Here is a 115,343-nt window from a genome sequence, read left to right on the forward strand (position 1 = left end):
AGGAAGTCTGTCCTGATAAAGATGAATTTCGCAGGAAGAAGCATTAGCGAACTCATGAAGTACGGTACCAAGACCACCTCTTGTAACGTCTCTCATTGCATGAAGCTTTATATTCTCATTAATGAGTCCTGTTACCATCTGTACAAGAGGAGCATTATCAGATTTAATATTGTTTTTAATATTCATTCTGCCTGAAAGAATGGCTGCATGGTGATCTCCAAGATTACCGGATACAATGATCACATCTCCATCCTTACAGCCTGATGGTGATAATGATAAACCTTCAGGTACGAATCCGACTCCGGAAGTATTTATCATTATACCGCCAAAATCTCCACGTTTTTCAACAACCTTTGTATCTCCCGTAACGATTGACACACCGGCTTCTTCTGCAGTTTTTGCCATAGAAGCTATGATTTTATCAAGGTCATCCAGATCCATGCCTTCTTCAAGTATGCATCCACAGGTAAGATACTTGGGAGTAGCTCCGCTCATAAGAAGATCATTTACAGTACCACATACAGACAATCTTCCTATATCTCCACCAGGGAAAAAGTAAGGTGTCACAACAAAGCTGTCTGTTGTAACCGCTAATCTCTCATTTCCGGGAACAACCGCGGAATCCTCCATGCGGTCCAGATATTCGTTTTTAAAATGCTTTGCAAATATATTTTCAATAAGTTCTGACGTGGAAGCTCCACCGCTTCCGTGTGCCATTGTTACTTTCATTTCCTAATCAACTCCAAATGTACTTACAATTATCTTTTTGTTCTTCCAGATATAAAATAGTTATAGCAGCTGCCCTCCGTAGATACCATGCATGCACCGTGAGGATCCTGCGGTGAGCACATCTTTCCAAAAAGAGGACATTCATCCGGGGATATTTCTCCGGTCAAAACCTTAGCACAGCTGCATCCCGGCGGCATATGATCATCATCAAGTCCATAACTTCCTGCGTCAAATTGAAGAAATTCCTCTTTAAGCCTCATACCTGAACCCGGTATAAGTCCCATACCTCTCCAGGAAGCATCACATTTTTCAAAATACTTGCTGACTGCTCTTCTTGCTTCCCCATTTCCATTTTCCGTAACTACGCTCTTATACATATTCTTAAAGCCTGAATGACCTTTCAGCTTCATAAGAGCATAAATTGCAGCAAGGAGTCCCTGGCCTTCAAATCCTGCTACTACAAATGGCATATCAAGTTCTTCCGATAACTCCTTGAATAACTTAGATCCCGTAACAACTGATACATGTCCGGGAGCAAGAAATCCATCGATATTATCAGTATTATTACAAACCCATCTGATAACCTCCGGCATTGTCTTTAATGATGTCAAAAGCTTCAGATTTCTGACTCCCTGCCTGATTGCTTCTTCAAGAACCATGGCATATACAGGAGTAGTGGTTTCGAAACCTATCGCAGCAAAAACATAATTTCTGTCCTTCCGTTCGATAGCCATTTTCACTGCATCCATGGGGGAATACAGCATCTCCACATGCCCACCCTCGGCTCTTGCATCCGCAAGGCTCATCTTGCTTCCTCTGACCCTTATCAGATCTCCAAAGGTAAGAACATAAGTATTCTCAGTCATGGATAATTCACAGAGCCTGTCTATCACTGCAGTAACTGTGACGCATACAGGACACCCCGGTCCAGAAATAAGATGTATTTTCGGAGACAGAAGGTTCGGAATTCCATTTTCAGAAATTGCTGCTGTATGAGTACCGCAAACCTCCATAAATCTGAGTTCTTCGCCATCATAGTTTTTTAATTGTTCCTTTATATACTCAAGTTTATCCATATATAAATTAAAGATCCTCTATTTCCTTAAACAGTTCTTCTATCTCGTCAGCTTCCGCATCACTCATTGTCTGAATGATACATCCTGCATGAACAAGCACTCTGTCACCTATTTTAATCTTCACAAGTCCTGCCTCGGCTTCAACTGTGTTCCCTGAAAAATCAACAGTCGCCTTGGTTCCGTCAATACTTGTAACGCGTCCCGGTAATGCTACGCACATATTTTTATCCTCTTTCTTATAAACACTTTACAGTTAATGTAAAGTTCAATATTGTCTCAAATCAGCCAGATAAATCTGCCCTGCTGAAATCCCACCATCATTTGTAGGTAAAATGCTGTTATAGTATACCACAAAATCAAGATCTGAAAGGAACTTCTCACACATTGCGAGAAGGAGCCTGTTTGCAAACACTCCTCCGGAAAGGCATACCGTGCTGATACCATATTTTTCCCGCAAACGAATGCACCTTTTTCTCACAGCATCTGCAAGAGAATAATGAAAGATGTAAGCCAGCTTCCCAGCATCACCACTATCTCTTGAGTTCAGGAAAAATTCCAACAATTCGGATACATCCATTTCACCTGTTAGGTAATTGATATCTATTAGTGGTGTTTTCGGTAAATGAGACATATTTTGAAATACATTTATACGATTTTTATCATCTATATCAGAGCAGTTTATTACATCTTCAATGTATTCTTCAGCCAGATTTTGGAGTCTTATGGCACATTCACCCTCATAGGAATTATATTTGCACACCCTCAAAATACAGCTAATGGCATCAAAAAGTCTCCCCATTCCGGAATTCGGGTAAGAATTTATATTATTACTGATTGCAGCTCTGATGAGATTTGACTCGCCAGGCTCCATAATATCAGAAGGAATCTCCTTATCATATTCAACAAGGTAACATGCTGCCGCTATTGCTGCATTTTTCATTCCTTCATCCTGTCCTACCAAATGAACAGGCTTAAGATATCCCTCTCTTACAAATTCACCACTGCGGCAAAGCATAAATTCACTTCCCCATATGGTTTTGTCCTCTCCAAATCCCGTGCCGTCAAATGCAACGCCTATGCACTCCGTGAGACCATTCTCAGCCATAACTGAACCTACGTGGGCATGATGATGCTGAATCTGTATGCATTCTATTCGTACGTTATCATCCTGAATTGATGTCTGCCCATTACGAGCATGCATATCAGATATACATGTCATCCTGTTTCTGGCATATAAATCTGCAAGCTTGGATGAATGATATCCAGGATGCATATCGGAGACAATTATCTCATCCTTAATATCTAATTTATCTGTTCTGAAAATAGCATCAAATTCTTCAACTTCCTTTTGTTGTAGCTTTAAAATCCCATAATTCTCCATATCTCCGAGAAACTGGCTCATGACAATTCTGTCGCCGTATCCTATTGAAAACGTATTTTTTAAATCAGCTCCAAAGGAATGATATAAGTTTCTACATTTCAGTCTGTTTTTGAGAAAAACAGGAGTAGGCACATATCCTCGTGCTCTTCTTATAAATCTCGGGACTTCAGTATTGTCACAGCGTCTTATAATCTGCAGAACAGAATCATCTAAGGGCCTTAGAATTTCTCTGTCGTAATACAAAATCCCATCAATCTTATCCAAAAATTTCTCTCTAAATATATCATCAGAAATAATCATAGGCTCGCCGGATATATTACCACTGGTTGCAATTATGGCTTTTAATTGCACAGTAATCATTTTATGAATACCGCTTGAAGGTAAAAAGGCTCCTATCTGCCTTGATTCACCGCAGACATTTTCGGAGAATTCAGTCTCTTTTGCTGATAAATTCAATTCCTCAGGTAAATGATATTTAGCCTTCAGTATTTTCTTTGCCTTCTTATCAAGAAGAACTATCGGCCTTGCAGATGAACATAAGTATTTTTCTTCCAGCTCCGACACTTCACACTTTTCTCTTATATCTGATATGGAATCAAACATAACAGCAAAGGGTTTTCGTTCTCTGCCTTTTATTTCTCTTAGTTTACTCACTGCATCATAATTATATGGATCTGCAAGTAACTGATAACCACCTATTCCTTTAAGTCCAATAATGCCGCCATTCCTTAGCAATTCAACAGCTGCACTGATAGCGTCCTCATTGCCTTCTATGTTTAAATTATCTGGTCTTAAAAACTTAAGCTGAGGACCGCAATTATGACATGATATGGTTTGCGCATGTCTGCGTCTACCCATCTTATATTCTTTTGCACATTCCGGACACATCGAAAAGACGCCCATTGTGGTCGTCTCTCTGTCGTAGGGAAGCTTTTGCAAAATGCTGAATCTTGGCCCGCAGGATGCACAACTGATAAGCGGATATCCATATCTTCTGTCATTTTTATCCTGTAGTTCATAAAGACACCTATCACATATACCGATATCCGGTGGAAAAACAGGAATGTAGGTATTATCCTCATCATCACTACTCTCAACAATACGAAAACCGGAACTGTCTTTTAGACATTCCGGTTCAGTCTCATTAAGATATTCTAAAGATATGTTAACAATAATACTGCCGGAGGGTGATGAAGTCCAAAGCTTATCTTTAAATGAGCTTATGTTTTTTTCACCACCATCCACAATTATCTCTACAATACCGCCAAGATTTTTCACTTCTCCTTTGAGCTCATATTTAGTTGCAAGCTCTGCTACGAAAGGTCTGTACCCTATACCCTGTACAGCTCCCGAAACACGGATTAGTGCTATCATTTTTATTCGTCCTTTTTCTCTGCCTGTGCTTTCTTAGCAGCTGCTGCAAGCTGTTCTGCACCGGTCATTGCTGGCTTTGCAGGCTGCTGCGCTGCATTTCCTGCTGCAGGGGCCGCATTTCCTGCTGCTTTTGCCTTTGCTGCAGCTGCGGCTGCTGCACGCTCCTTAGCTGCTTTCATAAGAGCTTCCTGTGCTGCAATAGCTTTTTCTGACTGCTTGAAAGTCTTTGTAACCTTCTCAGAACCGGGCTCCGTGAAATGTGTATCCATTGAAAGGCATTTCTTAGGGCAATTATCTACACAGCATCTGCACTGAATGCAACTCATAGGTCTGATAGACCAGGTCTTGGCTGCCTTATCAACTGTGATAGCATGTGTAGGACACTTTATGGAACAAAGACCGCAAAGAATACATACGTCCATATCATTTTGTACATGTCCGCGTGTACGCTCAGGATATTCCTTCGGCTCAAATGGATATTTACGAGTCGCAGGCTTTGAGAACAGATTTTTAATTACTTGTGTATTAAAATTTATAAGACTCAAATCTTCCTACCTTCTTTCATTCTGTGTTAGCGTTAGCGCTCTGTACAACTGATACAAGGATCAATAGTAAGTACAAGAATCGGCACATCTGCAAGATCACATCCGGCAAGAACGTCTACAAGTGCAGGTATATTAGCAAATGTGGGAGTTCTTACTCTCATACGATCGATAAATTTGCTTCCGTTAGCCTTTACATAGTAAAGAGCTTCCCCTCTGGGCTGTTCTATTCTTGCCATATATTCGCCGTTAGGGAACTGATTAGGCTTAACCGGAATATCAACGGGGCCTGCAGGCATCTTATCAATACACTGACGCATAATATCGATTGCCTGATATATCTCCTTTATACGAACCTCAGTACGTGCGTAAGAATCACAACCTGTACTGATAATAGGCTCGAAGTCGATATCACCATATGCACAATATCCTGTTGATCTGATATCACGGGCGATTCCGCTGGCACGAAGGAAAGGACCTGCTGTTCCAAGTAAATCTGCCTTCTCAGGAGTAAGAATACCAACATCAACAAGTCTGTTCTTAACTGCCACGTCATCTATAAAAGGCTTTGCAACTATATCAAGGCCTTCCTTGATGCTGTCAAGTCTCTGACGGAAATCTCTGAGCATATCATCAGGTATATCTCTTCTAAGTCCGCCAATTTTCATTATTGAAAAGATAACACGACCACCTGTTGCAATTTCAAACATATCGAGAATTTCTTCTCTTATTCTCCAGCATTCCATGTATAATGATTCAAATCCAAATGCATCTGCAAGAAGACCAAGCCAAAGCATGTGTGAATGCATTCTGCTAAGCTCAGAGAGCATAGTTCTAAGGTATTTTGCTCTGTCCGGCACCTCAAGATCCATGATGTGCTCTACAGCATCACAGTAACCAAGGCCATGTCCAAGTGAACATATACCGCAGATTCGCTCTGCGACATAAACCATTTCATGAAAATCTTTTTTATCTACAAGCTTCTCCAAGCCACGATGTATAAATCCGATGGAAGGAATAGCCTGAACAACTTTCTCATCCTCTAATACCAGATCAAGGTGAATGGGCTCCGGCAAAACAGGATGCTGAGGTCCAAAAGGAATTACACTTCTAGTTGACATAGAATCTCCTCTTTCTAATTCGTTATTATCACCACTTAGTTCCGTAACCAATTATATGGGAACTAAGTGGTACGCTAAGCTCATGAAAACTTCGCCAAGCAATTACTTAAATGGTGTTTCTATCGCAGTGCGGTAGAATGAGCCTTTATAATCAAGACTGATCATCTGAATATCTATTCCAAACAGATCATGCATTTCATTCTCATAAAGAAAAGCACATGGAAATACATGGCTTATACTGTTAATAGGCTGATCTTCCGCAAGTATAATTTTAACCTGGCAAACCTCTAATGCTTTGCCAAAGCTGTAAACAAGTTCATAACCATCAGCGGTACGTGTTGCACACTGCTGCATAAGATGATATCCATCAAACTTAAGTCTCTGCGCCTCGTCGATGATTTCTTCCGCCTTAACAATCTTTAAATCCATATTCATCAGGCGTTTCCTCCTTCATCCTTTTTAGGTGCAGCTGCAGGTGCCGCTGCCGCAGGTGCTGCCGGCTTAGGTGCCGGTTTTGCAGTCTGAGCAATCTTAGCTTCAGCCTGCTCACGAAGTGCTTCTTCTGTAAGAACAGCATCATACTGTGTAGCAGGATCATAATCCTCTGCCTTCATACGTACTGCAATCTTACTGTAATCAACTGTGCAGTAACCCTGCTTCATTGATTCCTTAACCTTAATTCTCTTTTCTTCAAGAATTGCAAGTGCCTTAACGACACCATCAATAAGTGCTTCAGGTCTTACAGCACAACCGGGTACATAAACATCAACAGGAACAACTTTATCTGATCCTCCTAAAATGTTGTAGCACTCCTTAAAAATACCTCCGTCACATGAACAGATACCGCAGGCAATAACTACCTTAGGATCAGGCATCTGATTGTAAAGCTGTCTGACAACAGGTGCTGTCTGGGCATTAATTCCTCCTGTAAGAAGAAGAATATCTGCATGCTTAGGATTTCCTGTATTTATAATTCCGAATCTTTCAACGTCATAAAGTGGAGTCATTGTTGCAAGAACCTCAATATCACATCCATTGCAACTGGATCCATCATAATGTAACACCCAGGGTGATTTTGAAATTTTCATAGTTTCTCCTTTATTTACCTATTACACTGAGGATAAGAAGGTTTGTTCCTGCACTAACAAGAATTACAACCCAGCTGCTGACAAGCATTGCCATGTATTTAACACGAGGAAATACATTATCTATCAGTGTCTCCATAAGATAGAAAATTACACATGCAATAAGAGCCCAAACTATACTGATAGGGTTGTTGTAAATAAAGAACATAGCAACAATACCCATCATAAGTACCTCATCATACCACTCTGCTATCTCATAAAATGCAAGGTTGGTACCTGAGATATCTGATGTAAGACCCTTAACCATCTCCTGGTGTGCGTGATGAGATGTACTCATGTCAAAAGGAGATTTTCTGAATTTTATTGTTAAGATAAACAAAAATCCAATAAGCATACCCGGGATCTTGTAAATAGCCGGATTAGCAGCCTGTACAAGATCATTAACCATGAAGCTTCCGTTAGCTTCATAGAATCCGATTGCAACAAGGAGAATCATGGGCTCATAGCACATCATCTGCAAAAGCTCACGATTGGCACCAAGTGCACTGTAAGGACCATTTGTTGAATATGCAGCAAGTACCATCATTACCTCTGACATTGAAAGAGCGAAAAATACAAGCAGCATATCACCGCCGCCAAAGAAAAGCGAACCGGTAAATATGGTAAATATCAGATAAGCTATAACAAACAGAACCTGAATGCTGTTAACAACGGTTGTCTGTTTTGCAAGAAGCTTATAGACATCATAGAAGGGCTGTAAAAGCGGTGGGCCCTGTCTTCTCTGCATACGAGCAGAAACAACACGGTCGATACCTTCCATGAGTCCTCCAATAATAGGAGCAAGTAAAATATAAAGAACTACCTTTATAACTGTTGTCATAACCATTAGAAAGCACCTCCGCATACAATTATCAGCATTACAATCACAATTATTGCAGAGATTACAATACTGGGAGCAAGAAGCTTATCCTCTCCAAAATATTCTGTCATGTACCAGTTTGACATATAAAGCGGTCTGGCCTTACCGAATGAATCGATATAATGTCTGTCATCACCAGCGTTAACACCGGCTACATAAGACATAGTCATCTTACTCTTCTTACCAATTGCAAGTAATCTGCTTCCAATCGGAATAGCAAATATCATGGCAACCATGATCATCATGATGATAACATCAGAACCACCGATAACATTAGGTATGTTCTTATGGAATGCCTCATTAAGAATAGGCTGTATCATTATGTCAGACATCTTAGGAAATGCAAAACACATAACAATGATCATACATGTAAGAGGTATAAGCGAAATCATCTCACTCTTAGGAGTGATGTCTTCAAGCTCATATGACTGATGAATTACAGTACAAATCTTTCCAAGCCATTTAGCCCAGTAGAAAAGTGTAGAACCTGAACCAAATACAAGGAACAGAACAAGCCATACAGAATTGGAATCAACGAATGACTTAAGAGCTGCCCACTTTGATACAAGCATTCCAAAAGGAGCCATGAACATTCCACAGATTCCAATGATCATAATGAATGCAAGCTTTGGAAGCTTGATAATAAGACCATGCATGTCTTCTATATCACGGCTATGCATGCAGTTCTCAATATCACCAACTGTCTGGAACAGAAGTGACTTGGAGACAGCATGGAACAGTATAAGCATTGTAGCAGCCCAGACACCTTCTGTGGTTCCTGTGCCTGCGCAGGCTGTAATAAGTCCAAGGTTTGATATTGTTGAATAAGCAAGTACCTTTTTACCGTCACTAACAGTAATTGCAAGAAGTGAAGCGGCAAAGAATGTAAATCCACCTATAACTGTGATCATGACACCTGTAAAGGTTCCTTTGAGCATGGGTGAAAGTCTGATAAGCATATACACACCAATCTTAACCATTGTAGCTGAATGAAGAAGTGCACTACTGGGTGTAGGTGCAACCATCGCTCCAAGAAGCCATCTGGAGAAAGGGAACTGCGCACTCTTTGTAAGCGCAGCAAAAGCAATCAGAGTAACAGGTACCATTACAACCATGTTCTGTCTTGGTATGATTGCTGTAAGCTGACTCAGATTTGAAATGCCAAATTTGAAATTGCAAAGTAAAAGAGCAGCTGCAAAGCCGCATCCACCCAGCAAGTTCATCCATAATGCTCTGAAGCTGTTATTAACAGCCTCTTCTGTTCTTGTATATCCAATAAGAAGGAAAGAACATACACTTGTGATTTCCCAGAAGAAATAAATCCATCCAAGATTATCAGAAACAATAAGACCAAACATAGCACCAATGAAGACGAATAAAAGTGCAAGGAAGTAATTTGATCTGTCCTCTACATCAGTATGATGGTTATGATAATCCTTCATATATCCAACAGCGTAGATACAAATAAGGATACCAACTATACCAACGATAAGGATCATTACTGCGGAAAGGAAATCCACCCTTAAATGAGCATTCCCCTCAACAGCATAACCTGAGAGATCCATAGCCAAAACCGGAATTGTTCCGATCATTGATAAAAGTATCGCATAATACTTTTTATACTTTAAACTCAGGAAAATAACTATGGCCATCAAAAGGAGTTCTCCTCCCATTATTATATGGTCATGGGGTGCAGTTGAAGTCAGATATGTATTACGCGTTGTGCCTTTCATGGAAAGTACTCTGATACCCACCATGATTGCCGTAGCCATAACGCTGAATCCGCCCACAATTGCAACAAAATTACGCAGTAGAGATGAATTCCTTATGCAGAACATCATTACTGCAATCACAAACGGAAATAGAATAAGGAAACTCACTGCTTTAAGAATTGAAATAGTCAAAGAATCTCCACCCCTTTCAGGATAAAATATTAACAGTCTATAAGCAAAAGAGCTCAAAACATGCCTTAAATATACTACCACAAATTATGAAATTTTACATAAAAAATTATTATAATTAAAACAAATTTTTCATAAATAATTAGCGTACATTATCAATGACCATGTAGAGCAATCTATAGAGTTCTTTGGCATCATTTTCAGAAAGTCTGACACATCCACCTATCTTAGAAGGAATGTCCTTTGCCTTTTCTTTAAGTGCTTCTCCCTCTTTTGTAATTGATACAAGAAGGTTTCTCTCGTCAGTCTTAGACCTGGTTCTCTTAAGGTAGCCTTTGCTCTCAAGTTTCTTAAGCACAGGTGTAAGTGTACCAGAATCGAGATACAGGCACTCTCCAAGTGACTTTACGTTCATTTCCTTTTTATCCCATAAAACCATCATGGTTATGTACTGGGTGTATGTCAAATCCACCTCATCCAAAAAAGGCTTATATGCTCTGATGATCTCCTTAGAACATGCATATAGCGGAAAGCATAACTGATTCTCCAGTTTTAATCCATCATAATTTTCTTTACTCATTTTTCCTCCTAATAATTCAAATAATATATATTTAATTGCGTACAATAATACTTTCTACTGTATAATATCAATAATCTCTGTTTTTTTCAATGTTTTTTATAAAAATATAATCAAAATTTAAAGTAAATTCTTCATATTAAAAGGATGCCCTAAAGCACCCTTTACATAATAAAGAATTTAAAAGAAACACACTATCTGCATTAGTCTTTTGCTGTGTGCTTCATATTCCTGATAGGAATATTAGCATACAGTGCAGGAACGCTCTTTGCATCAGTATCAGCTCCCTCAGTATCCATCTGAGTCAACTTAATATCAAGCCCTGCCTGATCTACCTCAACATATTTTGATAATACGTCGAGAATATCATTCTTGATTTTCTCCATGATTTCGGGAGAGCAGCTTGATCTGTCTGAAACAAGAACCAGCTTTAGACGGTCCTTGGCAGCCTGTCCTGAAGACTTTTTCTTGAAAATATCTGTCAGTTTCATGCCCTATCCCCCTTATCACTTACGAAAAACACTTGCTATTGCTGCAAATAAGCCTTTTTTATCCTCCAGATTAAGGAATGGTACGGTCTCACCAAGTATTCTGCGGCAGATGTTCATATATGCCTGACCTGCAAGTGAACTGTCACCAGCAAGTGGTTCACCATTATTTGTAGCAATAACAATATTCTCATCATCAGGTACTACGCCCAAAAGGTCAACAGCAAGAATATCAATAACATCTTCAGCGCTCATCATGTCGCCACGCTTAACCATATCAGGTCTTAATCTGTTAACTATAAGCTGAGTTTTTCCAATTTCATTAGCTTCGAGAAGACCGATTATTCTGTCTGCATCTCTTACGGCTGAAACCTCCGGAGTAGTTACAACAATCGCTCTCTCAGCTCCTGCTATAGCATTCTTAAATCCCTGCTCAATTCCTGCAGGGCAATCCATAATAACGTAGTCAAATTCCTGTTTGAGATCATCTGCAAGTTTCTTCATCTGATCAGGTGTTACACTGGTCTTATCCTTAGTCTGTGCAGCAGGAAGAAGGAAAAGAGTATCAAATCTTTTATCTCTTATCATAGCCTGCTTAACTTTGCAGCTTCCCTCAACTACGTCTACCAGGTTATAGACTATTCTGTTTTCAAGGCCCATAACAACATCAAGATTTCTAAGGCCTATATCAGTATCTATCAGTACTACTTTCTTATTAAGTTTAGCAAGTCCAGTACCGATATTTGCTGTAGTTGTTGTTTTTCCGACACCACCTTTGCCGGATGTTACTACTATTACTTCTCCCATTCCATCCTCCGTATTACTTATATAAATCGATTATCGCGCAAAAACGCTGCGCCGTAAATATCTTTTACAATGTGGCCATTTAAAATGTATGCTACTTCAGTGTTCTTAACCGTAGCGGTTTTCCTGAACCTTCTCACTTTTAATTTTGGCCCTGTCTCAGAATCAGGTGAAATTGCTATTGAATTGGCAATTCTAACCTGCAGGGGATTAAACTCAAGAGCCATAACAAATGCATTCTCATTACCATCTGTACCGGCATAAGCACTTCCCCTTAATGCCCCAAGAACAAATATGCTGCCTTTGGAATTAACAGATGCACCAGGCTTAACATCACCCATTATAATAACGCTCTTATCATAGGTTATTGATTGTCCCGATCTCAGATTTCCGGCATGAATTATAGCTGAATTCTTATCTTCTATAAGTTTTTCCTCATCAAATGAGGTCTCCTGTTGCACTTCCTGAGTCACTGCTGGTTCGACAACTTCCGGCACCTCTTCCTTTATATAACTGGCAAATATTTTGTCCGTTTCAGGATCTTCCCTTAAAACACATGTGACATTTATATCACTGTTTTCGTTAATAGCACCTAAAATTTCATTTTCCTCTTCATCAATTATAGTCCTGCCCCTAACGATGATTCCCATAGAGGCTTTCCCCAAAAATGAACGGGATTCGCGAAACTTATTAGCTATTTCCGTGATCAGAACGTCAAAAGGAAGTTTTGGATCAAGTTCCAGTATAATACCGGAGCTTGTACCTTTCAGATTAACTACTCCCATCTGTACCAATTCCTCCTCTATAAACGATAGTTTATATCTGATTAATTCTGGTCGGATACGGATACCGTACCATTCACTTTGTTCATGGACGGTAACATGCTCCCAGCAAAACTTTAGCTTGTTAACATTTTATATGTATAAAAGCCCCTGCCGTCAGCTTAACGGCAAGGGCAATCACATTTAAAATAATCCTTGCGGAGCAGTTTATTTCTAATGAAATAAATAGGAATTACTGCATTCCTGCCTGCTTAGCAACCTCTTCAGCGAAGTTCTCTTCTCTCTTCTCGATGCCTTCACCGGTCTCAAAACGAATGAAACGCTTAATTGAAAGGTTTGCACCATTCTCTTTAGCAACCTGAGCTATGTACTGAGCAACTGTCTGTTTGCCATCCTCAGCCTTTACATATACCTGCTCATTAAGGCAGATCTCTTTAAGCTCTTTCTGGAGACGACCAACAAGCATTTTCTCGATGATCTGCTGAGGCTTTCTCTTGCCTTCAGGAAGCTCTTCATTTTCCTTTGTAGCCTGAGCAAGAAGAATTTCTTTCTCATGATCCTTGAATTCCTGAGGAACATCATTCATATCAACATACTTAGGATAAAGAGCTGCAATCTGCATTGCAACGTTCTTAAGAGCATCCTTGATATTGTCGTTGACAACATCTGTATCAGCTTCTACAAGAACTGAAATTCTTCCGCCACCATGAACGTAAGGAACAACAACACCGTTCTCAGCTACAACTTTCTCAAAACGACGGATACTGATCTTCTCACTGATAACAGCTGTGATCTCAACAAGTGCTTCCTGAACAGTCTTAGAACCGTCAAGGATCCACTTCTCAGCCATGAAGCTATCCATATCCTTAGAATCTGTCTCAGCAGCCTGCTTAGCAACTGCTTCTACGAAATTCTGGAACTGCTCGTTCTTTGCAACGAAATCGGTCTCTGAGTTAACCTCTACAACAGCTGCTGTCTTATCATCCTTTACAGCTACTCTTGTAAGACCTTCAGCTGCGATTCTGCTAGCCTTTTTCTCAGCCTTAGCCTGACCATTTTTTCTAAGGAATTCTACTGCTGCATCCATATCACCGTTAGTCTCAGTAAGTGCCTTTTTGCACTCCATCATGCCTGCACCGGTAGACTCACGTAACTCTTTAACCATTGCTGCTGTAATAGCCATCTATTAAGTCCTCCAATTATAAATAATATAAAGTTTTCTTTTTTTGATAATACGCTCAGCCATAAGGCTGAGCCAGACTAAATTCTAAAGAATTACTCTTCAGTAGCCTCTTCCTCAGTAGCCTGCTCCTCAGATGTGAGGTTCTCAGCACCCTGATTAGCTTCGATAACAGCATCAGCCATCTTGCCAACAAGAAGCTTTACTGCACGGATAGCATCATCGTTACCAGGGATGATGAAATCAAGTTCATCAGGATCACAGTTTGTATCACCGATACCGATAAGTGTGATTCCAAGTGCCTCAGCTTCCTGGATGCAGATTCTTTCCTTCTTAGGATCTACTACAAAAATAGCATCAGGGATTCTCTTCATGTCGCGGATTCCGCCAAGAACCTTGTCAAGCTTTTCATATTCTTTCTTGAGCTGTGCAACTTCCTTCTTGGGAAGAACATCAAATGTTCCATCTTCCTGCATCTTCTCAAGCTTCTTAAGACGCTCGATTCTGCTCTGGATTGTACGGAAGTTTGTAAGCATACCGCCAAGCCATCTCTCGTTTACATAGTACATACCGCAACGCTCAGCCTCAGTCTTAACTGCATCCTGTGCCTGCTTCTTTGTACCAACAAAAAGAACTGTACCACCCTGTGAAGCGATCTCAAATACTGCCTTATAAGCCTCGTCAACCTTTACAACTGACTTCTGAAGATCGATGATATGGATACCATTTCTCTCTGTGAAGATGTAAGGAGCCATCTTAGGGTTCCATCTTCTTGTCTGATGACCAAAGTGTACACCTGCCTCAAGTAACTGTTTCATTGATACAACGCTCATGTTATTACCTCCATTTGGTTAATCTTCCGCGCATCTGTTACTTTGTAACCGAAGGGGCGTTATTTCCTTCGAAAGCATCTCATCCTATCCCCAAAAGGACACCGGATAAAATCTGGATGTGCGTGTTTATTTGTGACTCTGTCAGCTAAAAATGGGCATAATAAAAGCCCAAACGCTCACAGCCTCATTAGAATACCATGATTTTGGGCTTTTGACAAGCTTTTATTTTGTTATTATTGCTGCTATTTCCTCAAAGGATGCTCCCTTGGGAATTTGCTTGGAGCCTGATCTTATACGTCTGTCCTGACCGCTGCTTATGAGATATTTGTTAAAACCCACCCCATCATCGATAACTCCTGCCTCCCTGAGGATTCTTGCACAGTCATCTGATTCACTTCCGCTTGGAAGATCAACAACGATATAATTGATATCATTGCCGGCAGCTGATGAATCTGAAGACGTTTCCGTGCCTTGAACTTCAGTATCACTCTGCACAGGTTCTTCATTTTTAACAGGCTCGCTGTTTTTCACTGCTTCAGCATTATTTGCTGAAGTCGAATTATTAGCGGCTTCAGTACTATTGGCAGGAACAGTATTATTGGTAGCTTCAGCATTATTTACAGAAGCTGTATTATTAGCGTTTTCAGTATTATTTACAGAAGCTGTATTATTAGCGTTTTCAGTATTATCTGACTGCCCGGAATTCTGCGCATTGGATTCATCAGTAATTATCGTTGTTTCTGCGGCTGTATTTACTGTTTCAGAGCTGCTTTCATCTGCTTTTTCTGAAGCTTTTGCGACTGCTCCATTTGAAGCATCATTTGTGCCTGCTCCGATGCCTTCCTGTCCTTTCGCCTCGACCACATCTGTCGAAACTGTGCCACCAGCTTCATTAGAAGCGAGCTTAACATCTTCTTCGGGTTCAACGCTTTCACTGCTTTCTCCAGTTTCACCACTCTTTTGCGCTTCCTGTACCACTTGCGAAACTGCATCACCTGCTTCAGGCTCCCCTTCGTGGACTTCTTCAGATATTTCTTCTCCTTCTTTATCCACTTCCTTATTGGATGAACTGTAAACATTTTCGTCTGATTCCTCCGGATTTTTTGATGATTCCGAATAACTTGATAATGTGCTTTCAGCCTCAACCATTCCAAGCTGTTTTGCTCTTTTTATGACTTCCGCATCCGTGATATTCTTACTCGGTTTTCCAAGCACAACTCCCATTATGATCGCCGTAAGAACTGTGCCAAGTCCAAGTCCTCTTAAATAGTATTTTAGTTTCATAGTTAATTATCTGCTTCCCCCGGAGCTGTTATTTTATTTATTTAGAATAAAATAATGACTTCTTGCGGGTAAAAGAGGAAATAGCCCACAAGAATCATACTTTATTACTAAAGATCTATCTGAAATGCATTACCAAAATCATTTACATTATTGAAGTACGGCTTTTCTTATGCTTACCTGCAAGGTCTATAACCAGCTTTACCTCACCGATTCCAAGTCTTAACTCTCTGGCAATAACTACGGCTGATTTACCGGCTTTATGCATATCTAAAATTTTCTGATTTCTGGAAACAGGATCACTTACAGAATCCTTAGCCTTAGTCTCTTCAACTACTTCTGCCTTCTTCCTCGGAGCATCGCTGATTGAAACTACCTTTGCAGGAACTTCTACATTATTATATTCATCTTCGTCAAGATAATCATCATAATAATATCCATCGTCCTCAGCATTATTCATAGCTGTGTCAGTTCCGATAACCCTGTTATTGGTTTTTGCTGCAGCCGCAGCATCTGCTCTGTCAAGTATATCTGAAAGTGATGAAAAATGCGGCTCATCAGCAAACGGAGAACTTGCACCGGAATCATAAAACCTTTCTTCCTGAGTGCCCTGTATATTCTTCTCAGGCGTTATCACAGCCATATTCCCTGTATTATTATCATATTCATCATTTACAAATGTATCTGCTGCATATCCTGATAACTGCTTCGCTTTTGTTTCAAGAACTGCCTGGCGTCTGGCCTGTGCTTCAAGCTCTGCCTGACGCTGATTTTCAGCTTCAGTCTCAGCAAGGCGTTGTTCTTCTGCTTCAAGCTCTGCGCGTCGCTTTGCCTGTGCTTCAAGCTCTGCCTGACGCTTTGCCTCTGCTTCGAGCTCTGCTTTTCGCTTTGCCTCAGCCTCAAGCTCTGCCTGGCGCTTTGCTTCAGCTTCAAGCTTAGCCTTTCTTCTGGCTTCTGCCTCAATTAAAGCCTTACGTTTTGCTTCCTCCTCAAGTTCAGCAAGCCTTCTTGCCTCAGCTTCGCGTTTTGCCTTCTTCATTTCCTCTTCACGAAGTTTAGCCTGCTTTTTAGCTTCAGCCTCAAGCTCTGCCTTACGCTTCGCTTCAGCCTCAATTTCTGCTTGACGCTTAGCCTCTGCTTCCTTCACCTCTTTTGCAGCACGATTAGCCTCAGAAACAGTGTTTTTGAGGTTCTTGTGTTTGTCATTCAACATATCATACATAAAAACAACTTCATCATGATTTTTATGGATATCATTCATGACAGTATCTGAATATTCACTAATAGCAGACATCTTCTCGTTAGTCACACGATCCATGGCGCGCTCAGCCTTACTGATTGCTTCCTCCATGCAATCATCAAGCATATCATCAATCTGAGATTGTGAATTCTTGATAGCCTTTGAAACCATGTCATTAATTCTTTGATTTGCCCCATCAAAATCAAAGCCTGAAGAATCTTTTCCGTTAGGAATCAGATACCCTAATATAACCGCCAGGATCCCGGCAGCGATTAAAATTATTTCCGTAACGCTAATCATATAATCCCCACTCTGATTTTGTATTCCGCTCCCATTCAGAATACATTATCTAGTATTATAAAGTGTTTAAATTTTGAAGTCAAACCCTGAGGAAATATGCATATCCAAAGGCTTACCATCAGCTCCGATAAGAGTTTCCGTCAATTTTTCAAGCTCTTCCGGAGATTTATAGTGATTTCTTCCTTTGCCGCCATTACCAAAGTACTCATTTTTTCCTTTTTCCCTGGCATCATGCTTTTCCTGTTGCTTCTGATCAGCATTTTCTTTTTTCGTTACGGAAGTTGATTTCTGGTCAACTTCTTTATTAAATTCCGTTTGAAAAGCATTCTGATCAGTAAATGCTTTATTATCTTCATTGGCTTTTATCTGTGAAATATCATTTGTTCTGACAACAGAGCCCTGAAAATCAATCCTGTTTATCGACATATTTACCTCCCTTCTCCCGCTATATCTCCCCCTTTTCATGTATTATATATCGACAAATTTACTCAACATAATTAGATTGGACCCGTCTTAATTTTCCCATCTCTTAACTCATATCTGCAATAAGTAGATTCAAGTTTAATCGTTGTCTGCTGATCCCCAATATGAATAGTAATCCCGGGATATGCAGTCCCCTCAACGACAACATACGCTTCCTTTGAATCAGCAAGTTTTTGCTGCAATTCTTCAAGCTCTTTGGAATTCTTATCAATCTGAGAAGTCAGAATTTTGTTCTGAGTAATAAGTTGCTGAGCCTGCCTCGTCTGTTCTGCTGACAAACGGCTTCCACTGCGGAGTCTCTTGGTTACAGCTTCGACTGTAGGCCTTATGTTTTCAAGCCTTTTCGTTGAATCATATATTGCCTTTTGAAGCTCCCTGATTCTCACCTTTATGCTTGGGTCAGCACCTACTTCAATTATAGTAGTTGCACCCATATCGCTTCCAAGATCCTTTGCAATTATCTTATCTCTGGCTGTTACTCTTCCACCTGCTATGAATCCTTTTTTACCGGAAACACGGATTTCAGTTCCGGCGGAAACATTGGAATGTAATATACTCTCGCTTGTAATGCTCCCCTTAGCACTTACTTTAGCATTTTCAATGAATTTTGTAACTATATTACCACCGGCTTTTATCTCACCTTTACCAGTGCCATTTATTCCACGCTCAAGGATGATATCATTACCTGCCGTAAGACTGGCGCCTTCGACAGCACCTTTAACATGGATATTAGCTCCTGCCTTTATTGAAAAGCCTGCGGCTACGGTTCCTTTTACCTCAACACTACCGTCGTAATTTATGTTACCGGTAGCAACATCAACATTCTCAAATTGAATTACATTGCTGACTGTAACTTTACCATCTCTAACAGTAACATGTCCGTCAGTGTCAGCATACAAAATAAGACCATCATCAGAAAGATAAGTATTTTTGCCTGCAACAAGCTTTTTGGGTTTTACAGGGTGAGGTCTTAGTACTTCTCCATAGATATTACTCCCGGCATCACCCGGATCTTCCGGCGTAAGAATAGCCAGTTCTTCCCCTTTATGAACATGATTGATAATATTCAGGTTAAAATAATCAACGCTACCGTCCTCACGCATGGCCGGTTTTGCATGAAGATTGGCATTGAACTGTAAATCTATTTTCGCATTACTGCCTTCTCTTACTTTTGTCCCCCTGGCAATAACTATTTCTTTGCAGTATTCTCTGTGTGAAAAATATTCAAATATCGCCTCTTCATCGATACCGTACACAATATTTCTGGATGCAAGGTCATTCAGAAATTCCTGTGGATTCATATATTCTGCATTTTCAGATGGCGCATAAAAAAACACCGAGGCCTCCATACGGTCTCGAGAAATCGTAAGCTTATAGCTTTCTCTTTCTGGAAAACAGGAATTATCGTTTAAAACAACAATCTCTCCTGTTGCTTCCGTAATAGCCTCGTTTAATATAGCCGGTTTATAGCTGACCTTTCTCTCATCAAGGTATTCTTTTACATCATCATATTTCAAAGTCTCGCCGCCATCGGTGGGCTCATAAACTCTAATTCCTGTGGATGTGGGCATTGTGATTAGCTGAAAGTAACCGTTCATTATCCCCTCCTAAATCGTGCGTTCAGCCAAGTTGTGTGAGAATTCCCATATACTTTCCGAGTTTTTCACGCATCTTCTGAAGTGCTCTTGTATGAAGTTGTGATACTCTGGATTCAGAAACCTCGAGAACATTACTTATTTCTTTCAAAGTAAGTTCTTCGTAATAATATAACAAAATAACCTTCTTTTCTTTATCGGTAAGAAGTGCAAGACTCTCGGCCAGCATCTTCTTTAATTCTTCTTTTTCTATTGCCTCTTCAGGCTTTTCGAAACTGGATGCAAGATTATTAGTGTCCTCAGGCACATCGCTTCCCTGTTCCATAAACTCATTGAGGGAAACAACACCTGTGACTTTCATCTGATTTTGCCAGTTTACATATTCATCATCAGAAATTCCCAGCTTAGACGCTATTTCAGTATCAGTAGCAGGGTGTCCCTGCTCTTTTTCTATCTCGTGAATGGCAGCCTCAATCTTCTTCTGCTTCTGCCTGATAGTTCTGGGAATCCAGTCCATTTTTCTGATCTGATCGAGAATGGCACCTCTGATACGGACACTGGCGTAAGTTTCAAATTTAACATCCTTCATAAGGTCAAATTTGTCTATAGCGTCAATAAGTCCGAAAATTCCATAGCCCACAAGATCATCGTACTCAACATTAAATCCCAAATACATGGAAAGGCGCCCTGCAACGAGCTTCACCAGCGGAGCGTATTCCAAAATAAGTTTTTCTCTGAGCTCAGGTGCCTTATTCTTATGATATTCATTCCAAAGCTTACTTCTTCCAGCTTCATCCATAAGTTAATTATCCCTGTTAAAATTCCGAAAGGTCTCCACCTAAATCGAAATCATCGCTTTCTCCGAATGAATCATACTCACCCGGTGTATTATTCTCATTTCCTTCTGCTTCCTCAGCTGCAAGCCTCTCAGCTTCTTCAGCTGCAAGGCGCTCTGCTTCTGCGGCTTCTTCAGCGGCAATGCGGGCAGCCTCTTCGTCAGCCAGTCTTTGAGCTATTGCATCTTCCTGTGCCTTGATTGCTTTTTCTTTATCCGAATTAAGGGTATCAAAATGAACAACCAATAGCTCAAAAAGTCTGCCGACAATGAAAAAAATAATTACAGACACAAAGAGAGTCCTTATCCAGGCTCCGATTTCGTAATGCTGCAGCATTGTATAGATTGCAATGAATCCACTGCCCACAAGCATTACGAAAGCAGTTATCAGCCTGGTTTTAGGAGCTTCAGTAATCGTAATAGTCTCTGTACGATACTTTTTCTCTTTTTCCTTCTTTTCTTCTTCCGGCGCTTCCTCTGTATTGTCTTCATTAACTATTTCAGGAGTTTCCTCGCCGGCTTCATCAGCTTGATTTTCGTTGGTCTGTTTTTCAACTGTTTTTTTGGTTTTAACTTCTTCAGTATTGTCTTCAGCACTCATATCGTCTTTTCCGGTTTCCCCACTGCCCTGATAACAAAGTTGCCATTTTCAGGATAGAAAATAACAGTACGTCCATAAGAATTGCCAGTATCCTGAGCTAAAATCGGAATACCAAGTTCCTTAAGTTTCTTTATAGTAGCTGCAACATTTCTTTCTCCGACACGCATGGTCGCATTACCTGAATTAAACGCAAACATTTGGGCTCCGCCAGCTATCTTTGCAACAAGACGAGACTTGCTGGCACCTTTTGCCACAACCTGCTTAATAAGTTCATCAATTCCGGTATCCGCAAACTTTGGAATATTGGAATTATTCTTGATTTCCTTAGAATCAGGGAGCATAATGTGCGCCAAACCGCCTATTTTTGTCACCGGATCCCTTACAGCAATCCCTACACAGGAGCCAAGTCCAAGTGTCGTGATTCCGTCAGGACTGACACAAATATTAAGATCGGCCATACCAACCTTGATAATTTGACTCATTCACTTAGCTCCTTATCCACTAATGCTGACATCTCCCATTCCGAGGGATGTCAATATCTTACTGTAACCGTCTACATCAGGCAGCAGGATGAAATATCCGCTGAGAACTTCAGTGTCAAAAAAGTTTGTTTCGATAAGAAGAATCTTATCTCCCATCATACCAAATTCAATTGCAGGTACTGAAAGAATTGCTCCAGCCATATCTATAGCCAGGAAAGGTACCGAAGGCAGGAGCTTCAAATTTGTAATCATGGAAAGTGAATTCAGGTAGGAACCAGTGATGATATTTCCCACTTCCTTGATTGCAGAAAGTTCCGTGTCATCAAACGGGACATTCTCATCCTTATCAGTGATTCCCATCAGCATATTTACGAGGTGTCTTGCAGCCTTCATGCCAAGAAGAAACATGATACTACCATTGATATCACCCTCTACAGCGAGGTAAATACCAGTCATAATCTGTTCAGCACCGCCCATCAGGTCACCGACATCTTTAAAATCAAGAAGCTTAACCTGTGGTACAGACATATCTACCTTTGTACCAAGCATTTGTGCAAGTGCAGTTGTTGCATTGCCCGCACCAATATTTCCCAGTTCCTTAAGAACATCAAAGTATTGGTCAGACATATTCTCCAAACTCATCTCACTCAAAGGTCTTCCTCCTCTATAAAAGTAAATTTAGTCCTGTCGGATACCGCAAGCGCCAAAGAGACGTACACTAACGGTAACCGACTCCTTCAACCATTATGCCTTTGCCTTGTCTTCTTCCATCTCAACCATACTTAGATCAAGAATTGAAACCAGCCCGCCTTCATATTTTCCTACACCACTTATGAAGCTGTTAAGTTTCTTGCCTTTATCTGCGCTATACGTAACCTTTTCAATACTCTTGCTTCCAAGAGTAAGAACCTGATTAACCTGGTCTACGATGATTCCAATAAGAGTATCCTCTTCTGCTTTAAGAATAATAATTCTGCTCTTATCCGTTATTTCATCGGGAGCCATGTCCATCTTAAGTCTAAGACTCATCACAGGAACGATGACACCACGAATGTTGATAACGCCCTTTAAATAATGAGCAACCTGAGGAACTCTTGTTATCTGCTGCATGCGTACAATATTATCAATGTACTTAATATCTATTCCATACTGTTCGTCGCCGAGTTTGATGATAATATACTGAATCAGTTCGCCGACATCCTGTGTATCTCTTAATTCATTCATATTATTATCCTTTCGTTGTATGAGGAAGTTCTGCTTACTTCAATACAGAAGTTCTGCTCTCACTTCGCTCGCCAGAACAAAGTTCGATAACGAAAATCAGAGATTTTCTATCTCACTTTTATGCCAACTGATTTGTATCAAGAATGAGTGCTATCTCACCATCTCCAAGTATCGTAGCTCCGCTGATCATACGGCACTTATTCATGTATCTGCCAAGAGGCTTGATTACTATTTCCTGCTGTCCCATCAGTTCATCTATTACAAGACCGAACTGCTGATCACCTTTTCTTGTGATTACAACAACAAGATCTTCATCTTCATTCTTGGTAGTCTCGGTATCAAGTGCATCACTTACACGAATGATAGGAGTTACGCTTCCACGAAGATTGATAACTTCTTTATTTTCAACAGTCTTAATATCTGTCGGTGCAACATCCTCAATACTCTGGATTGAATCAAGAGGAATAGCATATTTTTCATTACCAACTACAACCATCAGAGCCTGAATAATAGCCAAAGTAAGAGGTAGTCTGATTTGCCATGTACTTCCTTCACCAAGCTTAGTCTTAACACTTACCTCACCAGAAAGAGATTCGATCTTTGATTTAACTACATCAAGACCAACTCCTCGTCCTGAAACTTCGGTAACCTTTTTAGCCGTTGAAAATCCGGGATGGAAAAGGAAATCTATGCACTGCTGCTCAGTTAAAGTTGCAGCTTCTTCAGGAGTTACAATTCCCTTTTCAATAGCTTTATTCTTTACGATTTCAGCATCAATACCATTACCGTCATCACCGACTTCAATAACAACACTGTTACCATCCTGGAAAGCATGCAGGAAGATATGTCCTTCTTCCGGCTTGCCTCTCTCTGCACGAATCTCAGCAGATTCGATACCGTGGTCAGCACTGTTACGCAAAAGGTGCATCAAAGGATCACCGATCTCGTCAACAACGGTACGATCCATTTCAGTATCTTCACCGGTCATGGTAAGCTCCATGTTCTTACCAAGCTGCTTATTAAGATCTCTTATCATACGAGGGAATTTCTGGAGTACGCTTTCAATAGGTACCATTCGAACTTTCATGACAGATTCATGAAGATTGGTAGTAACGCTTTCCAGATATTCAATCTGCTCGTTTACATTGCCACTTACTATACCTGCAGAATTCGCTGCAGAAATCAAAGAGTTTTTAGCTATAATCAGCTCACTAACCAGGTTCATGAGGACATCCAATTTATCAATATCAACACGAACTGTACGATTAACAACAGGCTTACCAACAGGTTTCTTACCTCCTGCATCCTTTGCTGGTGCCTTCTCAGCAGGTTTAGCCGCAGGTGCTGCAGGTACTGCTGCAGGCGCTGCTCCCTGAGCCGGCTGTGCAGCTGCAGGTGCTGCTGCAGGTGCTGCTGTTTCTTCAGCACTTACTGCTGCGTTAGGATCATAATCTCCGATTTCACAATCTTCGATTTCAGAAACACTCTTAACAATATCTTTGATCTTATCTTTATCTTCTTCGTCTGTAGAAATAATTAGACTAAAATTAAATTCAAACTTCTCATCCTCAATATCCTGGGTTGATGGCTCTGAAATAATAAGTTCGCCAATTTCCTCAATACCCTTAAATACAAGGAATGCTCTTGCTGCCTTAAGGATGCAGCTCTCCTGAATTTTCACATTGAGACCATAAAGCTTCTTGCCCTGGCTCTTAGCATCCTCTAAGGTGCCCTTGGTATCAGGATCAATCTTTATAGCTCTGTAATCCTTTGTAGGATCGGCATCTGAAGGAGGTGCTGACGCTGCAGGTGCAGCTGCCTGTGCAGGTGCTGCTTCCGGTGCAGGAGCAGCTGCCGGTGCGGGTGCTGCAGCAGGAGCTGCTCCGCCGCCTGTTCCGCCTGCTCTGATATCAGCCAAGGCTTTAATCAGGTTAGCATTTTCCTCAGTTCCTTCGTCCTGAGACTCCGTGATATTGTCCACATATGCCTGAATTGCATCAAGACACTGGAACAATGTATCTATCATACTAGAGTCAATTTTAAGCGTTCCATTACGAACGTCTGAAAATACATCTTCCATATCATGGGTAAGATTCTGCATATTCTTATAGCCCATGGTTCCTGCCATTCCCTTCATGGAATGTGCAGAACGGAAAATTTCATTAATACAATCTTCGTTCTCCGGATCCTGCTCCAACTGCATGATACTGTCATTCAGTGTCTGGAGATGCTCCTTTGCTTCATCAAGAAAGACGCCTAGATACTGAGAAACATCCATAATCCCTATACCTCCATATAAACGTCACGCAAGCGTCAAATAAAGGAATCAGGATACTTCTGCTCTCAGCTTCACAAGGAAGTGCGTCATGCCCGATAAATGTTCCGCCAAATGTAATCCTTTCTACACTCTGCAAGCCAAAGTGTTCTATTACACAGGGAACAATTACAACGCAAGACGATTACTTAACGCCAACGTTCAAAATTATTTCCTGGGCTACATCATCAAGTGTTACTACCTGATTAACGAGACCAGCTGTTGCCACTGCCTTAGGCATGCCATATACTGTGCAGGATGCTTCATCCTGACCAATGACATGAACCTTCTTTGCTGATTTCAGATTTTTTATTCCCTCAGTACCATCTGCCCCCATACCTGTAAGTACAACACAGCATATAGAGTCATAATCGGAATCCATCAAAGACTCATACATGAAGTTTGCACAAGGTCTAACGCCTTCTCTTGTAGGGCCATCCACGTAGTGTATGGTATGCTTTCCGGCTGATGTAATAATGTGCATATGCTTGCCGCCTTTTGCAATATAGACGGTTCCTGCCTGAAGTACATCTCCTTCAGCAGCCTCTTTAACCTTGATCTCAGAAAGAGAATCCAATCTCTCTGCAAGTGAAGCTGTAAAGCCCTCCGGCATATGCTGCACAAGTACAACCGGTGTTTTCAGATTTTTGGGAAGTTTCGGAATTACCGCTTGAAGCGCACGAGGGCCACCCGTAGAACTGGCAATCGCCACAATACGATTACCTGTGACCTTGTCTGCATGCTTAGCGACAATATCCACCATCTTACGAGAGGCCTTGATCTCATCGATTGAAAAAGCCTTCGCACTGACAGGCGCTCTGGACTCGCAAACTGCTGCGAGTGTCCTTGTAAGCGTCTTGGTGAAATCGTCGCCACGACAATCCGAGGCGCGATCCGGTTTGTGAATAAAATCAAGTGCTCCCAGTTCTAATGAATCCAATGTTACTTTTGCCCCTTCCTTGGTGTCTGTACTACACATCATAACCTTAGCCCTGATTTTATTTTTGTTAATCTCCTTGAGTAACGTAATACCATCCATACGCGGCATATTTACATCCAATATGACAGCATCATATGTTTTGGTCTTAAGTAACCCAAGGGCTTCTACCCCGTCTTTAGCCTTATCTACAACCTGAAATCTAGAATCTGAATTAACTATATCACCAAGGACGGTTCTCATGAGTGCAGAGTCATCAACTAATAAAATTTTTTTCGACATTTAGTTTTGCTTCTTTCTAATTTTTCGTTCTTCTTCGAAGATAAAGTGAATAATATCCTCTCTGGAAGTCTCATCAATGTAGGTGTACTGTATGCGGTGCTCATACAGTCCTGGCCTGTTTTCGAGTTCCTGTACCCTGAGTACGGTGCACACCATTTCGTACTCTATATTATTAATATTTCCGGGTAATCGATAAGAACAATAAATTGTGCTACCTTCTTCGTATTGGAAATTAGCAACAAACCTCAAACCGCCTCCGCTTATATCTACTATAACGCTTCGCTGTAATGGTTTGTTGGTTCCAAGTAGTAATCCCCAGTTTCGCCTTATGGCTTCAACTTCTTCCTCCGTAAAAATACGCGACCGAAGCTCCAAAGCACAGCTGAATCTGTAATATTCTCTACGCTGGAGTCTCTGTAGATTACTTAGAAGGTCAAGAACCAAAATATATACATTATTACTTCGGTATCGGTCAATTATCCTTCCGTAACATTGAAACAGTCCTCTTGAGCTGTAAAAGCACAAGCTGTATTCACCATCAACCGGCAATAAAACCAGTTTTCCCTTATCCATTGGCATAAGAACTTCAATTCTATCCTCTGATAAAATATCCGTAATCTTACTCAGGTGAATCTTTTTAGTGCGGCTGTCATCGTCCATCCAGACCTTCCCGATGGCCTTCAGTTCAATTTTGTTGCCTGGCGCAATATAGTCCGCAAGCATGTAGGTACCCCTCTTACCTTTTATTATTGACCGGAAGCCTTATCTCCGGTGTTCTTCTCAGAATTAAGTTTACGCCCTGTTATTATATGTGAGAAAAATGCAGCCATTCCTCTTGGCTTATATTTTTCAATCTCATTTTTATTCACCAGTTCCGCAGCAATCTGCTCAAAAGCCTTTGAGGATTTCGAATTAGGATACTGAATTGATACCGGCGATTGCTGCATTACTCCTCTTGCCAGCATCTGATCCTGAGGTATTGCGCCCAGATATTTAAGCGGGAGCTTTAAATATCTCGCTACAACAGCATTCAGTTTATTAAACAGCTGTTGTCCCTCCTCACCGGTTGCCACTCTGTTTGAAACAACCTTGATAATCGTATTATCCCTTGAAAATCTGTCCTGCTGGTTTAACGCCTTAAGCAGAGAGTAGGAATCCGTTATCGAAGTAGGTTCCGGTGTGGTAACAAGAATAATCTCTCCGCTGGCAACCAGAAATTCCATAACTGCACTGGAAATTCCTGCGCCTGTATCAATTATTATCGTATCTGCTATGGCATCGAGCTCCGCCAGATTAACAATAATATCAACGAGATATTTTCTCTCCAGATTATACATACCGGAAATACCGGAGCCGCCGGATATAAATCCAACACCTTCCGGTCCCCATGTAATAATATCTTTTATATTCTTGTGTTTGTATATCAAATCACTCAGGTTGTGCTTTGGTACAGTTCCAAACATGATCTCGATATTAGCCAGTCCGAAATCCGCATCAAGTATTATTACTCTCTGCCCCATCCTTCTGAACTGTATTGCAAGATTGATTGAAACGTTGGATTTACCAACGCCTCCCTTACCGCTTGTAACCGTTATAATCCTTGCCAAAGGCCGCTGAGTTGCATTTTCTGCTTTAATAATTTCTCTTAACTGCTGTGCCTGATCCATAAAAATAATCCTGTCTCTATTCTATCAAAATATCCTAAATTCTTCTACTATTTTCCACCCAGAAGACCCTTAACACTTTTTTGTGCATCAAATACAGCAATATCACTCGGAACATTTTGACCGTTTGTAATATATGACATGGGAGCTCCGGTGTGCATATGAATATTGTAGAGATTACCTGCAGACCTGGTCTCATCCATCTTAGTGAATATAAGCTTGTACTTAACAAGTTCCGAATAGCCATCTGCTATCTCTATCAAGTCTCTGTATTTGGTGGTAGCACTTAGTACCAGATAATTTTCGGTTTCAACACACTCCTCCAGAGCGTGGATAAAACCTATCATTGTCTCCTTCTGTTCTTCATTGTGAAGACTGTGGCCTGCAGTATCTACCATTATGTAATCATAGTCCTTAAAATCTTCTGCAGCCTGCTTCATCTCTTCTATGGAGTAAATTACCCTGAACGGAATATCCATAATGGTAGCATATGTGCGAAGCTGCTCAGCAGCAGCAATTCTATAGGTGTCAACCGTAAGAAGTGCCACTTTTTTCTTTTTGGCAATGCATAGCTCTGAAGCGAGCTTGGCAATGGTTGTTGTCTTACCTACGCCTGTAGGGCCGATGAATATTTCTGCTATAGCGCCGTCCTGACTGTCTTTTATCTTGTCAGCAGGTCCAAACTTAAGAACCATCTTCTGATAAACATTTGCCAGCACATATTCCATAGGAATATTGGGTTTGCTGACCTTTTCAACTTCATCGGTAAGCTGGTTTGCATAAATTTCATCAACCTCATTTTCAATGAGGGTATTATACAGAACTCTCACAAAAGAAAGCGTTTCTTCGGAAACAGTATTCTCAGTCCGCACATCATCTATATCTTCATCAAGTGCTTCTACTCTGGGTTCTTCCTTCTCATTCTTAAGATTTTTCTCTAAAAGATTGTGAAGACTGTCAAGCTTTTCCTCTATAGCGCTGCTCTCATCCTGCGCATGAGAGAACTCTCTTACGTTGGGCGGAGCAATTGCAGGCTCAGGAGTCGCTACCTGAGTTACTTTTAACGGAGGAATCTCTCCCTGTTCCTGGGCTTTTAGCAGTTTGTCCGCCATTGACTGGGGCTTTTGCGGCCTTACGGCTTTATTCTGCTCTTTTGCAGGCTTAACTGCTCTCATCACTTTTGAAGGCTCATCTTCAAGAGCTACTGTTACTTCAATCTTGGGCGGAGAAAAAATAGCGAAAAGTCCACTTTTCTTCATGGGCCTGACATTCATGATGACAATATTTTCTCCCAGCTCCTTCTTTGCGATTTCTGTAGCCTCTGATTCAGTTTTTCCGGTATATTTTTTTATAATCATATTATGCCGTTACCATTCCTACAGATTGCATTTCTACATTAGGTTCAACTTCGTTGTATGAAAGTACGATCAAATCCTTGTAATAATCCTCTGTCATTTTCTTAAAATACATTCGCACTATTGGCGAAGTCATTATTATCGGTATCATTCCGGCATCCTCAAGCTTCTTGGACTGTTCTCCTACAGATTTAAGGATTGCCTTTGTCCTCGTGGGATCAAGTGTCAGATAAGCTCCGGTCTCTGTCTGTTTAACCGATTGCATTATCTCCTGCTCTATCTTGGGATCAAGGGTAATGACACTTGTAGTCTCACCGGGATAAAAATATTTATTTGATATAGCTCTCCTCAAACTCTGTCTTACATATTCCGTAAGAATATCACTGTCATGGGTTGAGGGTGCATAATCAGCCAAAGTCTCAAATATAGTTACCAGATCTCGTATGGAGATTCCCTCTGCCAAAAGATTCTGCAATACCTTTTCAATCTCACCAAGACTCATCAGCTTAGGCGTAAGCTCTTCCACCAGAGCAGGATTGCTCTCCTGCAGATTATTGACAAGATTCTGAACATCCTGTCTTGTGAGAAGCTCTGCGATATGATTTCTGATAACCTCAGTAAGATGTGTTGCAATGATTGAAGGCGGATCTACTACCGTATAACCAAGAGATTCGGCACGCTCTCTCTGGCTCTCCGTGATCCAGGTTGCAGGCAGATGGAAAGATGGTTCAAAGGTAGGAATACCAGTTATCTCTTCCTCTACATTACCGGGATTCATTGCCATGTAATGGTCAAACAGAATTTCTCCGTCACTTACCTGAATACCTTTTATCTTAATAATGTACTGATTCGGATTAAGCTGAATGTTATCGCGCAGGCGAATGATCGGCACAACAGTACCGAGCTCAAGAGCAATCTGTCTACGGATCATTACAACTCGGTCAAGAAGGTCACCGCCCTGATTGACATCAGCCAGAGGAATAATACCATAACCAAATTCCAGCTCTATCGGATCCACCTGAAGAAGGCTTGTGACGTTCTCAGGCTGCCTTATCTCCTCAGCCTGTTGCTCTTCCTCAGCCATGACTTCTTCCTCTGTAGCCGCAATCTTCTCGTGTCTGTCCATGAAAAATCCAAGGCCTGCGATAACTGCACCAAGGGGCAGATAGAGAATATTGGGAAGCGGAGTAAGAAGACCCAGTGTTGCAATAAGTCCGCCAACAAGGTACAAAGTCTTCGAAGCAGAAAATAGCTGTCCAATAAGTGCAGGACCAAAATCCGCTTCCTTGGATCCCTTAGTAACAAGAATACCTGTGCTCAGAGATACCAGAAGTGAAGGTATGGCACTAACAAGGCCGTCACCCATTGTTAAAATAGAATACTTATCAAGGGCTTCTGTTATCGGCATTCCCTGCCTCAAAACGCCCATGAGAATACCACCGACAATATTTACCGCAGTAATAATAAGACCGGCAGTAGAATCTCCTTTTACATACTTAGTAGCACCATCCATGGCTCCGAAAAAGCTTGCTTCATTCTGAATCTTCTCACGCCTCTCCTTGGCCTCCTGATCAGTGATTGCTCCGGTATTCAAATCTGCATCGATAGCCATCTGTTTACCGGGCATAGCATCCAATGTAAAACGTGCTGATACTTCAGCAACACGCTCAGAACCTTTATTTATAACCATAAACTGTACAAGGATCAAAATAATATAAACAATCGCACCAATAATAAGATCTCCGGCACCAACGAATGAACCGAAAACCTCAATAACCTTACCTGCGTCACCGCCTGTAAGGATTAGTCTCGTGGACGATATATTCAGTGCAATACGGAAAATTGTGGTGAACAAAAGGATTGTCGGGAAGAATGACATATCCAGTACTTCCTTTGAAAACATCGCCGTAAACAAAATAACAAAGGACAGCGACATATCAAAAGCAAGCAAAAAGTCCATAAGCCATGTGGGAATCGGCACAATGAACATGATGATTGCAGCAACAAAATACAGCGCCACACCATAATCAAATGCACGCTTTCTGATAATTTCAAGCATATTCATCCCCCTTCCCCAATTATTTATACTTATACATAATTAGTATATCGCACACTATATATTGTATTCAAGTATAAAATTAGGCACAAGAATGAAGTTAATGTGAAGCTAAAAGCTTTACATATTTTCAAGCTCATCTCAACAGGTGTGCTGAGCTGTTTGAGCAGCAGCTTACCTGGTCACACCTTACCCTGGAGATGATATACAAATGCCAGCACTTCGGCAACTGCCTGATAGAGCTCCGGTGGAACAAATTCACCTACATCAACATTTGCATAAAGCATACGGGCAAGAGGTTTATTCTCTACTATCTCTATATTGTTTTCTTTGGCTATATCCTTGATCCTCTGGGCAAGATATCCCTCTCCCTTTGCTATAACCCTGGGAGCATCATATTTTTCAGCATCATAGGATATTGCTACCGCATAGTGAGTAGGGTTCGTGATGACTACATCTGCTTTGGGAAGTTCCTGCATCATACGTCTCTGGGATGCCTGCATCATTCGGCGGCGCTGCTGTCCCTTGATCTGAGGATCTCCTTCAGTATTCTTATACTCATCCTTTACTTCCTGTTTGGTCATCATCATATCTTTTCTGAACTTGCGCTTCTGATATACATAATCTATCGCAGCAATGACAACGTATACCGCAGCAATTCTGATGCCAACCTCTACTATGGTATTACCCATAAGACCGATTCCCTGTCTTAAAGGCATGTCATACAGAGTAAATATTGAAGCTGTATAACTAAGAAAATATGTATATACAACTACACCAATGACAGCTATCTTGGCAATTGCTTTAACCAGATCAAAGATTTTTCTTGTTGAGAAAATCTTTTTAAAGCCTTTTATCGGATTAAGCTTACTGAGCTTTGGACGTAATGGCTTTGTGGTGATCTTCCATCCTACCTGTACTACATTGCAGATAAATGCAATGATAAGAGCCACCGCAAGAAACGGAATTGCAGTTAGAAGAATTCTCAAAAGCGTCTGGGTAAGTATAACCCTGAGATTAGTAAACGGCATATTGCCATTATGCATCACAATAATATCCGGTATCTGCGTATATACATATCTGAAGGTATTGGAAAAATTGGTCCCCATATACGGATACAGGACCCTGATCATGATAAAAAGCGCCATAAGTCCGGCGGCATGACCTATCTCCTGGCTCTTTGCCACCTGTCCTTCCTGTCTGGCATCCTGAAGCTTCTTAGCCGTGGGCTGCTCGGTTTTTTCTCCACCGGGACCATCAGCAAAAAACTGCAGATCATAGGAAATCATGAGTCCAATATTCAGTTTTTCCTGATTCTCACATAAGATCATTTATAAACTCCGTCATAAGCTGCCGCATATTGGAAAAAATAAAATCCGATGCATTATATAGAAGTATACTTGTTATATACATCATAGACAGTCCAACTATCATCTTAAGCTGAACGCCTACCGCGAACATGTTCATCTGAGGTGCTACTCTTGCAAGAATACCTAAAATGACATTCATTACAAAAGTAACGATAAAAATCGGAAGACATATTCTAAATCCAATGATCATATAAGCACTGACAAATTTAAGCATTGAATTTAAAAGCTTGTCCGAATTAAATATTGCTCCGTTGACAGGAATAAGTCTGAACGAGTCTACCAGTGCAGATATAAAATATCTGTACAATCCGCTTACAAGCATCATTCCAATAAATGCATATTGATAAAGTGCCGCAGATACCGCTACATTCTCCCTGGATCCGGGGCTCATAACCTGAACCATGGACAAGCCTATCTGCATGTCAGATATCTGTCCTGCCAGATTGGATATCAATGTACATATCTGTGCTGCAAAACCTATCAGCAGACCTGTAAAAAATTCTTTCAGTACAATTAGTGTAAATCCCCAGATAGTGTTGTAATCAAGCGTATTCACAGGTACCAATCCATACAAAAGCACCGATAATAGAAATGAAAAACCTATTCTGACGGGATGAGGCGTATTACTCATGCTGAAAAAAGGCGCAATATAAACAAACATTGTCACCCTTACCAGTATGAGCAGAAATATCTCCAAATCACCATAGGTAAAGGTATAGTCTATCAAAGCTTCATTCCCTCGCTAATGTATATATAAAGAAAAATCCGACCACATTTTCACAACATACCCGGATAATTCTGTCAGCATCCAGTTTCCCAGAACCATCAGAGCCACAAATGTCAGTATAATCTTAGGAACGAATGTAAGTGTCTGATCCTGAATTGATGTTACTGTCTGAAATATGGACACAGAAAGTCCCACTACCAGAGATACCAAAAGTACAGGAACAGCAATCTTGATTACCATAAACAAACCACTTGCCATAATGGCAGTCACGTCATCTACTGTCATAAAGAACTCCCTTCTTTTTAATAGAACGTCTTAACAAGGCTTCCGATAATAAGATTCCAACCATCAGCAAGAACAAACAAAAGAATCTTAAAGGGCATTGAAATTGTGGTAGGCGGAAGCATCATCATACCCATACTCATAAGTACTGAAGAAACCACCATATCAATAACAATAAACGGAATATAAATCAAAAATCCGATAATAAACGCCGTTCTGAGCTCACTTATAAGAAAGCTTGGAACAAGAACTGCATTGGGAATACTATCAAGCTCCCCGTCCCACTCAATATTATCAATCTCCATAAAAAGTCTGACATCCTTGGTCTGGGTCTGACCATACATGAAATCTCTTATAGGGATCATGGCTGTATCAAAGAACTCCTGCTGCGAAATCTCTCCCTTATCAAAAGGCTGTATAGCCGTTTCATTGATCTCATTCAAAGTCGGCTGCATGATAAAGAAAGTCAGAAACAGCGCAAGACCAAGCAGTACCTGGTTTGGAGGTGATGTCTGTGTAGCTATGGCTGCTCTTGTAAAATGCAGGACAATGATGATTCTTGTAAAAGAAGTCATCATTATCAAAAGAATCGGCGCCAAACCTATAAGTGTCAGAGTGATGAGAATTCTCAGCGCTCCATTAAGCTCACCATTACCATTGTTATATGTAACCGTAACGGTATTAGCTATATTAAGTTCCTGGAGATCATCAGCATCCTTAGATGAACCGGGCGCTGTGATATTGGTTCTCTCTCCATCGGTTCCGGTAAGATGTGTATCCCTGTCAACCGTAGGATCTGTGTTGTGAGTATCATCAACATAAGATGTTGTAGCATGTACATCAACCGAACCACTATTAAAAATACAAAAAGCCATTACAAAAGAAAGGCATAACAATGAAATGCCTCTCTTTAATAACAGCCTTAAATCAATTACTCCCCTAATTTTTTTCATACCTAAATTTTCTTAGAACAAATCAAAAGTCAAAACCATTTGCATTTTACTTTTTGCTTTTAAACCGCTCTAAAACCTTTTCAAATTCCTTACTAAAATCTACCGGATCATTAGCCTTAAAATCCGGCGGATCATACTCGTCCTCAGAAAGTTCCGTGAGAACAGTTACTGTATCCTTGCAAACTGCGATCACCAGATACTTTTTTGAAACCCTTACTATCTGCATATATTTGGAAGAAGACAATCTACAGGTCTCCATGATCTCCATATTTGCAGTAAAATTCGTCTGCTTCTGGTATCTGGCAATCCATTTTGTCACATAATAGGTCGCAGCCAAAACCAGGAAAAATAGTATAAGCACAGTAATAAGCTGCGATACCGATGATACATTCATTATTTAGTCCTTCCAATATTACTGGATAATTTCTGTAACACGGACACCGAAGCTTTCTTCAATTACCACTACTTCTCCCTTTGCTACAAATTTACCATTAACTAGCACATCTACAGGTTCACCGGCTACTTTTTCAAGCTCAATGATTGTACCCGGAGCAAAATCAAGAATGTCCGATATAGCCTTGGCAGTTCTTCCAAGTTCAACCGTTACTTCAAGAGGAACATCTTTGATCAGTCCAATGTTCTCCCCTGCAGCCATCATAGGATTACCCTGAGCAAAGCTCTGGAACTGCGCAGGCTGCACATTTGCACCCATCATCTGAGGCTGCATCATCGGCATACCCATAGGCATCATTGGCATTCCCATACCAGGCATACCCATCTGAGGCTGCATGCCCTGCATCATGGAAGGATCCATGCCCGGCATTCCTGCCATTCCTGCCATTCCACCCTGCATAGCTGAAGGATCCGGTGTCGGCATTCCCATATCAGGAGCAGGTGCAGGCGCAGGTGACGGCGGTGGAACAGCCGCAGAAGCAGTATCCTCTGCTGATTCAGTACTGATGGTATCCTTTAGACTCTTAGCAAAGTCGATAGGATACAGCTGCATCAATGTTGAATCCACCAGCTCACCAATCTGAAGCTTGAAGGTAACACGGCAGAATGTCCCTGTCAGGAATTCTGATATCTCACTGGGATCATCATCAATCATATCCAGAAGTGTTGCCTCCGGCGGACTGATATCTACCTTCTGACCAATCATGGTTGAAAGCGATGTTGCAGCCGCACCCATCATCTGGTTCATTGCTTCAGAAATAGCAGATAACTGCAGCTCTCCTACTTCACCATCTGTATTAGTTCCATCACCACCCATCATAAGGTCAGTGATGACCATAACGTCTCTTTCCTTAAGAATAAGGATATTGGTTCCCTCAAGACCTACCGTGTACTTAATCTGAATAAATACACAGGGCTTTTCGTAATTATTAAGAACCGTATTCCAGTTTGCAAGCTCAACCTGAGGCGTAGTGATATTAACCTTCTGATTAACAAGGGAATACAATGTAGTTGCAGAAGAGCCCATACTTATATTGGCGACCTCTCCAATTGCATCCTTCTCATCATCATTCAGAAGACTCTCATCTATCTCTCCGGCTACAAAGCCGCCACCGCCGCCTGAAGGGGCGTCCCCCGCCGGAGCATCTGCAGCAGCTGCATCAGAGCCACCGGCATCGCCACCTCCTGACGTATCCATACCGGCGAGCAGTGCATTTATTTCTTCCTGTGAAAGCATTCCATCCATGCTGCTACTCTTCCTCCTCTCTTACTACCGACGTTATCCTGACGGCATACTTATCTTTTGTCGTACCCGGTAATGCTGTGAATTTATAAATATCACCGACATATACCTGAAGTTCACTGTTTACCTGATTATCCAGTCTGATTATATCGCCCCTCTGGAGCTGAACAAAATCACTGACTGATACATTACATCTTCCCAATATGGCCTTGACCGGAACATCCACATGTCTGACCAATGATTCAAGATGATCCCCATATGTGTCATCATCATGCTTCTGCATTGTTGAAAACCAGAATTTGGTGTTCAACTTGTCCATTACACTCTCCAAAGTAAAATATGGAAGACATATATTCATAAGACCTTCAACTTCACCAATCTTAATGTTAAGAGTGACAATGGCAATCATATCTGTCGGAGAAATAACCTGCGCAAACTGCGGATTGGTCTCTATTCTCTCCATGATAGGATTTATCGCAAGAACGTTCTCCCAGGGTTCAACCATAAGCTGCATACAGATGGTTATCAGCTTCTCAATAAGCGGTATCTCAATATCAGTAAAGGGTCTTGTCTTTTCAAGTCCCTGGCCCTCTCCCCCGAGCATTCTGTCAATGAAGGCAAAGCCTATATTTGCCTGAAGCTCAAGAATAATTGTTCCCTGCAAAGGTAAAAAGTTGATGATACCCAAAATTACAGGATTACTAAGGGCATTACTGAACTCCGAATAAGTAACCGTCTCAGAGTTAGCAACAGATACCTGTACGTTTTTTCTAAGATACAACGGAAGTGTTGTAGATAACAATCTTCCATAATGCTCATAGATCATCTCCAGGGTTCTTAAGTGTTCCTTAGAGAACTTGGCAGGTCGTTTAAAGTCATAATCCTTGACTTTTTTCTCGTCCGCAGCGGACATCTGATCCACGTCGAGTTCACCGGTATTTAAGGCCGCCAGTAGATTATCTATCTCATTCTGTGATAATACTTCACTCAAGCGTAGATCACCTCACTTTTACAACAAAAACAAAACATAACAAACTCTTTTCATACTCCCCAATTAATTACTGATAAACATTGCCTGAGAAATTCACATCATAGATAAAGTTTGAACCAAAGAGCTCCTGAATTTCTTCAAGCAGTGTAGCCTTGGCGTCATCCTCGTGCTGTCTGATCTCTTCAAGCGTATATGCACCGATAACGGATGTGATCTTTGATTTGATCATATCCTGATAAGTAACAATTGATTCAGCCGTACCATATTTTGCATAATCCTCATTAGAGGTATCCATTGACAATACCACTGTACACAGCATGTAATGTGTCTTGCCGTCACCGCTGTCCTTAAGTGTAATCGTCATGTCCGGTATTGAATAAGAACCAACGTTGGCAATATCAACATTCCCGGATGCGGATCCTGAAAATCCCTGTCCATTCTCTCCTCCGTTAGCTTCTATCTGAAGCGCAGCTGCTATGTCGCCTATAAGAGCCACAGCCTGATTATTGGTAGTCATCACCGTCAGCATCATAAAACCTGTCATACCGGTATTGACCAAAAGTAGAGCCAGAATAATTATTGCAAGCAGGTTCTTTTTCATTTGTTTTCTCCCTCATAATATGTATTGGCACGATTGCTTTGTAATCATACCTATTAATACATTGGACTAAGCGGATTATAAATTCTAATCTCAACTCGTCTGTTTCTCGCACGTCCCTCAGGGGTTGAATTATCAGCCACCGGTTCGTACTCACCTCTTCCTGAATGCTTCAGATTTGAAGGTTCAAGGTTGGTATTCTCTAAAAGATAATAAAAAACTGAAAGCGCTCTGCCATCACTTAATTCATCATTATTCGTATATTTACCATAGGATCTGTGCATTGGAACATTATCTGTATGTCCCTCAATTTCGATAGTTCCTCCGGCATATCTCTCAAGCACGGAACCTACCTTATCAAGTATCACATTAGCTCCATCTTTTAAGACCGCATCACCGGTATCAAAAAGAATTGCTCCCTGCAAGGTAAGCTGCACAAACTGACTGGTAAAATTAACATCAATCTGATTAGAAACATCCATTGAATCCAGCGCTTCATTTATCTGAGCCGCAAGAGCTTCAGAAGCTTTCATCTGTTCAGCTTCAGCAGCCTCCCGGGCTTCATCAGCATTGGCTCCCGTCTTATCAGAATTGCTGTCCATACCGGCATTCTCAAGGTCTCCCTCTGATCCGGAGCCTTGCGCATTGCCTTCCGAACCGGATGCAGAGCCTCCCTGTCCGGTCATAATCCCTGCACTGTCACCCTCTTCACTGATTCCGGCTCCGCCATTCTCGCTGGCATTTTCACCCTCTGTATCAGTCACTTCCTCATTCTGAGAACCTGACTGTGAAATGCCCATTGAAATAATATAATTTGATAACTGGTTTAACTGAGAAATACCATCTCCTACAAGTGCTCCCTGACCCAGGGCAGCTTCACCTCCGCTAAAAATACCAAACGCGGAACTAAAAGATGATGCAACTTCTTCAAACTTCTGTGCATCCATTGTAGCCATGGAGAACAGCAAAACGAAGAAGCAAAGGAGAAGATTCATCAGATCACCGAAAGTACCCTGCCAGGCCGGTAGACCGGGCTTAATCTCCTCTGGTTTTTTAGCCATTACTCTCCACCCCCGTCGCTGGAACCATTCTCTGCCTCATAAGCCGCTCTGTTAGCAGGGGACAGGAATGATTTAAGCTTCTCCTCAGTAACACGAGGGTTCTCTCCTGCCTGAATAGAAAGGAGTCCCTCAATTACTATACTTTTAAGAGTATATTCAGCATTATCTCTTGCCTTTAACTTATTCTCTGCAGGATAGCAGAACCAGTTAGCCAAAACCGAACCGTAGAATGTAGTAATGAGCGCAACGGCCATGGACGGTCCGATTGATGAAGGGTCTGACATGTTCTGCAGCATAAGAACCAGTCCAAGAAGTGTTCCGATCATTCCCCAGGAAGGTCCCATACCTGCAACATCAGCAAAGAATGTATAATTCTCCTTATGTCTCTCAGACATGGCATCTATCTCAGCTTCAAGAATAGCTTTAACAAGTTCAGGCTCAGTACCATCAACGATAAGTCCGACTCCCTTTTTCATGAAAGTATCCTCGATATTGCTGGCCGCCTCCTCCAGTGCAAGAAGTCCTTCCTTACGGGCTGTATTTGAAAGATCAATTATCTGCTTTATTACTGCCTTAGTATCATCAGCCGGCGCCTTAAAAATCAGAGTGTATGACTTAAGTCCGTTGATAAAGCTGGGCATGGTTCTTGAAGCCAGAACCGCCATGAAAGCTCCTCCAAAGGTAATCATTGCAGACGGTGCATCAACGAAGTATTTAACACCGGTGATTCCTGCACCAAACACGATACTCAAAATCATGAAAATGAAACAAAGAACTACACCAAGTAGTGACGCTATATCCACTAAGTTTACCCCCTCAATTTAATCTCTTGCGAACACGCTTCAATATCTTAATTATCAGCCTCTGTGTATTGCATCGTTTATTCGGCTCCGAACAGCTTCTTCACTGGTTGATACCAGTGGTGCGCTACTATCATATCCTGGTCTTTCGTTACATCTTCTCATTATCTCAGGTAATGATTCCTGAACAATGAATTTACGGCCATTAGCCATGATGATAACCGTGTCCGGTGTAGCCTCTGCTGTTTCAATAAGATTCTCATTGACCAGAATTATCCGGCCATCCATTCTTGTAATCTCTATCACACCAAATACCTCAGATTAAAGCATCAACTTGAAATAAATTTACAAAAAAATGTTCTATAGAACCATTTTATCATGTAGTTATCATATTTGTATTCATTAAATCGCGCAAAAATATCACATTTGAATTTTATTTTCATCTTTTTGTATTATTAATGAAATATATTTTCATGCAATATATAGTGCATACTCCAAGTAAAATTATACAACATCTCGTGATTTATTAAAATAGTTTTGGTTTTATTTGGATTCATTGCGCTTAAGAAAAATGGCTTTAAAGAATTTTTTCAATTTGTTTATCCGAATTTTATAATTCAGGGCAATTTAAACGTCTTCAAATTCATCATGTGAAATATTTTTTCACAATTTAATGCGAAATGCGAAATTTATTTTCATATCCATTCCCCATCTTCTATCATTCTCAACCAGGTTCGAAAAAACCTCTCCAAGTCGACTTGCAAATAGCAAAGGCGCTCAATCTGAGCGCCCTTGCTTTCTATCCCTCTAAGAGTTTACTTATCTCTTAAGGTTTGTAAGTTCCTCAAGAAGTGTGTCTGAAACTGTTATGATTCGGCTGTTTGCCTGGAATCCACGCTGTGTTGTGATCATGCTGGTAAACTCACTTGAAAGGTCTACGTTTGACATTTCCAGAACGCCTGTGGTTATGTAACCGCCATCTGTTGTTACATCCTGTATAGTTGCTTCACCGGAGTTAAGAGTCTGAGTATAGAGGTTGTCACCATTTTTCTCAAGACCGGATGCATTAGCAAATTCAGCTGTTGCGATCTGTCCAAGAAGCTTTGTCTGTCCGTTTGAATATGTTGCGTAGATTGTTCCGTCCTTACTTATTGTTACACCATTCATCTCACCGACTGCACGTCCGGTCTTAAGGCTTTCCTTATCACCCTTTACTGCACCGATTGTGGAGGTTGCCATTGTGTTGTAATTTGTTGTGGATGTGAGGTCCATATTTACATCGGTAAAGCCTGCCATCTTGGGCTGACCATCAATGATTGCGTCCTGATCGAAGTTAAGTATGATTTTTTCTGTAGGTGAAACGATAGCTCCGGTATTTGCATCATATTTCATTGTTATAGAGTTGTTAACTACCTGCAGTGACCCGTCGTCCAGAATATGATATGTCAGATTCTCGAAGTTATCAGCACCGGGATCCGGATTGTAGTTATATACATCAGAGAAGAAATCTCTTGTAGGAGTTGCGTTGTAAATCTCAGATACATAACCGGTTCTTGGAATATTCTCATAAATTTTTGAATCATCTGTCTCGTTTGTGTATGTAGCCGTAGTTTCATTGAGATCAACTGCAACACTAAGATCAACTTCTCTTGTTGATGTTGTTATGTCAAACGGTCCTGAGAATGTAGCTGTATTTCTTGTTCCGACTCTGATATTTCCGCCATCTGCTGAAAGGCTGTAGGTAACATCATCTTCTGTAGGTACAAAACCGTAAACTTCTTCAAAAACTGTCTTCATTGCTGCCGTAAGGCCGATTGTAGTACCTTCCACATCCATAGTTGTAGGCTTTCCGGTCTTAAGGTTTATGAATGAAATTTTTCCTGTAGAAGCAACTGACTTGGCGTCAACCGCATATTTTTTATCGTTTTCATATGCTTCCTGATCAGCTGTTTGAGGAATTTTTGATGTTACTTTTCCTGTTTCAGAGTCAATAGTATAAGTTGCAGATGCATTTGTTATTGTCGCAAATCCGAGGGCTGTTTTCATTTCAGCGCTTAAGCTTGTAACAAGCCCTGTTTTTGTAATTGTATCTGTTCCGCCGGTTGATGTTGTAATCTTTACCTTACTGTTACCGGATTTAGTCACAGTAATTCCAAGTGCAGCTGCAGTAGTTGAATTAACCTCATAAGGTGTAAAGGTAATCTTGCTTACGCCGTCATTGGATATTGTATATGTTGGCTCTTTTCCTTCTGTTACCATTCTCTGAATGGTAGGCTCGTCTATCCCAAACATACTTACAAGTGCTGCCTTCTTATCGGCATCAAGTGTAGCCCAATCTCCTGTCTTTGGAACTACTACAGGATTTCCGCCATTTGGTCCGTAGTAAGAAACATTGACTGTTGTATCACCTGACACATAATAAGGAGCAAGTGTAGCAGCTTCGGGATTGCCGTTTGTTACAGGATAAATCGTTATCTTGCCATCATTGCTTATCTCATAATAATCTGTAGCTGTTGCGCCGGCTGCATCCGGTCCATAAACGCTTGACAGAAATGAAGGGAAATCCTCGTTTAATGCTGAAACAACACCCTTTGTTGGAACTTTACTGAATGCTGTTGATCCGGTATTTGTCTTATAGCTTGTATACTGTGTTCCTACTGTTGCTGTATAGTTTACTGATGTGATTTCCTTTGTCCAGGGATCTCTGATATTTCTGGTCTGTTCATCATTATCAGCCACGTCGGTAAAGGTTACATGACTAAGCTTTTCCGCACCTATTGTATTACCATTGGAATCAAGAATATCCTCAAGAGTCATTGTATATGTATGTTCGAGGTCATTGACATCGCGGACTGCGAATTTTGCTGTGTAGAGATATCCTAAGTTGTCATAGAATTCAAGAGATACTGTCTTACCATTATCGCTGGTTATATTTGTATCGTGAGCATCGATATTTCCACTTACAACTGCTTCTGTTGTTCCTTCAGGGGGATAAGTCATATTCTCGGGAGTCATTATCTGAAGTTTTCCAACTCCGCCGTTGGTATTTACTTTTATGGCACCTGTCTCAGGATCTTCTACAGCTGTCCAGCCATATACGAAGTATCCTGTTGACTGCATTGCAAGATTTCCTGCACCGTCAACGTAGAAGGAACCATCCCTTGTAAACATCGTCTGATTACCGTTATTAACTACGAAGAATGCATCTCCTGTTATACGCATATCAAACGGATTGTTTGTTGTTTCTGTTGCACCCTGCTGGGTGATTGCAGTTGCAATAGCACCTGATTTTGCGCCAAGACCAATCTGTCTGGCATTTGTACCACCTGTTCTCTCAGTGGCTCTTGATGCACGCTGTGTGTTCTGGTACATCAAATCACTGAAGGTGATGGACTGGGATTTGAAGGATGTGGTGTTAACATTTGCGATGTTGTTACCAATAACATCCATCTTGACCTGGTGGGTCTTAAGTCCTGCTACACCAGAAAAAAGTGATCTCATCATAAGGCATGTCCTCCTGAAAAACCGAGCACCATATGGCACCCTTTCGGGGACGGCATACATGTTCTATTGCAAGTTGGGAATGAAGAGAATTTTCGTTTTGAATTCCTTCTGTCAGTCGGGAATTCATGGCCTCCTTAGACACTTACCACTTCCGGTAAGCTTGCGGCTGACTGCCCTTCAGCCTCGGTCCGGTCATTTTTCATTCATTCTTCTCTTTAGTAGAACCTATGCGATTACCGCTCCGTCTATATTGGTGAAAACGTTGTTGCCAGTTTCCTGGCTATCCATCGCCGTTACAACTGTGTTGCTCTTAACATTAACGATGAAGGCAAGCTGATCAACCAGGATGAGTGATTCGTTTATTCCTTTCGCATTGGCCTGATTTCTTGCATTATTCAGGCGGTTCATCTGATCCTGTGTAAGCTCAATGTTGCGGTCACTTAGTCTGTTGGAGGCATGTTTTGAAAATTTAACGCCTGCCTGATTATTTTCGATCTGAGAAAGGATTTTTCCAAAATCAGAATTCTGAATATTGGTATTCCCGCCTCTGACCTTTTCAGTCTGACCAAGGTATTTACCCTGAACCTGTTCAATTGAAAGGAATCCGCTTTTATCTATTGTCACGGCTTACTCCTTTCTATAAACAAAACACTAAGCCTTTATTTGCTCTGCCGATTTATATTTCGGCACATAAGTCATATTATTAAGGCATATCAACAATATTTAATAAAAATTAATAATTGGCAAATAAAGAATCCTTACTGCTGCTGTGCTGTCGCTGCGTTTTCATCTGTTCCGCTATCTGTGGAAGCATCTTTATCTTCCGTAATCGCCTCTGCCTTTTTAGCATCTTCTGCTGCTTTGTTCTTTTGATATTCAGCGTCGTTCTTCTGTGCTTCTTCAAGAAGTTCTTTCGCCTTCAGATAATATTGTTCAAGCTTCTCGATGTCTTTCTTATCAATAAGAGCAATCGCATCCGCATCCATCTGCTTGTAAAAATCATAAGCATCGAATACCTTCTGTGCATCGGTAAATACCATATTTTCAAATGCAGGGAACTTGCTCATCAATGTATCAAGGTCATCTGCCTGATCATGGATTTCAGCAAAATGTGTATCCGCAACGGAATTGACATCATCCATCTTATAGTCTGTACCATCGATGTTAAGATATGCCTCTCCGCTCTTGTAGGTCACGTAATCAACCTTACCCTGAACCTTCTCGCCGCCTTCATTCGTCACTATTACAGTTTTTCCTACAAGATCTGACGCTCTGGACATTGAGAACGCTTCAGCCATATTGGATATCTGCTCTACCTGAGTGAAGGTCGCATACTGGTTAATATACTCTGTGTTGGAAGTAGGCTCTAAGGGATCCTGATATTTCATCTGTGCACAAAGAATATTCATGAACGCATTTTTGTCATAACCCTGATTGGAAGCAGCCGCTTTTTTGGCATCTTCGGCTTTGTTTGAAGTATCAACAAGTTTACCGTTTTCAATTACTGCATTTACTCCCATTTTGTCACCTCCGACAATTTGTCATGCTGAGAAGTCTACTGTGTTACCATTGATAGCCATCATCTCTGCTGTGAGCTGATCTTCCTCGTCAATTTCTTCAAAGTCCTCTGCTGTAAGATCATCCAGCCTTATTCTTCTCATGGGCTTTCTGATTGATTCCTGCGCATCCTGATCATCCTCTCTCTGACTCTGGCTGTCATTAAGTGTCTGATCAAATGCTCCCGCATTAACAGTAACCTCAACTGCGGTTACTTTTACGCCCTGTTCGTTTAATCTTTCCTGAAGCTGCTGAAGCTGGCTCTCAATAGCTGCTCTTACATCCTCATTCTGTGTCAGGAATTTCGCAACTACATTACCATCTCTTGCCGCTTCAATTATTACATTCACATTACCAAGACTTGCGGGATGAAGCTGCATCTCCATTGTTGTTGAATCAGCCTTAACATTCATTTTAATGAACTCGGTTATCTGATCCATAATGTCCTGAGTGTTGGCCCTTGCCATCTGCCCATAACTTTCAGTCTCAACTACCTCAGAGAGTGAGGATGATATCTGGTTCATTACCTGATTGTACATTGAGCCGTCTGTATTCTGCTGGAGATTACTGTTGTCGTTGTTCTGGCTGTTTTCACTACCGGTTTCTCTGCTCTTTACCTGTTCTGCAACAGGCGCTTCCACCTTAAGAGTAAAGTCAGGAACTTCTGCATCATTTCCCCTGCCTCTCAAGTTTTCTGAAGCGGAAGCATCTTCTGCCATAACTTCATTATTTGCTACTTCAGATGTAACTTCTTTGATGACACCTTCACCGCCTGTGATATCAAGTCTGACCGCTTCTGTCTGAAGTGTTGCAGCAGGTGTTTCAAGGGTTGCTGGGTTCTTAGCATTAACATTTTCCTCTGCAGCTGCAAGAATCTGGCTCTGTGCTTCTTTCTCTGCAAGGCTCTCGTTGAAATTCTGCAGTGCTGAGCTTAATCCTTCCTCTGTAAGGTTAAACTCTTCCATAAGATTTTGTCTTGTGGTATCAACCGCATCCTGCATATTCTGCACATTGAGGTAAAGATCTGCATTGGTTACAATAGCCATCACATCATCAGCATTTGTAACTTCTCCGATAATCTGCGTGAGATTAGTGGGATCAAGGATTGCTACATTAGTCAGCCCTAATGTTGCCATGGCATTCTCGATATCTTCGATGCTCATGCCAAGTGTGTCAGCAAGCTGCTGCATAAGTTGTCTGCTATCATCGAGCATCGCCTGTTCGAGAGCTGTCAGGGTTTCATCTACCACCTGTACTGCCCCGTCTCCCTCGGGATTTTCAGGAATCGGAATGAAAACTTCAGTAACTACTTCCTGTTCCTCTGTCTGATCTGTAACTTCCTCGGGAGCTTCAGCTGCTTCTCTTACATTCTTTACTTCTTCTCCTGTATCCCTTGAATTTTCAGCAACTCCTCTGTTCTCAGCGGTCCTGATTGTATCAGTTCTGTTAACATTCTGAGAATTAGCATTTTCTCCTGATACATTTTGTGACTGCTTCAAATCCTGAGTTCTCTCATAAGCAGCGGCATTTTTATTATTTTCATATACAGCTCCTGTATTTGTGAGAGTTTTTGCTATCGATGATGATATGGCCGATGCCTGCTTCTGAGTATTGGCATTGTTCAGGGTCTTGTAAAAATCTGCAGTCTGCTCCTTTGATGCAGCAATTCCTTTTGTCGGTGCGGTATTAACCAGTGCATTTATGTTTGTAATTCCCGGAATCGCATTTGTAATCAAATTCACTTCCTCCTTTCATACAAAATACAATATGGGTACACTATCCCCATAGCTTTACACAACATATATCGGCCATGCAGGAAAAAACTTTACCCACATGGCCGAAAAAAATTAAAATTTTATAAACTACATATCATATTTTCCCAAACGCAATAAGAACAGCGTTCGGAAATCTGTCAATTACTGTTTCCCACTCCTGAAACCGTGGCTTTATGAGCAGCTGGCTCCATGTAATCCGTAACCTTACCTGCATATTCCTCAGTCATCTTATCAAGGATTGCTCCGCGGTTCTCAGCAGTCATCTCACCAAGTATTTTAGAAATAAGCCTGACTGCATCACCCGTATCATTCTCAACCATTGAATCAAAAATGGCTGCTGCTTCTTTAGGCTTCATGGATGAATAAGCCTTTACATACTGCTCAAGCTCGACATCATCAGCACTTCCCTGAATTATCTGTGCATATATCTGAGCCGCCACATCAGGCTCTATCATTTCGTAGTACTTCTGGTACTCCTCAGGGGTAGGTGCATTATCAGCATAGACAATGTTTTTATAAAAATCCTCTTTTTCCTGCTCAAGCTTTGCCTGTTCTTCCTCAAAAGGCTGCAGTCTTTCGACTTCTGCCTGTAATTTTTCGTTTTCCTCCTGAAGAGCGGTGTTATCTTCCATTTCTTTTCTAAGCTCTTCCTCAAGTCGCTTGATATAAAGATTAGCCTCATCAAGGCTGTTAGCAAGCTTTTCATCTACGGGATTTACGATAGGTGTGTTGGCTGCTTCCTCAGCCTTTTTCTGAGCTACCGGAGTATAACTTCCCTCCGGGAGTATAGCCTGAAGCCCCGGTACATCACCTATGATTGGTGCCAGGACATTAGATCCAAAACCACCAACGTCAAGCTTTATCAGCATTAACATGATTGCTATCCATACCAGAATGATCACACAGGTAACTATAAGCGTAGCCACGCTGCCGGAATCATCTCCGTTTAGCTCAGCGTTTCTTTCAGCCAGTTCTATTTCCCTTAGCCTTGCTGCCTTACGCTGTTCCTTCATTTCCTGCCTTAAAGCTTTTTTGTCTTCCTTCAGCTTTTGTCTGGCTTCTTTATCCGGATCAATCGGTTTGGGTTCAGCCGGTGCCTCAGTTTTCTGCTTTTCTGCTTTTTCTGCCATTACTCTTCCTCTCTGCTACGCTGAGTGTATGTAAAGCTGGTCCTCTCATCGACCTCTTTAGCTTCCGCTTCTTTTTCTTCTTCAACGAATTGCTCGAAGGCCTTCTCTTTTAGCCTTTCCTGCATTTTTCTCTCCTGCACCGCCCTGGTGAGTTTCATTCTTGCAACCTCAAATTTGGCGCGATAGGAATCAACCTTAACCTCCTGATCCTTTATAATTACATCCATCTGTCTCTGATAATAATTATTGTCAACTATTTGCCGGACATCCATCACATTCGCATTTCTAAGTTCATACCCTTCACGTATGAAATCATTCCGGGTAGCGATCAGTCCGTTTAATATTTCAATTTGATCATTCAGCTCTTTAGAGGCCTGGGCAAATTCCATTTTCACCTGTTCCTCCTGCTGGAGTCTTAGGTTCAAAACTCCCTGGAGCCTGTAGTTGAATCTTGCCATATAAAACCTCTTAATTATTCTTTAAACATACTTGTAAGCTGGGCGCACACTTCTTCGTAAGTAAATTTCTCATCAGTTTCCTGCATAAGAAAATTATTAACCGCATCTATCTTGGATATAGCGTAATCGATGCTCTTATTGGCACCACTCTTATATGCTCCGATATTTATCAGGTCTTCTGCATCTGCATAGGTCGCAAGTACATTCTTAAGTTTTCCGGCTGCACGCTTCTGCTCGGCGGGAGCAATTGCGCTCATGCATCTGGAAATACTTGCAAGCACATCGATAGCAGGATAATGGTTTTTCTGAGCTAGCTTTCTGTTTAAAACTATATGACCATCAAGAATACCTCTGGCGGTATCTGTGATAGGTTCATTAAAATCATCACCATCTACAAGTACTGTATAAAGTCCTGTTATTGAACCATTTCTGGATTTACCCGCTCTCTCAAGGAGTTTAGGCATCTCGGCATACACGCTGGGCGGATATCCTCTTGAAACAGGCGGCTCACCACTTGCAAGGCCTATCTCTCTTTGCGCCATGGAAAAACGTGTGAGAGAATCCATCATAAGAAGAACATCTTTTCCCTTATCCCTGAAATATTCAGCGATTGAGGTAGCGGTCTTAGCTGCCTTAAGTCTCTCAAGCGCAGGCTTATCTGAAGTCGCCACAACAACTATCGATCTCGCCATGCCCTCAGGTCCAAGGTCACGCTCAATGAACTCTCTTACCTCTCTTCCACGCTCTCCTATAAGAGCGATAACATTTATATCCGCATTGGTATTTCTGGCAAACATACCCATAAGTGTTGATTTGCCAACACCTGAACCTGCAAAAATACCGATTCGCTGTCCCTTACCAACTGTCAAAAGGCCATCAACTGCCTTAACTCCAAGGGACAAAACATCGGATATAGGATCTCTGGTCATGGGGTCTGGCGGCTGATTCTCTACAGAATAAGCTATACCATTTTCAAGCATGGTCCCTTTTCCATAGTTGGTTCCATCTATTCTGCCAAGGCCATCAAGGGTTTTACCAAGAAGCCCCTCTCCGACATTAACTCTTAAAGGCGAATCAGTATTTTCAACAATACTGCCATTACCTATGCCGCTTATATTCTCATAGGGCATAAGAAGAACATGATTATCCTTAAAGCCTACCACTTCGGCCATAGTTCCTCTGCCGGAAGGTCTGGCAGTACCCTCTCCATCCTTTTTCTTGGAATAGATGTAGCAGATATCGCCCATCTTAGCCTCAGGTCCTGCCGACTCAATAGTAAGCCCTACAACATTCACCACCTTACCGCGAACCCTGTAGAACATATTATTAGCTACTTTTTTGTATTTAGAATAATCAATAAGTCCATTTGCCATCAGCGTTTACTCCTGTCAAAAGATAGAAGCTTTAACTTTCTTGAAAGTTCCGAAAGCTCCACGCCAAGAGAGCAGTCAAATACACCGCCGTCAGATTCTATTATGCACTCATTTTCATTTAGCAGAGGATCCTCAATAATCTCAAGCGTTGAATTAGGTGACGCCATTGCTTCATCAAGAGTAGCCCTCTCATCGATCACAAGGTCATAATCATCTGAAGAAATATGCAATATTATATCTGATCCACTCTCAACCTTACCAAGAGTTGTTCTTATGAGATGAAGAATTATATCTTTGTTCTCTCTAAGATCAACATTAAAAACATGCTCATAAATCTGAGTCAGAGTATCCACCATATCCGGTTCGATACTGGCAATCAGCTGCTGAAAATCCGCCTGCTGTTTTTTTCTTTCCTCAGCTATCTCTGCTTCAGCGGCTGCCTTCATCTGGTCGATTTCTTCCTCAGCTTTTCTCTTGCCTTCTTCATAACCGGCATTCCTGCCCTCTTCGATAGCCTGATTCTTAAGGTTTTCAGCATTTTTCGCTATTTCGTTAGCCTGAGCATTAGCGTTATCGATAATCTGTTTAGCCTGCTCTTCCGCCATTCTTATCTGTTCATCAATCTGTGCCTGTATCTCTTCGAGATTGATCTGTGGCGGCTCCGGCTCCTGAACAGGTTCTTCAATCTGCTGCATTCCGGGATCGATATCTTCATCAGAAAACTGCATTCCCTGATTGCCAATACCATCAGTCATCTCCTGTCCCATTGCAGGATCACCATCTAAGTTCTCAAAATTGCCCTCGTTATAGGCATCTAAATTATTCTCGTTAATAAAATCAGGATTATCTGAGAATCCGGCTTCATTTCCTTCATATCCCATACCATATTCCGGATCAAAGGAATCTGTGAGTCCTTCTGAAAACTCCCCCATTTCCTCCTGATCATAATTGGTATTGCCTATTATATTTGAAGAACCATCAAAAGCATCTATCTGTTCAAATCCAAGGCCTTCTTCAAAACCACCAAAAGCAGGCACTGGCTCACCTTTCTCCAATGCCTCCCTTCGACGCGCTTCTTCTGCCTGATATTTTTCTATTTTTTTCTCAGAAAGCTCGTTGTTATCAATGATATGTTTATCGTTCTCATCAACCTGATACCAACCGAACTTAAGTAAATTAGATTGATTAGACAACCAGATCATCACCTCCGCCTCTGGAGATTACAATCTCACCGGCATCCTCAAGCTTACGTATGACATTAACAATCTTCTGCTGAGCCTCTTCAACATCCTTCATACGAACAGGTCCCATGAAGTCCATATCCTCCTTGATCATCTGAGCAAGACGTTTGGACAGGTTATTAAAGATTGCAGTCTGTACCTGTTCTGTTGATCCCTTGCAGGCAAGACCAAGGTCAGCATTATCAACATCACGCAGCACACGCTGTATGGCACGATCGTCCAGAAGAAGGATATCCTCGAACACGAACATCTTCTTACGGATCTCATCAGCAAGCTCAGGCTGCTCGATTTCCAAAGTTTCCATGATGTGCTTCTCTGTCGCACGGTCAACTGCGTTGAGGATTTCAACAACAGCATCCACACCACCGACAACCGTGTAATCCTGGTTGACCAGTGATGAAAGTTTTGATTCCAGAACACGCTCTACTTCCTTGATAGTATCAGGACTTGTTCTATCCATCGTCGCTATACGTCTTGCAACATCCGCCTGTCTCTCCGGAGGCAGCGCACCCAGTATCAGAGCACTCTGAGCTGAGGACATATAGGACATAACAAGAGCAATAGTCTGCGGATGCTCATCCTGAATAAAGGTAAGGAGCTGGGAAGGATCCGCTTTTCTGATAAACTCAAAGGGCTTAACCTGCAGGGATGCAGTCAGCTTACTGATTACATCCATCGCCTTGTCTTCACCCAAAGCCTTCTCCAGAAGTTCCTTGGCATAGTTTATACCACCCTCAGCAATATATTGCTGGGCAAGACATATTCCATAGAACTCTTCTATGACAGCTTCCTTGATCTGCGGCGTTACGCTTCTGGTATTAGCTATTTCGAGAGTAAGTTCCTCTATTTCGTCTTCTTTTAAATGTTTAAAAATTGCAGATGATTTTTCCGGTCCCAATGCGATCAAAAGGATAGCAGCCTTCTGCGTTCCTGATAAATCTGCAGTAAGAGACGGATCGTAATTGCCTACAGGCGGGAGATTACCTCCCATATTACCGGCACCATCTAACTCGTCATCATCAAACTCTTCACCGTCAATTGCCATAGTAAGTGCTCCCCTCTAAATTTGTTCAAACAAATAACTAAATTATAATTCGTAGTCTTCCTTAAGCCAGTTGCGAAGAAGGATTGCAGCTGCCTCAGGATTGTCTTCAATGAATTTCTCAATAAGTTTCATGGTCTCGCTGCTCTCTTCCATCGTTATGTCAGCAAGTCCGCCTTCCTCGTCCTCAGGAACCTCATCCTCGAAGAATTCTTCAGGTTGGGATTCCAATAGTTCCTCGACAGAAAGCTCTTCCGGAAGAACTTCTTCCTCCTCTTCCTCGATCTGAATCTCTTCCTTTCTCGTTGTAATGCTTCTCCATATAACAAAAGCAAGAAGTCCCAGGATAAGAAGTATCAATATCGCCTGAAGCACATCCGTAAATGTAAGTCCCTTTGCCTCTGAGTCAAAGAACTCCGGCTGCGTATAAGCAGTCATTGAAATGTTGGCAGGCTGAATACCTGATGCTTTTGCAACTATGTTTATAGTATCCTCAGAAACCTCCGTCTGAGATACACCGGTATTCTCTTTAAATTCTGCCCATGTCATTCCATCATGGTCATCAGGATTGTAATTATCTTCATTGTAGACAACATAGGTTGTTGCAGTTACCGATATTGAAGATTCCTCGTAATTTACCTTTCCGGAAGGAGTATCAATTGTTGTAATCTCCTCATTAGGAAGGTAATCCTTAGATTCCTCTTCAATGGTTGATGTTGAGTTCTCGTTATCCTGAAGCATATAGGAAGTCTCATCATCATTGTTAGTATCCGTTCCCGGAATACCGCTGGTGCCGTTTACATTATTGGCATTATAACTGTCTTCATGACTTAAAACACCCTGTGTCTGTCCCTCAGCAGGGGTATAGGTGTGGGTTGTCTTCTTAATATTTGAAAAATCAAGTACAAGATTACTTGCAACTTCAATTTCATTATATAGCTTGGTTCCCTGAAGAACGCGGATTATCTCATTCCTTATCTGTGCCTCTGCCTTGGTCTTGGCATTGAGCTGTGTGCTTGCAAGTCCTGCAGCAGATGTATCTTCGGAGCCGGAGAACAACAGATTACCTTCGCTGTCCATGATGGTAATCTTCTCAGTTGTATTATTACCAAGGGCACCGGCAAGGGCCTTTGCAAGGAATGCTGCGTTATCCTCAGAAAAAGCATCCGGGTTCTTGAGCCTCAAGAATACACTGGCTGAAGATTCTTCATTCTTAGATAATAAAGTGCCATCATTAACCGGTATATGAAGCTCAACCTTTGCACTTTCTATTGCATCAAAGTTAGCTGCAAAATCACTTCCAAGCTTCTTTTCAAGATACTCTATATATTTTTTCTGTTTATCAGATTCTGTGGTTGAAAAGCTTCCGTTTACTACATTATCAATTGTATATTCATCAGATTGAATGTTATTCGTAGCAAGCAAAAGAGACGCATTAGTTTTATCTGAGGCCAAAACCTCGAATCTAAGCGCGTCATCTGACATTTTATATCTGATACCATTTTCATCAAACAGTTCGATAATATCATTGGACTGTTTTAAATTCTCCGCAGTAGCGATAGGTATATATTGAGGCTGGTTAAAAACCGTAACCAGAATTACAACTGTCAGGAGTACAGCTGCAACACCTGCCCCTATAAGCGTCTTCTGTCTGATTGTAAAACGATTCCACCACTCAAGGATCCTATCCCTGAGTCCCAAAAGACGTTCTCTCATACTACTCTCCTCCGTGTTACCAAAAAATCCTCAAAGATTCTGCAAAAATCCCCACCTGTAAACACATGCTTAAAGCCTGTTCAGGCATCTGCAAAATCCAAATATATTAAATCTGCATCTGCATAATTTCTTTATATGCGGAAAGCATCTTATCTCTTACTGCAATCGTGTACTGAAGTGCAGTCTCAGCCTTCTGCAATGCAATAGCAAGATCATGCGTATTATCTGTCTCGCCGAGAGACCACTTTATCTCCTCATTCTCAGCATCAGATAAATATGCATTGGTCGTATTGATATTCTCAACCGCTCTGCTGAAAATATTTGTAAAAGAGTTATCATTGCCAAACCTGTCCCCAAGTGGATTGGAAACTCTTGAATCAGCTTTTTCAGCGTTTCTGATAGCTGCTGAGTGAACATTTCTTATCTGACTAATATCAATATCTGCCATTTACTCCCTCCTCTATATACGCTGGTTAATATCTGCCTTAAGTCCGGTCAGATACGGATCCCGTAAGCGCCAAAAATACGTGCGCTAACGGTAACCAGCTTCTTGCAGTTCCCCTGCTGCAATTCCTAAAACTTTATCAGCCCTGAGCTATGGACAATCCCTGGTTCATAAGATATTTACTGGAGCTGAACGCCGTAGCATTGGCTTCATATCCTCTCTGGGCATCAATGAGGTTTGTCATCTCAGTTACGATATCTACATTGGGATAGGTGACATATCCGAATTCATCAGCATCCGGATGTGACGGATCATAAACCATCTTGTAATCTGTCCAGGTGTCATCCCTTACTGAAGAAACCTTTACACCACGTCCGCTGTAATGATCCAGTCTCTCATTGAGAATCTTTGAAAAGGGAGTCTGCGTTCCTTTCTCAGAAAAGGTGACTACCTTTCTGGTATATACATCCCCGGTGGCGTCCCTTGTAGTATTGGCATTAGCAATATTCTGGGAAATAATGTCCATACGGAAGCGCTCCGCAGTCATGCCTGAAGAATTGATATTGAATGAATCAAAAATATTACCTGTACTGATCATAAGCTACTCCTCTATAAACGCCGGTTTATCTGCCTTAGTCCGGTCGGATACGGATACCGTAAGCTCCTGAAGAACGTGCGCTAACGGTATTTGGCACCTTACTGGCCTCTCATGGCACTTTGCAGATTTTTGAACTCCGATTGTATGCCAAGCATAACGCCCTGATACTTGATCTGGTTCGCAGCCAGAGTAACATTCTCTGTATCAATATCAACGTTATTGCCATCCATTCTATAAGAAAAATTAGAATAGTCAGTATATGGTCGTGCTTTAAGTCTGCTAATCTTAAGACCTGAAACCTTCGCATCCATTGTCTTGTATCTGGAATTTCCAAGTGCTCTCTCAAGCTCTCTCTCAAAAGCAACGTCCTGTCTCTTATAACCGGGAGTATTAACATTAGCCAGGTTATTGGACAAAACCTCATTCCTTATCCAGGAAGCGTCAGCAGTCTTATCAAGTACATTAATATAATCATATGCATTACTGTTGATCATATGCCCCCCTCCTTGCGCATAACAAACCTAATTTACCTTTTAATCCTTACTATCATATTAAAATGATTTTGTGCAAATTACAAGATATTTAGGAAAAATAGTACTTTATATTGTGCTTTTGTAACACCAAAGCACAAGAATTAGTTTTAATTATGTTCTTAAAATTTTAACTGTGTTATATCGAAAAAGGATTTATCCAAAACAGATAAATCCTTTCATCAATTCACATCCTGCATATTATATTTCGGCTGTTTGCCGGCATACTATTACATCTGTGCCTTAAGTTTCTTTATTTCATCAAATACCACGTCATTTAATACTTTAATGTAGGTTCCCTTCATACCTGATGATCTTGACTCTATAACACCTGCGCTTTCGAACTTCCTTAGTGCATTAACTATTACGCTTCTGGTGATGCCTACTCTGTCAGCGATCTTGCTGGCTACAAGCACACCCTCCATTCCGTTTAGTTCATCAAAGATATGTATGATAGCTTCCATCTCCGAGAAGGAAAGTGTGCTTATTGCGGATTTAACTACCGCAAGCTTTCTGCTCTCCTCTGCATTCTCCTCATTGACAGCCCTTAGCATCTCAAGTCCCACAACAGTGGTTCCATACTCGCACAGGATAATATCGTCTATATCGTATGGCTCATTACATTTATAGATAAAAAGTGTACCAAGTCTCTCCCCTGCAATCTCAATAGGAGTTATGATAGCCTGATATTTTCTCATATCAACATCTTCAAATCCTAAAGTTTCCAGGTTTACATTTTCTTTCGTAGACAAAACAGTAAGAAGTCTTTCATTGAGCATCGGATCAATAAAGCTTCCCACATCATCGACAAGCATCTCACCAAGCGAATCCACAGCAGATGTTTCTCCAATTCCCAGAACTTTTCCTTTTCTGCTTATAACAAGCATATTAGAATTAAGAATATCGCACAAAACCGTACAAATATCATTAAAAACCACTTTACCGGAATTGCTGTTGTGCAAAAGTTTACCAATTTTTCTGGTTTTATCCAAAAGCTGTACGCTACTCATGAAAAGAAACTCCTTTTATCTGAAAACGTTTGACAATTTATACAAATGTACTACAACTAATCAGATTGTAGCACATAATATTGTTTACATCAAAGCAATTTGTACATATTTTAATTAAAATTTAATGAATATACACTACAAAATACACCTTTATAGGTAAAATTTCAAAGAAATTATCTAAAATACAAAAGTAGCTTACACAGATACAACTCCGATAAACTTTCAGGAAGCTCCTCTTTTGTACCATTATGTACAATTTATGTAATAAAAAACAGCCTATGATTTCTCCTAAGCTGCTTTTGAAATACATATATTTATTTACATAAAGGCATGAACCTGATGATCAATCCTCATCATCCTTATTTCTGTCCTCAATGTAACCACATTCAGGATCATTGCAGACAAGTTTGTTATTCTTTATAAGCATAAGCCCTCCACATCTGGGGCATGCTTTCTTAGAAGGCTTCTGCCATACCATAAAGTCACAGTCAGGATTATCTATGCAGCCATAGTAGAGACGGCCTTTTCTTGTTCTCTTAAGAACAATGTCCTTTCCACACTTAGGGCAGGAAACTCCTGTCTTTTCATAATAAGGCTTTGTGTTCTTGCACTCAGGGAATCCCGGACAAGCAAGGAATTTACCGTGAGGGCCATATTTAATGACCATATTCCTTCCACAGTTCTCGCAGACAACATCTGTAGGCTCATCCTGAATCTCAACCTTTTCAAGTATCTTCTGAGCACTCTCAACCGCTTCTGCAAGATCGGGATAGAAATTCTCAACAATGGTCTTCCACTTAACTTTACCTTCAGCAACACTATCAAGAAGTGTCTCCATGTTAGAAGTAAATGTAACATCAACAATCTGAGGGAATGCTTCATTCATCATTCTGTTTACTGCTTCACCAAGCTCTGTTACATAGAGGTTCTTGTTTTCCTTGGTGATATAGTGTCTTGCAAGAATCGTTGTGATTGTAGGTGCATAAGTACTTGGTCTTCCGATTCCGAGAGCTTCGAGGTCATGAACCAGAGATGCCTCAGTGTAATGAGGAGCAGGCTGTGTGAAGTGCTGTTTCTCCTCAAAATCCTGGAGTTCAAGTTCTGAATTCTCATCAATTCTCTTAGCAAGTGTATTCTTTTCAATCTGATCATCTTCATCTGTGTACACATTCATGAAGCCGTCAAATACTGTTCTTGAAGCTGCAACAGTGAAGCGATGTTCACCGGCATCAATTTTCACAGATGTAGTTTCGTATTTTGCAGGTGCCATTCTGCTCGCGATAAATCTGCGCCAGATAAGCTGATAAAGGCGGAACTGATCACGACTTAAAAACTCTTTGACAGCAACAGGTGTATTATTTACATCTGTAGGTCTAATTGCTTCGTGAGCATCCTGAATCTTCGCATTTGATTTTCCACCCTGTATCTTTTCGGAAAGATACTCTTCGCCAAAGGCTTCAGTGATGTAATTCTGCGCTGCAGCCTGCGCTTCCTCTGAAATTCTGGTGGAATCTGTACGCAGGTAGGTGATAAGTCCGACGGTGCCCGCCTTACCCATATCTATTCCTTCATAAAGCTGCTGAGCTGTTCTCATGGTCTTCTGAGTTGAGAAATTCAGTGCCTTTGAAGCTTCCTGCTGCAATGTTGAAGTTGTAAAAGGAAGGGGCGCTTTTTTGCTTCTCTCGCCCTTTTTAATCTCTGTTATGCTGAATTTCTTGCCCTTAAGATCCTTCAATATCTCATCAAGCTCAGCCTTAGAAGCTATATCGACCTTTTTCCCGTTCTTTCCATAATAATGTGCTACGATAGGCTTCTTCTCACCCTTAACCTTAAGAGTGGCATCCAGCGACCAATACTCCTGAGGAATGAATGAATTGATCTCATCCTCTCTGTCACAAATAATCCTAAGTGCTACTGACTGCACTCTTCCGGCACTGAGGCCTCTCTTGATCTTCTCCCAGAGAAGAGGTGAAATCTGATATCCCACCATTCTGTCCAGAACACGCCTTGCCTGCTGTGCATCAACAAGATTCATGTCTATATCTCTAGGATGCTTCATTGCTTCCTTAACTGCCGTCTGTGTAATCTCATTGAAAGTAACTCTTGAAAAGCGGTTAGGATCATCAAGCTTAAGTGCTGTCATAAGATGCCATGAAATCGCCTCACCCTCTCGGTCAGGGTCAGTTGCGAGATATATGTGGTCCGCATTCTTAGCAGCCTTTCTGAGTGCTGCAAGAACGTCTCCTTTACCCCTTATAGTAATATATTTAGGCTCAAAATCATGCTCAATATCAATTCCCATCTGGCTTCTGGGCAGATCACGTACGTGTCCGTTGCTCGCTGCGACCTCGTACCCATTGCCAAGGAATTTCTTAATTGCCTTCACCTTTGTAGGAGACTCCACTATAAGTAGATTCTTTTTCTTAGTTGCCATAAATGCCCCTCTTAAACTCAGTAATTTTTGTTCACCATGCGCTCATAAATAAGCAACATAAAATGATTAATAGTAGAAACAGATACTTATCCGTTCCATAGTTTCGTAATATACACCAAATGAGTAGGGTTTGCAACTAGATTAATTATAGTAGGTATTTAATTGTTACTGTTCATACAGCTCTGCGCACTTGCTGCGCTGAGCGTGAGAATGTTCTACGTCTTGAATATAGGATTTGCCCCTTTGCCGAAGGCAACTGGAATGGGCAAATCCAGTTGCTGTGAGCACCGTAAGGTGCGAACAGTAACATTTTATTCAGAACACGAATTAGGGCACCGATCCTTCGATCAGTGCCCTTTAGTTCTGAATTTCCAATGGACTTGTCTCCTTTTCTGTTTATTATATCAACGAATCTTCCATCAAAAACCACGTTGCGCATCGTGTTTTTCTTTGACCACCGGCATCCGAATTACTCGCCGTTCCTATAGTCCAATGATTCGTTAGTAAAATAGAACGAATAGAAGAGATCGAATCGGTGAAGCACACGCCGCCTCATCTCACCTTCTATTCTCAAAACAGATAAAACTCTATTGTTATACCTCCGGTAAAGCACGCGCTACCTTTGCTATCACTGAGCTCTTATCTGCTCGTCTGTTGGTAATATGATAATATCAATATCAGAAATAAATGTCAATACATTTTAGCAATATTTATTTATTATTTTGATAATATTTCGTTATTCGTAAATTAGTCACTATTTTCAGTAAATTCTACTCAATTGAATGATATTTTCGCCTATTTTTAAATTTTGTTTATAAAATAACAAACTATCCCATATTTAGAGTTTTTAGCTTCAATCGTCCTATATATAGTACTTAGTATTGTCACCTTGTTTTACAAATTGTAGTTGACAATACATACAATTCATAATAATCTAGCATTGTCACCTGCTATTAAAAGTAAATCAGGGTGACAATAAACTATTTACTATTTCAAATTCATAAAAAAATACTGGAAAGAAGGGCTAAAAATGAACGAAGAAATGAACAACAACCAGGCGGCTGTACTGGAGAACAGACAGTCAGCATCAATCAAGGACTTATGCTTTATTGCTGTTTTCACAGCAATCATATGTGTCTTGTCACAGATTTCCATTCCCATGCCTGCAGGCGTACCAATGACACTTCAAACACTTATCATTCCACTTGCAGGAATTGTAATCGGTAAAAAGAAAGGAACTTATTCAACACTTCTGTACCTTTTACTTGGAGCGGTTGGTATTCCTGTATTTGCCGGCTTTAGCGGTGGTATCGGAACCTTGCTCAGCCTTACAGGCGGATTCCTGATCTCCTTCCCTGTACTGTCATTCACAGCAGGTCTTGGTGATGAAATCGGAATCAGACTCAGTCGTAATAAAGGAACTTCAAAAACTTATTTATATTATGTTTTACTGGTGCTAAGTCTTGTTATTGGTGCTACAATCAATTATGTATTCGGAACCGTTTGGTTTATGGTTGTTTCAAAAACATCATTTTTAGCAGGTCTTGCAGCATGTGTTATTCCTTTTATTCCTACTGCAATTCTTAAGATTATAATTGTTGCAATCCTCGGTCCCGAACTCAAAAAAAGACTGGCATCTGTTTTACAATAATCGGTTCTTAATCATACAGATGCAAAGAGGATATGAATAATGCCGGACACAAAGAGTAAAGTTTTAAAATATCTTGAAGATAACAGAGGACAGTTTTCCTCCGGAGAAACAATAGCAAGTGAACTTAATCTTTCAAGAAACAGTGTCTGGAAAGCAATAGAATCCCTGCGAAGAGAAGGTTTCCGGATTGAAGCCGCATCCCGCAGGGGTTATTTTTTGTCCGGAAAAGCAGACAGAATCTCAAAAGATGAGATTTCTCTATACCTCGATAAAAGTATCAACATCAATGACATAACAATATACGAAACCTTGGAGTCAACAAATAAGACAGCAAAATCTGCTGCAGTCCTTGATGCCAGACATGGAAGCGTTATCATTTCAGAGATTCAGTCAAATGGCACCGGTAAAAGAAAAAGCAGTTTCACTTCTCCAAAGGGCGGCATATATATGAGTATAATACTGCGTCCTGAGAATCTTTCTTTTTCAAACTGCTCTCTCATCACGCCTCTTACGACAGTCTGTATATGTAAAGCACTTGAAGCTTCGTCGGGTCTTTCTCCGTCAATTAAATGGATGAATGAGATTTACCTTAATGATAAAAAAGTCTGCGGAATCCTTACAGAATCAGGTGGTGATTTTGATACCGGTGATATGCAGTATGTGGTTGTGGGAATAGGCATATATTTTAGTTCCGATAGTCTTATTGAGAATGCGAAAAGTCCGATAGGAAGTCTTTTTAAAAGCGGCGAAGAACCCATCTCAAGGAATGAACTGATCGCATATATTCTAAATGAACTGCTCTCTTCATCTAATTCTGAAAAATTCTCAGATCCCGAGTTTATCATTGCAGAATATAAGAAAAGATTAAAATCTCTTGGCAAAACAGTAACCATTAATTCCGATGAAGGTACTTATACTGCCAAAGCAATTGATATAGATAAAAACGGAAAGCTAATAGTTGAACTTCCCGATAAAACAACTAAAACCTTATCCTCAGAATATCTGTCCTGAGGATAAGGTTTTCTGTTTTTAGAATATTGAATTTATTAAAAACTCGGTATTCGTATAGGCCGGGTCTTTGCAAAAACGCAGAAAGAATCTTGCCTTTGATTTATCTTGCTCTTTGCATCATTTCTCTTAAATTATCAGGAGAGAATGAATATGCCTTCTTACAGAACTGGCACTTAATTTCTATATCTTCTCCCTCCGAAGCAAGGTCTTCAAGTTCCTTTTTGCCAAGAAGGATAAGTGCTCTCTCAACTCTGTCTCTGTCACATCCGCAGTGATATGAAACAGGTCTGTTGTCAGTGATTTCATAATCAAAGCCTTTAAGAACAAGCTCAAGAAGATCCTCAGGTGTTTTTCCATCTCTAAGGATATCAGTGACAGACTTCATCTCCTGAATATTACTCTCAAGCTTACTTATTACCTCTTCAGAAGCTCCGGGCATAAGCTGTACAATGAATCCGCCTGCCTCCATTATTGAAAAGTCATTCTTAACAAGTACGCCGAGACCTACAGATGAAGGAATCTGTTCTGACTCAACAAAATAGCAGGTAAGGTCATCAGCAATTTCACCTGAAAGGAGCTGAATTGTTCCAACATAGGGGTCCTTAAGTCCAAGATCTCTTGTAACCGTAAGAGTACCGTTACCCACTGCTCCTCCTACGTTTAGATGCCCGGCTTCATTATTTGGAAGCGCAACTTCATTGTTTCTGACATATCCTTTAACCTGTCCCTTGTTATTGACAGTTGCAAGAAGCCCTCCTATCGGTCCATCTCCCTCTATAGAAATTGTCAGTGCATCCTTATCATTTTTTAACATGTCCCCCATCATAAGCGCACCACTCATAAGTCTGCCTAATGCTGCACTGCATATAGGACTTAAATCGTGGATTTTTCTCGCCTCTTCCACAAGATTTCTGGAAGTGATCGCAAACGCTCTTATCTGTGCATCTGCAGCAGTTGCTCTTACCATGTAGTCTCTGTATTCCATGTATTCTCCTTTAATAACGACAATTTATTATCTGGCTAAGTCCGTTCGGATGCCAGTACGGTTCTTATTTCGTTTATGGCCGGCACCAGACTCCTTATTGATAAACAAATTGTGCGCTAACGGTTTTTATTCAAAAATTTACCGGCCCATCTCAGTTGAAACAGGTCGGTAAATACTTTTACAAACTTCAGTTTCTAAACCTGCCAATCATTTAAGCAAGGCTGGCAGTTATTATAGCCATTGAGTAAACTTCAATAGCGTTGCATCCTCTTGAAAGGTCATTGATCTGAGCATTAAGACCAAGAAGGATAGGTCCATATGCCTCAAAATTGCCCATACGCTGTGCAATCTTATAGCCAAGGTTACCTGCATCAATATTAGGGAAAATGAAGGTATTTGCATGGCCTGCAACAGGTGAATCGGGAGTTTTTACTCTTGCAACCTTAGGTGATACTGCAGCATCGAACTGAAGCTCACCATCGATAGGAAGATTAGGATATTTCTCCTGTGCCTTCTTAGTTGCATTCTGCATCTTGGTTACGGAAGGGCTCTTAGCAGATCCTTTTGTTGAGAATGAAAGGAAAGCAACCTTGGGGTCAACGCCGAATGCCTTAGCACATTCAACTGTCTCTCCACAGATCTCAACGAGCTCATCCTCTGTAGGATCGATATTGATCGCACAGTCACCCATTGCTATTACTTCATTGTCCCCTACTGCAGAAGGACGAACAAGGATAAAGCAGGATGATACAACTGTATTTCCAGGCTTAGTCTTAATGATCTGAAGTGCAGGACGTACAGTATCAGCTGTTGAATATGTTGCACCGCCAAGGAGACAGTCTGCCTTCTTCATCTTAACAAGCATGGTTCCGAAATAATTAGCCTGAGAAAGAATCTCTCTTGCCTGCTCAGGAGTCATGCCCTTACTCTTACGAAGTTCAACAAATTCATCAACCATAGCCTCAAAATCTTCGTAATTTGTAGGATCAATTATAACTGCGCCTCTTATATTATAGCCTTCATTTTCAGCTGTCTTATTAATTCTATCAGGACTTCCAAGAAGGATTGGCTTTAAAAAATTGCCGGCAAGCAATCTGGAAGCTGCTTCTAATATTCTGGGATCTTCACCCTCTGTAAATACAATAGTTTTTGGGTTTGCCTTAAGCTTGGAAATCATTTCTCCAAAACCGTACATTTCTATTCCTCCTATAAATATGAATTGATTAACCTGATTAGGTTATAAAATGTGTAGTAAAATATTTTACAAATTATCAAAATATTGATTATGCGTTAAGATTATATACCCAAAAGATAAATATACTCAAGAATAGATAAAAAAATATCAATGTCAATCATAAATTTAATCAATTATTATAAGGTGATAATTAACAATGTTAAAAGAATGATTTTCAAATAATGGTGAAAACACGGCGGACAATTATGTAAAAAATGGCAAAAATGAAAGAATGTCGCTTGCGACATTCTCGCGCCGAGCGCGGTTGCTGAAGACAACATATTCCTATCGCGCGAGTGCGCATCCATAGCGGAGCGCTTTTTATCATAAAGGAAATCCAACGGAATTTCCTATATGATAAAAACAGCCGCATATTATCTATGCGGCCGCCTTGTTACACATTATATGTCAATTGATCAATCCGGAAGTTCAATCTGCTTACCATCTCTATGCATTGAGAATTGATCCATAGGATAGTTCTTAAGGTTCTCAAGTACTTTTCTTCCATCAGCTTTTGCAAGAAGGCTTGCTCTTGCCTTGGTGATCTCCATCTCAGTCTTATGCTTTGAAGGACCACCTACACAGCCTCCGGGACATACCATACCTTCAATGAAATCATCAGGGAACTTATTCATCTTGAGAAGAGTAAGTGCTTTCTTACACTCAATTCCTCCTGCTGCACGATGAAGCTTTAATTCTCCGATGTCCTGTCCTCTCTCCTGCATGCACTCGATAACTGCATTAGCAACTCCGCCGCTTGTAGCAAAGCGCTTACCCCAGATTGAAGACTCCTGATACTCATCCTCAACAGGCTCGAATTCCACATCCTTGGATCTCATAAGTGCTCTGAGTTCACCGTAGGTTACAACGTAATCTGCATTGTTCGGAACATCAGGATCCTGAGCCTCTGACTTTTTAGCAATACAAGGTCCTACGAAAACTGTAACACAACCGGGATGTGTAACTTTTAAATATCTTGAAATAGCACACATAGGTGATACAGTTGATGACATATTGTTCTCATACTGCTCAGGGAAGTGCTTCTTAAGCATGTTGATAAATGCAGGGCAGCATGACGTAGTCATCTTCTTACCTTCAGCATATGCTTCTGCCCATTCCTTAGACTCATAAGCAGCAGTCATATCTCCACCAAGACCAACTTCAACCATATCTGAAAATCCGACTTTTACAAGTGCCTTCTTAACAGATGCCATGGTTATGTTCTCACCAAACTGACCTTCTGTTGCAGGAGCGCACATAGCAATTACTTCTTTACCTGACTTGATAGCATCGATTATCTGAACAAGATATGTCTTTGAACCGATAGCTCCAAAAGGACAGTTGTGTATGCAGTGTCCGCAGTTTATGCACTTGCTCTCGTCAATTTTGCAATATCCATACTCATCATATGTAATGGCACCAACAGGACATGCTTTATGGCAAGGACGCTCAAGATGAACGATTGCGCCATAAGGACATGCCTTTGCACACATACCGCATTCCTTACACTTTGCAGGATCAATATGCATTTTCATGTCACCGGGATGAATCGCATCAAATTTACATGAATTGAGACAAGCCTTTCCGATACAGAAGCGACAGTTATCAGTTACGGAAAATGCTGAAATAGGACATTCATCACATGCAGGGTCGATAACCTGTACTACATTATCTGACTCCTTGTTATATGTTGTGCTCTGTCCACATGCCAGTCTGATTCTCTGACGTACAATCTCGCGTTCCTTATATACGCAGCATCTGTACTCCGGTTTCGGACCGGGAGCCATCTCATATGTCAGAGTATCCTTATGCTCCTCGTCAAGTTCGCCCTTCCATGCCAGGCGGCAAACCTCTTCCATAATCTTGTGCTTAAAACTTACTAATCCTTTGTCATTTGTTACCATTGAAATCTCCTCTATAAATCATAGTTTTACCTGTTTACAAACTAATACGTCTGCAAAAATCCAGCCCTTCCATATCATGTGAAGTTATAAGAAGCGGATTCCTACCCTGCTTTTCGCGAATATACTCTATCGCTTTTTTTCTGTTCTCACTATCAAGTCCTGTGAAAGGCTCATCCAGTATGAGCATATCTGTAGGGATAGAACATGCCCTGACGATAGCCACTCGTCTCTTCATCCCTCCTGATAGCTGTGATACAGGTTTATCGATTGAATCCTCAGGTAAGAGTCTTAGTAACTCCTGCCTTGCAACCTTCACTGAATTTTTGCTGTTTACCATCACAACATTCTGAACAGCTGAAAAATCCTCACAAAGTCTGTTCTCCTGAAAAACAACTCCCGCATTCAAATAAGGATACTTGTAATCACCCATGAAATGGACTCTGCCACTGTCCGGTTCCTCAAGGCTGAGCAGTATTCTTATCAAAGTCGTCTTCCCACTTCCGGACTCGCCGGTTATAACGTATGAATGGTCTTCCTCTATCTCAAGGTTAAAATCCTTAAGTACGTTAAGACTGCCATAGGATTTACATATATTCTCCAGATCGATTGTCATCTCTGCACCTCCTTAGCGTCATTAGCCACAGAGGAAGCTCCGGGAATAAGTATTTTCCTAATAAGGCTTATCAATAAATAAAAAATTCTCTCCACTATCCATGATGCTAATACTATAGTAAACGTCCAGGCAAAAACCTCAGCTGTATCCAGATTTATCTTTGACCTGTACAGACCATTACCCATTGTCATAAGTGGTTGTCCGATAACCTCAGCAGCAGCTCCGCTTTTGAATCCCATGCCCACCGCAACCGAAAACGCTCCGATATATGAAGGTATAAGAGCAGGAATATAAATAAATCTTATCTTATTTATTACCGGCATTCTGTATACATGAGCCATTTCCAAAAGTTTTTTATCAGCGGCAGTAAATCCGCTTGTGGTTGCAAGGTATATTATAGGAAATACAACAAGAGTTACTATTACAGTTGATAGGTTATCACTTCCTATCCATATTAATATAAGTACCACAAAGCTTGCAACAGGAACTGACTTAAGTACTGTAACTATCGGAGATACAAAATCTCCAATCAGTTCAAATTTAAGTGATATTCCTCCCAGAACTATTCCTATAAGAGCCCCAAGTGCTATCCCGGCAACAATATGTAGTACAGATGTCACAACCGATGACTGAAAATCAGCCGTCCCTGCCATTCCTGCCAGAGCCGCAGCAGCTTCGATCGGACCTGCTAAAAGTATTTTGTTATGAATGAGAATTGCTATAAGCTGCCATACTATAAGCCAGCATATGACAATACCTGCCTTTTTTATTTTCTTCAAACCGTTCCCTCAGAAAAAAAGTTTAATTTATTTGCTCAATGTATAAAAGTCATCCTCAGGAAGCTTTCCGCCTACTGACTTGGGATCCTGATCAAACAGAACCTGAAGATAACCTGAAAGTGCTGTCTTTGCAGCTTCATCACTAATGCAAACGATATTGCACTCAGGTAAAGCCTTCTTTGCTATCTCAGCCTTCTCAATTATGCCATATTCCGCAACTAATTCTGCTGTAGTATCTACATCGGAAACAGCTTTTTCAGCGCTCTTTACATGATCTTCAAGAAAAACATTTACAGCATCTGCATTTTCACTTAAAAACTCATTTCTTACTACTGTTACACCTGTAAGAAGCTTTGAACCGTCAGATACTGCATCCCATTCATCTGTAAGTGAGAATGCAACTGAAATAGCATCATTTTTTGCAGTTGCCACTGTTACAAAAGGCTGTGGAAGGATTGCCACCTTTGTAGCATCCTCATTTAAAATGGCTGCTATCTCAGTAGCCTCTGACTTAAACTCAATGTTGCAGTCTGTCACTTCATTTTTATCAAGAAGATATCTCAATACATATTCAGGAGATGCTCCCTGACCTGTAGTAATTACTGTCTTACCTGAAAGGTCTTTTACACTCTTAACAGTTTCATCACCTGTTACGCAGTAAAGCACTCCGAGTGTATTAATGTCTACAAGACTTACATCGCCCTCTGTCTTGTTATAAAGAACTGAAGCCATATTTGCGGGTACAAGTGCGATATCAATGTTACCTGCAACGATTCCTGCCATAAGCTCATCGGGCTGAGTAGCCATAGTGAATTCATATTTTCCTTCTGACTCTCCGTTTTCAGAATCCTTCATAAGATTAACAAGTCCCATGGTTGTGGGTCCCTTAAGAGAACCTACTCTGACAAGAGCCTCAGAAGTATTATTATCTTCTGCATCATCAGTATTTTCAGCAGTTTCTTCTACAGCTTCAGATGTCTCGTCTGCTTCAGCGTCTTTTGCTGACTCATCAGTCAAATCTTCAGAGCTTTCTGTATCTGCATTTTCTTCAGAAGAAACCTGCTCAGCTTCTTCTGCTTCATTATTCTCATTTTCAGTTTCTGCCTCATTTGCAGCTTCCTCAACTACAGCAGCTTCCTGAACAGACTCCTGTTGTAATGAATCTGCAGATGAATTATTGCCACATCCGGTCAGCACAGATACACTGAGCATCAACGCGCTTACAATAGATAAATATTTTTTCATCATATCTCCTCATTTCAATTACACTATATAAACCATCTTCATTACATAAACCATAATATTATACCATATTCTCCTATATCCCCTCAACGTATTATTTATGTTTGACGCAAATGCGCAAATTTGTTATTTTATAGAAAGTAAAAGGGAGTAGTTACCATGCATATGCATGTAACATTCATCCGTCAGTACGGGAAGATGTTTCCCCGGATATGTTGTAATTAACGAGACTTTTACTGCATCATCTGCAGTAGTTGTCTCTTTTTTTAATGCAGATAAGAAAATAAACATACTGAAAGGAATTAAAAAATGAAAACACTAGCAATTATCTTATTTGTAGCCATGTATATCGGGCTTATCGCATTTCCAAAAAGGCGTGCTTACATAGCACTGTTAGTAGCCGCAATCTACATTGTAACCGGAATCCTTCCATTTAACACAGTTTTACAGGTCGTTGACTGGAATGTTCTCTTAATGATTTTTGGCACACTGCTTCTGGTCGATTATTTTATCGAATCAAAAATGCCAAATCTCATAGCGGATCATCTTCTCGATCTTGCTCCTAATGTAATGTGGGTTACAATTTATATGTCCCTGTTCTCAGGTCTCATATCCGCATTCATTGACAACGTTGCCACACTTCTTATGGTTGCACCTGTAGGTCTGGCTATTTGTAAAAAGCTCAAGATCAATCCTGTTCCGATGATAATTTCAATCGCAGTATCATCTAACCTTCAAGGTGCAGCAACACTTGTTGGTGATACAACTTCCATTATGCTTGGTGCTTATGCCAAAATGGACTTTAACGATTTCTTCTGGATGAACGGCAGACTTGGTATCTTCTTTGCAGTTGAGCTTGGTGCTCTCCTTACCGTTCCGATCATGATGTTCCTTTTCAGAAAGGATAAGGAGCCTGTATCAGCAGAAGAAAAGACTGTCGTAACAGACTATGTTCCTACAATCATGATGATTGCACATGTTGTACTTCTTATGGCAGCATCATTTATTCCGAATAAGCCGGAGATCACCAATGGTATGATCTGCCTCCTCTGCTCACTTGTAGGAATTGTTTGGGAATATCTCAAAGATCATAATACAGAACGTATTAAAAATGTTGTTAAGAATCTTGACTATGACACAGTTCTTCTTTTGACAGGATTATTCATGGTTATCGGCGGCGTAACACATATGGGACTTGTAGATGACCTCGCTGCTCTCATAGTTAAGGCCGGTGGAAACAACCTCTTCGTTCTGTTCACTATAGTTGTTTGGGGATCAGTTCTCATCTCCGCATTTATTGATAACATTCCTTATGTTGCAACTATGCTTCCTGTTCTTCAGGGTGTTACAGCATCACTTGGAATTGCACCATATCTTCTTTACTTCGGACTTCTGTGCGGTGCAACTCTCGGCGGTAACATAACTCCTGTAGGTGCAAGCTGCAATATCGCAGGTGTTGGAATGCTCAGAAAGGAAGGCTATGAAGTAAGCTTCAAGGACTTCACAAGAATCGGTATTCCTTTCACTCTGGCTGCTGTTATAGGCGCGTATGTATTTCTCTGGGCACTCTGGAGATAAAGCTTCAAAAGTATTTTGCAAACCCGCATTTAGCTCGAATAACACCCCACTAAGTGCTCTGCTTAAAGAACAAAGAGTCGCTCGCGACTCTTTGCGCGCTGGTGCGCGCAAGCTTTAGCTTGCAAAATTCATCTGCGCACCAGTCGCATCCATAGCGGAGCGCTTTTTATTTAATAGGAAATCCGAAGGAATTTCCTATTGAATAAAAAAGAACTTCCTTAAGATTTTAAATCCAAAGGAAGTTCTTTTTTAGATTAATTCAAAATGCTTCATAGCATTCCAAATACCGTCATTATCAAGTGATGTCGTGATGTAATCCGCAAATCCGGTAAGGTCATGATATGTTTCACCCATACCGACTCCGACCCCTGCCGCAATCAGCATTTCTTTATCATTTATACTGTCTCCAAAAGCGAAAGTATCAGCTATATCTTCACCTAAAAGATCACATACTTTCTGGATACCGACGCCCTTGTTAAAGCCTTTTGGCACCATTTCAACGACCTTATCAGAATGAATTATAAAGTCATAGATATCTGACAGTTCATCATAGCAGGCATTTCGCTTTTTGGCAGGAACATCTGTTGCACATGAGATCTTCTGTATCTCCCATAATCCCCAGTATTCATCTATGCCTCTAAGACGCTCTCCCATCTCTTCTATTAGCTTATCACCATACATGTCACCCTTAAAATCAGACAATTCCAGATAAGAATAATTAGGACCCTCAAGAATAGGTTTGAATCCATATTTTCTAACTGTATCAACAGAGTAAATTGCATCCTCAGCCGGAAGAAGACGATTGAATACCACCTTTCCGTCATACTCTATCATGGTTCCACAGGAAGAAACTATACCGTCAAACCCGATTCCAAGAAGATTCTTATTAGTGACGAAGGATCTCGCCCTGCCGGTATTAATGAAACATTTATGCCCATTTTTCCTGGCAGTGCGAATCGCTTCTATAGTTTTATCACTTATTTCATTCTTGTAATTCCAAAGAGTACCATCTATGTCAAAGAATAAAACCATTATAATGTTACCTTTTTAAATGACTTCTTGCCCTTCTTGACCATAACACCATCACCTGCAAATGTTTCCTTAGTATATGTGGTCTTAAAGTCTGTTACCTTCTCATCAGCAAAGGTAACGCCGCCCTGCTGAACAGCTCTTCTAGCTTCGCTTCTTGTAGGACAAAGTCCTGAAGAAACAAGTACCTGAAGTATATCAACTACTCCGTCTCTGAAGTCCTCTTCCTTAAGAGATACTGCAGGAACATTAGCAAGATCTCCGCCACCTGCAAAGAGTGCTCTTGCACCGTCCTGAGCCTTCTGAGCTTCCTCTTTTCCGTGCACAAGCTCTGTAAGCTCAAATGCAAGGATTTCCTTCTTCTCATTTATTCTGGAATCATCCCATTTCTCCATCTCCTCGATTTCTTCGATAGGAAGGAATGTAAGCATCTTAAGGCACTTATCAACATCAGCATCATCAACATTTCTCCAGTACTGATAGAAATCGTAAGGTGATGTCTTCTTGGGATCAAGCCATACTGCGTTGCCTGCGGTCTTACCCATCTTCTTACCCTGAGAATCTGTAAGAAGTGTGATTGTCATAGCGTGTGCATCCTTACCAAGCTTTCTTCTGATAAGCTCTGTACCGCCAAGCATATTGCTCCACTGGTCATCTCCGCCAAATTCGAGATTGCAATCGTAATGCTGGAACATGTAATAGAAGTCGTAGGACTGCATGATCATGTAGTTAAACTCAAGGAATGAAAGTCCCTTCTCCATACGCTGTTTGTAGCACTCAGCACGAAGCATGTTATTAACTGAGAAACATGCACCAACTTCTCTTAAAAGCTCAATGTAGTTAAGGTTCATAAGCCAGTCAGCGTTATTGAGCATCATAGCCTTGCCTTCGCCAAAATCAATGAATTTCTCCATCTGCTTCTTGAAGCACTCAGCATTGTGATCGATGTCTTCTCTTGTGAGCATTTTTCTCATATCAGTTCTTCCTGAAGGATCACCGATCATTGTTGTACCACCACCGATAAGAGCAATGGGCTTATTTCCTGCCTGCTGAAGTCTCTTCATCAAAGTAAGAGCCATGAAATGTCCTGCAGTCAGGCTGTCTGCTGTGCAGTCAAAGCCAATATAAAATGTAGCCTTTCCTGCATTTACGAGTTCTCTTATCTGCTCTTCATCTGTTACCTGAGCAATGAGACCTCTTCTTTGTAATTCTTCATAAATCTGCATAAAGCACCTCCGTTTTCTGGCAGAAGGCAATAAAAAACCGCCTCCCGCAATCTAATAATGATTACGAAGGACGGAATAATAATCCGTGTTACCACCTTCATTTACATACAGTTCACACTATATGCCTCAGCAAGTACTAAAGATTAAAAATCTCTTCATACTCTTCCGACTGACGCTCGGTTCTCGTCACGGCTTACTAGATATATGTCATTCTTCCGTGCAGCTCCCGGAGGTATTCATTTTCAGTCCTCTTCCGCGCCTCTCACCAAACGGCAACTCTCTGTGGTCGGTACTAAAAACTACTTATTCCGTTCATAGCCTTTAAGTAACTATTATCTCCATTTTTTCTTAATTGTCAATATAATTATAAAACCCTGCAATCCAATTCGCGGATTGCAGGGTTAATAGAAATTCTTTTATCAAACACAGGGCTCTATAATGCCGCGCCAAGTGCTTTACAACAATTAAAGTCTTGTCCAGATAGAAAGATTCTTCATCTTCTTTTTAAACATTACAGAATTTGTGATAGGTGTATTACCATGCATGAAATTAGTAATCTTTGTGCTGTTTGAGCTAACTTCTTTGCTTGCACCTGCCGTACCTACAAGGATGTTTCCTTCGTTTTGACTAGGATAAATAATATCATAATTGATTGAAACATTTGTCTGGATTGTATAGTTAACTCGCCAACCTGCAGCTGTCTGTCTGAAAACCTTTGAGCTGGAATCTGATGTATAAGAGCTTACCTCAAAAAGCTTTCCGGCAAGGTTGCTGTTATTGAAAGCAATTCCTGTATTAGCATCCATTACAGTTGAGAAAAGTTTGTTGTTTGCATAATGGTACTTGCTAGCCTTGTAAATCTTAACAACGTTATTCTTGATCTTATTCTGAGTTGCCTTAGGTAAAGAACATCTCATTACTACCTGTGCCTTCTTAGCAGGAGTTATAGTTCTGCCAAAGCGGTAATATCCGTCCTCCTTGCTGACTGTAGAGAAGTTAACCTTAACCTTCTGAAAGCCGATACCGGGGAAATATGTCTTGATTGTGTAAGACTGACCAGCCTGAGCACTTGTGTTAATCTTATCTGATGAATAAGCAGCAGCGCTTGCTGTCTGAGGTACTGCAGCAAATGTTAATGCAAATGTAAGTACCGTTCCGATGAGTGTTTTAAAAATCTTTGTTTTTTTCATACTTTTCTTCTATCCTCCATTACTAAAAAAATTCACTTTACCAGAAGCATCCCTCGTCATGACTTCCGATTAATCCCAAACGCAGGATTTTTAATATCGCAAGTGAATTTAATAAAAAAACATGCGTAAAGTATAATAACACAAAATAACGAAAAATGTAATATTTAGTGAAATTATATTTCTACGCATGAATACAATTCTTTTAATATATATCCCTGAGCAAACCTAAAGTTGGTAGAAAATATTCAAAACATTTTACCATCCCTGAAGGTCATTCTCGTCCTTTTTATCTCTGCTCATCAGATCTATACCGGCATCTGTTGCTGACTTGTGATTGAAGAGAACTTCATTTATCTGTTCCACAATCGGCATTTCAACCTCATACTTTTTAGCCAGTTCCAAGGCAGCTGCAGCGCTGTTTATTCCCTCTACAACCATCTTGACTTCACTTATAGCTTCCTCAGCTGTCTTACCCTGCCCGATAAGGATTCCGGCTCTTCTGTTTCTTGAATGCATTGACGCACAGGTAACAATGAGATCGCCTATTCCGGATAATCCGGAAAAGGTTTCAAAGTCTCCTCCCATTGCAACTCCAAGTCTTGAGATCTCTGCTATTCCTCTGGTGATAAGTGCTGCCTTGGCATTATCACCATACCCGAGTCCGTCACAGATTCCTGCAGCAAGGGCAATAACATTTTTAAGCGCAGCGCCAATTTCTATTCCAAGCATATCAGGGCTTGTATAAACTCTGAAAGTATCAGCCATAAATGTGTTCTGCACTATTTTCGCAGTTTCCTTTGAAAATGCGCTGACAACGATTGAAGTAGGAAGGTTCTTGCCCACCTCTTCCGCATGGGAAGGTCCTGAAAGTACAGCCACATCACTTCCCGGAAGCTCATCCAGAATAACATCAGACATAAGCATCAATGATTCTGCTTCAATTCCCTTGGAACAGTTCACGATGATCTGATGTCTTTCATCCTCTGCTACGAGATAAGGCTTTATTTTCCCACAAACCTCTCTCACTGCAACTGAAGGTACTGTAATAACGATCATGTCCTTATCCCTCAGTGCAGTTTCCATGTTATCAGTAATCTTAATATCGCCGTCAAGGATTACTCCCGGTAATTTATCCTTATCCTCTCTGTCATTACGGAGCTTTTCAACAGATTCCCTGCTTCTTCCCCACATTGTGACCTCTGCTCCGTTCTTCCACAGTCTCCATGCAAGTGCTATTCCCCAACTTCCGGTTCCTATGACTGCTATACTATTATTATCCAAAATTAGTCTCCCTCTGAAAAATTAGTCGATTTTGTTTTTCTTGAAAATATAAGTTTTTCTCTCTTCGCCCTTTATAAGTTTACCAATATTGGTTCTGTGCTGATAAAAAGCAAGAACTGTCATGGCAAAGGCAAGAATATACATTTCTATAAGGCATCCCTGAGGTAACATCCCAAGCATTCCCATCTGTCCTTCTACTATCAGCTGAATAAAGAAAACAGCATAAAGGCAAAGTGATCCAAGTGATACAAAATGAGTAATATTAAATGGTATCAAAAATGCTAAAAGTGATCCGATCACAAATGTGAATTTAAATGCCACTATGTAACCAAAGGTGCAGGCGATACCTTTTCCTCCCTTAAATTTGATATAAAAAGGAAAATCATGTCCAAGTACACACCCTGCAGCAGTATAAATCTTCAAGAGATATTTCATATCATTATAATCAGCACCAAGTAATTTCTGACTGACAATTGAAGAAACAACCACTGCCAGAATGCACTTAAGCATATCTCCAAAAAGCACTATAAATCCTGCTTTGGCTCCAAGAACCCTTAGTGTATTGGTTGTTCCGGCATTACCGCTCCCCACACTTCTAATGTCTACGCCCTTCATCTTGCAGTAGATAACTGCCGTCTGGATAAGTCCAAAGGCGTAACCAATCAATAAACATATCGCTCTTACAATCATACTTCTCCCCTAGCTTTTAAGGCTATTATTTTTTATCATTCTTTTCATTATTTCTCTCACGGATGATGAAACGCAAAGGAGTCCCCTTAAAGCCGAAAGATCCGCGAATCTGATTCTCTATATATCTTGTATATGAAAAATGCATCAGCTTTTTATCGTTAACAAAAATAACAAAGGTCGGAGGCTTAACCGAAGCCTGTGTAATATAGTAGAGCTTAAGCATCTTGCCCTTATCTGACGGTGGCTGCTGCATGACAACTGCCTGCATGAGTATCTCATTAAGAACACCCGTTGCAACTCTCATGGCATGATTCTCACTGACAGCATCTATCATATCGTATAACTTAACAAGTCTCTGTCCTGTCTCGGCAGAAATAAATATGATCTCTGCATAAGGCATAAAGGATAATGTATTTCTAACATCCTTTGTAAACTCATTAACTGTCTTATTATCCTTCTCAATAAGATCCCACTTATTAACCGCAATGATTACACCTTTTCCGCGGTCATGGGCAATTCCTGCGATCTTGGCGTCCTGCTCGGTAACACCCTCGTCAGCATTGATAACTATTACTGCAACATCGGCACGCTCTACTGCAGTAACCGTTCGAAGAATCATGTACTCCTCAAGCTTTTCCTTAACCTTGTTTTTTCTGCGAAGTCCGGCAGTATCAATAAATGTGTACTTTTTGCCGTTGTACTTAACTTCAGTATCTATGGCATCTCTTGTGGTTCCTGCCACGTCTGACACGATCAGTCTGTTCTCACCGCAGAGTCTGTTGATTATTGAGCTCTTTCCTACATTCGGCTTACCTATAACGGCTACTCTTATTGAATCGTCCTCTTCTTCCTCTCCGTCAGAAGCTGTGAAATTCTTGGTCACTTCTTCAAGAAGATCACCAATCCCCTGCTTATTGGCAGCACTTATCGGGAAAGGATCACCTATTCCAAGGTTGTAGAACTCATATACATCCATGGAATCTCTTTTATAACTGTCAACCTTATTAACACAAAGAACGACAGGTTTTCTGGATTTCCTCAGCATATCAGCCACCTGAGAATCCGCATCTGTAAGTCCCTGCTTGACATCGCACATGAAAATAATTACATCCGCGGTCTCAATAGCAATCTCAGCCTGATCTCTCATCTGAGCCAGAATCGTGTCATTTGTATCAGGCTCTATACCGCCTGTATCAACCAGTGTAAAATTGTAATTAAGCCACTCAACATCCTGATAAATACGGTCTCTTGTAACTCCGGGAGTATCTTCTACTATAGATATGTTTTTCCCTGCAACCGCATTAAAAAGTGTGCTCTTTCCAACGTTAGGTCTTCCTACTACTGCAACAATATTTTTTCTTTTCATAAATTACTATCCTCTTCAATCTAAGGGGGTGTACCACTTGCGGTAATTTGACATGAGGAGGGACCCATTTATGGGAGTAGTCCTTATGTCATTTATTCCTTAGGTCAGTCCAATGTTCTCATATTTTATTAGTCATTATCAAAAATAAGTCCCCTGATGAAATCCATTCCCCCGCTTTTAATAATTCTTATCTTCACGCCAAGCTCTCTTTCTATATCAGAGATATGCACGTCATCAAGAAGATAATCTTCTCCTGCTCTAAGTATATTCTGAGGGAGCACAAGGGCTTCACCGAGCTTTTGTCCTTTTAACTGCTCTATTATATCCTGTCCGGTTAAAAGACCCGTCACCGTGATCCTCTCACCGAAAAAGTTATTTGTGATCTCATGAACGTGCACTGTAAGTCCGGGTATCACTTCAGTAAGCTTTTGCGCCATTTCACGGATAAACGGATATATAAGTTTACCACTGGCAGTGGAAACCTCACCCTTTATCTCATCAAGTGAAACACCTTCAATCCCATGCTCCTTAATATCAGCCAGCGCCTCATCAAATTCATCAAGAAGAAGCCTCACCATACCAACACCGTTCTCAAGCTGACCATAATCATCATAGATTTCTGCTCCGGGTATGGGAAGCTGTGCTATCATATACCATTCGTCTGATGCATGAACAAAATGATCCCCATATTCCTCAAAGGATTTATTCTGCCAGTACTCAATTTCCTTTAAAACCTCTCTGGCATCGTCCTTCTCAAATGGTTCTAAGGGATACAATCCATCCCTGTATTTTGATAAACCTACAGGTACAACAGATACGCTCTTAAGATTAGGTCTGTAATTATACAGGTCCGTAAGAGATCTGTGAAGCTCTTTTCCGTCATTTACACCTTTGCACAGAACAATCTGTCCGTTTAGTTCGATTCCGGAGCCTTCAGCACATAGCTTATCAACCTTTTTCAAAGCCTCTCCCGCAAAGCGGTTATTGAGCATTTTGCAGCGAAGCTCAGGATTGGTCGTCTGAAAAGAAACATTTATAGGAGAAAGATGGTATTTCAAAATTCTGTCAATGTCGTCATCACTCATATTGGTCAGTGTGACATAATTACCCTGTAAAAATGACAGTCTTGCATCATCATCCTTAAAATAAAGTGTTTCTCTCATACCGGGAGGCATCTGATCTATGAAACAGAATATGCATTTATTACAACAGGACCTGTAATCATCCATCAGTCCGTTGTCAAATTCTATTCCCAGATCCTCATCATAGTACTTCTCAATTTCAAGCTCCCACTCTTCTCCATCCGGTTTTCTGACAAGCAGAGTAAGCTCCTCATCCTGCACCATGTACTGGTAATCAAAAATATCCTCTATGGGCTTATCGTTTATTGCAATCAAACGATCCCCGGCTGCAATCTCTAATTCTTCCGCTATGCTTCCGGGTTCAACCTTTTTAATTAAATGTCCATTATTATCCATAGTAAAGATTGTACCACACTTTGCAACTATTAGATACCTGTTACTGTTCACCTTAATGCGTTCACAATAACCATAATACTTTGTTTCATCTTGATTTTCATATAAAGATACAATAAGATAGTAGCGTAAAAATCAGTATGTGAATTTTTAAATATATAAACATAGAGGAGATAAAATGCCTGATTTTCATAAGTTAGATTCTTCAATACCAGTAGCACCACTTGCTCTGATGGTAATGGATTCAGCAAGCGGACTGGGACAACTCGTCAATTCACATCTCGTTTCTTTCAGACACGGAATGCACAACACACCCGGTAACGATCCCGCTTTTCAGGGATATGTCAAAAATGATTACAGGGTAAAATATTCCAATCCCAGATTCGGAAGCGGCGAAAGCAAAGCCCAGATCCAGGAATCAGTTCGTGGTAAGGATGTTTTCATCATTACCGACGTAATGAATCACAGTATGACCTATAAAATGTTCGGTCATGATAATTATTACTCTCCGGACGATCACTATCAGGATCTTAAGAGAGTCATCGCTGCCATGACAGGTAAAGCGAAGCGCATCAATGTAATTATGCCTTTCCTTTATGAAGGAAGACAGCACAATAAGAACAATCGTGAGTCCCTTGATGCTGCAGTAATGTTTTCAGAGCTGTATAAAATGGGCATAAGCAACTTCATAACCTTTGATGCTCATGATCCCAGAATTTCAAATGCTGCTCCTATATCAGGATTTGATAATTTCATGGCTTCACCGCAGTTTATGAAGGCTCTTATATCAGAGATCGATGATCTCACCGTAGATAAAGAGCATCTCACTGTTATAAGCCCGGATGAAGGAGCCCTTGACAGAGCGGTATATTTTGCAAATGTTCTTAATGTTGATACAGGTATGTTCTACAAGAGACGTGACTACAGTAAGGTTGTAAACGGTTCAAACCCTATAGTTGCCCACGAATACCTTGGTTCATCAATTGATGGTAAGGATGTAATTATCATTGACGATATGATCTCATCAGGATCAAGTATGATTGATACTTCCCGTCAGCTTAAGAAGAAAGGCGCCAATCGTGTATTTATCTGCACTACTTTTGGTCTTTTCACAAACGGCATAGAAGTATTTGATGAAGGATATAAGAAGGGTGATTTTGATGCACTTATAACCACCAATCTTATTTATCAGAATCCTGAATTTACTGACAGAGAATACTACCATGTAGCTGATATGAGTAAATTCCTAGCAACAATCATTGATTTCATGAATCATGATGATTCACTGAGTAATGTAATCACACCTACCGAAAAGCTCCACAGCATTTTGGAAAAATACAATTCGCGCTCAGCAAAAACTGAGGACCTGTTTGACTAACAGGTCCTCTTTTTTCTTACCCTATTCAAGTGTTTCTGAAGCAGGATTTCCATTACTGAATTTCGCGGTTTCAAATGATATGTTCACCTTAAACAAATCTCCGTCAAGGATTATCTCAAACTCTCCTCCCATTGCAGTTGTAAGACTCTTTGCAATAGAAAGACCAAGTCCCGAACCTTCTGTACTTCTTGAAATATCTCCTCTTATAAATCTCTCTGTAAGCTCGTCAGCATTTATATTAAGCTCATTTCTGGAAATATTTTTTACGGAAAATACTGCTCTATGAACGCCATCCTCTTCCTTAACCACCAGATCCATGTAGACTCTGGTATTGGAAAGTGCGTATTTACACACATTATTTAACAGATTTTCAATAACTCTGTACAGCTGCCTTGCATCTGCTCTGATGAAGACATCATATTTCTCACATTTCAAAATCGGCACAAGATCAAAGCTGTCAAACTTCTCAAAGAACTCTCCCAATACCTGATTAACGAATTCTGCAAAATTAAACTCTTCCATATTCAGGGTTATATTTCCAGAAGAAATTTTGGATGCTTCAACAAGATCATCGGTAAGCTGTCTTAATCTCTGCGATTTATTATCAAGAACCCTGATATACTCAACAACCTTCGGATCATCTATATTTTCTCTTTTTAAAAGATCCACATAATTTATTATCGAGGTCAGAGGTGTCTTAATATCATGCGAAACGTTGGTTATAAGATCCGCCTTGAGCTTTTCATCTCTCATGCTTCGGTTAACTGCATCCTCGACTGAAACAGAAATCTTATTGAGTTCCTCGCCGATATACACATTTGCTCCATGCAGCTTATTCACATCAACCTTAACATCCAGTTCGCCCTGCCCTATTCTCCTTAGAGCATCAAGTATCATGAACTTGTCCTTATTAAGATTTATAATATAAATCGCTACCGCAATATCAATTATAAGTGCAATTATAATGCCGAGAAGCTTTAAATTAAGCACCAGATAAAACTGCAGTGCAATTGATATTACATAAGGCACAATAGTCCTTGTGAAAAGATTCTGCTTAAGCGTCATCCTCGCAAAGATTCGTCTGGACAGTTCCACCAGAAGTCTGAATAAAGATGACCTGTATAAATAGTTTGATTTAGATCTTCTTATTATGCTGTAAAATGCATATGAAAGAGCATTGTCCGCCAGGAAAGTAAGTCCACAGGCAAGGCCTGCCATATAAAATGTACTGCTGTAAACAGAAGCATAATTATTTATGGCAAACTGAAAGAATCCAAACAGAATTCCGATTATTACCGCAGAGAATACCACAACAATTTCTATCGGAATCACATCGATTTTCTCTATTCCGCCGACTGTGCCATCTGAATATTCAATACGTCCTTCATAATAGCAAAGGTGCAAAATAGTAATTACATACACAACGATAAAGAATCCAATAATCATATGGAGCTGCCTGTAATATGGCATATATCTGTTGAATGCTTCTTTACCGATTTTAAAATCATCATTATTGGAAATCTTATTGGCATCAACTGCAAAATAAAACTTCATCTGATCCGGATATGCATACTGATAATTGCCCAAAAACTGTCTGAGGTCATCCTCGTTTATCTTTGTATTTGTTGAATACTCAATGTCATAAGGACAGTAATAAATATATCTTCCGTATGATTTGAATACATCCTTAAGATTCAGCCCGTTTGTGCTTTTCTTAAGAGATTCAACATTGGTATACACTTCCGTTCTGCCGTTAATGGTTCTGGTAATATAATATCTGAAATTTGATTTATAGAATGAATACTTATTCTTAAGCTCAGTGTAACGGTCGTGGCAGGCTGCCATCGTTGAAGCAGCTTCCGTGATATTGGCGCAGAGCTCATTATACTCATCCCAGTTCGAAACCAGATTCTCAATATTTTCATGGAATACTGTCTGATATCTCGGAATAAGAATTGTATGAGAACCGGAACCGTCTGCATCCGCTTCCTTCACATTTGTTCTCACTGCATTATTATCAAGCTGAGAATTCAGGAAACTGTTCATACCACCTTCAGCATTATTCTTTTTTAACTGGGTGTAGACAGTTGTAGGCGAAAGAAAATCCTTGCTCTCTTTTGTCGTAAAATTCATATCCTCATACTCAAATCCATTCTGAGACCACTTTATCAGATTTGATACCGGATAAACTGCGGTAATATATTCACTTTGAAGAATGGTATTTCTGTTAATAAAAGCTGTTACATCAATGCTTTTATCTCCATCATATTCACCATCTATCTCAAACAGGGTCTGGTATGCTGAGAGCTCCACAACACTTTTCAGATTGTTCACAAGAATCTTATTAAAAAGTGAAGAATCAATATAATTAAGGGCACTATCCTCATTTTGAAGATTGTAAACGATACCGTTTGTACCTACAAATGAGGACCCCTTATAAATATAAAAGATTACTGCAACTACTATAGCGATGCATATGTGCTGGAATATTCTGAGTATGTACCTGCTGATCCAGGACATTGTCCTGTGCCTGAAAATTTTATCAAACATTATCAATCCTCGGTATCTATCTTATATCCTACGCCCCAAACAACCTTCAAATACTTGGGATTCTTTGGATCAATCTCAATTTTTTCCCTAATATGTCTGATATGAACGGCAACTGTATTATCTACTGAAACCGCATTCTCATTCCAGATATTCTCGTATATCTGATTGATTGAGAATACTTTTCCTTTATTCTTCAAAAGGAACATCAGAATATTGTATTCAATCTTGGTAAGCTTGACTTCCTCCCCATCTACCGTTACAGATTTAGAGTTATCATTAAGTACAAGTCCCCCTGCCTTAAAGATGTAGTCATCATCCAAATCTTTGTTATCAACATTGCCAAGCTGTGTGTATCTTCTTAAATTGGATTTAACTCTTGCTACAAGCTCAAGAGGATTGAAAGGCTTGGTAACGTAGTCATCAGCACCGATATTTAAACCGAGTATTTTGTCTGCATCCTCAGATTTAGCGGACAATATTATTATCGGAATAGAGCTCTGCTCCCTTATTTTCATGGTACACTGAATTCCATCCATAACAGGCATCATTATATCTATGATAGCCGCATGTATTTCATTATTCTGTACTATATCGAGAGCCTCAAGACCATTGTAAGCTTTATAAACATTAATTCCTTCCTGCTTAAGGTATATCTCGATAGCTTCAACTATCTCTTTGTCATCATCACAAACAAGTACGTTCTGCAAATTACTAAAACCTCCTATATGATAAAAATCACCATGTTTTACATGGGATATATAAAAAAGCATTTTTATGCCATCTTATATGAATAGCGGATGTTTCGTCAACCTCTATGGCTACAACATCATATCTGACAGGACTATCCAGGCCAATTCCAAATCGTTTCATATAATAGTCCGAAACACGGCAGATAACTTTCTGCTTACTAAATCCCACAGCTTCCTCAGCTGCTCCATATCTATCTCCTGATCTGTATTTTACTTCTACAAATGCAAGATATTTACCATCCTTTGCAATTATATCAATTTCGCCCTTATTATTCCTGAAATTCCTATTAAGAATCCGGGCACCATTTTCAACAATATATTCACAGGCCAGATTCTCATAATAGGCCCCTGTTTCTCTTTTATTCATTTTGCTGTCTCTTTTGCTCTGATTTTATCCATGGCATCCACAAAGACAAGGATCTCCGCTACAACCTCATAGAGTTCAGGCGGTATCATCTCACCTATTTCAAGCTTGGATAGCGTATCCGCAAGCTTACTGTCTTCATGAACCGGTATATCCTGCTCCTTTGCAGCATCTATGATCTTTTCAGCTACAATTCCTTTTCCGCTGGCAATAACGCGGGGAGCGCCGTCTTCGTTAGGATCGTAAGCAAGGGCTATCGCCTGCTTTGGCTTGCCATCTTTAGTTTTCCCTGTTCCCTTCAGATTGTTTTCAGCCATAGTAAGTCTCCTCAAAGAATTACATTTTTTCCATTGGGATATCACGCTCGTGCATCAAAAGTAGTCATTGACAAAAAAGCTGTCTTTTTAGATTCAAGTATACTGCTAACCGGAGGATCCTCACTGTCGGAATCCATATCGGTATGAAGCATCATTCTGGCTTCCATAGTATAGCCTCGTTTGTTCAGCCGGTCATTTAGTTCTCCGATATGTTCATGTATCAGATCGATTATTTCTTCATCAGCAACATAAAAATTGGTTTTTACATTGGTGTCCTTCATCTTAACATAAACATCTATGGGGCCCAGGTTATCCATATCAAGATGCAGGATCGCGCTGACTTCATCTCCGGGTTCGAATTTCTTTTTGCCATTAGAGTATACATATAAATCTCCATGCGCGTCCTGATCTGCCATCTTAAGCGGCAGCTGAACATAATGGAACATCTGATTGAGCTGATTCATAAAATCTATATTATTCTGAAGATTGGCGGCACTCTGAGCAACCTTATTATCTGCTCCAAGAGCAGCTGTGAGCTGACTGGTAAGTTGCTTAGCCTGAGAATTCAGCCTTGCATACAGATTTTCAATATTCTCCTTAAGCCTCACCTCATCAGGCTTTATCATCCATTCATCCTGCATGATATTTTTCATAAGCTTATTATACTCATTATTGCTAAAAAGCCTGGAAAATGCCTGATCTGCCGCCTCCGAAGTATGCGCCGATTTAGAATACGCTTCTGAAAGCTCTTTTAAAAGTGCCATCTGATCTATCTTTTCAGGATTCCCTGTTCTGGCCTGTTCAATAAGCTTTTGAATCTCTTCCCCGGTGGCACCGGTACTTGTGTTAAGCTCCCTTATGATATTCGCCAGATTATTACTGAGTGTAATCTTTGGCAGGCTCTGCCCCTGATTGTCATATATACTCTGCTCAGAACCTTTTATCCCCGAAGAATCTGCAGCACTCCTCTGATCATTATCCGCACTTGAAGCGTTCCCCGTAACATCTTCTTTGGAAGCTGCTTCTCCAACCTTTTCCTGCCCTGCAATATCGGAACTTTTCCCTGCAGCTTCCATTAAAACCTGCTCCTTATCAGCAGTTGCTGTTCCGGATGTATTCTGAGAATCCGCCCTGGCTTCTGTCAGCAATTCGCCCTCAGCTTCACCCTCTGCAAGTGTAGATAAGATTTCTGTCTTTCCACCTTCCGTATTATTAACAGCGCCTTCGGCACCGGGACCAACTGCGACATCTTTAATAGCTCCGCCCTCAGCCAGTGCTGCTTCACTATCAGTTTTCCCACTTAGAAGGCCAGTCTCAACCATCTCACCTTGAGGCTGTGCACCATTTATTTCATTTTGAACAGCTGTTTTCTCCATATGCTCTGCACCCTTTGCAAGCATATCAAGAATTCCACCATAGAGATCATTGGCGGCCTTACCTTCCCCACTTTGAACCAGCTGATTATAAGCCCCGGGCAAATCATCCATAATGGATTTCATTGTCTCCACAACCTGATGCTCATAATTCTTGTAGCTCTCAAACTGACTGATATTTTCATCTGTAATTGGTATGTTAAGAGCTTTCATCTGAACAATTGATGAGACATCAGCCTCAGGATGGGAGCCTATGAGCTGATGCATGGAATTAAGGGAATCTCTGTCAATTCCCATTCCATTTTCCATCATAGACTTTACCATATTGACTGTATCCTGATTCACCTCTATGCCGGCAGCATTAAGTGCCTTTAAGGTTGTCGAATCAACAGATGTATTTTCATAAAGTGGAGTAAGTGTTATCTGATTAGAAACACCGCGCACCTCAAAGGAAATTGTCTGTCCTTCCTTGAGATACATGCCATCTTGAAGTTTTGCAGATATAACTGTGTCATCTCCAAGCCTTATCTGGGCATTTTTGACACCGCCCTCGTCAGTCATGGAAATGATTTTGCCAGATAAACGCTCTCCTGTTTCCAAAGAGCGCAGAGATTCCTGCGATTTTGCAGCATTCTGATTAATAACTCGCCCTTCAACCTGAACAACAGGCGTCTTCTGGGTCACATTCTGAATGATACTCATGCAGGCTCTCTTTCTTCAAAAATAAGTAAATCCGAACAAATCACATAAAATTTTTGATAAATGATCTTCTGTGTATCTCACATGGACCGTTTTTCTTAAGCGCTTCGATGTGATCAGCACTTCCATAACCTTTATTATGAGCAAAACCATATCCCGGATATTTATCATCCAGTTCAGCCATAAGACGATCCCTGGTGACCTTGGCTATAATGCTTGCTGCTGCAATTGATACACTTTTGGCATCTCCCTTGATAATGGACTCCTGGGTGTATTCCTCAAGCTGTGGGATATGAACAGCATCTATCAGAAGTACGTCCGGCTTAACAGCAAGATTTGCCACAGCCTTTGCCATAGCCTCATAAGTCGCCTGGAGTATATTGATCTCATCGATTCTCTCATGAGTACTGTATCCAATACCGACAGAAATGGCCTTTTCGTAGATCTCCTGATAAAGTGCCTCTCTCTTTTTTTCGGATAATTTCTTCGAATCATTAATATAAAGAATCTCTGCATCTGCAGGCAGAATAACTGCTGCAGCATAAACCGGCCCTGCAAGAGGTCCTCTTCCGACCTCATCTATACCGCATATATATTTCTTATCCGAATGTAATCTCTCGTAATAACGCATATCGAAGAGCCGCTTTTTCTCAGCTTCAATAGCCGCTATATGTTTCCTTGCTGACTCAACGAGTTTAATGACTCCTGCCCTCTCATCAGATTCATATTTCTCACAAAAGAGTTTATATGCTTCTATGTCATCTGCAAGTGAAAGTGCAGCTTTAATATCCCCTATTTTCTCAGTCATTTTTTATATTTTCCTTATTCTTATCTATGATTCCAAAGGATGAGAAAGGATATATTCTAAGCCATGTTCTGCCAATAATATCGGAGCCCTTAATATTACCTACACTGGGTTCTCTTGAATCCATACTGTAATTTCTGTTATCTCCCATTACAAAATACTCGTCTTCTCCGAGAACAACAGGTTCAACAGCCCTTCCGGGGTTCTGTATTACCTCTGCTCCATAATGTTCCTCTAAAATCTCACCATTAATATAAATATTACCGTCATAATCAATCTGGACAGTTTCACCGGGAAGTCCTATAACACGCTTGATGAAATATTCGCTGGGATCCTGCGGATACGGAAAAATTACTATATCAAAGCGCTTGGGATCTGAAAACCTGTAGGTAATCTTATCCGCCATAAGTGCATCTCCATCATGAAGTGTATACATCATGGATTCGCCGTCAACATCTGTTCTTTGTGCCACAAACTTCATAAAAAGCAATGTTATAGCACAGACAATAATTACTGTAAGTATTGTACTTCCTGCACTTTTTATAAATTCCTGCGTTTTATTCATAGTATTGGCCTCTCTAATGATATTTTTCCAAGTCTACCGTTTCTAAAATCATCTAAAAGCTGAGCACACGCTCTGTCCACATCTGCCTTTCCACCCTGCTTTATCAGCTTTCTGTTATCTGCTATAGCAGTAAGTATAGATGATTCAGGTGTTTCATACGGATCAGTTTCAAATAAAAGCTTCTGTTCCTCAGTAACACCATATTTATCGGCTAACGTTCCCGGATACCATTTCTCCAGAATTCTGATCAGATTTACTGCCAGTTCACCTTTGTCGAGGTTCTCATCATTCATGGAACCTATAAGCGCAAGATGAAGACCTACTGTCTCATCCTCGAACTTAGGCCACAAAACACCGGGAGTATCAAGCAGCTGAAGGTTCTTGCCGAGCATGATCCACTGTTTACCCTTTGTAACACCGGGCTTATTCCCGGTCTTTGCAGCTGCTTTACCGGAAATCTTATTTATAAATGTGGACTTGCCAACATTAGGAATACCTGCGACCATAGCTCTTATAGGTCTGTTTACGATTCCACGCTTCTTATCCCTTTCAATTTTCTCACGGCAGCTCTCTGTCACATTATCAAGAACCTGCCTCACCTGAGAACCTGTCTTGGAATTCATCTCCATGACTCTGGCACCGGATTGTGAGAAATACTCAATCCATTCCTTACTGATCTCCGGATCTGCCAGATCTGACTTATTAAGTATGACCAATCTTGATTTATTCTGTCCCAGTTTATCAATATCAGGATTCCTTCCCGACATCGGTATTCTGGCATCGGTCAATTCTATGATCAGGTCAACCAGTTTGATATTCTCCTGCATCATACGCATGGCCTTGGTCATATGTCCCGGATACCACTGATAATTATTCATATATTTTCCTTTAATCATTGTCATATGGGTAATTCTTAACAGCCTCCCCATATGAGTCATTATTACTTTATCAGACCGTTATTCCCTTCCTTAGCTCCGTAAGAGAACCAGGCCTTACCTGCTATTGTAGCGATCTTCACAACGCCAATGTTGGCACTTCTGGAATCCTCACTACTGTTTCTATTGTCGCCAAGAACAAAGAATTCTCCATTCCCAAGTTTAATTTCGTTCTCAGCTATTCCTGCTTCTTCCATTTTATCATATTCATCATCTTCAGTGACGACTGTTTCGCCATTTATTACCAAATTTCCGTCAACGATTTTAACAGTCTCACCCGGAACGGCAACAACACGCTTCACATAGTAATGAGATTTCTCATTACCGTTTGGAAGAAAGACAATTACATCATCCCTTTTAGGTGAAGCGATCTTATATATTATGCGATTCACAAGAACACTCTGCCCGTTAAACAATGAGTTTTCCATGGAATCACCTATAACTCTCACCCTTTTTCCGAATGAGATTACAAGAACAAACGCAACAAAAACTGCGATTACGGTATAAAATACCCAGGAGGCAATTTCTTTTAAAAGCTCCGGAGTAACCGTCTTCTTCTTTTCACGGAACATTGACTGATATCTTTTTTTTCGATACATAATACCCTCTGCTTAAAAGATTAAAGTGTTCTGTCTGGCAAACTTAACAAAACCAAAAGCCTCGCTAAGTGCTCTGCTCAAATGAAAAAAGGCAATTACTAAAAAGTAACTGCCCTTACCAAAGAAATTATTCTTAGCGAACCTTTTCCTTGACCTTTGCCTTCTTACCTGTGAGGCCCTTAAGGTAGTTAAGCTTAGCTCTTCTAACCTTACCCATTCTCACAACTTCAACCTTCTCTACAAGAGGAGAGTGAAGAGGCCATGTCTTCTCAACGCCTACGCCGTTTGAGATCTTACGAACTGTGAAAGTTGCGCGGTTAGAACCACCCTGGATCTTCTTTACAGTACCTTCGAAGATCTGTACTCTCTCACGGTTACCTTCCTTGATCTTGTTGTAGACACGAACTGTGTCACCTGTGTTGAACTCAGGAGCGTTCTGGTTAAGCTGCTCCTTCTCGATTTCTGCAATGATTGTATTCATTTGCTTTCTCCTATACTATATAAATGGACGTTCTTAAATACATTTATGTCTTGCGTACCAGAGGACCGTCATTTTCGCAACTACATGATAATAGCATATAAAGCAAGCTGCCGTCAAGGATTTTTACTTTATGTGCATATCAACGGGGCCAAAACTTAGAGGCAGGATCTCAGTAAGATTATAGACCTGATATTTATTAACCCCATCTGTCTGATCTGTGAGCAGTATAACTTTAAAATCATCATCACAAAACTCACGCATTACCTGTCTGCAGACACCGCACGGTGTACATAATTTAAGCTCTTTCTGATTTTCAAAGCCACCCACAATTGCTATGGCAGAAAATTCTGTATCTCCCTCACTGATAGCCTTAAAAAAAGCAGTGCGCTCAGCACAGTTAGTAGGTGTATAGGATGCATTCTCAATATTACACCCTTTGTATACCTTGCCATCCTTAGTCATAAGGGCCGCACCTACTTTAAAATGACTGTAGGGAGTATAAGCCATCTTTCTGGCTTCAAGAGCCAGCTCTACCAATTCATCATATGTTTTCATATTGTTATCCCAAAGCAAAACTTATTTGCATTCTTTCTGCATTATTTAGCGTTTTTCTTATCATCAGCTATCAGCTTTCTTATAGCTGAGATTGCAACTCTTATTGCAGCATCTGTATCATGAACCTGAGGATTATCCAAGCCTTCCTTTGCTCTCTCCTGGTTGGCTACTGTCAGCATGATTGCACCGGTTCTGGCGCGCAGCCACTGTCCGACAATGAAAAGTGTGGAGGATTCCATCTCTGAACCAAGACAGCCGCATCTTTTCCATGCTTCCCACTTATTCTGAAGCTCATAAAATACCGGCTTGCTCTCCGGCTCGTGCTGACCGTAAAATGCATCCTTACACTGAACCACGCCTACATGGTGTCTTGCACCAAGCTCTATAGCAGCTTCTTTAAGAGCCTGAGTAACTTCAAATGTAGCTACAGCAGGGTATTCAATAGGAGCATACTCCTTTGATGTACCCTCAGCTCTTATTGCACCATTAACGATAATCAGGTCTCCACCCACAACATCAAGCTGCATACCGCCACAAGTACCAACTCTGATAAAAGTATCCGCACCTATCTTATGAAGCTCCTCAACCGCGATGGACGTTGATGCCCCGCCTATTCCTGTTGAGACAACGCTTACCTTCTCACCGTCAAGATAACCTGTATACGTATTATATTCACGATTACTTGCCACATGCTTGGCATCATCAAAATATGCTGCTATCTTCTCACAGCGGCCGGGATCGCCTGGCAAAATAACATATCTTCCAACATCGCCTTCCTTAAGATGAATATGATACTGATATCCGGCGCCTTCCGTATAATCTACCATCCTTTATCCCTCCTATAATATGATTTGGCACGTTTGATTCATAATCCTGCCATGTTATCGAAGCCTTTCCAAATCATGGCTTTATCACGACAAATCCTAAAATAAATTATAATTTAATATCTTACCTGGTAAGGCTACTTTATTATATTCCCTAATTTCAGTTTCAGTCAAAAAGCCCATCCATTACATGGATCGTCATGACCTTGTTTTCTACATCGATATTTTTTACGCATTCCTTAATTCCTGGAATCATAACAGTTTCGGAGCCTTCTGCCACGTCTTCATCGGTACGCTTCATCTCATATACATCATTTGCTCCTGTCTGTATGACCTGTTTAAGGATTCCAAGTTCTTTGCCATCCTCATCAACTATTGTCATTCCTTCAAGATCGGCAAGATAATATTCACCTTCCTCAAGAGCAATAGCATCCTCTCTGCGTACTATAAGCTCCTTCTGTCTCAAGCGCTCTACTTCATTTATATCGTTAAATTCCTTGAATTTTACAATTACAAATTTCTTATTAAAGCGGACTTTTTCAATAGTGAGTTCCTTTTTCCCCTCTCGTCCGGTATCAAGAATTACCTTCTTAAGATCAAGGAACCTCTCCGGATCCTGCGTCGTGGGGAAAACATTAACCTCTCCTTTAAGACCGTGTGTCGATGCTATTACCCCTATCTGAAAATATTCTGTCATATTGTTCTAACCTCATTACATTCATTATACAACTGATAAATGTTTTATTTACATTACATCTATTATTATACAGCTGATAGATGTTTAATTTACATTTCTTCATTAATTCTGTCCAGTATCCTGTTACGCTTCTTAAGTGCTTTAGGTGTGAACTGCTCCGGGTGCTCCTCAATATATTTATCATAGAGCTCCGGTCTGCGTTCCCTGGTCCTTTCCAGGGATTTTTGAAAACGCCACACATCTACATTAGCATGATTCCCCGACAAAAGTACAGATGGAACTCTTTTGTCCATCCAAACCTCCGGACGTGAATACTGCGGATACTCCAAAAGCCCGTCATCAAAGGATTCTGTCTGGGCTGATTCCTCATTATTAAGAACTCCCGGAACAAGCCTTGAGATGGCATCAATCATTACCATCGCCGGAAGCTCTCCGCCTGTAAGAACATAGTCACCTATGGAAACATAATCGGTAACTATTTCCTCCAGGACTCTCTCATCAATTCCTTCATAGTGTCCGCATAAAAATATTATATCATTATCCTTAGCAAAATCTCTTGCAGCTGCCTGACTAAAAACGCTGCCCTGAGGAGTCACATATACAACTCTCGGTTTTGCATCCGGCTCTCTTTCTCTTATCTCATTCAAAATAGCCTGATAACAGCTATAAATAGGCTGTGCCTGCATAAGCATACCTGCACCGCCTCCATATGTATAATCATCCACCTTATTATGCTTGTTATCAGCATAATCACGAATGTTTACCGCTTTGGCAAATATTGTTCCTTTATCCATGGCCCTTTTAAGAATACTGGTATTTAATACCTCCATGACCATCTCTGGGAAAAGTGTCATTATATAAAAATTCATTATTTACTCCGAAACAGACCTTTTTGTTCGCTCCTCAAAAGGTCTGAAGATTTATACTCCTCTCGCGCGAGTGCGAACCCCGCGGAGCAATTTATGTCACATAGGAAATTCAATGGAATTTCTTCGTATGATAAAAATACCCGAAGCTGAAAGCTCAACTCCGGGTATAGATATTAATCGACAATTTCAACGTCAACCTTAAGATTTTCTCTGGTAGATGCTGCTTTAACAACTGAGCGAATGGCTTTTGCTATTCTGCCCTGTCTTCCGATTACCTTGCCCATATCTGAAGGTGCAACGTGCAGCTCAATGATGATGTTTCGTCCTTCTTTTTTTTCATTAACCACAACTTCATCCGGATTGTCAACCAGAGCCTTTGCAATTACTTCAACCAATTCTTTCATGAATTTTCCCCTAGTTAAATGCGAAGTTGATTACTTAATACCTGCCTGCTTGAAAATCTTGCTTACAACGTTTGTAGGCTGTGCTCCGTTTGAAAGCCATTTCTTAGCAAGTTCCTCGTTTACCTTGCATGTGCTGGGATCTGTATTAGGATCATAAGTTCCGATCTCCTCGATGAACTTTCCGTTTACAGGGAACTTAGAATCAGATACAACGATACGATAAAAAGGAACCTTCTTCTTACCAATTCTCTTAAGTCTAATTTTTACTGCCATTTTAAAAATCCTCCATTTAAATAAAAATAAAATGTTAATAGCTATGATAAACGAATTACTCCGCAATCATCATATATATGAAACCCGGTAAAAATCCGAATCTGCATATCAGTTACAAATATATTTAGAAGAACTTGCCAAAGCCGCCCTTACCAAGTCCACCAAGGGCTCCCAAGCCTCTTCTACCCTTCTTTCCCATAAGTCCGGGCATCTGCTTCATCATCTTCTGCATCTGCTCAAACTGCTTTATGAAACGATTCACATCAGTAATATCGTTTCCTGAGCCCTTAGCAATTCTGTATTTTCTCTGAGGACTCATAAGCTTGGGATTTTTTCTCTCTTCAGGTGTCATAGAAAGCACAATGGCTTCTATTCTTGCAAGCTGTTTCTCGTCAGGAAGCTGATCATCACTGATCTTTCCCATTCCGGGAAGCATTCCCATTATGGCTCCAAGGCCACCCATGTTTCTCATCTGCTTCATGGATTCAAGGTACATCTCAAAATCGATCTTACCTTTTTTCATTTTAGAAGCCATCTCGCGCTCTTTTTCTTCATCGCGCTCACGATTAGCTTCCACAGCTTTATCTATAAGGCTAAGGACATCACCCATTCCAAGGATTCTGCTAGCCATTCTGTCGGGATAAAACTGCTCCAGATCAGAGAGCTTCTCTCCCATACCAACATAAAGAATAGGCTTGCCTGTAACCTGTCTTGCGGAAAGTGCAGCACCACCTCTGGTGTCACCATCCATCTTACTCAATACGATACCGTCAATGCCGATCCTGTCATTAAACTGAACTGCAACATCAACTGCCGCCTGACCTGTCATGGCATCAACAACAAGAAGTGACTGATGAACAGTAACTGCTTCCTTGATTGCCACAAGCTCCTGCATCATTTCTTCGTCAATCTGCAGACGGCCGGCTGTATCCAGAATAACTACGTTCTCATTATTCTTCTCAGCATGAGCAATTGCTGCCTTCGCAATCTCTATAGGGCTGACATCCGTTCCCATTGAAAAGAAATCAACTTCCTGCTTCTCAGCATTTATGCGCAGCTGATCTATTGCAGCAGGTCTGTATACATCACATGCCACAAGCAACGGCTTTTTGCCCTTAAGCTTAACTTTACCTGCTATCTTAGCAGCTGTCGTGGTCTTACCGGTACCCTGAAGACCACACATCATGATTACTGTAATGCTCTTTCCCGGTTGGAACTGGATCTCTGTAATATCTGATCCCATAAGGCTTGTCAACTCTTCATCGACAATCTTCACAACCATCTGAGCGGGATTCAAACCATTTAATACATCTTCACCGACTGCTCTCTCCTGTACTTTGTTAACAAAGTACTTAACTACACGGAAGTTAACATCTGCCTCCAAAAGAGCCATTTTAACTTCCTTCATTGCAGTCTTAACATCTTCCTCTGAAAGGCGGCCCTTGCCACGAAGATTCTTAAATACGTTCTGAAGTTTATCTGATAAACTCTCAAATGCCATAAATTATGACAACTCCTCTTTTATCAATTCTATAGCTTCAAGGATCTTCGCCCTCAGCTCATCATCCTGTAACTTATAATCAGTAACGGCTTTTGACATATTCCCAAGCTGCTTCCTGATTCTGTCTGTTCTCTCTATCATGTGAAGTTTTTTCTCATATCCTTCAAGAGAGTTAGTACATCTCTTCAACAGGTCATGTACACCCTGTTTACTAATATCATATTCCTCAGCAATCTCGACCAGCGAAAGATCGTTGTAGACTGCATCCTCATATACCTGCCTCTGATGGGCTGTCAGAAGCTCTCCATAAAAGTCATATAAAAGCCCCTGCTCAACAATCTTCTCCATATTCCTCTATAAACAATATTCAAAAGATAAGGCTCTAATTCTTACTGCCTTATATCTTCCGATATAGAAATAAAATGCGATACTATAGGCACGATGCTTATAATATCGCATAATCTTTTTTGTGTCAAGTATTTTTACTTTACTTTGTTGTGATGCATATATTTAAATTAACATCACCGTGTATCCCGTCTATATCCCCGTTTTTATTATATTGCCACATATAATATTCATAAGGAAAATACTGAGGATATCCAAAATACGAAATCCAAATAGGATATTGGGAAGCTTCATGTATATCCACCAGTTCACTGAAGGTTCTGATATTGCCTAATATCATAGGTCTGTAGCCAGCCTGCTTAATCGTATCGCAAAAGCCTCTCACGATTTCAGTGTATATTCTTCCCGAAAGCTTCGAAGTCCTCACATCAGTTGTATTAAACTGCTCTATATCAATAGCGATAGGATATGTTATGTCATATCCTTCAATTGAATCAAGAACAAACTGTGCTTCTTCTCTTGCTTCAGCTTCATTAACAGCCTGGGAATAAAAATATACGCCCACTTCCAGCTCAGCCTTAAGTGCATTTCTGAGATTTGACTTTAGATTATCATCCTCCTGTAAATTCCCGTCTGAGGAGTTTCTGGCTCCTGCCTTTACCATAACAAAATCGACACCGGATTCCTTGACTTTATCAAACTCAACAGCTCCCTGCGCCTTGGAAATATCAACTCCCTGCGTCACTCTTATACTCTCGTCTGCTCCGTTATAGCTGATTTTGCCATCGGATAAAAGTGTGAATTCATCGGGTAAAACAGGACTTTTATTAACATCTTCGGCAATCGGTGTAAAGAAATACTGTCCGCCATACTCTGTGACTATTTCATCAGGAAACAGTGTCCTTATAGCCCCTATTCTGTCTCCTTCCACAAGTTTTTCCCTGAAATTATTCCGCAGTAAGTCCCCTTCCTGCCTTCTGGCATTGGCCTCTGCCTTTTCAATAAGCGAGGAAGCCTGCGCCATGGTGTAGTAACCTTCGCTCTCAAGAACATCCAGTTCGTTCTGGGATGCATCTGCCTGCCGTCTGGTAGCTGCATTACTAAGAAGCAGCCCTATGCAGGTCGAAAGAGCCAGAATACTCACAAGACTCAGGAAAATAACAGATATCAGGTTCTTGGTATTTCTAACCATTTTGCTATTGTGTTTAGGATTATCAGTATTTTTCATAGGTATTATATCCGTTCATCAAAATAGCTCTTGTAGCCTTCACCAAATATTTCAGAAGCACTTGTTACAATCATAAACGCATTGGGATCTTCTTCACGGACAATATCCTCAGCCAATGGAGAAAGCCTCTTTTTAATGGCACAGAGAATGACTTTTTTGTCCTCTCCGCTGTATGCCCCCTGTCCAAAGACATGAGTCACTCCTACATCAAGTTCCTCCAGAAGTCTTGCAGTTATCTTATCCGTGTTATCAGAAATAATATAAATAAGTTTTGCTTCATCTCTACCATACAATACAAAGTCAATAACATATGATGTGATCATGACACCCAAAAATGAGTAAAGCACAACTTTCATATCCTTAAGAACAACACCCGCAAAAGCGATAACAAAAATATCTATTATCATAAAAAGAACGCCGGTCTTGATATGTGGATACTTTAATCTTAACACCTTTATTATAACATCAGTACCACCTGTAGTCGCATGACATTTAAATGTAATACCTATTCCCACGGCAACAAAGACACTACCAAATATGACACCAAGTATTACATCTTTTACTATAAAGCCTGTTCCATATTTCGCAAGCAGGTCAGTAAAAATAGAGTTTGCTATAGTGGCATATACCGTGGAGATTGTAAATCGTATTCCAAACTTATAAATTGCCAGGAACAGTATCGGTATATTCATAATCATAAACCACGTACCTGTTCCTAATGAAATGATTCTGTTCAGAACAATCGCTGCACCGGTTATTCCACCGGGCGCGATATTGTTGGGATCATTAAAAAGACTTGTGCCGATTGCATAGAGGAATGCTCCAAATGTAATCAGCAGATAGTCTGTTCCCTTCTTTGTGATTTTTTCAGTATACTTCATAGGCTTTAAATATTTGTACGAACAAGCTTGGGCTTATACCCGTTTTCTTCGAGGGTATTCATAATTTCCATCTTATGCTCGCTTCCAAATGCCTCCAATGTAATACGCAGTTCCACTGCTGCGTTTCTGTTTATTGATACAAACTGATTATGCTCAAGTTTGATAACATTACCACCGGTCTTGGCAACTACGCCGGCAACGCTTGCAAGCTGTCCCGGCTTGTCAGGAAGAAGGACTGAAACAGTGAAAATACGGTCTCTCATAATAAGTCCCTGCTGTACTACAGAAGACATAGTGATGATATCCATATTTCCGCCTGACAACACACAAACGATTCTCTTATCCCTGACATCAAGCTGTCTCAAAGCGGCAACAGACAAAAGTCCTGAGTTCTCAACTACCATCTTATGATTCTCAACCATATCAAGGAATGATACAACCAGATCCTCATCCGGTACAGCTATTATCTCATCTATATTCTTCTGAATATAGGGGAATATCTTCTCACCGGGAGTTTTAACTGCAGTACCATCAGCAATGGTATTAACAGTAGGCAGTGTAGTCACCTTACCGTTCTTTATACTTTCCTGCATGCAGTTTGCACCTGCAGGTTCAACACCTATTACCTTTATTTTGGGATTGAGAAGTTTTGCCAGTGTTCCAACACCTGTAGCAAGTCCGCCTCCGCCGATTGGAACAAGTATCATGTCGACTGTGGGAAGCTCTTTTATGATCTCCATTGCTATAGTTCCCTGTCCCGTAGCAACATCGAGGTCATCAAAAGGATGTACGAAAGTGTATCCCTTCTCATCTGCGAGCTTAAGAGCATGCTCACATGCCTCATCATAGACATCTCCATGAAGTATAACTTCAGCACCGAGAGCCTTTGTCCTGTTAACCTTGATAAGGGGTGTGGATGTAGGCATAACGATTGTTGCCTTAACTCCGTAGCTCTTTGCAGCATATGCAACACCCTGTGCATGATTACCGGCTGATGCTGTTATGAGCCCCTTTTCTCTCTCTTCCTCAGACATGGTAGAAATCTTGTAATAAGCACCTCTTACCTTGTAGGCACCTGTTCTCTGAAGATTCTCAGGTTTAAGATAAACCTTGTTACCTGTAGTACCACTCCAGTAATCACTGTAGATAAGTTTTGTCTCAAGTGTAACTTTTTTTACATCCTCATAGGCTTCCTCAAATGCAGGAAGTGTGAGACTTTCATTTTTCTCAGACATGACATCCTCCTCCAAGATCGATAGTCATCATTTTACCGGCTTCGATCGTATCCTTTTCCTTTACTAATTAAATTCATAACAGTTTTTCAGGCAAATAATGCATCAACAAACTGGTTCGAATTAAATCTCTCCAAATCTTCCAGACTCTCTCCTACCCCAATATACTTAACAGGAATATTGAGTTCTGATACGATTGCTACTGCTATTCCTCCCTTTGCCGTACCATCAAGCTTTGTGAGAACAATGCCTGTAAGATCAGCAACTTCACCGAATTCTCTTGCCTGGGAAATGGCATTCTGTCCTGTGGTACCATCAAGAACGATAAAGTTCTCTCTGTGAACATCCGGAAGCTCTTTATCAAGAATCCTGTTCATCTTAGCAAGCTCTTCCATAAGATTCTTCTTATTATGAAGTCGTCCTGCAGTATCTATGATCAAAATATCGCAGTCTCTTGATCTGAAAGCTGAAACCGCATCATATATAACACTGGCGGGATCCGCGCCGTCTCTGCCTGCAATAAGAGGCACCTGTGCACGCTCGGTCCATTCCCTTAGCTGCTCAGTCGCGCCGGCTCTGTAGGTATCAGCTGCAGCCACAAGGACCTTCTTACCACTTCTTCTGTACAAAGCAGCAAGCTTCCCGACAGAAGTTGTTTTACCTACGCCGTTTACTCCTATAACAAAGATAACTGTCTTATGATTCTCAAACTCATAAGTCTCCTCATCCGTCTTCATCTGTTCACGGATGTTGGAAATAAGAAGTGTCTTGCATGCCCAGGTATCGGTAATATGATTATCTCTGACCTGCTCTCTGAGCTTGTCCATAATCCTGCTGGTGGCATTGATTCCAATGTCCCCCATGATCAGGGTCTCTTCAAGTTCCTCGTAAAACTCTTCATCCACTGTTGAGAAATTACTAAGAACATTGTTTATTCCTTTTACTACGCCTTCTTTAGTTTTTGTCAGACCATTGGATAGTCTCTCAAAGAAACTGTTAGCCATTAATCAGTTAGCTCCTTATCAATCAAATTAACACTTACAAGCGTTGATACGCCCTTCTCCTGCATGGTAATACCATAAAGCCTGTCAGCACTTTCCATTGTACCACGCCTATGGGTAATTACAATAAACTGTGTTGACTTAAGCTTATGCAGATAATGAGCAAATCTCACAACGTTGTTTTCATCAAGGGCCGCCTCAATCTCATCAAGCAGGCAGAATGGTGAAGGCTTAAGATTCTGAATTGCGAAAAGAAGCGCTATCGCTGCAAGTGCCTTCTCACCACCGGAAAGCTGCATCATGTTAACAAGCTTCTTTCCCGGAGGCTGGGCATTGATTCTGATACCTGCTTCAAGGATATCCTCATCCTCTACAAGCTCCAGGGTTCCTTTTCCGCCTCCAAACATTTCCTTAAATACTTTATCAAACTCTGTCTGAATCTTGGTGAATTCTTCCATGAACTGCTTTCTCATGGATTCATCAAGTTCGGTAATTATTTCTCTAAGCTGCTGCTCAGCAGTTACAAGGTCATCATGCTGAGTCTTCAGGAATGTGTATCGCTCCATCAGGATTCTATAATCCTCGATGGCGTTGACGTTGACATCTCCCAGCTTTCTGATGGCATCCTTTAGTGTGGCTATCTGCTTTTTCATGGCAGACATATCCGTCATCTCTTCATCTCTTAAGCTTGCAGCATCCGTGAGAGTAATCTCATACTCATCCCACATATAATTGATCTGAGTTTCGATGGACTCTCTTGCACGCTCACATCTTGCACCAAGCCTTGTAACTTCCTTATCGAGACCATTCATGGTCTGATTCAGTTCTTCGGTCAGCTTAAAGAAATTCTTCTGGGAAGCAGTGAGTTCTTCCTTTCTTGCCCTTTTAACTTCAAGCTCTTTGCTTACATCAGTCTGCACATCCTTTGAACTCTCAATCGTGAGCCTTATTTCTTCAATATCCTTCTTCCTCTGAGTAAGGATTTCATTATTTTTCTTTATGGATTCAAGGATTTCCTCAAGAGCTGCCTTTTCACCATTTATCTCGCTGTTTATACGATCAAGATTCTGCTGCTCAAAGGTTTCCTTCTGAAGTATCTTCTCATACTCAATATCCCATGAGGATACATTCTCCGATTCCTTCTCCTCTTCAGTATGAAGGCCTTCAAGTTTTACCTGATAATCAGATACCTTCTGAGCTTCATCCTTCTCAGTCTTCTCGGAAAGTTCAAGCGCCTCTGTATACTCAGTGCGTTCTTTCCTGATATCAACCATCTGCTGCTCAATTGATTCATTCTCAGCTTTAAGATCAGAATAGTTACCTTTCTGCTGACTCTGTCTCTCCTTCTCATTCTCCACGTTTATTCTTGCAGTATTCTGCTCGATAAATTTTGTCTGGAGAGTATTTCTTAATTCCTCAATCGTTACACGCAGCTCGTTTCTACGATTTTTGGTGCTCTCTATTTCTTTTTGTAAAAGAGAGATGTCCTCTTTACACTTTTTGGTGTTCTTCTCAAGGTCCTCCATCTCTCTTCTTCTTCCGAGAAGATTGGAGTTGTTCCTGAACGTACCACCACTGATGGCACCACCCGGAACCAGAAGTTCTCCCTCAAGAGTAACCATTCTGATAGTATATTTATATTTTCTGGCAATCTTAACAGCGTTATCTACTGTATCGACAACCACTATTCTTCCAAGCATCGCCTTGGCAACACTTCTGTATCTCTCCTCAGTATCAACCAGTTCATCAGCCATACCAAGCACACCCTTTTCACCAAGTGCCTCCTGGGCCTTGAATTCCTGAGGATCCCTGATACTTGTAAGCGGAAGGAATGTAGCTCTTCCGGCTCTGGTCTTTTTGAGGTATTCAATCATATCCTTAGCAGTATCTTCATCATCCGTTACGATATTCTGAATATTACCGCCAAGGGCTATTTCAATAGCCGTCTCATATTTTGGCTGTGTTTTAATGATATCAGCAACAACACCGATAATTCCCGGATTCTCATCCTTGCGCTCCATTACCTTCTTAACACTGCCGCCATAGCCTTCATAGCGCTCTGTAAGGTTACTTAGTGCTTCAAGCTTGGACTTTTGCTGTGTATAGAGATTTTGAACCTCGCGAAGCTTCGCATCCTTCTGAGAAAGCTTATCTCTGATACCATTAAGCTCATTCTCTGAATCCTTTTTCCTGGTATTCATTGAGCGGATTTCATCTGTAATCTGGTCGAATTCAGCCTGTAATTTCTTTATGATCTCTTCCTGCTGAGATTCATCGGATCTTGCCTTGACGAGTTTTCCGGTAAGTTCCGCCTTCCTGATATTTATCTGCTCCTGCCTTGTATCAAGTGAGCTAAGCTTTGATTTTATGGTAGAACGCTCACCCAGAGTCTCTATGATCCTGCTCTTGCAGTTTTCAATTTCATTATTGATTTCGCTGATCTGAGATATTATGCCATCAAGCTTTTTCCTTGCTTCCTGTCTGTCAGCTGATAACCCTTCAAGTTCCTTGTCAATTTCATTCTTAACAAGAAGAACCTTCTCTCTTTCCTTTTCTTTTTCAGCGATTCTGGCTTCTTCGTCAGTTTTTCTTTTTTCAAAATGCTCCGCCTCATTTGTGGCTGAACGAATCTGCTCATTCATGATACCGATCTGACCTTCAAGCTTTTCCCTCATGACGGAAGTATCGGTAATCTTGGCTCTGGCCTCCTCAATATCGTGATCCAGCCCTTCCAGTTCAACCTGAATCTCCTCATACTGGTTCTTAGTGTCAGCATACCTGGTCCTGGCTTCTTCAAGATTTTTGGATGCTATCTTGAGATTCTCCTCAGACTCTTCCAAAGTCTTTTTCTGAGCATTATTTTCCAGAAGGAACATGTTTACATCAAGTGTCTTCAGTTCTTCCTTATGTTTTAAATATACCTTTGCAACTTCTGACTGCTTTTCCAAAGGCTCAACCTGTTTCTCAAGCTCTGAGAGTATGTCATTTACACGGGTGAGATTCTGCTTCTCCTGCTCAAGCTTTTTAACTGCAGTATCCTTACGGGATTTGAACTTAACGATACCTGCCGCTTCATCAAAAAGATTTCGCCTGTCTTCAGGCTTACTGGACAGAATTTGGTCGATCTGGCCCTGTCCGATAATAGAGTAACCCTCTTTACCGATACCTGTATCAAAGAAAAGCTCATTGACATCTTTAAGACGGCATGAGTTACCATTGATCATATATTCACTCTCTCCTGAGCGATAAAGCCTTCTGGAGACAGTTACTTCATCATATTCAATAGGAAGCGCATGATCTGAATTATCAAGCGTTATAGCGACATAAGCGTAGCCTAAGGGTTTCCTCAGCTCCGTTCCCGCAAAGATTACATCCTGCATAGTACCGCCGCGGAGCTGCTTAATTCTCTGTTCACCGAGAACCCATCTCACAGCATCCGCAACATTACTTTTACCTGAACCATTAGGTCCCACAATTCCGGAAATACCATTATGGAATTCAAGCTTTATCTTGTTTGCAAACGACTTAAAGCCGTGAATTTCAATGCTTTTTAAATACATCTTACTCTTTTTTCAGTTCCAGGATAGCCTGATATGCAGCCTTCTGCTCAGCTGCTTTTTTAGTCCTTCCTGACCCCTCTCCCAATTTTTTATCACCTACGAAAACCGCAGCTTCGAATATTTTATCATGCTCAGGTCCTTTTTCGCCACAAATTTCATATCTGAGTTCTGCGGTACTGTCCTTCTGCACAAGCTCCTGAAGGACTGATTTGCTGTCATAAAAAATCTGTTTTTCCTCGGGATTATCCAAAATAAATTTCTCTATATGAGCCCTGGCAGCATCTATTCCACTATCAAGATAGATAGCGCCGATAATAGCCTCCATTACATCCGAAATAATTGATTCTCTGTAACGGCCGCCTGTAGCCTCTTCGCCCTTACCAAGAATGAGATATTTTTCAAGATGAATTGCAGCTGCACAATAAGCAAGAGCAGGTTCGCAAACCATAGCTGCTCTCATTTTAGTCATCTCACCTTCTCTTTTTTCAGGGTAAGTCTTAAAAAGATAATGACTTGATACCAGCTCCAGTACCGCATCACCTAAAAACTCAAGCCTCTCATAATCCCCACGCTTATTGATTCTTTGTTCATTTGCAAAAGAACTGTGTGTCAGTGCCTGGAGTAAAAGATTTTTATCCTTGAAATGATATCCGATTTTTTCCTGTAAATCATTAAGTTCATTATCGCCTATCATAGAAATCTCCTCTATTAACTCTTGCTAAAAACAACAAAGTGATATGACGCAAAGCAAACTGGTGAGCTCTGCTCCATATCACCTTCTAGTCAATATTATGAACCTATCAGCCTTCGTTTCTGGCCTTTTTCAGAAGCTCTACTGCCTCACCTACTGTAGAAATCTTCTCAGCAAGTTCTGCATCAATTTTTACGTCAAACTCATCTTCAATGCCCATAATAATCTGGAATACATCAAGTGAATCTGCACCAAGATCATCTGTAAATGTTGTGTCCATTGTGATCTCATCCACATCAACATTTAATACGTTAGCAATAACTTCCTTCAGTTTTTCGAATTCCATAACTTCTCCATTCCTTTAAATCTTTATAACTATTTCACAGAAAATATCCATGTTATAAAACTATAATACCATATATAGTTCCTTTACAAGTATTTTTTACGATTCTGATGTAATAGACTCTTTAATCTTTTCTGCAATATTCTGTTCCATAAAGGTTACACACTGTAAAATACTGTTCTTAACCTCTACAGACTTGGCACTTCCATGAGTTTTTACCACCAGTCCGGTAAGTCCAAGCATAGGTGCTCCGCCATACTGATCCATGTCATAGTCTTTTAGAACCTTCTTAAGAGTAGGCTTTATCAAAAGTCCTCCGATTTTGGCTCTGAGATTGCTCATAAGTCCCTGCTTTACCACTTTAAGAAGTGTAGTAGCAACACCTTCATACATCTTCAGTACAACATTTCCGGTGAAAGCTTCACAAACAATTACGTCAGCGACTCCCAGAGGAATATCTCTTGCTTCTACTGAACCGATGAAATTAATATCGGGACAATTCTTCAAAAGAGGGAAGGTCTCCTTTACAAGTGCATTACCTTTTTCCTCCTCGGCACCGATATTTACAATTCCTACCTTAGGATTTTTAACGCCGCAGAAGTTCTCCATATAAACAGATCCCATCTTTGCAAACTGAACCAGATGAGAAGGTCTCGCATCAACATTAGCACCACAGTCAATAAGAAGTGATACACCGTTCTGTGTGGGAATAAGCGGTGCAAGAGGTGATCTCTCGACCCCTTTGATTCTTCCGATTATAACCTGTCCGCCTACCAGGGTAGCTCCTGTACTTCCGGCAGATACATATGCATCACACTCTCCGTGCTTTACAAGAAACATGGCCTTGACTATAGAAGAATCCTTCTTGGTTCTGATAGCCATTACCGGAGGCTCTGCCATCTCAATAACTTCTTCAGCATTGACTACTTCTACTCTGTCAGCATCATAAGTATATTTTGAAAGTTCGTCCTTAACAACCTGTTCCTTACCCACGAGAAAAATCTTAAGCCTGTCAGATTCCTGCAGTGCTTCAATTGCGCCCTTGACAATTTCAAAGGGGGCATTATCTCCTCCCATTGCATCAACTGCAACTCTTACATAATCAGCCATTGTTACTCCCCAATCTAATTAAAAATGTTTGACAAAAGTTTACTAAAAAACATAATAAAAAGCAACAAACCCGAGACTCATAAGAATCCCGGGTTTGATATGTTCATAATGATTATCAATCTTCGTTAGCTACAACGCTCTTCTTGTTGTAGTAGCCACATTTTTTGCATACCTTGTGAGGCTGCATAAGCGCGCCACAGTGGCTGCACTTAACCAGTGTGGGAGCAGTCATTTTCCAGTTTGCTCTTCTCTGGTCTCTGTGACCCTTAGAAGACTTATTCTTCGGGCAGATAGACATTCGGTAACACCTCCTTACAGCGTTCATATCATGAACCATAAATGGTCATTTGCATTTGTCAACACACTCTTGCTATTATATGCACTAATTCACATATTGTCAATGAAAAAAATATTAATTCATCTCAAATCGCTTCATTACCGTTACTGTTCACACCTTACGGTGCTCACAGCAACTGGATTTGCCCATTCCAGTTGCCTTCGGCAAAGGGGCAAATCCTATATTCAAGACGTAGAACATTCTCACGCTCAGCGCAGCAAGTGCGCAGAGCTGTCTGAACAGTAACTCATTACCTGCAAAGTTCGTTAGTATCTCTGGCAATGGCAAGTTCTTCGTTTGTAGGAACAACAAGAATCTTCACCTTGGAAGCATCAGTTGATACAATCTTTTCTTTTCCGTGAACCTCATTAGCTTCCTTATCAAGCTCAACTCCCAAAAATCCGAGTCTCTCACAGATGATATTTCTTACAAGAGGTCCATTCTCACCTACGCCTGCAGTAAAGCATATGCAGTCAACTCCATCCATTGCTGCGGCATAAGCACCAATATATTTTGAAACACGGTAGCAGAAAGTATTGATTGCTCTGATACATCCCTCGTCGCCGTTATTGTAACCGTCCTCAAGATCACGGAAATCTGAGGATACATTACCTGAAAGTCCGTAAACACCTGACTTTTTATTCAGAATATTCTCAGCTTCAGCTGCGTCACATTTTTCCTTTTTCATAATAAACTCAACTACTGAAGGATCGATGTCACCACTTCTGGTTCCCATGATAAGTCCTTCAAGAGGAGTAAGACCCATTGAAGTGTCTACGCATTTACCGTTTTTAACTGCTGATACTGATGCTCCGTTTCCAAGATGACAAACAATAGTCTTAAGATCGCCGTAATCTTTTCCAAGCATTTCAGCTGCTTTCTTGCTTACATAAGAATGGCTTGTTCCGTGGAAACCATATCTGCGGATCTTATACTTCTCATAAAATGAATAAGGTATTCCATAAAGATATGCTTCCTCAGGCATGGTCTGATGGAAAGCAGTATCAAAAACAGCCACCATGGGAACACCCGGCATGGACTTCTGGCATGCTCTTATCCCAATGAGGTTAGCTGGATTGTGAAGCGGTGCAAGATCTGAAACTTCCTCAATTGCCTTTATTACTTCCTCATCAATTACTACAGACTTAGTGAATTTCTCACCGCCATGTACGATTCTGTGTCCTACGGCGCCAATCTCTGAAAGTGAACTGATAACTCCTGTCTCTGAATCTGTGAGTGCTTCTATAACCAGTTCTATTGCGCGGTTATGATCAGGAATTGCTGTATCCTTTGTAATCTTATCACCATCACCGGGAGTAAAACTGATCCTGCCGTCGATGCCGATTCTCTCACAAAGCCCCTTTCCGATTACCTTCTCAGTTTCAGAATCTATAAGCTGAAACTTAAGGGAAGAACTACCGCAATTGATAACCAGTATTTTCATTATTAAACCTCCATGATATTATATTTTTTATGAAGACTGTAGGAATTATAGCTGAATTTAATCCTTTCCACAAGGGACACGAATACCTGATCCGCGCGCTCAAAGAGCAGACCGGGTCAGATTATGCTGTCATTATAATGAGCGGAGATTTCACTCAGCGTGGCGCTCCTGCAATTTTCGATAAATACACAAGAACTAAAATGGCCCTTTCATGTGGAGCTGACCTCATTTTAGAGTTGCCAATATATTATAGCACATCCAGCGCAGAATTTTTCGCCGGAGGAGCCATTTCCATACTTGATAAACTGGATTGCATCGATTATCTTGGCTTTGGCTCAGAGTCAGGTAATATCGAAGCTCTCCAAAAAATATCAACTGTCCTTGCAAATGAACCTTCAGATTTTTCAGCTATGATTAAGGAAAATCTGAAATCAGGAAAAAACTACGCGGTTGCCAGAGCTGCCGCTTTATCTGCGTATCTTGGAGAAGATGCATCTTTTCTCTCAGAGCCAAACGATATACTTGGAACGGAATATATAAAAGCTCTCACCATACAAAAAAGCAGTATGGTTCCTTTTTGTATAAAAAGAGAAGGAGCCTCCTACTCTGAAGATACCATCTCAGATAATCCTGATGTGTTTGCATCCGCAAAAGCTCTTAGGAGCTTAATCGAAGACAATGCAGATATCAGTGCTTCTGTAAATAATCTTAAGAGCCAGCTTCCCACCGGGGTATTTGACCTATTAAAAGAGCTTTGCGAAAGTAAGGCGCTGAAAATCTGTACTCCTGATAATTTTTCAACGCTCCTTCACTATAAGCTTATATCTGAAAAAAATGCCGGATTTGATAAATATCTCGATGTATCCTCAGATTTTTCAGATAAGATAAATGCCAATATTCGCAGTTTTTCATCAATTACAGGCTTCACCGATAAGCTGAAATCAAAGGACCTTACCTATACAAGGATAAGTCGTGCTCTGTTACATATTCTTCTCGGACTTACAAAGGAAAACATGTCTCTTTATGTAAAAGATAAGGATTCTTTTACTTCCTATGCAAGAATTCTGGGGCTTAATAAAAACGCATCCCCGCTTTTAAAAAAAATTCAGGAATGCTCCCGCATCCCTGTAATTTCTAAACTCTCTGATGCATATAAAGCACTATCAGAAGAAGAGTACTCTCTTCTTTCAGAGACGATAGTTTCATCAAATATTTATGACCTTATAAACAGTAGAGAAACCATAAATGAATATGCCAAAACACTTATCACAATTAGCCGCTGAATCATTTGGCAGCTATATTGTCATCTTTTTGATACTCCAAAATGTTTCCCGCCGGTTTTAACCTGCTGTCACCTGATCAGAGAATACTTCCGAAGGCATAGGCTTTGCAAAATAGAATCCCTGTATCATTTCGCAGTGGAGTTTTCTTATGTAATCATATTGCTCCTGGGTTTCAACACCCTCTACTACAATTTTCAGTCCCAGTCTCTTAGCCATCTGTACCACTGACTCAAGGACTATCATTCCCTTCTCACTGTTTTCAATATTTCTAAGGAAGTACATATCAATCTTGACAACATCAACAGGAAGATCCTTAAACATATTAAGATTGGAATATCCGCTTCCAAAGTCATCCATCATTATCACAAAGCCATAACTTCTAAGCTTGGACAGCATTTTTATGATACTGTCCATATTGTCATTAAAAGCGCTTTCAGTAAGCTCTATTTTTATAAGCTTATGATCAAGTCCGTATTTATCAACAACTGCTACAATTTCTTCAACTATGCCATGATGATCAACATCAACTCTTGAGAAATTGACAGATACCGGAACAACAGACGCTCCCTGATTAATCCAGTCACGAAGCATTCTGCAGACTTCCTCTAGCACATAAAGATCAAGCTCTGTGATAAAGCCGTTTTTTTCCAAAATAGGAATAAAATCTGAAGGATTGATCATCTGATTTTTTGAATCAATCCACCTTACAAGTGCCTCTGCACTGATTCGCTGTCTGGTCATCGTGTCACACACAGGCTGCAGATAGACCTTGAACTCTCTGTCCAGAATAGCCCCTCTGACCCTCTGTTCTACTATCTTTCTATGCTCATCCTCTTTTCGTATATCATCATCATAAAATGCCACATTTGTCTTGAAATTACCGGATACCCATTTTAGTGCATATCCCGCATGATCAAGCATTTTATCTATATCCTTGTCCCCTTCTTCGAGCCTGTACACACCTGCATAAAAAGACACAGCATAATCAAGCCCCGTAAGAGGATTCTGAATAGCTTCTGTTATATCCGAACTGGCTATTGTGCTTATAGAAACCTCCTCATCTGTCAGCACTGCAAAAGTATCACCGCCTATTCTTCCACACACAGCTTTATGCTTTGCTTTATTGACACACTCTTCAATATTTTCCGCAAGAATGTTGAGCACACGGTCACCATTTTCCATACCGGTTCTCTCATTCAGCTCCTGCATATGATAAATCTGAATTTTAACCATGGAATAACCTTCCATGCTCTGCTGATGCATGAGCTCGTCACAGGATCTGATAAATCCCGTCTTGTTATTAAGTCCTGTCAGCTCATCAACCGTAACATCAACAAAACAGAAAACAACAATAAACATGGCAAGTGCAAGAGCTATTACAAGACCTGTCAGGGATTCCTCAGGAAAAGCTGCCTGATAAAAGAGATTTAAAATGGTTATAAAGAAAACTGTTATTAGAAGTCTTTTCCTTACTTTACCAAGATACCTTGAATGTTTGACCGCACAATGTCCCACAAGAGTAGCGCAGAGCATATAATAGACAAAGGTAACCCACATCATCGTTCCATGGCTGTAGGACATGGTTTCCTTATCAAGGAAAAACAAAAAATTAAAGAAAATATTGCCAAATGTAGCGAAAAAAATCATAACAGCAAGAGCCCCTCTCAGAAGGAGGAGATTGCCTTCTTCGCCGCATAATTGGTAAAAGTACCGTGTCGCACAATACGGTATCAGATACAGCACGCAGAAATAGATAAGCAGCATCACATATGTAAAATAATATGATTCCGGCTTTGCAATTTTTAGTAGAATAACAGTTAATGAATCCAACACGTTGTAAACTATTGCAGAACAAATCAGAAGCTTTAAGTTAAATCCGAAGTTCTTCATTAGTTTGGGTCGGATCCATGCACATGTTAAACTAGTAAGTATTACCATTATACCGGCAACATCAAACTGGTAAGAGAACTGCATACTTTTCCTCTATCTAATCAATACAAAAAAATCGCCTCCACAGAGGGAATCAGGCGAAACTAAGAATTTTCATAATTCGACCAGGGTAAACTCGCTAAGTACTCCGGTAAAATAAAAAAAGAGAAGTTGGAGTACAAAATGTACTCCATTCTCCTCCCTTGTTAATTATAATATATAATTTTATAAATGCCATTTCAAGTTATTTTTTTTCCAAGCACCCTGTTTTTTCTAATGAATTCCAAATATATTTACCAAACTTTAATAAATTACTATCAAAAATTCGTTTATAATGATTATAGCTATAGGCTAAAAGTTTTGTTCATTTTATCACTTTTAAAGGAGTGTTATGGGACTTATAACTCTTAATTCCAATCAGGTTATACATAGATCCGGGGATAAAGTAGAATCATTGGAAATCGTCGTAAAAGGCTCCGTTTCTGTTTCAGCCAATGGCCAGTCAATCACAATTGGCACCGGTGGCATACTGGGTGTTGCCGAAAAACCCGGAGCTGAATATATTTTCACCTATTCTGCCAATGAGGATTCCTCCATCTTCTCATACACTTTTACAGATATTAGTGACATATATAAAGTAGTAAAATGCAATCCCAAAATAGCGCCCATTCTGGCGGCTCAATCCGTAAAAACCGTCGTTCTCAGTCTTGATAAATACAATGATGACTATGAAACGATTCAATCAGAATATGACCGATTAGACACAGACAGAGCAAGTTATCCCATGATGGCAGTTTCTGTAGGAATGGATATAGAGACTTTCCCGGAGCTTGATGACATTGAGCCTCCGGTAAAAGAGTATGCCCTAAGCGAATGGCAGGAAAAGTATTTCAGAAGTCTGAACTCCAAAGAGGATCTTATGAAAAAGGCCTGCTATTGCTGCTCTTCCGATATAGCAAACGGCTTTATTATGAATGCCGTAGAAGCCCTGAGTTTTATTTCTGCCTGCAGGGACAAGCTTTGGGAATATAAACGCGGTTTTCAGAAAGAAACCGGTAAATTCTATCAGACAATGCAGCTTGCAAAAGCAAAGTCGGATGACCTTAAGAGAAACGGCTCTGATGACGGTGTCTTGAGCATAGATATTCACAATGCCCTCAATACCATATTGCAATATGCAGATACCGATGAAGAAGTAACAGAAAACTTCAAAAAGGCTGTCACTGAATTCAAGAATTCACCGGTCAGAAACGATACTACCGATGAAAGCAGGCTCCTTAGAAGAAATGTTGCCAAAGATTTCTACAGCATCTACACCGCTGTCTTTTTAAGAAGCCTGAAGGACCCCCATGTTCCATCAGAAATAATGATGTTTCTAATGTTTGGTTTTGTCGATGAAAATCTCGCAGGGCTTGAAAACACAAGGCAGCTCTATGCCCTTATGAAAACCTATACACCCGATCCCGAAGGCCGTGTTGTTACCATCTATGAATGGTTAAAAAAAATATATTCCATGGAGCTTGAGCCCTCCAGGAATGAGTTTGATGAGGATTATTTCACTGCACTGAGAACGCTTAAAACAAACGGCGAAATTTCCGAAGAACAGATGGAATTCATGAAACTGAATCCCTTAGAAAGACTTAAGTTCGAAATAAAAAATCTTTTTGCTCTTGGAAACAGAATGACCTTCGGAAGGCCGACCACTTTTGTTCCCGTTTTTGACGCTGAAAATGTAATACGTCCACTCGAGAGCGCTTATATCACCACTCAGAGAATTAATGATTTCTATGAATCTATAAAAACCATAGATTTTTCTCTGTTTTGCAGGCAGACCATTTATTCCAATCCCGAAATAGGAATCACTCAGGCATTTGTCGACGAAGACATTATGCCTTATACTATACTAATGCCAAATATGGGAAGCCGTGCTTCTCTCTGGCAGGAAATAGAGGGCAAGAGAAGAACCACTCCCGCAAGATTTATCATTTCTATTTTCAACACGGAGACTCTTGAGGATGTTATGATACGTCTGTGCGGCGAATTCAGGTGGGAAATGTGCAAGACCATGCAGGGTGTTCACTGGAATGATGTGACTGATCCATCCCTGACATCAATGTTTTGCGATTATCTCCAGTTCTATAAAAAGAATCATTCACTATCAACAGATATGAAGGAAAAGCTCAGGGGAGATTTAAAACGATACAGTAACAATTTTAAAAATGTGTTTATTGCAGATTATATCAGTTACATCAAGTTTGAATCCAACTCCTCTCCCCGCCTGAATAAGGTTTCAAGAGAGATACTGTTTACTTATTGCCCATTTTCCAGAGAATACCGTGAAAAGCTTGTGGACAGTCCAATTTACTCCGAGCTTATAAAGAAGCATTCCGCCCGCACCGGAAGTCTGGCAAGACCTCTCTCCAACATGATAAGGAAGGTCAGAAACGAGGGTAATGAAGTTCCAACGGAGTTGCTGGATCAGTTTGACTATCTGCAAAAATAGTTCTATTTAAGAAAGGATATATATGCAATTTAGATGTGATGAATGTAATTATTATGAATATGATGAGGATGATGATGCATACTACTGCAGCGTAGATATGGATGAAGATGATTATGCAAGACTTATGGGTAATTCCAGAAATGAATGCCCCTATTATCAAAATAACAACGAGTATGAAGTTGTTAAGCATCAAATGTAAGGATGCAATCGAACTATAATAGTTCATATGGGGTCTTACTAATGGCTCCTCAAAAATACTTTCTTATGAGAGGTAAACTACTTGAACGTCTATGACTTCGACGAAACAATATACAGTAAAAACAGTACTGTAGCTTTTATATTATGGTGTATGCACAGGGACCCCAAGCTCTGGCTTTCGTTCATGCCATCATTTTCCAAAAGTCTTGTGCTGTACAAAATAGGAAAAATCCCCACTTATCTTATGATGAGACATTTCTTTTCCGTTTTGGGAAAAATAGATGATTTCGATGAAAAGATTGAAAAATTCTGGGATGAAAACGAAAAATTCATATCTGAGTGGTATCTGAAACAGAAAAGGTCCGATGATCTGATCATCAGCGCTTCTCCCACATGTATTATTGCTCCCATAGCAAAGCGGCTGAACATAAAGTTTGTCGCAACAGATTATGACAGGGAGACCGGAGTTTTTGTCAACAACCTAATGTATGGCAAAGGAAAAGCCAGATATATCATCGACAGTGATTTTCCTGTAATTGAGAATTTCTACTCCGACTCGCTTTCTGATACTCCCATTGCACTATGTGCGGAAAAGGCTCATCTTGTGGTAAACAAGGCACAGAAAATTATCGACTGGCCGCACCTTGATAATGACATCCTGAAAGAAGTCCGCCGCCAACTCAACACCGGCTGGAAAATCCATATATAATAATACGTCCCGAGTAATGACTTCACCCCGGTTGCAAAAAGCGCATAATCGGTTGAAGATATATATACTCGGGACTAACATTTTCTTTATATTGTCACTATGTATTTTTGCATTACAATCATAAATCAGATGTGCAGCAAGGGCATTTTGTAGCTTTGATGTTGATTTCGCTCTGGCAATGAGGGCAGATCTTTGTTGTAGGTGCCTCTTCTTCTTTTTCCTTCTTAACCTTGTCACTAAGCTTATTAAGTGACTTGACTATGCAGAAAATAACAAGAGCCATAAGCAGGAAATTGATAATTGCTGTGATGAACACACCATAATTAAGAGTAGCTGCTCCTGCTTCCTGAGCTGCTGCAAGGTTAGGGTAATGAGATCCATCCAGAGCAACAAACCAGTTAGAGAAATCGATTCCTCCTGTAAGTACGCTAATCACAGGCATAATGATGTCATTAACCAGTGAAGTAATGATCCCCTGGAATGCTCCTCCGATAATTACACCGACAGCAAGGTCCATAACATTGCCGCGCATTATGAATTCACGAAATTCATTAGCAAACCCCTTGCCTTTTTCCTTAGCTTTTTCCTTGTCTACTACCATTGTTCTCCTCCCTTCAATTTTTTATTCATTTGTGAATTATAAAAAAGAAACTTTTCTTCAAACCTCTTGAAATTATACCACATATTGGGTATTATTAAATAGTTATTTGCAGGACTAGTACATCGGTAGTATGTCAGCTTCCCAAGCTGAAGAGGCGGGTTCGACTCCCGTGTTCTGCTGTGCCTTAGTCCGCATGACTAGGGCATTTTTTATTTTCCGTGTGAACTTAGATCACTTCCAACGCTCCCCTTGTAAGAAGTCCGGCAATACCATCAACTTCACCCCCCATAATAAAACAAGTCCGGGGATAGACTGACCGGCAACACCTTATAAAATTACTGACCATTAATCACATCTTTTAAAGCTTCAAACAGTTTTTCCTGATCTTCTTCACTTATGAAATCATTGATATCAAGTTCTTTTCCTGTACGATCTTCATACATTTCTTCGAAAGATCTTCCCTGATCAGCAGGGTCCAGGTCCACATCCTTTGCATGGCTTTTGAGTGAATTATCATCTGAAAGAGCTGCATATGCAAGATTGTGCTGAAGCCATTCAAAAGCCAGATCAGAGGCTTCGCGGTAGCTCTGCATGTCTCTTCCATGTATAGGGTGTACATCGATAAGAGCCTGACAGATTATGGTTATATCAGCTATATTATTTATTTTATAGGAATCCTCAACTCTCCAATTGTCTGTTGTGTAAACAGCGCTGTAATCTGTGCCGTCATATGTAAAGGCATAATTAGAACCATTTCCGTCAAGATCTCTTAAATTAATATCCGCTGTGGAATTAAGTATCCCCTTCTCACCTGCTTCCTTTGCCTCGGCAAGCTCCTCTTCAGAAATGTTATTCTCTAAAGCTTCAGTGATTTGCTCCGGGTCTAAATCATTACTGTCTGCATCCTCAGTTGCACCGGTTGTGTTATCTTCAGCCTTATTTTCTGATTCATTATCAGATGCTGCTACTTCTTCTCTATCAGATACATCTGATTTTGTCTCTTCCTCTGAATAATCTGTAGCTTCATTTTCCAGACCGGGACCTGAAGCGCCATTGCTATCTTCGTCAGTATCAGAAGCTTTTTTCTCAGCTCCCACAGGTTCAAATATTCCACTCTCAACTGCATCTTTATCATCTTTGGTAAGTCCTAATTCACCAATATCGCCACAGCCCGCAACCAGTACTAATGCAATTGCCGCACTAATAATTCCTGCTCTATTTTTATTAAACATATAGTTTATCTCTCCCATATTTATTACTTTCAGAATGAATTCATATTATCATAAGTCCCTCAGATAGTTCATATTCCTGCAAATCCATCCCGTATACCTTTCCTAATTATACATTCTTTAGCATCAGATTCAAGAATCTGGAAATCTATAGGAATTCCACGAAAGCTATAATAAGTCTTTCGCTTTCAAAATTCTCGCGGAGCGTTTTTTTCACAGGAAGCCATGAAATAAAAAGACTGCCACACCATTTAGTATGACAGTCACAACATCTCTTACAGTATCCAATTTTAACATTGCTATTTCTTTTTTGTTTTAGGCTTCAATGCAAAATCAACCACAGTTTTTATACATTTATCAACGTATTTTCCACCGGCTACCTGCTCAAGCTCATCATCATTGATTTCATCGTAAGTCTTAACCATATCATTTTCAGTTTTAGCGTTCATTTCAACAGTATTCATTTCTTCTGCTCTCGTCATGCTTCCACCTCCTTATATCCATGAAGGTAAATTGTTATGCACCCTTCACCCCATCAATCATTATACGATATATTTTTGTATTATTCACTTAATATATTATTAAAAAACTATAATCAAAATAATTATCCGCTTTATTCCTGTACCTTTTCATCGAAAGTGATCCAGTTTCCATCGTAGTTGATCATTCTTCATCTTCCTCTAAAATCTGACTAAGTCCGGTCGGATGCCAGTACCATTACCCACTCACTTCGTTCATGAACGATACCAGGCTCCATGAAAATGTTTGTGGACTCTTTGTTATTCTTTCTTCTTA

Annotated in this window: 110 protein-coding genes, 1 tRNA gene and 1 other annotated feature; of the genes, 9 read left to right on the forward strand and 102 right to left on the reverse strand. The window is 40.6% G+C overall.

Translation table 11 applies throughout. The features are described 5' to 3' along the window. The 57 genes from hypE to topA all read right to left on the reverse strand — a co-directional run. Positions 1–729 (reverse strand): hydrogenase expression/formation protein HypE (gene hypE, locus G622_RS0105885; RefSeq protein ID WP_026509924.1); only part of this gene is annotated, 729 nt, incomplete at its 3' end. Between the two features lie 29 nt (positions 730–758). Continuing rightward, on the reverse strand, positions 759–1,805 hold the full coding sequence (gene hypD / locus G622_RS0105890; protein ID WP_026509925.1) for a hydrogenase formation protein HypD: 1,047 nt from the start codon (positions 1,803–1,805) through the stop codon (positions 759–761). 7 nt (positions 1,806–1,812) lie between these two features. Continuing rightward, positions 1,813–2,025 carry a HypC/HybG/HupF family hydrogenase formation chaperone gene (locus G622_RS0105895; RefSeq protein WP_026509926.1) on the reverse strand — a complete coding sequence of 71 codons (213 nt, stop codon included), beginning with the start codon at positions 2,023–2,025 and terminating at the stop codon, positions 1,813–1,815. Positions 2,026–2,070: 45 nt separating this feature from the next. Continuing rightward, positions 2,071–4,560, reverse strand: coding sequence for a carbamoyltransferase HypF (hypF, locus tag G622_RS0105900; protein WP_044957227.1), 2,490 nt, complete (start codon positions 4,558–4,560; stop codon positions 2,071–2,073). A gap of 2 nt (positions 4,561–4,562) precedes the next feature. Continuing rightward, positions 4,563–5,105 carry a 4Fe-4S dicluster domain-containing protein gene (locus tag G622_RS0105905; protein WP_026509928.1) on the reverse strand — a complete coding sequence of 181 codons (543 nt, stop codon included), beginning with the start codon at positions 5,103–5,105 and terminating at the stop codon, positions 4,563–4,565. A gap of 32 nt (positions 5,106–5,137) precedes the next feature. Then, positions 5,138–6,223, reverse strand: a complete 1,086-nt coding sequence (locus tag G622_RS0105910) for a hydrogenase large subunit (RefSeq protein WP_026509929.1) — start codon at positions 6,221–6,223, stop codon at positions 5,138–5,140. A gap of 102 nt (positions 6,224–6,325) precedes the next feature. Further along, complete coding sequence (locus tag G622_RS0105915) at positions 6,326–6,658, reverse strand: NADH-quinone oxidoreductase subunit C (protein ID WP_026509930.1); 333 nt, start codon at positions 6,656–6,658, stop codon at positions 6,326–6,328. Further along, complete coding sequence (locus tag G622_RS26825) at positions 6,658–7,311, reverse strand: NADH-quinone oxidoreductase subunit B family protein (protein WP_026509931.1); 654 nt, start codon at positions 7,309–7,311, stop codon at positions 6,658–6,660. Before G622_RS26825 ends, G622_RS0105915 begins: the two co-directional genes overlap by 1 nt. Positions 7,312–7,321: 10 nt before the next feature. After that, positions 7,322–8,194, reverse strand: coding sequence for a respiratory chain complex I subunit 1 family protein (locus G622_RS0105925; RefSeq protein WP_044912636.1), 873 nt, complete (start codon positions 8,192–8,194; stop codon positions 7,322–7,324). Further along, positions 8,194–10,131 (reverse strand): NADH-quinone oxidoreductase subunit 5 family protein, encoded by a 1,938-nt coding sequence (locus tag G622_RS0105930; protein WP_242832967.1) that lies wholly within the window; start codon positions 10,129–10,131, stop codon positions 8,194–8,196. Before G622_RS0105930 ends, G622_RS0105925 begins: the two co-directional genes overlap by 1 nt. Positions 10,132–10,270: 139 nt before the next feature. After that, positions 10,271–10,708, reverse strand: coding sequence for a MarR family winged helix-turn-helix transcriptional regulator (locus tag G622_RS0105935; protein ID WP_026509934.1), 438 nt, complete (start codon positions 10,706–10,708; stop codon positions 10,271–10,273). Between the two features lie 200 nt (positions 10,709–10,908). After that, positions 10,909–11,196 (reverse strand): cell division topological specificity factor MinE, encoded by a 288-nt coding sequence (gene minE / locus G622_RS0105940; protein ID WP_026509935.1) that lies wholly within the window; start codon positions 11,194–11,196, stop codon positions 10,909–10,911. 15 nt (positions 11,197–11,211) lie between these two features. After that, positions 11,212–12,000, reverse strand: coding sequence for a septum site-determining protein MinD (gene minD, locus G622_RS0105945; RefSeq protein ID WP_026509936.1), 789 nt, complete (start codon positions 11,998–12,000; stop codon positions 11,212–11,214). A gap of 17 nt (positions 12,001–12,017) precedes the next feature. Then, positions 12,018–12,782, reverse strand: a complete 765-nt coding sequence (locus G622_RS21850; RefSeq protein ID WP_049945712.1) for a septum site-determining protein MinC — start codon at positions 12,780–12,782, stop codon at positions 12,018–12,020. 229 nt (positions 12,783–13,011) lie between these two features. Continuing rightward, on the reverse strand, positions 13,012–13,962 hold the full coding sequence (tsf, locus tag G622_RS0105955) for a translation elongation factor Ts (RefSeq protein ID WP_026509937.1): 951 nt from the start codon (positions 13,960–13,962) through the stop codon (positions 13,012–13,014). A 92-nt stretch (positions 13,963–14,054) separates the two neighbouring features. After that, positions 14,055–14,792, reverse strand: a complete 738-nt coding sequence (rpsB, locus tag G622_RS0105960; RefSeq protein WP_026509938.1) for a 30S ribosomal protein S2 — start codon at positions 14,790–14,792, stop codon at positions 14,055–14,057. 222 nt (positions 14,793–15,014) lie between these two features. Beyond that, positions 15,015–16,076 (reverse strand): hypothetical protein, encoded by a 1,062-nt coding sequence (locus tag G622_RS24395; RefSeq protein ID WP_026509939.1) that lies wholly within the window; start codon positions 16,074–16,076, stop codon positions 15,015–15,017. A 142-nt stretch (positions 16,077–16,218) separates the two neighbouring features. Then, positions 16,219–17,613 (reverse strand): DUF6115 domain-containing protein, encoded by a 1,395-nt coding sequence (locus G622_RS24400; protein ID WP_026509940.1) that lies wholly within the window; start codon positions 17,611–17,613, stop codon positions 16,219–16,221. Between the two features lie 66 nt (positions 17,614–17,679). Continuing rightward, entirely contained in the window at positions 17,680–18,039 is a 360-nt protein-coding gene (locus G622_RS0105975) for a hypothetical protein (RefSeq protein WP_026509941.1), read from the reverse strand. 71 nt (positions 18,040–18,110) lie between these two features. Continuing rightward, positions 18,111–19,694, reverse strand: a complete 1,584-nt coding sequence (locus tag G622_RS0105980) for a FapA family protein (RefSeq protein ID WP_026509942.1) — start codon at positions 19,692–19,694, stop codon at positions 18,111–18,113. Positions 19,695–19,716: 22 nt separating this feature from the next. Next, positions 19,717–20,490 carry a FliA/WhiG family RNA polymerase sigma factor gene (locus tag G622_RS0105985; protein ID WP_026509943.1) on the reverse strand — a complete coding sequence of 258 codons (774 nt, stop codon included), beginning with the start codon at positions 20,488–20,490 and terminating at the stop codon, positions 19,717–19,719. A 16-nt stretch (positions 20,491–20,506) separates the two neighbouring features. Beyond that, the gene (locus tag G622_RS0105990) at positions 20,507–21,127 is read right to left on the reverse strand and encodes a hypothetical protein (protein ID WP_026509944.1); all 621 of its coding nucleotides are present in this window, start codon (positions 21,125–21,127) and stop codon (positions 20,507–20,509) included. Then, positions 21,124–21,609, reverse strand: a complete 486-nt coding sequence (locus G622_RS0105995) for a chemotaxis protein CheD (protein ID WP_026509945.1) — start codon at positions 21,607–21,609, stop codon at positions 21,124–21,126. The genes G622_RS0105990 and G622_RS0105995 overlap by 4 nt, the downstream gene beginning before the upstream one ends. Before the next feature lie 12 nt (positions 21,610–21,621). Further along, positions 21,622–22,260 carry a chemotaxis protein CheC gene (locus G622_RS0106000; RefSeq protein ID WP_026509946.1) on the reverse strand — a complete coding sequence of 213 codons (639 nt, stop codon included), beginning with the start codon at positions 22,258–22,260 and terminating at the stop codon, positions 21,622–21,624. Between the two features lie 93 nt (positions 22,261–22,353). Next, positions 22,354–22,833, reverse strand: a complete 480-nt coding sequence (locus G622_RS0106005; protein WP_026509947.1) for a chemotaxis protein CheW — start codon at positions 22,831–22,833, stop codon at positions 22,354–22,356. Positions 22,834–22,951: 118 nt separating this feature from the next. After that, positions 22,952–25,111 carry a chemotaxis protein CheA gene (locus G622_RS0106010; protein WP_026509948.1) on the reverse strand — a complete coding sequence of 720 codons (2,160 nt, stop codon included), beginning with the start codon at positions 25,109–25,111 and terminating at the stop codon, positions 22,952–22,954. Positions 25,112–25,292: 181 nt separating this feature from the next. Then, a complete protein-coding gene (locus tag G622_RS0106015; RefSeq protein WP_026509949.1) occupies positions 25,293–26,366 on the reverse strand; it encodes a protein-glutamate methylesterase/protein-glutamine glutaminase in 1,074 nt (357 codons plus the stop codon). After that, positions 26,367–27,089 (reverse strand): flagellar brake protein, encoded by a 723-nt coding sequence (locus G622_RS0106020; protein WP_026509950.1) that lies wholly within the window; start codon positions 27,087–27,089, stop codon positions 26,367–26,369. It abuts the gene before it with no gap. Positions 27,090–27,112: 23 nt separating this feature from the next. After that, positions 27,113–28,033, reverse strand: a complete 921-nt coding sequence (locus tag G622_RS21865) for a MinD/ParA family protein (protein WP_044912628.1) — start codon at positions 28,031–28,033, stop codon at positions 27,113–27,115. 47 nt (positions 28,034–28,080) lie between these two features. Next, a complete protein-coding gene (gene flhF / locus G622_RS0106030) occupies positions 28,081–29,388 on the reverse strand; it encodes a flagellar biosynthesis protein FlhF (protein ID WP_026509951.1) in 1,308 nt (435 codons plus the stop codon). Position 29,389: 1 nt separating this feature from the next. Next, positions 29,390–31,444 (reverse strand): flagellar biosynthesis protein FlhA, encoded by a 2,055-nt coding sequence (flhA, locus tag G622_RS0106035; RefSeq protein WP_330363571.1) that lies wholly within the window; start codon positions 31,442–31,444, stop codon positions 29,390–29,392. A 179-nt stretch (positions 31,445–31,623) separates the two neighbouring features. Beyond that, entirely contained in the window at positions 31,624–32,772 is a 1,149-nt protein-coding gene (flhB, locus tag G622_RS0106040; protein WP_044957228.1) for a flagellar biosynthesis protein FlhB, read from the reverse strand. Further along, complete coding sequence (locus tag G622_RS0106045; RefSeq protein ID WP_026509954.1) at positions 32,759–33,538, reverse strand: flagellar biosynthetic protein FliR; 780 nt, start codon at positions 33,536–33,538, stop codon at positions 32,759–32,761. Before G622_RS0106045 ends, flhB begins: the two co-directional genes overlap by 14 nt. A 15-nt stretch (positions 33,539–33,553) precedes the next feature. Next, positions 33,554–33,823 carry a flagellar biosynthesis protein FliQ gene (fliQ, locus tag G622_RS0106050; protein WP_026509955.1) on the reverse strand — a complete coding sequence of 90 codons (270 nt, stop codon included), beginning with the start codon at positions 33,821–33,823 and terminating at the stop codon, positions 33,554–33,556. Between the two features lie 17 nt (positions 33,824–33,840). Then, positions 33,841–34,773 carry a flagellar type III secretion system pore protein FliP gene (gene fliP / locus G622_RS0106055; RefSeq protein WP_044912626.1) on the reverse strand — a complete coding sequence of 311 codons (933 nt, stop codon included), beginning with the start codon at positions 34,771–34,773 and terminating at the stop codon, positions 33,841–33,843. A 46-nt stretch (positions 34,774–34,819) separates the two neighbouring features. After that, positions 34,820–35,167 (reverse strand): flagellar biosynthetic protein FliO, encoded by a 348-nt coding sequence (locus G622_RS0106060; RefSeq protein WP_044957230.1) that lies wholly within the window; start codon positions 35,165–35,167, stop codon positions 34,820–34,822. A gap of 18 nt (positions 35,168–35,185) precedes the next feature. Then, a complete protein-coding gene (fliY, locus tag G622_RS0106065; protein WP_026509958.1) occupies positions 35,186–36,472 on the reverse strand; it encodes a flagellar motor switch phosphatase FliY in 1,287 nt (428 codons plus the stop codon). A 4-nt stretch (positions 36,473–36,476) separates the two neighbouring features. Beyond that, on the reverse strand, positions 36,477–37,460 hold the full coding sequence (fliM, locus tag G622_RS0106070) for a flagellar motor switch protein FliM (RefSeq protein ID WP_026509959.1): 984 nt from the start codon (positions 37,458–37,460) through the stop codon (positions 36,477–36,479). A 67-nt stretch (positions 37,461–37,527) separates the two neighbouring features. Then, the gene (locus G622_RS0106075) at positions 37,528–38,061 is read right to left on the reverse strand and encodes a flagellar basal body-associated FliL family protein (protein WP_026509960.1); all 534 of its coding nucleotides are present in this window, start codon (positions 38,059–38,061) and stop codon (positions 37,528–37,530) included. Positions 38,062–38,114: 53 nt separating this feature from the next. Then, on the reverse strand, positions 38,115–39,119 hold the full coding sequence (locus tag G622_RS0106080; protein WP_026509961.1) for an OmpA/MotB family protein: 1,005 nt from the start codon (positions 39,117–39,119) through the stop codon (positions 38,115–38,117). After that, the gene (locus G622_RS0106085) at positions 39,119–39,922 is read right to left on the reverse strand and encodes a motility protein A (protein WP_026509962.1); all 804 of its coding nucleotides are present in this window, start codon (positions 39,920–39,922) and stop codon (positions 39,119–39,121) included. Before G622_RS0106085 ends, G622_RS0106080 begins: the two co-directional genes overlap by 1 nt. Positions 39,923–39,976: 54 nt before the next feature. Next, positions 39,977–40,225 carry a flagellar FlbD family protein gene (locus tag G622_RS21870; RefSeq protein ID WP_044957232.1) on the reverse strand — a complete coding sequence of 83 codons (249 nt, stop codon included), beginning with the start codon at positions 40,223–40,225 and terminating at the stop codon, positions 39,977–39,979. Between the two features lie 513 nt (positions 40,226–40,738). Then, a complete protein-coding gene (locus tag G622_RS26830; protein WP_049945713.1) occupies positions 40,739–43,423 on the reverse strand; it encodes a flagellar hook-basal body complex protein in 2,685 nt (894 codons plus the stop codon). A gap of 225 nt (positions 43,424–43,648) precedes the next feature. Next, entirely contained in the window at positions 43,649–44,047 is a 399-nt protein-coding gene (locus G622_RS0106100) for a TIGR02530 family flagellar biosynthesis protein (RefSeq protein WP_026509963.1), read from the reverse strand. 134 nt (positions 44,048–44,181) lie between these two features. Then, complete coding sequence (locus G622_RS24410; protein WP_049945714.1) at positions 44,182–44,943, reverse strand: flagellar hook capping FlgD N-terminal domain-containing protein; 762 nt, start codon at positions 44,941–44,943, stop codon at positions 44,182–44,184. Between the two features lie 21 nt (positions 44,944–44,964). Beyond that, positions 44,965–46,716 (reverse strand): flagellar hook-length control protein FliK, encoded by a 1,752-nt coding sequence (locus tag G622_RS0106110; protein WP_026509964.1) that lies wholly within the window; start codon positions 46,714–46,716, stop codon positions 44,965–44,967. Positions 46,717–46,892: 176 nt separating this feature from the next. Beyond that, a complete protein-coding gene (locus tag G622_RS21890) occupies positions 46,893–47,885 on the reverse strand; it encodes a hypothetical protein (protein WP_049945715.1) in 993 nt (330 codons plus the stop codon). Continuing rightward, a complete protein-coding gene (gene fliJ, locus G622_RS0106120; protein ID WP_026509965.1) occupies positions 47,885–48,343 on the reverse strand; it encodes a flagellar export protein FliJ in 459 nt (152 codons plus the stop codon). The genes G622_RS21890 and fliJ overlap by 1 nt, the downstream gene beginning before the upstream one ends. 14 nt (positions 48,344–48,357) lie before the next feature. Continuing rightward, on the reverse strand, positions 48,358–49,716 hold the full coding sequence (gene fliI, locus G622_RS0106125) for a flagellar protein export ATPase FliI (protein ID WP_044912607.1): 1,359 nt from the start codon (positions 49,714–49,716) through the stop codon (positions 48,358–48,360). Continuing rightward, positions 49,716–50,918, reverse strand: coding sequence for a FliH/SctL family protein (locus G622_RS0106130; protein ID WP_026509967.1), 1,203 nt, complete (start codon positions 50,916–50,918; stop codon positions 49,716–49,718). Before G622_RS0106130 ends, fliI begins: the two co-directional genes overlap by 1 nt. Continuing rightward, on the reverse strand, positions 50,902–51,948 hold the full coding sequence (gene fliG, locus G622_RS21895) for a flagellar motor switch protein FliG (protein ID WP_044912897.1): 1,047 nt from the start codon (positions 51,946–51,948) through the stop codon (positions 50,902–50,904). Before fliG ends, G622_RS0106130 begins: the two co-directional genes overlap by 17 nt. 96 nt (positions 51,949–52,044) lie before the next feature. Next, positions 52,045–53,715 carry a flagellar M-ring protein FliF C-terminal domain-containing protein gene (locus tag G622_RS0106140; RefSeq protein WP_026509968.1) on the reverse strand — a complete coding sequence of 557 codons (1,671 nt, stop codon included), beginning with the start codon at positions 53,713–53,715 and terminating at the stop codon, positions 52,045–52,047. A 106-nt stretch (positions 53,716–53,821) separates the two neighbouring features. Further along, positions 53,822–54,163 carry a flagellar hook-basal body complex protein FliE gene (fliE, locus tag G622_RS0106145; RefSeq protein WP_026509969.1) on the reverse strand — a complete coding sequence of 114 codons (342 nt, stop codon included), beginning with the start codon at positions 54,161–54,163 and terminating at the stop codon, positions 53,822–53,824. 136 nt (positions 54,164–54,299) lie between these two features. After that, positions 54,300–54,758: a flagellar basal body rod protein FlgC gene (gene flgC, locus G622_RS0106150; RefSeq protein ID WP_026509970.1), complete on the reverse strand. Its 459-nt coding sequence runs from the start codon at positions 54,756–54,758 to the stop codon at positions 54,300–54,302. A 98-nt stretch (positions 54,759–54,856) separates the two neighbouring features. After that, complete coding sequence (flgB, locus tag G622_RS0106155) at positions 54,857–55,252, reverse strand: flagellar basal body rod protein FlgB (protein WP_026509971.1); 396 nt, start codon at positions 55,250–55,252, stop codon at positions 54,857–54,859. Positions 55,253–55,518: 266 nt separating this feature from the next. After that, positions 55,519–56,298: a GTP-sensing pleiotropic transcriptional regulator CodY gene (gene codY, locus G622_RS0106160; protein WP_026509972.1), complete on the reverse strand. Its 780-nt coding sequence runs from the start codon at positions 56,296–56,298 to the stop codon at positions 55,519–55,521. A gap of 343 nt (positions 56,299–56,641) precedes the next feature. Beyond that, complete coding sequence (topA, locus tag G622_RS0106165) at positions 56,642–58,732, reverse strand: type I DNA topoisomerase (RefSeq protein ID WP_026509973.1); 2,091 nt, start codon at positions 58,730–58,732, stop codon at positions 56,642–56,644. Between the two features lie 1,030 nt (positions 58,733–59,762). Here topA and G622_RS0106175 point away from each other — a divergent pair. Next, positions 59,763–60,383, forward strand: a complete 621-nt coding sequence (locus G622_RS0106175; RefSeq protein WP_242832968.1) for a biotin transporter BioY — start codon at positions 59,763–59,765, stop codon at positions 60,381–60,383. A 39-nt stretch (positions 60,384–60,422) separates the two neighbouring features. After that, positions 60,423–61,394: a biotin--[acetyl-CoA-carboxylase] ligase gene (locus tag G622_RS0106180; protein ID WP_044957233.1), complete on the forward strand. Its 972-nt coding sequence runs from the start codon at positions 60,423–60,425 to the stop codon at positions 61,392–61,394. A gap of 100 nt (positions 61,395–61,494) precedes the next feature. Here the strand turns inward: G622_RS0106180 and hslO are convergent, their stop codons facing one another. The 6 genes from hslO to G622_RS0106210 all read right to left on the reverse strand — a co-directional run bounded on the left by hslO (position 61,495) and on the right by G622_RS0106210 (position 68,157). Further along, positions 61,495–62,379 carry an Hsp33 family molecular chaperone HslO gene (hslO, locus tag G622_RS0106185; protein WP_026509977.1) on the reverse strand — a complete coding sequence of 295 codons (885 nt, stop codon included), beginning with the start codon at positions 62,377–62,379 and terminating at the stop codon, positions 61,495–61,497. A 211-nt stretch (positions 62,380–62,590) separates the two neighbouring features. After that, positions 62,591–63,574: a phosphate acetyltransferase gene (gene pta / locus G622_RS0106190; protein WP_026509978.1), complete on the reverse strand. Its 984-nt coding sequence runs from the start codon at positions 63,572–63,574 to the stop codon at positions 62,591–62,593. A gap of 455 nt (positions 63,575–64,029) precedes the next feature. Continuing rightward, complete coding sequence (locus G622_RS0106195; RefSeq protein WP_026509979.1) at positions 64,030–65,517, reverse strand: 4Fe-4S dicluster domain-containing protein; 1,488 nt, start codon at positions 65,515–65,517, stop codon at positions 64,030–64,032. 34 nt (positions 65,518–65,551) lie between these two features. Continuing rightward, complete coding sequence (locus G622_RS21900; protein WP_044957234.1) at positions 65,552–66,130, reverse strand: ATP-binding cassette domain-containing protein; 579 nt, start codon at positions 66,128–66,130, stop codon at positions 65,552–65,554. Then, positions 66,127–66,909 (reverse strand): ABC transporter permease, encoded by a 783-nt coding sequence (locus G622_RS21905; protein ID WP_044957236.1) that lies wholly within the window; start codon positions 66,907–66,909, stop codon positions 66,127–66,129. Before G622_RS21905 ends, G622_RS21900 begins: the two co-directional genes overlap by 4 nt. A gap of 27 nt (positions 66,910–66,936) precedes the next feature. Beyond that, the gene (locus G622_RS0106210; RefSeq protein WP_155831427.1) at positions 66,937–68,157 is read right to left on the reverse strand and encodes an ABC transporter substrate-binding protein; all 1,221 of its coding nucleotides are present in this window, start codon (positions 68,155–68,157) and stop codon (positions 66,937–66,939) included. 303 nt (positions 68,158–68,460) lie between these two features. Between G622_RS0106210 and G622_RS0106215 the strand changes: the two genes are divergently transcribed. Continuing rightward, on the forward strand, positions 68,461–69,729 hold the full coding sequence (locus G622_RS0106215) for an SLC13 family permease (RefSeq protein ID WP_026509981.1): 1,269 nt from the start codon (positions 68,461–68,463) through the stop codon (positions 69,727–69,729). Positions 69,730–69,978: 249 nt separating this feature from the next. On the opposite strand, the gene G622_RS0106220 is transcribed toward G622_RS0106215, so the two are convergent. The 7 genes from G622_RS0106220 to G622_RS0106250 all read right to left on the reverse strand — a co-directional run bounded on the left by G622_RS0106220 (position 69,979) and on the right by G622_RS0106250 (position 77,989). Continuing rightward, a complete protein-coding gene (locus G622_RS0106220; protein ID WP_044912591.1) occupies positions 69,979–70,761 on the reverse strand; it encodes an HAD hydrolase family protein in 783 nt (260 codons plus the stop codon). Continuing rightward, a complete protein-coding gene (tyrS, locus tag G622_RS0106225) occupies positions 70,761–71,984 on the reverse strand; it encodes a tyrosine--tRNA ligase (RefSeq protein ID WP_026509983.1) in 1,224 nt (407 codons plus the stop codon). Before tyrS ends, G622_RS0106220 begins: the two co-directional genes overlap by 1 nt. Positions 71,985–72,047: 63 nt before the next feature. After that, positions 72,048–72,309 (reverse strand) — a binding site (T-box leader). Positions 72,310–72,448: 139 nt separating this feature from the next. Further along, positions 72,449–73,174 (reverse strand): hypothetical protein, encoded by a 726-nt coding sequence (locus G622_RS0106230; RefSeq protein WP_026509984.1) that lies wholly within the window; start codon positions 73,172–73,174, stop codon positions 72,449–72,451. 255 nt (positions 73,175–73,429) lie between these two features. After that, positions 73,430–74,455 (reverse strand): NAD(P)H-dependent glycerol-3-phosphate dehydrogenase, encoded by a 1,026-nt coding sequence (locus G622_RS0106235; RefSeq protein WP_196814184.1) that lies wholly within the window; start codon positions 74,453–74,455, stop codon positions 73,430–73,432. Between the two features lie 21 nt (positions 74,456–74,476). Then, positions 74,477–75,145 carry a glycerol-3-phosphate 1-O-acyltransferase PlsY gene (gene plsY / locus G622_RS0106240; RefSeq protein ID WP_044957238.1) on the reverse strand — a complete coding sequence of 223 codons (669 nt, stop codon included), beginning with the start codon at positions 75,143–75,145 and terminating at the stop codon, positions 74,477–74,479. 25 nt (positions 75,146–75,170) lie between these two features. Next, positions 75,171–76,511 carry a ribosome biogenesis GTPase Der gene (gene der, locus G622_RS0106245; RefSeq protein WP_026509987.1) on the reverse strand — a complete coding sequence of 447 codons (1,341 nt, stop codon included), beginning with the start codon at positions 76,509–76,511 and terminating at the stop codon, positions 75,171–75,173. Between the two features lie 128 nt (positions 76,512–76,639). After that, positions 76,640–77,989 (reverse strand): DUF512 domain-containing protein, encoded by a 1,350-nt coding sequence (locus tag G622_RS0106250; RefSeq protein WP_026509988.1) that lies wholly within the window; start codon positions 77,987–77,989, stop codon positions 76,640–76,642. 175 nt (positions 77,990–78,164) lie between these two features. Here G622_RS0106250 and G622_RS0106255 point away from each other — a divergent pair, with 175 nt between their 5' ends. Continuing rightward, a complete protein-coding gene (locus tag G622_RS0106255) occupies positions 78,165–79,364 on the forward strand; it encodes a ribose-phosphate pyrophosphokinase (RefSeq protein WP_026509989.1) in 1,200 nt (399 codons plus the stop codon). 21 nt (positions 79,365–79,385) lie between these two features. On the opposite strand, the gene G622_RS24415 is transcribed toward G622_RS0106255, so the two are convergent. From G622_RS24415 to G622_RS0106395, 28 genes are all read right to left on the reverse strand, one after another. Further along, positions 79,386–81,914, reverse strand: coding sequence for a sensor histidine kinase (locus G622_RS24415; protein WP_049945716.1), 2,529 nt, complete (start codon positions 81,912–81,914; stop codon positions 79,386–79,388). 2 nt (positions 81,915–81,916) lie between these two features. Then, positions 81,917–82,621: a response regulator transcription factor gene (locus G622_RS0106265; protein ID WP_026509990.1), complete on the reverse strand. Its 705-nt coding sequence runs from the start codon at positions 82,619–82,621 to the stop codon at positions 81,917–81,919. Positions 82,622–82,649: 28 nt separating this feature from the next. Beyond that, complete coding sequence (locus G622_RS0106270) at positions 82,650–83,030, reverse strand: YraN family protein (RefSeq protein ID WP_026509991.1); 381 nt, start codon at positions 83,028–83,030, stop codon at positions 82,650–82,652. Next, complete coding sequence (locus G622_RS0106275; RefSeq protein ID WP_026509992.1) at positions 83,027–83,344, reverse strand: EscU/YscU/HrcU family type III secretion system export apparatus switch protein; 318 nt, start codon at positions 83,342–83,344, stop codon at positions 83,027–83,029. Before G622_RS0106275 ends, G622_RS0106270 begins: the two co-directional genes overlap by 4 nt. A gap of 41 nt (positions 83,345–83,385) precedes the next feature. After that, on the reverse strand, positions 83,386–85,419 hold the full coding sequence (locus tag G622_RS0106280) for a flagellar hook-length control protein FliK (protein WP_026509993.1): 2,034 nt from the start codon (positions 85,417–85,419) through the stop codon (positions 83,386–83,388). Positions 85,420–85,459: 40 nt separating this feature from the next. Then, positions 85,460–86,224 (reverse strand): ribonuclease HII, encoded by a 765-nt coding sequence (locus tag G622_RS0106285; RefSeq protein WP_026509994.1) that lies wholly within the window; start codon positions 86,222–86,224, stop codon positions 85,460–85,462. Next, on the reverse strand, positions 86,217–86,786 hold the full coding sequence (lepB, locus tag G622_RS0106290; protein ID WP_026509995.1) for a signal peptidase I: 570 nt from the start codon (positions 86,784–86,786) through the stop codon (positions 86,217–86,219). The genes G622_RS0106285 and lepB (G622_RS0106290) overlap by 8 nt, the downstream gene beginning before the upstream one ends. Further along, positions 86,783–87,664: a ribosome biogenesis GTPase YlqF gene (gene ylqF, locus G622_RS0106295; protein WP_026509996.1), complete on the reverse strand. Its 882-nt coding sequence runs from the start codon at positions 87,662–87,664 to the stop codon at positions 86,783–86,785. The genes lepB (G622_RS0106290) and ylqF overlap by 4 nt, the downstream gene beginning before the upstream one ends. A 62-nt stretch (positions 87,665–87,726) precedes the next feature. Next, positions 87,727–88,320 carry a signal peptidase I gene (gene lepB / locus G622_RS0106300; protein WP_026509997.1) on the reverse strand — a complete coding sequence of 198 codons (594 nt, stop codon included), beginning with the start codon at positions 88,318–88,320 and terminating at the stop codon, positions 87,727–87,729. A 133-nt stretch (positions 88,321–88,453) separates the two neighbouring features. Beyond that, positions 88,454–88,801: a 50S ribosomal protein L19 gene (gene rplS, locus G622_RS0106305; RefSeq protein WP_026509998.1), complete on the reverse strand. Its 348-nt coding sequence runs from the start codon at positions 88,799–88,801 to the stop codon at positions 88,454–88,456. A gap of 123 nt (positions 88,802–88,924) precedes the next feature. Beyond that, on the reverse strand, positions 88,925–89,356 hold the full coding sequence (locus G622_RS0106310; protein WP_026509999.1) for a cytidine deaminase: 432 nt from the start codon (positions 89,354–89,356) through the stop codon (positions 88,925–88,927). Positions 89,357–89,397: 41 nt separating this feature from the next. Next, positions 89,398–90,183, reverse strand: coding sequence for a uridine phosphorylase (udp, locus tag G622_RS0106315; RefSeq protein WP_026510000.1), 786 nt, complete (start codon positions 90,181–90,183; stop codon positions 89,398–89,400). A gap of 163 nt (positions 90,184–90,346) precedes the next feature. After that, complete coding sequence (gene rimM / locus G622_RS0106320) at positions 90,347–90,877, reverse strand: ribosome maturation factor RimM (RefSeq protein ID WP_026510001.1); 531 nt, start codon at positions 90,875–90,877, stop codon at positions 90,347–90,349. 89 nt (positions 90,878–90,966) lie between these two features. Further along, positions 90,967–91,746 carry a tRNA (guanosine(37)-N1)-methyltransferase TrmD gene (trmD, locus tag G622_RS0106325; RefSeq protein WP_026510002.1) on the reverse strand — a complete coding sequence of 260 codons (780 nt, stop codon included), beginning with the start codon at positions 91,744–91,746 and terminating at the stop codon, positions 90,967–90,969. A 173-nt stretch (positions 91,747–91,919) separates the two neighbouring features. Continuing rightward, positions 91,920–92,150 carry a KH domain-containing protein gene (locus G622_RS0106330; RefSeq protein WP_026510003.1) on the reverse strand — a complete coding sequence of 77 codons (231 nt, stop codon included), beginning with the start codon at positions 92,148–92,150 and terminating at the stop codon, positions 91,920–91,922. Positions 92,151–92,180: 30 nt separating this feature from the next. Further along, a complete protein-coding gene (rpsP, locus tag G622_RS0106335; RefSeq protein WP_026510004.1) occupies positions 92,181–92,423 on the reverse strand; it encodes a 30S ribosomal protein S16 in 243 nt (80 codons plus the stop codon). A 124-nt stretch (positions 92,424–92,547) separates the two neighbouring features. Beyond that, positions 92,548–93,924, reverse strand: coding sequence for a signal recognition particle protein (gene ffh / locus G622_RS0106340; protein WP_026510005.1), 1,377 nt, complete (start codon positions 93,922–93,924; stop codon positions 92,548–92,550). A gap of 3 nt (positions 93,925–93,927) precedes the next feature. Beyond that, positions 93,928–94,272 carry a YlxM family DNA-binding protein gene (ylxM, locus tag G622_RS0106345; protein ID WP_026510006.1) on the reverse strand — a complete coding sequence of 115 codons (345 nt, stop codon included), beginning with the start codon at positions 94,270–94,272 and terminating at the stop codon, positions 93,928–93,930. Between the two features lie 139 nt (positions 94,273–94,411). Continuing rightward, complete coding sequence (locus tag G622_RS24420) at positions 94,412–95,497, reverse strand: glycoside hydrolase family 25 protein (RefSeq protein WP_049945717.1); 1,086 nt, start codon at positions 95,495–95,497, stop codon at positions 94,412–94,414. Positions 95,498–95,502: 5 nt separating this feature from the next. Further along, a complete protein-coding gene (locus tag G622_RS0106355; protein ID WP_026510007.1) occupies positions 95,503–96,378 on the reverse strand; it encodes a YitT family protein in 876 nt (291 codons plus the stop codon). A gap of 5 nt (positions 96,379–96,383) precedes the next feature. Beyond that, the gene (gene ilvA / locus G622_RS0106360; protein WP_026510008.1) at positions 96,384–97,613 is read right to left on the reverse strand and encodes a threonine ammonia-lyase; all 1,230 of its coding nucleotides are present in this window, start codon (positions 97,611–97,613) and stop codon (positions 96,384–96,386) included. An 86-nt stretch (positions 97,614–97,699) separates the two neighbouring features. Then, the gene (gene ftsY / locus G622_RS0106365) at positions 97,700–98,614 is read right to left on the reverse strand and encodes a signal recognition particle-docking protein FtsY (RefSeq protein ID WP_026510009.1); all 915 of its coding nucleotides are present in this window, start codon (positions 98,612–98,614) and stop codon (positions 97,700–97,702) included. After that, positions 98,614–102,171, reverse strand: coding sequence for a chromosome segregation protein SMC (smc, locus tag G622_RS0106370; protein WP_026510010.1), 3,558 nt, complete (start codon positions 102,169–102,171; stop codon positions 98,614–98,616). Before smc ends, ftsY begins: the two co-directional genes overlap by 1 nt. A 1-nt stretch (position 102,172) precedes the next feature. Then, complete coding sequence (rnc, locus tag G622_RS0106375) at positions 102,173–102,865, reverse strand: ribonuclease III (RefSeq protein ID WP_026510011.1); 693 nt, start codon at positions 102,863–102,865, stop codon at positions 102,173–102,175. Positions 102,866–102,971: 106 nt separating this feature from the next. Continuing rightward, complete coding sequence (acpP, locus tag G622_RS0106380) at positions 102,972–103,208, reverse strand: acyl carrier protein (protein ID WP_026510012.1); 237 nt, start codon at positions 103,206–103,208, stop codon at positions 102,972–102,974. Between the two features lie 96 nt (positions 103,209–103,304). After that, positions 103,305–104,315 (reverse strand): phosphate acyltransferase PlsX, encoded by a 1,011-nt coding sequence (gene plsX / locus G622_RS0106385; protein WP_026510013.1) that lies wholly within the window; start codon positions 104,313–104,315, stop codon positions 103,305–103,307. Between the two features lie 115 nt (positions 104,316–104,430). Beyond that, the gene (gene rpmF / locus G622_RS0106390; RefSeq protein ID WP_026490935.1) at positions 104,431–104,613 is read right to left on the reverse strand and encodes a 50S ribosomal protein L32; all 183 of its coding nucleotides are present in this window, start codon (positions 104,611–104,613) and stop codon (positions 104,431–104,433) included. Between the two features lie 289 nt (positions 104,614–104,902). After that, positions 104,903–106,096: an acetate/propionate family kinase gene (locus G622_RS0106395; RefSeq protein WP_026510014.1), complete on the reverse strand. Its 1,194-nt coding sequence runs from the start codon at positions 106,094–106,096 to the stop codon at positions 104,903–104,905. A gap of 29 nt (positions 106,097–106,125) precedes the next feature. Between G622_RS0106395 and G622_RS0106400 the strand changes: the two genes are divergently transcribed. Beyond that, the gene (locus G622_RS0106400) at positions 106,126–107,379 is read left to right on the forward strand and encodes a nucleotidyltransferase (protein WP_044957240.1); all 1,254 of its coding nucleotides are present in this window, start codon (positions 106,126–106,128) and stop codon (positions 107,377–107,379) included. A gap of 57 nt (positions 107,380–107,436) precedes the next feature. Here the strand turns inward: G622_RS0106400 and G622_RS24425 are convergent, their stop codons facing one another. Then, a complete protein-coding gene (locus G622_RS24425; RefSeq protein WP_049945718.1) occupies positions 107,437–109,353 on the reverse strand; it encodes a putative bifunctional diguanylate cyclase/phosphodiesterase in 1,917 nt (638 codons plus the stop codon). Between the two features lie 346 nt (positions 109,354–109,699). On the opposite strand from G622_RS24425, the gene G622_RS24430 reads away from it, so the two are divergent. The 3 genes from G622_RS24430 to G622_RS21930 all read left to right on the forward strand — a co-directional run bounded on the left by G622_RS24430 (position 109,700) and on the right by G622_RS21930 (position 112,718). Continuing rightward, positions 109,700–111,811 (forward strand): Crp/Fnr family transcriptional regulator, encoded by a 2,112-nt coding sequence (locus G622_RS24430; protein WP_049945719.1) that lies wholly within the window; start codon positions 109,700–109,702, stop codon positions 111,809–111,811. A gap of 22 nt (positions 111,812–111,833) precedes the next feature. Further along, positions 111,834–112,010, forward strand: coding sequence for a DUF6472 family protein (locus tag G622_RS26150; protein WP_196814185.1), 177 nt, complete (start codon positions 111,834–111,836; stop codon positions 112,008–112,010). An 81-nt stretch (positions 112,011–112,091) separates the two neighbouring features. After that, entirely contained in the window at positions 112,092–112,718 is a 627-nt protein-coding gene (locus G622_RS21930) for a haloacid dehalogenase-like hydrolase (RefSeq protein WP_049945720.1), read from the forward strand. A gap of 118 nt (positions 112,719–112,836) precedes the next feature. Here the strand turns inward: G622_RS21930 and mscL are convergent, their stop codons facing one another. After that, a complete protein-coding gene (gene mscL / locus G622_RS0106425; protein ID WP_044914822.1) occupies positions 112,837–113,319 on the reverse strand; it encodes a large conductance mechanosensitive channel protein MscL in 483 nt (160 codons plus the stop codon). 108 nt (positions 113,320–113,427) lie between these two features. On the opposite strand from mscL, the gene G622_RS0106430 reads away from it, so the two are divergent. Beyond that, positions 113,428–113,498: transfer RNA gene (locus G622_RS0106430), tRNA-Gly, on the forward strand. 156 nt (positions 113,499–113,654) lie between these two features. Here the strand turns inward: G622_RS0106430 and G622_RS0106435 are convergent. Together G622_RS0106435 and G622_RS0106440 are read right to left on the reverse strand one after the other, a co-directional pair. Beyond that, a complete protein-coding gene (locus tag G622_RS0106435; protein WP_026510017.1) occupies positions 113,655–114,551 on the reverse strand; it encodes a hypothetical protein in 897 nt (298 codons plus the stop codon). Between the two features lie 296 nt (positions 114,552–114,847). Then, positions 114,848–115,030 (reverse strand): bacteriocin class II family protein, encoded by a 183-nt coding sequence (locus G622_RS0106440; protein WP_026510018.1) that lies wholly within the window; start codon positions 115,028–115,030, stop codon positions 114,848–114,850. Positions 115,031–115,343 lie beyond the last annotated feature (313 nt).

It is taken from the genome of Butyrivibrio sp. LC3010 (assembly GCF_000424385.1).
Classification (GTDB): Bacteria; Bacillota; Clostridia; order Lachnospirales; family Lachnospiraceae; genus Butyrivibrio.

Coding starts and splice junctions, on each gene's coding strand:
- G622_RS0106020 (WP_026509950.1), bottom strand. CDS start 27,089: ATGCTTGCGGACTATATTGCGCCAGGCAACAAAATTGAACTGAAGGCC.
- G622_RS0105925 (WP_044912636.1), bottom strand. CDS start 8,194: ATGGTTATGACAACAGTTATAAAGGTAGTTCTTTATATTTTACTTGCT.
- flhB (WP_044957228.1), bottom strand. CDS start 32,772: ATGATCTTATGTGAGAATCAGGAAAAACTGAATATTGGACTCATGATT.
- G622_RS0106215 (WP_026509981.1), top strand. CDS start 68,461: ATGAAAACACTAGCAATTATCTTATTTGTAGCCATGTATATCGGGCTT.
- rimM (WP_026510001.1), bottom strand. CDS start 90,877: ATGACAGAATATTTTCAGATAGGGGTAATAGCATCGACACACGGTCTT.
- G622_RS24395 (WP_026509939.1), bottom strand. CDS start 16,076: ATGAAACTAAAATACTATTTAAGAGGACTTGGACTTGGCACAGTTCTT.
- G622_RS0106270 (WP_026509991.1), bottom strand. CDS start 83,030: ATGAATAAAAGAGAAACAGGGGCCTATTATGAGAATCTGGCCTGTGAA.
- G622_RS0105990 (WP_026509944.1), bottom strand. CDS start 21,127: ATGAGTGCTGAAGACAATACTGAAGAAGTTAAAACCAAAAAAACAGTT.
- G622_RS24425 (WP_049945718.1), bottom strand. CDS start 109,353: ATGCAGTTCTCTTACCAGTTTGATGTTGCCGGTATAATGGTAATACTT.
- G622_RS0105995 (WP_026509945.1), bottom strand. CDS start 21,609: ATGAGTCAAATTATCAAGGTTGGTATGGCCGATCTTAATATTTGTGTC.
- minD (WP_026509936.1), bottom strand. CDS start 12,000: ATGGGAGAAGTAATAGTAGTAACATCCGGCAAAGGTGGTGTCGGAAAA.
- G622_RS0106180 (WP_044957233.1), top strand. CDS start 60,423: ATGCCGGACACAAAGAGTAAAGTTTTAAAATATCTTGAAGATAACAGA.
- G622_RS0106015 (WP_026509949.1), bottom strand. CDS start 26,366: ATGTCGAAAAAAATTTTATTAGTTGATGACTCTGCACTCATGAGAACC.
- G622_RS26830 (WP_049945713.1), bottom strand. CDS start 43,423: ATGATGAGATCACTTTTTTCTGGTGTAGCAGGACTTAAGACCCACCAG.
- hslO (WP_026509977.1), bottom strand. CDS start 62,379: ATGGAATACAGAGACTACATGGTAAGAGCAACTGCTGCAGATGCACAG.
- G622_RS21890 (WP_049945715.1), bottom strand. CDS start 47,885: ATGGCAGAAAAAGCAGAAAAGCAGAAAACTGAGGCACCGGCTGAACCC.
- codY (WP_026509972.1), bottom strand. CDS start 56,298: ATGAGTAGCGTACAGCTTTTGGATAAAACCAGAAAAATTGGTAAACTT.
- G622_RS24430 (WP_049945719.1), top strand. CDS start 109,700: ATGGGACTTATAACTCTTAATTCCAATCAGGTTATACATAGATCCGGG.
- rpsB (WP_026509938.1), bottom strand. CDS start 14,792: ATGAGCGTTGTATCAATGAAACAGTTACTTGAGGCAGGTGTACACTTT.
- G622_RS0106435 (WP_026510017.1), bottom strand. CDS start 114,551: ATGTTTAATAAAAATAGAGCAGGAATTATTAGTGCGGCAATTGCATTA.
- G622_RS0106355 (WP_026510007.1), bottom strand. CDS start 96,378: ATGAAGTATACTGAAAAAATCACAAAGAAGGGAACAGACTATCTGCTG.
- G622_RS0106175 (WP_242832968.1), top strand. CDS start 59,763: ATGAACGAAGAAATGAACAACAACCAGGCGGCTGTACTGGAGAACAGA.
- G622_RS0106310 (WP_026509999.1), bottom strand. CDS start 89,356: ATGAAAACATATGATGAATTGGTAGAGCTGGCTCTTGAAGCCAGAAAG.
- der (WP_026509987.1), bottom strand. CDS start 76,511: ATGAAAAGAAAAAATATTGTTGCAGTAGTAGGAAGACCTAACGTTGGA.
- G622_RS26825 (WP_026509931.1), bottom strand. CDS start 7,311: ATGAAAATTTCAAAATCACCCTGGGTGTTACATTATGATGGATCCAGT.
- plsY (WP_044957238.1), bottom strand. CDS start 75,145: ATGATTGTAAGAGCGATATGTTTATTGATTGGTTACGCCTTTGGACTT.
- flhF (WP_026509951.1), bottom strand. CDS start 29,388: ATGATTATAAAAAAATATACCGGAAAAACTGAATCAGAGGCTACAGAA.
- G622_RS0105910 (WP_026509929.1), bottom strand. CDS start 6,223: ATGTCAACTAGAAGTGTAATTCCTTTTGGACCTCAGCATCCTGTTTTG.
- G622_RS0106285 (WP_026509994.1), bottom strand. CDS start 86,224: ATGACTGAGAAAATAGGGGATATTAAAGCTGCACTTTCACTTGCAGAT.
- flgC (WP_026509970.1), bottom strand. CDS start 54,758: ATGATCAGTACAGGTAATATTTTTGATTCATTCAATATCAATTCTTCA.
- ylxM (WP_026510006.1), bottom strand. CDS start 94,272: ATGGAGAAGATTGTTGAGCAGGGGCTTTTATATGACTTTTATGGAGAG.
- G622_RS0106220 (WP_044912591.1), bottom strand. CDS start 70,761: ATGGTTTTATTCTTTGACATAGATGGTACTCTTTGGAATTACAAGAAT.
- lepB (WP_026509997.1), bottom strand. CDS start 88,320: ATGTATCGAAAAAAAAGATATCAGTCAATGTTCCGTGAAAAGAAGAAG.
- tyrS (WP_026509983.1), bottom strand. CDS start 71,984: ATGCAGATTTATGAAGAATTACAAAGAAGAGGTCTCATTGCTCAGGTA.
- G622_RS24420 (WP_049945717.1), bottom strand. CDS start 95,497: ATGAAAAATACTGATAATCCTAAACACAATAGCAAAATGGTTAGAAAT.
- G622_RS21850 (WP_049945712.1), bottom strand. CDS start 12,782: ATGGGAGTAGTTAATCTGAAAGGTACAAGCTCCGGTATTATACTGGAA.
- flgB (WP_026509971.1), bottom strand. CDS start 55,252: ATGATCAACAGTAATGCATATGATTATATTAATGTACTTGATAAGACT.
- hypF (WP_044957227.1), bottom strand. CDS start 4,560: ATGATAGCACTAATCCGTGTTTCGGGAGCTGTACAGGGTATAGGGTAC.
- G622_RS0105985 (WP_026509943.1), bottom strand. CDS start 20,490: ATGGATGAAGCTGGAAGAAGTAAGCTTTGGAATGAATATCATAAGAAT.
- G622_RS21900 (WP_044957234.1), bottom strand. CDS start 66,130: ATGACAATCGATCTGGAGAATATATGTAAATCCTATGGCAGTCTTAAC.
- G622_RS0106005 (WP_026509947.1), bottom strand. CDS start 22,833: ATGAATGAATTAAGAGATACACAGGATGTCGGCGAACTGATTCAGTAT.
- topA (WP_026509973.1), bottom strand. CDS start 58,732: ATGGCAACTAAGAAAAAGAATCTACTTATAGTGGAGTCTCCTACAAAG.
- G622_RS0106250 (WP_026509988.1), bottom strand. CDS start 77,989: ATGGATAATAATGGACATTTAATTAAAAAGGTTGAACCCGGAAGCATA.
- rpmF (WP_026490935.1), bottom strand. CDS start 104,613: ATGTCTATCTGCCCGAAGAATAAGTCTTCTAAGGGTCACAGAGACCAG.
- rplS (WP_026509998.1), bottom strand. CDS start 88,801: ATGAATACAATCATTGCAGAAATCGAGAAGGAGCAGCTTAACCAGAAC.
- udp (WP_026510000.1), bottom strand. CDS start 90,183: ATGGTAGATTATACGGAAGGCGCCGGATATCAGTATCATATTCATCTT.
- G622_RS0105915 (WP_026509930.1), bottom strand. CDS start 6,658: ATGAATATGGATTTAAAGATTGTTAAGGCGGAAGAAATCATCGACGAG.
- lepB (WP_026509995.1), bottom strand. CDS start 86,786: ATGAATAAAACGCAGGAATTTATAAAAAGTGCAGGAAGTACAATACTT.
- G622_RS0105975 (WP_026509941.1), bottom strand. CDS start 18,039: ATGTCGATAAACAGGATTGATTTTCAGGGCTCTGTTGTCAGAACAAAT.
- rpsP (WP_026510004.1), bottom strand. CDS start 92,423: ATGGCAGTAAAAATTAGACTTAAGAGAATTGGTAAGAAGAAGGTTCCT.
- G622_RS0105980 (WP_026509942.1), bottom strand. CDS start 19,694: ATGAACGGTTACTTTCAGCTAATCACAATGCCCACATCCACAGGAATT.
- fliG (WP_044912897.1), bottom strand. CDS start 51,948: ATGGGAGGTAATCTCCCGCCTGTAGGCAATTACGATCCGTCTCTTACT.
- plsX (WP_026510013.1), bottom strand. CDS start 104,315: ATGGCTGATTATGTAAGAGTTGCAGTTGATGCAATGGGAGGAGATAAT.
- ilvA (WP_026510008.1), bottom strand. CDS start 97,613: ATGTCTGAGAAAAATGAAAGTCTCACACTTCCTGCATTTGAGGAAGCC.
- fliY (WP_026509958.1), bottom strand. CDS start 36,472: ATGGATGGAATGCTTTCACAGGAAGAAATAAATGCACTGCTCGCCGGT.
- ylqF (WP_026509996.1), bottom strand. CDS start 87,664: ATGAATAATTATCAGTGGTATCCGGGACATATGACCAAGGCCATGCGT.
- fliE (WP_026509969.1), bottom strand. CDS start 54,163: ATGGCAGATATTGATATTAGTCAGATAAGAAATGTTCACTCAGCAGCT.
- G622_RS0106130 (WP_026509967.1), bottom strand. CDS start 50,918: ATGATCTGGTTGTCTAATCAATCTAATTTACTTAAGTTCGGTTGGTAT.
- G622_RS24410 (WP_049945714.1), bottom strand. CDS start 44,943: ATGGGAGTAAATGCAGTAATTGAAAACGGTAAACTTGTTGATACTTCA.
- G622_RS0105935 (WP_026509934.1), bottom strand. CDS start 10,708: ATGAGTAAAGAAAATTATGATGGATTAAAACTGGAGAATCAGTTATGC.
- G622_RS0106255 (WP_026509989.1), top strand. CDS start 78,165: ATGCCTGATTTTCATAAGTTAGATTCTTCAATACCAGTAGCACCACTT.
- G622_RS0106395 (WP_026510014.1), bottom strand. CDS start 106,096: ATGAAAATACTGGTTATCAATTGCGGTAGTTCTTCCCTTAAGTTTCAG.
- trmD (WP_026510002.1), bottom strand. CDS start 91,746: ATGAATTTTTATATAATGACACTTTTCCCAGAGATGGTCATGGAGGTA.
- G622_RS0105895 (WP_026509926.1), bottom strand. CDS start 2,025: ATGTGCGTAGCATTACCGGGACGCGTTACAAGTATTGACGGAACCAAG.
- mscL (WP_044914822.1), bottom strand. CDS start 113,319: ATGGTAGTAGACAAGGAAAAAGCTAAGGAAAAAGGCAAGGGGTTTGCT.
- tsf (WP_026509937.1), bottom strand. CDS start 13,962: ATGGCTATTACAGCAGCAATGGTTAAAGAGTTACGTGAGTCTACCGGT.
- G622_RS21865 (WP_044912628.1), bottom strand. CDS start 28,033: ATGGATCAGGCACAGCAGTTAAGAGAAATTATTAAAGCAGAAAATGCA.
- G622_RS0106440 (WP_026510018.1), bottom strand. CDS start 115,030: ATGACGAGAGCAGAAGAAATGAATACTGTTGAAATGAACGCTAAAACT.
- minE (WP_026509935.1), bottom strand. CDS start 11,196: ATGAAACTGACAGATATTTTCAAGAAAAAGTCTTCAGGACAGGCTGCC.
- acpP (WP_026510012.1), bottom strand. CDS start 103,208: ATGGAATTCGAAAAACTGAAGGAAGTTATTGCTAACGTATTAAATGTT.
- G622_RS0106195 (WP_026509979.1), bottom strand. CDS start 65,517: ATGGTAACAAATGACAAAGGATTAGTAAGTTTTAAGCACAAGATTATG.
- flhA (WP_330363571.1), bottom strand. CDS start 31,444: ATGCTTGAAATTATCAGAAAGCGTGCATTTGATTATGGTGTGGCGCTG.
- ftsY (WP_026510009.1), bottom strand. CDS start 98,614: ATGGCTAACAGTTTCTTTGAGAGACTATCCAATGGTCTGACAAAAACT.
- smc (WP_026510010.1), bottom strand. CDS start 102,171: ATGTATTTAAAAAGCATTGAAATTCACGGCTTTAAGTCGTTTGCAAAC.
- G622_RS0106400 (WP_044957240.1), top strand. CDS start 106,126: ATGAAGACTGTAGGAATTATAGCTGAATTTAATCCTTTCCACAAGGGA.
- G622_RS0106230 (WP_026509984.1), bottom strand. CDS start 73,174: ATGAAAAAAACAAAGATTTTTAAAACACTCATCGGAACGGTACTTACA.
- fliJ (WP_026509965.1), bottom strand. CDS start 48,343: ATGGCAAGATTCAACTACAGGCTCCAGGGAGTTTTGAACCTAAGACTC.
- G622_RS0106080 (WP_026509961.1), bottom strand. CDS start 39,119: ATGGCTAAAAAACCAGAGGAGATTAAGCCCGGTCTACCGGCCTGGCAG.
- G622_RS26150 (WP_196814185.1), top strand. CDS start 111,834: ATGCAATTTAGATGTGATGAATGTAATTATTATGAATATGATGAGGAT.
- G622_RS0106280 (WP_026509993.1), bottom strand. CDS start 85,419: ATGAGTATCATTCAGAATGTGACCCAGAAGACGCCTGTTGTTCAGGTT.
- G622_RS0106060 (WP_044957230.1), bottom strand. CDS start 35,167: ATGAATGTATCATCGGTATCGCAGCTTATTACTGTGCTTATACTATTT.
- G622_RS24400 (WP_026509940.1), bottom strand. CDS start 17,613: ATGATTAGCGTTACGGAAATAATTTTAATCGCTGCCGGGATCCTGGCG.
- G622_RS0106010 (WP_026509948.1), bottom strand. CDS start 25,111: ATGGATGTTTCTCAGTATCTAGGCGTCTTTCTTGATGAAGCAAAGGAG.
- hypD (WP_026509925.1), bottom strand. CDS start 1,805: ATGGATAAACTTGAGTATATAAAGGAACAATTAAAAAACTATGATGGC.
- fliI (WP_044912607.1), bottom strand. CDS start 49,716: ATGGCAAATGGACTTATTGATTATTCTAAATACAAAAAAGTAGCTAAT.
- rnc (WP_026510011.1), bottom strand. CDS start 102,865: ATGATAGGCGATAATGAACTTAATGATTTACAGGAAAAAATCGGATAT.
- G622_RS0106210 (WP_155831427.1), bottom strand. CDS start 68,157: ATGATGAAAAAATATTTATCTATTGTAAGCGCGTTGATGCTCAGTGTA.
- fliP (WP_044912626.1), bottom strand. CDS start 34,773: ATGAAAAAAATTAGGGGAGTAATTGATTTAAGGCTGTTATTAAAGAGA.
- G622_RS0106140 (WP_026509968.1), bottom strand. CDS start 53,715: ATGAGAGAACGTCTTTTGGGACTCAGGGATAGGATCCTTGAGTGGTGG.
- G622_RS0106330 (WP_026510003.1), bottom strand. CDS start 92,150: ATGAAAGAATTGGTTGAAGTAATTGCAAAGGCTCTGGTTGACAATCCG.
- fliQ (WP_026509955.1), bottom strand. CDS start 33,823: ATGACAGTAGATGACGTGACTGCCATTATGGCAAGTGGTTTGTTTATG.
- G622_RS0106075 (WP_026509960.1), bottom strand. CDS start 38,061: ATGAAAAAGAACCTGCTTGCAATAATTATTCTGGCTCTACTTTTGGTC.
- ffh (WP_026510005.1), bottom strand. CDS start 93,924: ATGGCATTTGAGAGTTTATCAGATAAACTTCAGAACGTATTTAAGAAT.
- pta (WP_026509978.1), bottom strand. CDS start 63,574: ATGTACGGTTTTGGAGAAATGATTTCCAAGCTTAAGGCAAACCCAAAA.
- G622_RS0106275 (WP_026509992.1), bottom strand. CDS start 83,344: ATGGCTGAAAACAATCTGAAGGGAACAGGGAAAACTAAAGATGGCAAG.
- G622_RS24415 (WP_049945716.1), bottom strand. CDS start 81,914: ATGTTTGATAAAATTTTCAGGCACAGGACAATGTCCTGGATCAGCAGG.